This is a genomic window from Kaistia dalseonensis, assembly GCF_030814715.1.
Classification (GTDB): Bacteria; Pseudomonadota; Alphaproteobacteria; order Rhizobiales; family Kaistiaceae; genus Kaistia; species Kaistia dalseonensis.
In genome coordinates this window covers 278,297-391,534 of record NZ_JAUSVO010000005.1, presented here as the reverse complement: position 1 = coordinate 391,534, position 113,238 = coordinate 278,297, and the positions used below count along the sequence as shown (strand labels likewise).

104 protein-coding genes (2 of these 104 only partly in view) are annotated in these 113,238 nt (G+C 65.1%); 58 read left to right on the top strand and 46 right to left on the bottom strand.

The genetic code is table 11. The features are described from left to right. The 3 genes from QO014_RS18990 to QO014_RS18980 form a co-directional block, all read right to left on the bottom strand. Nucleotides 1-396, bottom strand: partial view of a carbohydrate ABC transporter permease gene (locus QO014_RS18990; RefSeq protein ID WP_266350314.1) — the 5' end (the start) only. 519 nt of this gene lie to the left of the window's left edge; the window shows 396 of its 915 coding nt (coding positions 1-396); the start codon lies at nt 394-396; the stop codon falls past the left edge of the window. 1 nt (nt 397) lies between these two features. Continuing rightward, entirely contained in the window at nt 398-1,291 is an 894-nt protein-coding gene (locus QO014_RS18985; protein ID WP_266350313.1) for a carbohydrate ABC transporter permease, read from the bottom strand. A gap of 101 nt (nt 1,292-1,392) precedes the next feature. Continuing rightward, entirely contained in the window at nt 1,393-2,685 is a 1,293-nt protein-coding gene (locus tag QO014_RS18980) for an ABC transporter substrate-binding protein (protein ID WP_266350312.1), read from the bottom strand. Nucleotides 2,686-2,888: 203 nt separating this feature from the next. Between QO014_RS18980 and QO014_RS18975 the strand changes: the two genes are divergently transcribed. The 3 genes from QO014_RS18975 (at nt 2,889) to QO014_RS18965 (ending at nt 5,863) form a co-directional block, all read left to right on the top strand. Then, nucleotides 2,889-3,923 carry a Gfo/Idh/MocA family protein gene (locus QO014_RS18975; RefSeq protein WP_266350311.1) on the top strand — a complete coding sequence of 345 codons (1,035 nt, stop codon included), beginning with the start codon at nt 2,889-2,891 and terminating at the stop codon, nt 3,921-3,923. Further along, complete coding sequence (locus QO014_RS18970; protein ID WP_266350310.1) at nt 3,920-4,909, top strand: LacI family DNA-binding transcriptional regulator; 990 nt, start codon at nt 3,920-3,922, stop codon at nt 4,907-4,909. The genes QO014_RS18975 and QO014_RS18970 overlap by 4 nt, the downstream gene beginning before the upstream one ends. A gap of 102 nt (nt 4,910-5,011) precedes the next feature. Then, nucleotides 5,012-5,863 (top strand): lytic transglycosylase domain-containing protein, encoded by an 852-nt coding sequence (locus tag QO014_RS18965; RefSeq protein ID WP_266350309.1) that lies wholly within the window; start codon nt 5,012-5,014, stop codon nt 5,861-5,863. An 8-nt stretch (nt 5,864-5,871) separates the two neighbouring features. Here the strand turns inward: QO014_RS18965 and zwf are convergent, their stop codons facing one another. Further along, nucleotides 5,872-7,422 (bottom strand): glucose-6-phosphate dehydrogenase, encoded by a 1,551-nt coding sequence (gene zwf, locus QO014_RS18960; protein WP_266350308.1) that lies wholly within the window; start codon nt 7,420-7,422, stop codon nt 5,872-5,874. 200 nt (nt 7,423-7,622) lie between these two features. On the opposite strand from zwf, the gene QO014_RS18955 reads away from it, so the two are divergent. Together QO014_RS18955 and QO014_RS18950 are read left to right on the top strand one after the other, a co-directional pair. After that, complete coding sequence (locus QO014_RS18955; RefSeq protein ID WP_266350307.1) at nt 7,623-10,058, top strand: glucan 1,4-alpha-glucosidase; 2,436 nt, start codon at nt 7,623-7,625, stop codon at nt 10,056-10,058. Between the two features lie 53 nt (nt 10,059-10,111). Further along, nucleotides 10,112-10,819 carry an ROK family protein gene (locus QO014_RS18950; RefSeq protein WP_266350306.1) on the top strand — a complete coding sequence of 236 codons (708 nt, stop codon included), beginning with the start codon at nt 10,112-10,114 and terminating at the stop codon, nt 10,817-10,819. A 30-nt stretch (nt 10,820-10,849) separates the two neighbouring features. On the opposite strand, the gene QO014_RS18945 is transcribed toward QO014_RS18950, so the two are convergent. The 5 genes from QO014_RS18945 to QO014_RS18925 all read right to left on the bottom strand — a co-directional run bounded on the left by QO014_RS18945 (nt 10,850) and on the right by QO014_RS18925 (nt 15,680). Then, a complete protein-coding gene (locus tag QO014_RS18945) occupies nt 10,850-11,179 on the bottom strand; it encodes an L-rhamnose mutarotase (protein ID WP_266350305.1) in 330 nt (109 codons plus the stop codon). A 6-nt stretch (nt 11,180-11,185) separates the two neighbouring features. Next, nucleotides 11,186-12,019 carry a carbohydrate ABC transporter permease gene (locus QO014_RS18940; protein WP_266350304.1) on the bottom strand — a complete coding sequence of 278 codons (834 nt, stop codon included), beginning with the start codon at nt 12,017-12,019 and terminating at the stop codon, nt 11,186-11,188. A 10-nt stretch (nt 12,020-12,029) separates the two neighbouring features. Continuing rightward, entirely contained in the window at nt 12,030-12,959 is a 930-nt protein-coding gene (locus QO014_RS18935; RefSeq protein ID WP_266350303.1) for a carbohydrate ABC transporter permease, read from the bottom strand. A 199-nt stretch (nt 12,960-13,158) separates the two neighbouring features. Beyond that, the gene (locus tag QO014_RS18930; RefSeq protein ID WP_266350302.1) at nt 13,159-14,433 is read right to left on the bottom strand and encodes an ABC transporter substrate-binding protein; all 1,275 of its coding nucleotides are present in this window, start codon (nt 14,431-14,433) and stop codon (nt 13,159-13,161) included. Between the two features lie 110 nt (nt 14,434-14,543). Continuing rightward, nucleotides 14,544-15,680 carry a mandelate racemase/muconate lactonizing enzyme family protein gene (locus QO014_RS18925; protein WP_266350301.1) on the bottom strand — a complete coding sequence of 379 codons (1,137 nt, stop codon included), beginning with the start codon at nt 15,678-15,680 and terminating at the stop codon, nt 14,544-14,546. A gap of 119 nt (nt 15,681-15,799) precedes the next feature. Between QO014_RS18925 and QO014_RS18920 the strand changes: the two genes are divergently transcribed. The 7 genes from QO014_RS18920 (at nt 15,800) to QO014_RS18890 (ending at nt 24,397) form a co-directional block, all read left to right on the top strand. After that, nucleotides 15,800-16,468: a GntR family transcriptional regulator gene (locus tag QO014_RS18920; protein ID WP_266350410.1), complete on the top strand. Its 669-nt coding sequence runs from the start codon at nt 15,800-15,802 to the stop codon at nt 16,466-16,468. 224 nt (nt 16,469-16,692) lie between these two features. After that, nucleotides 16,693-18,561, top strand: a complete 1,869-nt coding sequence (locus tag QO014_RS18915) for an adenine deaminase (protein ID WP_266350300.1) — start codon at nt 16,693-16,695, stop codon at nt 18,559-18,561. Nucleotides 18,562-18,688: 127 nt separating this feature from the next. Continuing rightward, nucleotides 18,689-19,669, top strand: a complete 981-nt coding sequence (locus QO014_RS18910; protein WP_266350299.1) for a BMP family protein — start codon at nt 18,689-18,691, stop codon at nt 19,667-19,669. A 158-nt stretch (nt 19,670-19,827) separates the two neighbouring features. Further along, the gene (locus QO014_RS18905) at nt 19,828-21,390 is read left to right on the top strand and encodes an ABC transporter ATP-binding protein (protein ID WP_266350298.1); all 1,563 of its coding nucleotides are present in this window, start codon (nt 19,828-19,830) and stop codon (nt 21,388-21,390) included. Beyond that, nucleotides 21,387-22,463 (top strand): ABC transporter permease, encoded by a 1,077-nt coding sequence (locus QO014_RS18900; protein WP_266350297.1) that lies wholly within the window; start codon nt 21,387-21,389, stop codon nt 22,461-22,463. Before QO014_RS18905 ends, QO014_RS18900 begins: the two co-directional genes overlap by 4 nt. Before the next feature lie 250 nt (nt 22,464-22,713). After that, entirely contained in the window at nt 22,714-23,664 is a 951-nt protein-coding gene (locus QO014_RS18895) for an ABC transporter permease (RefSeq protein ID WP_266350296.1), read from the top strand. A gap of 1 nt (nt 23,665) precedes the next feature. Next, nucleotides 23,666-24,397, top strand: coding sequence for a creatininase family protein (locus QO014_RS18890; protein WP_266350295.1), 732 nt, complete (start codon nt 23,666-23,668; stop codon nt 24,395-24,397). A 133-nt stretch (nt 24,398-24,530) separates the two neighbouring features. On the opposite strand, the gene QO014_RS18885 is transcribed toward QO014_RS18890, so the two are convergent. The 4 genes from QO014_RS18885 to QO014_RS18870 form a co-directional block, all read right to left on the bottom strand. Then, a complete protein-coding gene (locus QO014_RS18885; RefSeq protein ID WP_266350294.1) occupies nt 24,531-25,454 on the bottom strand; it encodes an ABC transporter permease in 924 nt (307 codons plus the stop codon). Continuing rightward, a complete protein-coding gene (locus QO014_RS18880; protein ID WP_266350293.1) occupies nt 25,451-26,524 on the bottom strand; it encodes an ABC transporter permease in 1,074 nt (357 codons plus the stop codon). The genes QO014_RS18885 and QO014_RS18880 overlap by 4 nt, the downstream gene beginning before the upstream one ends. Further along, the gene (locus QO014_RS18875) at nt 26,521-28,071 is read right to left on the bottom strand and encodes an ABC transporter ATP-binding protein (protein ID WP_266350292.1); all 1,551 of its coding nucleotides are present in this window, start codon (nt 28,069-28,071) and stop codon (nt 26,521-26,523) included. Before QO014_RS18875 ends, QO014_RS18880 begins: the two co-directional genes overlap by 4 nt. Nucleotides 28,072-28,176: 105 nt before the next feature. Continuing rightward, on the bottom strand, nt 28,177-29,235 hold the full coding sequence (locus QO014_RS18870; protein WP_266350291.1) for a BMP family lipoprotein: 1,059 nt from the start codon (nt 29,233-29,235) through the stop codon (nt 28,177-28,179). A 416-nt stretch (nt 29,236-29,651) separates the two neighbouring features. On the opposite strand from QO014_RS18870, the gene QO014_RS18865 reads away from it, so the two are divergent. Continuing rightward, the gene (locus QO014_RS18865; protein ID WP_266350290.1) at nt 29,652-30,254 is read left to right on the top strand and encodes a HupE/UreJ family protein; all 603 of its coding nucleotides are present in this window, start codon (nt 29,652-29,654) and stop codon (nt 30,252-30,254) included. Nucleotides 30,255-30,311: 57 nt separating this feature from the next. Here QO014_RS18865 and QO014_RS18860 read toward each other — a convergent pair whose 3' ends face one another. The 4 genes from QO014_RS18860 to QO014_RS18845 all read right to left on the bottom strand — a co-directional run bounded on the left by QO014_RS18860 (nt 30,312) and on the right by QO014_RS18845 (nt 34,549). Continuing rightward, entirely contained in the window at nt 30,312-31,088 is a 777-nt protein-coding gene (locus tag QO014_RS18860) for a glutamine amidotransferase (RefSeq protein WP_266350289.1), read from the bottom strand. Between the two features lie 21 nt (nt 31,089-31,109). Beyond that, on the bottom strand, nt 31,110-32,096 hold the full coding sequence (locus QO014_RS18855; RefSeq protein ID WP_307258829.1) for a LacI family DNA-binding transcriptional regulator: 987 nt from the start codon (nt 32,094-32,096) through the stop codon (nt 31,110-31,112). A gap of 151 nt (nt 32,097-32,247) precedes the next feature. Beyond that, entirely contained in the window at nt 32,248-33,204 is a 957-nt protein-coding gene (locus QO014_RS18850; protein ID WP_266350287.1) for a nucleoside hydrolase, read from the bottom strand. 1 nt (nt 33,205) lies between these two features. Beyond that, a complete protein-coding gene (locus tag QO014_RS18845; protein WP_266350286.1) occupies nt 33,206-34,549 on the bottom strand; it encodes an amidohydrolase family protein in 1,344 nt (447 codons plus the stop codon). Between QO014_RS18845 and QO014_RS18840 the strand changes: the two genes are divergently transcribed. Further along, on the top strand, nt 34,529-34,684 hold the full coding sequence (locus tag QO014_RS18840) for a hypothetical protein (protein ID WP_266350285.1): 156 nt from the start codon (nt 34,529-34,531) through the stop codon (nt 34,682-34,684). The genes QO014_RS18845 and QO014_RS18840 overlap by 21 nt on opposite strands. 71 nt (nt 34,685-34,755) lie before the next feature. Here QO014_RS18840 and QO014_RS18835 read toward each other — a convergent pair whose 3' ends face one another. Both QO014_RS18835 and mtnB read right to left on the bottom strand, forming a co-directional pair. Further along, nucleotides 34,756-35,313: a 1,2-dihydroxy-3-keto-5-methylthiopentene dioxygenase gene (locus tag QO014_RS18835; protein ID WP_266350284.1), complete on the bottom strand. Its 558-nt coding sequence runs from the start codon at nt 35,311-35,313 to the stop codon at nt 34,756-34,758. After that, nucleotides 35,310-35,930, bottom strand: coding sequence for a methylthioribulose 1-phosphate dehydratase (gene mtnB, locus QO014_RS18830; protein ID WP_266350283.1), 621 nt, complete (start codon nt 35,928-35,930; stop codon nt 35,310-35,312). The genes QO014_RS18835 and mtnB overlap by 4 nt, the downstream gene beginning before the upstream one ends. A gap of 289 nt (nt 35,931-36,219) precedes the next feature. On the opposite strand from mtnB, the gene QO014_RS18825 reads away from it, so the two are divergent. The 4 genes from QO014_RS18825 to QO014_RS18810 all read left to right on the top strand — a co-directional run bounded on the left by QO014_RS18825 (nt 36,220) and on the right by QO014_RS18810 (nt 39,897). Next, complete coding sequence (locus QO014_RS18825; protein WP_266350282.1) at nt 36,220-37,269, top strand: substrate-binding domain-containing protein; 1,050 nt, start codon at nt 36,220-36,222, stop codon at nt 37,267-37,269. Nucleotides 37,270-37,297: 28 nt separating this feature from the next. Next, nucleotides 37,298-38,128, top strand: a complete 831-nt coding sequence (locus QO014_RS18820; RefSeq protein ID WP_266350281.1) for a hypothetical protein — start codon at nt 37,298-37,300, stop codon at nt 38,126-38,128. A 103-nt stretch (nt 38,129-38,231) separates the two neighbouring features. Next, nucleotides 38,232-39,494: an S-methyl-5-thioribose kinase gene (gene mtnK / locus QO014_RS18815; RefSeq protein ID WP_266350280.1), complete on the top strand. Its 1,263-nt coding sequence runs from the start codon at nt 38,232-38,234 to the stop codon at nt 39,492-39,494. A gap of 118 nt (nt 39,495-39,612) precedes the next feature. After that, nucleotides 39,613-39,897 carry a porin gene (locus QO014_RS18810; protein WP_266350279.1) on the top strand — a complete coding sequence of 95 codons (285 nt, stop codon included), beginning with the start codon at nt 39,613-39,615 and terminating at the stop codon, nt 39,895-39,897. A gap of 6 nt (nt 39,898-39,903) precedes the next feature. Here the strand turns inward: QO014_RS18810 and QO014_RS18805 are convergent, their stop codons facing one another. The 5 genes from QO014_RS18805 to QO014_RS18785 form a co-directional block, all read right to left on the bottom strand. Next, nucleotides 39,904-40,920 (bottom strand): ABC transporter permease, encoded by a 1,017-nt coding sequence (locus tag QO014_RS18805; protein WP_266350278.1) that lies wholly within the window; start codon nt 40,918-40,920, stop codon nt 39,904-39,906. Continuing rightward, entirely contained in the window at nt 40,917-42,455 is a 1,539-nt protein-coding gene (locus QO014_RS18800; RefSeq protein WP_266350277.1) for a sugar ABC transporter ATP-binding protein, read from the bottom strand. Before QO014_RS18800 ends, QO014_RS18805 begins: the two co-directional genes overlap by 4 nt. Before the next feature lie 238 nt (nt 42,456-42,693). Next, entirely contained in the window at nt 42,694-43,947 is a 1,254-nt protein-coding gene (locus QO014_RS18795) for an LVIVD repeat-containing protein (protein WP_266350276.1), read from the bottom strand. Between the two features lie 342 nt (nt 43,948-44,289). Continuing rightward, nucleotides 44,290-45,330, bottom strand: coding sequence for a substrate-binding domain-containing protein (locus QO014_RS18790; RefSeq protein WP_266350275.1), 1,041 nt, complete (start codon nt 45,328-45,330; stop codon nt 44,290-44,292). Between the two features lie 251 nt (nt 45,331-45,581). Continuing rightward, entirely contained in the window at nt 45,582-46,514 is a 933-nt protein-coding gene (locus QO014_RS18785; RefSeq protein ID WP_266350274.1) for a GntR family transcriptional regulator, read from the bottom strand. A gap of 347 nt (nt 46,515-46,861) precedes the next feature. Between QO014_RS18785 and QO014_RS18780 the strand changes: the two genes are divergently transcribed. From QO014_RS18780 to QO014_RS18770, 3 genes are all read left to right on the top strand, one after another. Beyond that, nucleotides 46,862-47,854 carry an ABC transporter substrate-binding protein gene (locus QO014_RS18780; RefSeq protein ID WP_266350273.1) on the top strand — a complete coding sequence of 331 codons (993 nt, stop codon included), beginning with the start codon at nt 46,862-46,864 and terminating at the stop codon, nt 47,852-47,854. Nucleotides 47,855-47,920: 66 nt separating this feature from the next. Next, a complete protein-coding gene (locus QO014_RS18775) occupies nt 47,921-49,447 on the top strand; it encodes a sugar ABC transporter ATP-binding protein (protein ID WP_266350272.1) in 1,527 nt (508 codons plus the stop codon). A gap of 75 nt (nt 49,448-49,522) precedes the next feature. Next, nucleotides 49,523-50,500, top strand: coding sequence for an ABC transporter permease (locus QO014_RS18770; RefSeq protein WP_266350271.1), 978 nt, complete (start codon nt 49,523-49,525; stop codon nt 50,498-50,500). Nucleotides 50,501-50,555: 55 nt separating this feature from the next. On the opposite strand, the gene QO014_RS18765 is transcribed toward QO014_RS18770, so the two are convergent. Both QO014_RS18765 and QO014_RS18760 read right to left on the bottom strand, forming a co-directional pair. Beyond that, entirely contained in the window at nt 50,556-51,380 is an 825-nt protein-coding gene (locus tag QO014_RS18765; protein ID WP_266350270.1) for an SDR family NAD(P)-dependent oxidoreductase, read from the bottom strand. Further along, nucleotides 51,380-52,216, bottom strand: coding sequence for an NAD-dependent epimerase/dehydratase family protein (locus QO014_RS18760; RefSeq protein ID WP_266350269.1), 837 nt, complete (start codon nt 52,214-52,216; stop codon nt 51,380-51,382). The genes QO014_RS18765 and QO014_RS18760 overlap by 1 nt, the downstream gene beginning before the upstream one ends. A gap of 584 nt (nt 52,217-52,800) precedes the next feature. Here QO014_RS18760 and QO014_RS18755 point away from each other — a divergent pair. From QO014_RS18755 to QO014_RS18710, 10 genes are all read left to right on the top strand, one after another. Then, nucleotides 52,801-53,811, top strand: coding sequence for a BMP family lipoprotein (locus tag QO014_RS18755; protein WP_266350268.1), 1,011 nt, complete (start codon nt 52,801-52,803; stop codon nt 53,809-53,811). Nucleotides 53,812-54,013: 202 nt separating this feature from the next. Beyond that, entirely contained in the window at nt 54,014-55,552 is a 1,539-nt protein-coding gene (locus tag QO014_RS18750) for an ABC transporter ATP-binding protein (RefSeq protein ID WP_266350267.1), read from the top strand. After that, nucleotides 55,552-56,595, top strand: a complete 1,044-nt coding sequence (locus QO014_RS18745; protein ID WP_266350266.1) for an ABC transporter permease — start codon at nt 55,552-55,554, stop codon at nt 56,593-56,595. The genes QO014_RS18750 and QO014_RS18745 overlap by 1 nt, the downstream gene beginning before the upstream one ends. Further along, on the top strand, nt 56,583-57,575 hold the full coding sequence (locus QO014_RS18740) for an ABC transporter permease (protein ID WP_266350265.1): 993 nt from the start codon (nt 56,583-56,585) through the stop codon (nt 57,573-57,575). Before QO014_RS18745 ends, QO014_RS18740 begins: the two co-directional genes overlap by 13 nt. A gap of 1 nt (nt 57,576) precedes the next feature. Continuing rightward, nucleotides 57,577-58,587, top strand: a complete 1,011-nt coding sequence (locus tag QO014_RS18735) for a nucleoside hydrolase (RefSeq protein WP_266350264.1) — start codon at nt 57,577-57,579, stop codon at nt 58,585-58,587. Between the two features lie 10 nt (nt 58,588-58,597). Next, on the top strand, nt 58,598-59,551 hold the full coding sequence (locus QO014_RS18730) for a nucleoside hydrolase (protein WP_266350263.1): 954 nt from the start codon (nt 58,598-58,600) through the stop codon (nt 59,549-59,551). A 188-nt stretch (nt 59,552-59,739) separates the two neighbouring features. Beyond that, nucleotides 59,740-60,384, top strand: a complete 645-nt coding sequence (locus QO014_RS18725; protein WP_266350262.1) for a cysteine hydrolase family protein — start codon at nt 59,740-59,742, stop codon at nt 60,382-60,384. Nucleotides 60,385-60,442: 58 nt separating this feature from the next. Then, entirely contained in the window at nt 60,443-60,994 is a 552-nt protein-coding gene (locus QO014_RS18720; protein WP_266350261.1) for a MarR family winged helix-turn-helix transcriptional regulator, read from the top strand. Between the two features lie 42 nt (nt 60,995-61,036). Further along, complete coding sequence (locus tag QO014_RS18715; RefSeq protein WP_266350260.1) at nt 61,037-62,230, top strand: amidohydrolase family protein; 1,194 nt, start codon at nt 61,037-61,039, stop codon at nt 62,228-62,230. Nucleotides 62,231-62,346: 116 nt separating this feature from the next. Continuing rightward, the gene (locus tag QO014_RS18710) at nt 62,347-63,258 is read left to right on the top strand and encodes a ketopantoate reductase family protein (RefSeq protein WP_266350259.1); all 912 of its coding nucleotides are present in this window, start codon (nt 62,347-62,349) and stop codon (nt 63,256-63,258) included. Between the two features lie 74 nt (nt 63,259-63,332). Here QO014_RS18710 and QO014_RS18705 read toward each other — a convergent pair whose 3' ends face one another. Together QO014_RS18705 and QO014_RS18700 are read right to left on the bottom strand one after the other, a co-directional pair. Then, nucleotides 63,333-63,917 (bottom strand): amino acid synthesis family protein, encoded by a 585-nt coding sequence (locus QO014_RS18705; RefSeq protein ID WP_266350258.1) that lies wholly within the window; start codon nt 63,915-63,917, stop codon nt 63,333-63,335. After that, nucleotides 63,914-64,498: an amino acid synthesis family protein gene (locus QO014_RS18700; protein ID WP_266350257.1), complete on the bottom strand. Its 585-nt coding sequence runs from the start codon at nt 64,496-64,498 to the stop codon at nt 63,914-63,916. Before QO014_RS18700 ends, QO014_RS18705 begins: the two co-directional genes overlap by 4 nt. Before the next feature lie 281 nt (nt 64,499-64,779). On the opposite strand from QO014_RS18700, the gene QO014_RS18695 reads away from it, so the two are divergent. Further along, entirely contained in the window at nt 64,780-65,406 is a 627-nt protein-coding gene (locus QO014_RS18695) for a LysE family translocator (RefSeq protein WP_266350256.1), read from the top strand. 4 nt (nt 65,407-65,410) lie between these two features. Here the strand turns inward: QO014_RS18695 and QO014_RS18690 are convergent, their stop codons facing one another. After that, on the bottom strand, nt 65,411-66,313 hold the full coding sequence (locus tag QO014_RS18690) for a LysR family transcriptional regulator (protein WP_266350255.1): 903 nt from the start codon (nt 66,311-66,313) through the stop codon (nt 65,411-65,413). 114 nt (nt 66,314-66,427) lie between these two features. On the opposite strand from QO014_RS18690, the gene QO014_RS18685 reads away from it, so the two are divergent. Together QO014_RS18685 and QO014_RS18680 are read left to right on the top strand one after the other, a co-directional pair. After that, complete coding sequence (locus tag QO014_RS18685) at nt 66,428-67,261, top strand: SDR family oxidoreductase (RefSeq protein ID WP_266350254.1); 834 nt, start codon at nt 66,428-66,430, stop codon at nt 67,259-67,261. Between the two features lie 94 nt (nt 67,262-67,355). Continuing rightward, nucleotides 67,356-68,057, top strand: a complete 702-nt coding sequence (locus tag QO014_RS18680) for a VIT1/CCC1 transporter family protein (protein ID WP_266350253.1) — start codon at nt 67,356-67,358, stop codon at nt 68,055-68,057. Nucleotides 68,058-68,081: 24 nt separating this feature from the next. On the opposite strand, the gene QO014_RS18675 is transcribed toward QO014_RS18680, so the two are convergent. Together QO014_RS18675 and QO014_RS18670 are read right to left on the bottom strand one after the other, a co-directional pair. Further along, nucleotides 68,082-68,432 carry a RidA family protein gene (locus QO014_RS18675; protein ID WP_266350252.1) on the bottom strand — a complete coding sequence of 117 codons (351 nt, stop codon included), beginning with the start codon at nt 68,430-68,432 and terminating at the stop codon, nt 68,082-68,084. A gap of 115 nt (nt 68,433-68,547) precedes the next feature. Next, nucleotides 68,548-69,654 carry a hypothetical protein gene (locus tag QO014_RS18670; protein WP_266350251.1) on the bottom strand — a complete coding sequence of 369 codons (1,107 nt, stop codon included), beginning with the start codon at nt 69,652-69,654 and terminating at the stop codon, nt 68,548-68,550. Nucleotides 69,655-69,969: 315 nt separating this feature from the next. Between QO014_RS18670 and QO014_RS18665 the strand changes: the two genes are divergently transcribed. From QO014_RS18665 to QO014_RS18645, 5 genes are all read left to right on the top strand, one after another. Next, nucleotides 69,970-71,268, top strand: a complete 1,299-nt coding sequence (locus QO014_RS18665; RefSeq protein WP_266350250.1) for an extracellular solute-binding protein — start codon at nt 69,970-69,972, stop codon at nt 71,266-71,268. Between the two features lie 113 nt (nt 71,269-71,381). Continuing rightward, on the top strand, nt 71,382-72,317 hold the full coding sequence (locus QO014_RS18660; protein ID WP_370877177.1) for a carbohydrate ABC transporter permease: 936 nt from the start codon (nt 71,382-71,384) through the stop codon (nt 72,315-72,317). Continuing rightward, nucleotides 72,314-73,156 carry a carbohydrate ABC transporter permease gene (locus QO014_RS18655; protein WP_266350248.1) on the top strand — a complete coding sequence of 281 codons (843 nt, stop codon included), beginning with the start codon at nt 72,314-72,316 and terminating at the stop codon, nt 73,154-73,156. The genes QO014_RS18660 and QO014_RS18655 overlap by 4 nt, the downstream gene beginning before the upstream one ends. Nucleotides 73,157-73,261: 105 nt before the next feature. Continuing rightward, nucleotides 73,262-76,282 (top strand): alpha-mannosidase, encoded by a 3,021-nt coding sequence (locus QO014_RS18650; RefSeq protein ID WP_266350247.1) that lies wholly within the window; start codon nt 73,262-73,264, stop codon nt 76,280-76,282. Nucleotides 76,283-76,387: 105 nt separating this feature from the next. Beyond that, complete coding sequence (locus tag QO014_RS18645) at nt 76,388-77,611, top strand: ROK family transcriptional regulator (protein WP_266350246.1); 1,224 nt, start codon at nt 76,388-76,390, stop codon at nt 77,609-77,611. A gap of 6 nt (nt 77,612-77,617) precedes the next feature. Here QO014_RS18645 and QO014_RS18640 read toward each other — a convergent pair whose 3' ends face one another. Next, on the bottom strand, nt 77,618-78,823 hold the full coding sequence (locus tag QO014_RS18640) for an ROK family transcriptional regulator (protein WP_266350245.1): 1,206 nt from the start codon (nt 78,821-78,823) through the stop codon (nt 77,618-77,620). Between the two features lie 180 nt (nt 78,824-79,003). On the opposite strand from QO014_RS18640, the gene QO014_RS18635 reads away from it, so the two are divergent. Genes QO014_RS18635 through QO014_RS18615 form a run of 5 tightly spaced genes read left to right on the top strand, consistent with a single transcriptional unit; the run spans nt 79,004 to nt 83,807 of the window. Then, on the top strand, nt 79,004-80,149 hold the full coding sequence (locus QO014_RS18635) for an extracellular solute-binding protein (RefSeq protein ID WP_307258827.1): 1,146 nt from the start codon (nt 79,004-79,006) through the stop codon (nt 80,147-80,149). Nucleotides 80,150-80,159: 10 nt separating this feature from the next. Beyond that, nucleotides 80,160-81,038 (top strand): ABC transporter permease, encoded by an 879-nt coding sequence (locus tag QO014_RS18630; protein WP_266350243.1) that lies wholly within the window; start codon nt 80,160-80,162, stop codon nt 81,036-81,038. Nucleotides 81,039-81,055: 17 nt separating this feature from the next. Further along, entirely contained in the window at nt 81,056-81,856 is an 801-nt protein-coding gene (locus QO014_RS18625) for an ABC transporter permease (protein ID WP_266350409.1), read from the top strand. A gap of 20 nt (nt 81,857-81,876) precedes the next feature. Further along, entirely contained in the window at nt 81,877-82,935 is a 1,059-nt protein-coding gene (locus tag QO014_RS18620) for an ABC transporter ATP-binding protein (RefSeq protein WP_266350242.1), read from the top strand. Nucleotides 82,936-82,955: 20 nt separating this feature from the next. Next, complete coding sequence (locus QO014_RS18615) at nt 82,956-83,807, top strand: glycerophosphodiester phosphodiesterase (RefSeq protein ID WP_266350241.1); 852 nt, start codon at nt 82,956-82,958, stop codon at nt 83,805-83,807. On the opposite strand, the gene QO014_RS18610 is transcribed toward QO014_RS18615, so the two are convergent. From QO014_RS18610 to QO014_RS18600, 3 genes are all read right to left on the bottom strand, one after another. Further along, the gene (locus QO014_RS18610; RefSeq protein ID WP_266350240.1) at nt 83,768-84,598 is read right to left on the bottom strand and encodes an inositol monophosphatase family protein; all 831 of its coding nucleotides are present in this window, start codon (nt 84,596-84,598) and stop codon (nt 83,768-83,770) included. The two genes, QO014_RS18615 and QO014_RS18610, sit on opposite strands and share 40 nt — an antisense overlap. A gap of 179 nt (nt 84,599-84,777) precedes the next feature. Then, nucleotides 84,778-85,887 (bottom strand): lactonase family protein, encoded by a 1,110-nt coding sequence (locus tag QO014_RS18605; protein ID WP_266350239.1) that lies wholly within the window; start codon nt 85,885-85,887, stop codon nt 84,778-84,780. Between the two features lie 57 nt (nt 85,888-85,944). Beyond that, nucleotides 85,945-87,621: an FGGY-family carbohydrate kinase gene (locus QO014_RS18600; RefSeq protein WP_266350238.1), complete on the bottom strand. Its 1,677-nt coding sequence runs from the start codon at nt 87,619-87,621 to the stop codon at nt 85,945-85,947. A 451-nt stretch (nt 87,622-88,072) separates the two neighbouring features. On the opposite strand from QO014_RS18600, the gene QO014_RS18595 reads away from it, so the two are divergent. From QO014_RS18595 to QO014_RS18555, 9 genes are all read left to right on the top strand, one after another. Next, nucleotides 88,073-88,426, top strand: coding sequence for a hypothetical protein (locus QO014_RS18595; protein WP_266350237.1), 354 nt, complete (start codon nt 88,073-88,075; stop codon nt 88,424-88,426). A gap of 192 nt (nt 88,427-88,618) precedes the next feature. Then, nucleotides 88,619-88,834, top strand: coding sequence for a hypothetical protein (locus QO014_RS18590; RefSeq protein ID WP_266350236.1), 216 nt, complete (start codon nt 88,619-88,621; stop codon nt 88,832-88,834). 103 nt (nt 88,835-88,937) lie between these two features. After that, nucleotides 88,938-89,615 carry an HAD family hydrolase gene (locus QO014_RS18585; protein ID WP_266350235.1) on the top strand — a complete coding sequence of 226 codons (678 nt, stop codon included), beginning with the start codon at nt 88,938-88,940 and terminating at the stop codon, nt 89,613-89,615. Next, nucleotides 89,612-90,571, top strand: a complete 960-nt coding sequence (locus QO014_RS18580; RefSeq protein WP_266350234.1) for a sugar-binding transcriptional regulator — start codon at nt 89,612-89,614, stop codon at nt 90,569-90,571. Before QO014_RS18585 ends, QO014_RS18580 begins: the two co-directional genes overlap by 4 nt. A 255-nt stretch (nt 90,572-90,826) precedes the next feature. After that, a complete protein-coding gene (locus QO014_RS18575) occupies nt 90,827-92,101 on the top strand; it encodes an ABC transporter substrate-binding protein (protein ID WP_266350408.1) in 1,275 nt (424 codons plus the stop codon). Between the two features lie 251 nt (nt 92,102-92,352). Beyond that, complete coding sequence (locus QO014_RS18570; RefSeq protein WP_266350233.1) at nt 92,353-93,225, top strand: carbohydrate ABC transporter permease; 873 nt, start codon at nt 92,353-92,355, stop codon at nt 93,223-93,225. Nucleotides 93,226-93,227: 2 nt separating this feature from the next. Next, nucleotides 93,228-94,058, top strand: a complete 831-nt coding sequence (locus tag QO014_RS18565) for a carbohydrate ABC transporter permease (RefSeq protein ID WP_266350232.1) — start codon at nt 93,228-93,230, stop codon at nt 94,056-94,058. A gap of 23 nt (nt 94,059-94,081) precedes the next feature. Next, on the top strand, nt 94,082-95,086 hold the full coding sequence (locus QO014_RS18560; RefSeq protein WP_266350231.1) for an ABC transporter ATP-binding protein: 1,005 nt from the start codon (nt 94,082-94,084) through the stop codon (nt 95,084-95,086). 100 nt (nt 95,087-95,186) lie between these two features. Continuing rightward, nucleotides 95,187-95,960: an SDR family NAD(P)-dependent oxidoreductase gene (locus QO014_RS18555; protein ID WP_266350230.1), complete on the top strand. Its 774-nt coding sequence runs from the start codon at nt 95,187-95,189 to the stop codon at nt 95,958-95,960. Nucleotides 95,961-96,242: 282 nt separating this feature from the next. On the opposite strand, the gene QO014_RS18550 is transcribed toward QO014_RS18555, so the two are convergent. The 8 genes from QO014_RS18550 to QO014_RS18515 all read right to left on the bottom strand — a co-directional run bounded on the left by QO014_RS18550 (nt 96,243) and on the right by QO014_RS18515 (nt 104,265). Continuing rightward, nucleotides 96,243-96,458: a CsbD family protein gene (locus QO014_RS18550; protein ID WP_266350229.1), complete on the bottom strand. Its 216-nt coding sequence runs from the start codon at nt 96,456-96,458 to the stop codon at nt 96,243-96,245. A gap of 204 nt (nt 96,459-96,662) precedes the next feature. Then, nucleotides 96,663-97,409, bottom strand: a complete 747-nt coding sequence (locus tag QO014_RS18545) for a FadR/GntR family transcriptional regulator (protein WP_266350228.1) — start codon at nt 97,407-97,409, stop codon at nt 96,663-96,665. Further along, nucleotides 97,406-98,545 carry a four-carbon acid sugar kinase family protein gene (locus tag QO014_RS18540; RefSeq protein WP_266350227.1) on the bottom strand — a complete coding sequence of 380 codons (1,140 nt, stop codon included), beginning with the start codon at nt 98,543-98,545 and terminating at the stop codon, nt 97,406-97,408. The genes QO014_RS18545 and QO014_RS18540 overlap by 4 nt, the downstream gene beginning before the upstream one ends. After that, a complete protein-coding gene (locus tag QO014_RS18535) occupies nt 98,542-99,537 on the bottom strand; it encodes an ABC transporter ATP-binding protein (protein WP_266350226.1) in 996 nt (331 codons plus the stop codon). The genes QO014_RS18540 and QO014_RS18535 overlap by 4 nt, the downstream gene beginning before the upstream one ends. Then, a complete protein-coding gene (locus QO014_RS18530) occupies nt 99,534-100,544 on the bottom strand; it encodes an ABC transporter ATP-binding protein (RefSeq protein ID WP_266350225.1) in 1,011 nt (336 codons plus the stop codon). Before QO014_RS18530 ends, QO014_RS18535 begins: the two co-directional genes overlap by 4 nt. Beyond that, complete coding sequence (locus tag QO014_RS18525) at nt 100,544-101,509, bottom strand: ABC transporter permease (protein ID WP_266350224.1); 966 nt, start codon at nt 101,507-101,509, stop codon at nt 100,544-100,546. Before QO014_RS18525 ends, QO014_RS18530 begins: the two co-directional genes overlap by 1 nt. After that, nucleotides 101,509-102,459 (bottom strand): ABC transporter permease, encoded by a 951-nt coding sequence (locus QO014_RS18520; protein WP_266350223.1) that lies wholly within the window; start codon nt 102,457-102,459, stop codon nt 101,509-101,511. The genes QO014_RS18525 and QO014_RS18520 overlap by 1 nt, the downstream gene beginning before the upstream one ends. Nucleotides 102,460-102,636: 177 nt before the next feature. After that, a complete protein-coding gene (locus tag QO014_RS18515; protein WP_266350222.1) occupies nt 102,637-104,265 on the bottom strand; it encodes an ABC transporter substrate-binding protein in 1,629 nt (542 codons plus the stop codon). Nucleotides 104,266-104,626: 361 nt separating this feature from the next. On the opposite strand from QO014_RS18515, the gene QO014_RS18510 reads away from it, so the two are divergent. Genes QO014_RS18510 through QO014_RS18495 form a run of 4 tightly spaced genes read left to right on the top strand, consistent with a single transcriptional unit; the run spans nt 104,627 to nt 108,569 of the window. Beyond that, the gene (locus tag QO014_RS18510) at nt 104,627-105,808 is read left to right on the top strand and encodes a sialidase family protein (RefSeq protein ID WP_266350221.1); all 1,182 of its coding nucleotides are present in this window, start codon (nt 104,627-104,629) and stop codon (nt 105,806-105,808) included. A 39-nt stretch (nt 105,809-105,847) separates the two neighbouring features. Beyond that, complete coding sequence (locus tag QO014_RS18505; RefSeq protein ID WP_266350220.1) at nt 105,848-106,630, top strand: SDR family NAD(P)-dependent oxidoreductase; 783 nt, start codon at nt 105,848-105,850, stop codon at nt 106,628-106,630. Nucleotides 106,631-106,641: 11 nt separating this feature from the next. Continuing rightward, a complete protein-coding gene (gene pdxA, locus QO014_RS18500; protein WP_266350219.1) occupies nt 106,642-107,640 on the top strand; it encodes a 4-hydroxythreonine-4-phosphate dehydrogenase PdxA in 999 nt (332 codons plus the stop codon). 41 nt (nt 107,641-107,681) lie between these two features. Next, the gene (locus QO014_RS18495; protein WP_266350218.1) at nt 107,682-108,569 is read left to right on the top strand and encodes a dihydrodipicolinate synthase family protein; all 888 of its coding nucleotides are present in this window, start codon (nt 107,682-107,684) and stop codon (nt 108,567-108,569) included. Between the two features lie 60 nt (nt 108,570-108,629). Here QO014_RS18495 and QO014_RS18490 read toward each other — a convergent pair whose 3' ends face one another. After that, nucleotides 108,630-110,234 carry an aldehyde dehydrogenase (NADP(+)) gene (locus QO014_RS18490; RefSeq protein ID WP_266350217.1) on the bottom strand — a complete coding sequence of 535 codons (1,605 nt, stop codon included), beginning with the start codon at nt 110,232-110,234 and terminating at the stop codon, nt 108,630-108,632. A gap of 396 nt (nt 110,235-110,630) precedes the next feature. Between QO014_RS18490 and QO014_RS18485 the strand changes: the two genes are divergently transcribed. Continuing rightward, on the top strand, nt 110,631-112,067 hold the full coding sequence (locus tag QO014_RS18485) for an arylsulfatase B (RefSeq protein WP_266350216.1): 1,437 nt from the start codon (nt 110,631-110,633) through the stop codon (nt 112,065-112,067). A gap of 75 nt (nt 112,068-112,142) precedes the next feature. On the opposite strand, the gene QO014_RS18480 is transcribed toward QO014_RS18485, so the two are convergent. Continuing rightward, the gene (locus QO014_RS18480; protein WP_266350215.1) at nt 112,143-113,102 is read right to left on the bottom strand and encodes a nucleoside hydrolase; all 960 of its coding nucleotides are present in this window, start codon (nt 113,100-113,102) and stop codon (nt 112,143-112,145) included. A 7-nt stretch (nt 113,103-113,109) separates the two neighbouring features. After that, nucleotides 113,110-113,238, bottom strand: the final stretch of a protein-coding gene (locus tag QO014_RS18475) for an SDR family oxidoreductase (protein ID WP_266350214.1). It continues 657 nt past the right edge of the window; 129 of the gene's 786 nt are visible here — the last part of the coding sequence; its start codon lies off the right edge, out of view; the stop codon is at nt 113,110-113,112.

The window sequence follows — 113,238 nt, the reverse complement described above, 5'->3', positions numbered from 1 at the left end:
CACCTTGTAGAGCGGGACGATCAGCGCCGTCGTCGGCAGGACCCGAATGAGCAGGATCGTGTAGAGGAATGGCCGCTTCCACCAGGCGCGCGTGCGCGACAGCGCATAGCCGCCGAGACCGGCCAGGACCATCACGATCAGCGTGGCGGTTCCCACGACAAAGAGTGAGTTGAGCACCCAGCGCGTGCCGTCTTCCTGCATGAAGATGCGGACGTAATTATCGATCGTGAGTTCGCGCGGCCATTGCAGGAACAGCGAGGCATTGCCGTCGATCGAGGCGAGCAGCACCCAGAAGAACGGGATCGCGCAGAAGATCGAGATCACCGACAGCGTGGCATAGGCGCTGAGGTCGGCGCCGCGGCGTTTCGAAGGATTATGCGCATGGTGCGGTGCCATGTCAGACCTCCACCTTGAGCGCGCGGACATAGACGACGCCGATCAGCAGCGAGAAGGCGAGCGCCACCACGGCCACCGCCGAGCCATAGCCGAGCTGGAAGGCGGTGAAGGACTGGTTGTAGATGTAGATCGAGATCAGTTCGGTCGCGCCGCCCGGGCCGCCACGCGTCAGCGCATAGACGAAGCCGAAGATCGCGATCGTCGAGACGGTCGAAACCAGCATGTAGAGGAAGATCGTCGGCGCGATCAGCGGCAGCGTGATGCGGGTGAACATCTGCCGCGGCGTCGCCCCGTCCATCCGCGCGGCCTCGTAAATCTCCTCGGAAATGGCGCTGAGGCCTGCGGTCAGCAGGATCATGGCGGTGGCGATGCCGCGCCAGGTGTTGACGATGATGATCATCGTCAACGGGAAGGTCTGCAGCCAATCCGCGGCCGGAATGCCGAAGAAGGCGACAATGCGCGAGAGCGTTGCCCGCTCGCCGCCGGCGAGCATCGAGATCCACATGAAGCCGGCGACCACTTCGGGCACGGCGTTCGGCAGCAGGATGATCGAATTGAAGATCGGCTTCCAGCGCAGCGGCCGGCGCAGCAGCACGGCCGAGACGAGGCCGAGCACGAACTGGCCAATCACGGCCGAACCGATCACGAAGATCAGCGTCACCAGCAGCGAGTTCCAGAATTTGGCGTCGCTGAAGAGGCGAGCATAGTTGCGCGTGCCGACGAAGCGCGGCTTGAGCGCGGCAGCACCCGTCAGCGCCTCGTTGGTGAGGCTGAGATAGATGGAATAGACGGCGGGATAGATCACGAATGCCAGGAGAAGCAGCACGGATGGCAGCAGGATCAGGCGCAGCTGCCAGGCGACGCGTCTCTCGTAGCTCAGTTGGATCCAGGGCATCGGACTTGTCCGCTGTCGCATGTTCTTTGAATGAGGCTTGAAAAGGGGGAGGAGCGGGGAGAGCCGCTCCTCCCTTCAGGCGCCGAACGCGGCGGGAGGCTCTATTGAACCGCGTCGTCGCCGAGCACTTCCTTGACGTAGTCGACAAGGATCTTCTGCGCGCCGGCGGCGTCGGTCTCCTTGCGGAGCAGCGCCTCCGTGGCACGCGCCACGCCTTCCGAGACGGCGGAGAAGCCCGCCGCCTGCTTCAGATAGACGCCGTTCTCGGCGGCCGCATGGATCGGCACGAGTTCGGTCAGCTTCTGGAAGTCGGGATCGGCGGCGGCGTCCTTGCGAGCCGGGATATTGCCGATCAGCGCGGCATAGGAGACTTCCGTCGGGACTGAGCCGATCTCCAGCAGTGCCTTCTTGGCGAGTTCGACATTGGCGGCCTTGGAATTGACCGCCCACGGCGCGGCGAGGCCTGCGAGCACATATTGGCCGCTGGTCTGGCCGGGGATCGTCCAGGTGCCGACGACCTTCTCGACGTTCGGGATCGGGTTCTTGCTCTCGCGGCCCCAGTCGAAGATGTAGCACCAGGAACCGCAGGTCGTGGCGACGAGCTTGCCGGCCGGGAACATCTCATATTTGGGGATCACCCACGGCTCCGGCCCGAGCAGCGGCTGGATCGGCATCAGGTCGTTGTCGATCAACTCCTTGTAGACGCCGAACACGTCCTTGATGCCTTCGCCGGTCAGGTTGAGCTTGCCATCGGCGGTGGCGAGTTGCGGCGTCTTCGAGCCGACGAGAAGATGCTGGAAGCCTTCCTCGAACGCTCCGCCGCCCCAGGCGACACCGGCCGGGAACAGCAGACCGTACTGGCCGGTCTTGGCCCTGATCTCCTTGGCGCGGTCGATGAGGTCAGCCCAGGTCTTGGGCTGCTCGGTCGAAATGCCGGCCTTGTCCATCACGTCGCGGCGGAAATAGATCTGGTTGATGCCCAGCATGGACGGCAGCACATAGGTCTCGCCATCGGGGCTGACAGCCAGTTCCTTGGCGACGTCATAGAGCTGGTTGTAGCCGTCCCAGGCCTTCAGTTCCTTGCCGATCGGGGCGAGATAGCCAGCGGCCACCATGTCGGCGACATAGCTCGCGCTCGGCACCGAGAAGATGTCCGGTCCATTGCCGGCCGCGAGCTCCGTCAGGAGCTTGGTGACGTAGTCCTTGTCGGGCGCCGGATATTCGACGACCTCGACCGTGACACCGTATTTCTTCTCGATTTCCGCGACGGTCGACTTCATCGCGTCGATACCCGCCTGGCCATGATTGGCGATGCGGATGGTTTCGGCATGAGCGGCGGTGACAGCCATGCTCAGCCCGGCGGCCCATAGGCCCGCCAAGAGCGCCTTCCTCATTATGTCCTCCCTCAATCTCACGCAGCCGCCCTCCAGCAACTGCGCCGCAAACTGTACACGTGTTTCCTCGCTCGGCAATCCCCTCATCGAAATTTCGATATGCTGCGATGCAATAGACTGAATTTATAAGATAAATTCCATATTGCATGGCCCGAAGTGATTGTGTAACCGTTTGCACAATTTCAGCATTGAGGGGAATAGCGATGCCCAATCCACTGCGGCTCGGCGTCATTGGCGCCGGCCTGAAGGCAGCCGACTACGCGCGGAGCTGGGTCAAGATGCCCGAGGTGGCGTTCGTCGCTTCCGCTGATGTCGGCGTGCAGTCGCGCCGCCGCCTGGCGGACATCTGCACCGCCGCCGGCAAGCCCGAGCCGCGGGAGTTCGACGATTTCCGCGACATGCTCGCGGCCTGCCGCGACGAGATGGACGCGGTCTATGTTTCCACGCCGCACGCTTTCCACGCCGAGCAGGCGATCGCGGTCGTTGAAGCCGGTCTCGATCTCCTGCTCGAGAAGCCGATGGTGACGACCGTGCCGGAGGCGGAGCAATTGGTCGCCGCGCAGCGCAAGAGCGGCGCGACCGTCGTCATCGCCTTCCAGGGCGGGTTGTCGCCGCTGGTGCTCGATACGCAGCGCCGGGCGCGCGCGGGCGAGTTCGGCGCGCTCGTCAATGTCGGCGCCACGATCTTCGAGGGCTGGAAGGAGAGCTATAACGGGCACTGGAAGCAGCAGCCGGAGATTTCCGGCGGCGGCTTCATGTTCGACACCGGCGCGCACATGATGAACACCATCTGCCTGCTCGCCGATTCCGATTTCGAGCGCGTCTCGGCTTATATGAACAATCGTGGCAAGCCGGTGGACATCACCTGCGCCGTCTCCGCCCGGCTGAAGAGCGGCGCGCTCTGCACGTTCACCGCTGCGGGTGAAGGTCCGCCCGGTTGCGCGTCCTACATGACGCTGTTCTTCTCGGAGGCGATCATTCGCATCGACGCCTGGGGCGGCTGGCGTGAGATCAGCATGCCGGGGGTGTCAGCGATCCGCGAGACGGCCGAGACGCTCGACAATCCCATGAAGACGTTCCTCGCCATTCGCGCCGGGGAGCTCGAGAATTCGTCGACCGTGGAAAACGGCCTGCGTTTCGCTCAGCTTTGGGACGGGATAAAAGCATCGGCGGCTCAGGATGGCGATTCGATCCTGATCGAGGCCGCGCGCATTGAGCCGCAGTCCGGAGTGCGATGAACAAGAAGCGGATCACGTCGAAGGAACTGGCCAAGCTCGCGGGCGTCTCGTCCGCGACGATCTCGCGGGCCTTCTCGCCGGACTCGCGCATCGGCAGCGCCACGCGCGACCGTGTGCTTTCGATCGCGCGCCAATATGACTACCAGCCGAATGCCATAGCGCGATCGCTGAACAACCAGCGCTCGCGGCTCGTGGCGGTCGTGGTGAATGCGATCGGCAATCCCTGCGAGGCCGAGCAGATGCAACTGCTCGTGCACAGGCTGCAGGAGCGAGGGCTGCTGCCGATCATGCTCTGCTGTGGCGGTTTCGAGGACCGGCTGAAGCTGATGCGTCTCGCCTCGACCTATCAGGTCGATCACGTCATCGTCTTCTCCGATGCGATCTCGATGCAGGACGCGGTCGAGATCTTCCGCATGACGCGGCCGATCATCCTCTCCTATGAGCCGCTCGACAACGCGGCCGTCTCGCAGATCCGCATTGATGGTTCGGTCGGTGCCGAGGAGATCATCGCCCGCATGGTGGCCGACGGAAGGCGACACTTCGCCTATCTGTCCGGCCGTGCCTCGAGCTGGATCGACAAGCAGCGCCAGGTCTGGTTCGCCGAGGCCCTCGCGCGCCATGGGCTCGCTTTCGAGGCGGAAGCCCATGGCGACTATTCCTATGAATCGGGTTTCAAGGAAGCCGTGCCGCTGCTGCACCGATCCAGGATCGACGCGCTCATCTGCGGCAATGATGTCATGGCGATCGGCGCTCGCGATGCGGCGCGTGGCGTCCTGAACAAGCGTGTTCCGGAAGATCTCGGCATTGTCGGCCATGACGGCATCGCCATGGCCTCCTGGGAGAGCAACGACCTGACCACCTTGTGCGTCGATCAGGCACGTTTCATCGATGCAGCCATCCAGCTTGTCGATCTGGCGGAGGCCGGCGAAGAGCCGCCTCCCTTGCTGCGCCTCGATTGCACCGTCCGCTGGGGCGCGACGACGTAGATCGTCTCGGTGGTGGCTCGCGACAGGAGTTGCCGCAGGACGGGCTCGGCTGTTGTCGCGAATGGCGTTAGCTTGGGCTCCGATCAATATCGGGACCGAGGAATGACTGCCCGCCTGCTCTTCGCCATTCTTGGCCTGCTGGCTCTGCCGTTTTCAGCTCTGAGCGCCAGTGCTGCCGATGAGGAGCGGCGGCCGGCGGAGACGTTGGAGCAGACCGTTTGCAGGCTGATCGAGGCCGCCGCCCTGGCCAATGCGCTGCCGGCGGACTACTTCACGCGGCTGATCTGGCGCGAGAGCAGCTTCCGGCCGCATGTCACGAGCGGTGCCGGCGCGCAGGGCATCGCGCAATTCATGCCGGGGACAGCCACCGACCGGGGCCTGACGGACCCCTTTGATCCGGAAGAGGCGATTCCCGCCTCGGCTGCCTATCTGAAGGCGCTCGAGGAACGCTTCGGCAATCTCGGCCTCGCCGCTGCAGCCTACAATGCCGGACCGACGCGCGTTGCCAACTGGATCGGCAAGGGTGGGTTCCTGCCGATCGAGACCGAGGATTATGTCGCCTTCATCACCGGTCGAAGCGTCTATGACTGGCTCTCTCCGGACGGGCTGAAGAACGAGAAGGCGACGACGCCACCGGCCAGCTGCACGATGACGGTCGCCGCAATCCGCAAATTCTCGCCGAGCCTCTATGAAGGGCCTTACGCTCGCTATGGCGTGCAACTGGCGGGCAATTTCTCTAAGTCCCGCGCCATCGCTTCCTATGAACGCGTCGTACGGCGCTATCCTGCGATCCTGGAGGGCAAACCGACATTGATCATCGGTACGCGGATGGCCGGGCGCGGCCGGCGCGCCTTCTATCGCGTGCGCCTGCCGGCCGAGACGATCCGCCAGGCGACCGAGCTCTGCAATCGCCTGCAGAAGGCAGGCGGCAGCTGTGTCGTTCTCAGGAACTGACGCGGGCCCTATTTGGGCCGTGGCTCGTCGAGCGGCAGCCATTTGAAGCCGTCGCGTTCGATCAGATCGTCGGCGGCGTTGGGGCCACTCGATCCGGCGCGATAATAGTCGACGCGCGCCGGCGTCGATGCCCAGAGATCGAGGATCGGCTCCACGGCGGCCCAGCCGGCCTCGATATTGTCGGCACGCTGGAACAGCGTCGCGTCGCCGGTCAGGCAGTCATAGATCAGCGTCTCATAGCCGGTCGAGGGTTCGGTCTTGAAGTAGTCGGCATAGTGGAAGTCCATGTCGACCTCGGCGAGGCGGACATTGCGGCCGGGAACCTTCGCCGCGAGCCGCAGGGAAATGCCCTCGTCGGGCTGGACGCGGATCACCAGCACATTGGGCAGCAGCTTGCCGGTCGGCGTGTCCTGGAAGAGCGTGTGCGGCGCGCTCTTGAACTGGACCGCGATCTCCGTCCGGCGGACAGTCATGGCCTTGCCGGTGCGGATATAGAACGGCACGCCCGACCAGCGCCAGTTCTCGACCTGCAGGCGGAGCGCGACATAGGTCTCGGTCGTGCTGTCGCGCGCGACGTCGGCCTCCTCGCGGTAATCCTGGATCGGTTCGCCGGCGATCGTTCCGGCCACATATTGCGCGCGGACGGACGATGCGGCCGCCTCGGCCCGGCTCAATGGCCGTATCGCCTGGATCACCTTGGCCTTTTCGGTGCGGATCGCATCCGCATCGAACGAGTTCGGCGGCTCCATCGCGATCATGGCGAGGAGTTGGAACATATGGTTCGGCACCATGTCGCGCAGCGCGCCGGTCGCGTCATAGAAGTGGCCGCGCTTCTCGACCGTCACGGTCTCGGCAGCGGTGATCTGCACATGGTCGATGAAGTTGCGGTTCCAGACCGGCTCGAAGATGCCGTTGCCGAAGCGCAGCGCCATGACGTTCTGGACGGTCTCCTTGCCGAGGAAATGGTCGATGCGGAATATCTGGTGTTCAGCGGCAGCCGCCAGCAGGCGTGCATTGAGCGCACGCGCCGAGGGCAGGTCCATGCCAAATGGCTTCTCGACCACGATGCGCCGAAACGCCCCGTCCGTCTCGCTCATGAGACCGGCTGCGCTGAGCTTCTCGGCGATCGAGCCGAAAAAGCGCGGAGCGACAGCGAGATAGAAGACCGCGCCCTTGGCGACATTGTCTTTGTCTGCCCCGGCGATGGCGGCGCCGATCTTCTCATAGGTGGACGCATCATCGAAATTGCCGACGATGTAGCTGGTGCGCTGCATCATCCAATCCCAAACGTCTTCGTCGAGCGCGCCGCCCACGGCCGAAACGAGGCCGCGCACGGTCTCCGTCAGATAGGTCCGGTAGTTGGCGTCGTCGTGTTCGACCAGATCGATGCCGACGATGCGGAAATCCGGATCGAGCGCATGGTCGCGGGCGAGATTATAGAGCGCGGGCATGACGAGGCGCTTCGTCAGGTCGCCCGAGCCGCCAAAGATGAAGAGCGTCGAGGGCGGGGCCGGAGTCGCATCCTTGGGCAAGGTCGACTTTCCTGGAAACACACTCATTCCGTCAGCCCTCTTTCGCGTTTGAATCTGCCACGATGTAACCTCTTATTGACGCGCGCCGTGCTGAGAAGTCCTTAAGATGGCGAAACGAAATGTGGTGGCCCTCTTTCGTGGTCGCGCGCCGGTGGGGAGCATCCATCGATCAGTGCGCGGATTTACGACGAAGGCGGCTCTCCGCGGAAAAAAAGCGAGGGGGGAAGATGGATTCTCATGCGATCGTGCCGCCGGGCGCGCCTGGACTGCCGGCTCGCTGGACGTCGAGCGCCAAGAGCGGAGTCGGAACCGCCAATTCGGCCGCGAGCCGGATCTGGTTCACGATCAGCCACGGCATATTGAACGAGATCTATTATCCTCGCGTCGATACGGCCTGCACCCGCGACTTCGGCCTCATCGTCACCGGCCCCGATGGCTATTTCTCCGAGGAGAAGCGGGATGCCGCGCATCTCGTCGCCATGGTCGAGGAGGGCGTCCCGGCCTTCCGTCTTCTGAACACCGCCCATGATGGCCGCTATCGCATCCAGAAGGAGATCCTCACCGATCCCTCGCGCGAGGCGCTGCTGCAGCGCCTGACCTTCGAGCCGCTCGAAGGCAAGCTCTCGGACTATCGCCTCTTCGCCCTGCTTGCGCCGCATCTCGTCAATGCCGGCGCCAACAACACCGCCTGGGTCGGTGACTACAAGGGCGCGCCGATGCTGTTCGCGGCCGGCCAGCGCGCCGGTGCGTTGGCGGTGGCGTCATCCGTGCCATGGCTGGCGCGCTCTGTCGGTTTCGTCGGTGTCTCGGACGGCTGGCAGCAGCTGACACAGGATGGCCGGCTCAACGAGGCCTATCAGCGCGCCGAAAACGGCAATGTCGCCATGGTCGGCGAGATCGACCTGATGGCCGACGATGGCAACGCCTTGATCGCACTCGGTTTCGGCATTCGCCCCGAGGAAGCCGGATATCGGGCTCGTTCCAGCCTGGAGGATGGCTTCAGCACGGCCAGAAAGCACTACGCTGAAGGCTGGCGCGCGTGGCAGAAGCAATTGCTGCCGCTCGACAGGCCCGCGGGCGCCTCGAACCTCAACAGCTACCGCATCAGCACGGCGGTGCTCGCAACCCACCAGCCGGCTTCCTTTCCGGGAGCGGCGATCGCGAGCCTCTCGATTCCCTGGGGCTTCAGCAAGGGCGACGAGGATCTGGGCGGGTATCACCTCGTCTGGCCGCGCGACCTGGTCGAGACTGCCGGCGGCTTTCTGGCGGCAGGCGCCGAAGAGGATGCGAAGGCGGTTCTCTCCTATCTGATGTCGATCCAGGAGGCTGACGGCCACTGGTCGCAAAACCTCTGGCTCGACGGCACGCCCTATTGGGGCGGGGTCCAGATGGACGAATGCGCCTTTCCGCTGCTGCTGGCCGACATGCTCTACCGCCACGGCGTGATCGCCAAGGCGGAGCTCGGTCGCTACATGACGATGGTCGAGCGCGCCGCGCGTTATGTGGCGCGCAATGGCCCCGTCACGGCGCAGGACCGCTGGGAAGAGGATGCCGGTTATTCGCCCTTCACGCTGGCCGTGGAGATCGCCGGGCTCCTGGCTGCGGCCGACCTCCTCGAGATCGCGGGACGCACGGATGCCGCGCTCTATCTTCGCGAGACGGCCGATAGCTGGAACGACGATATCGAATACTGGACCCTCGCCTCGGGGACCGAACTCGCCGAACGCCTCGGCATAGAGAGCTATTATGTTCGGATCTCCACGGCCGATACCGCGGATGCGGCATCGCCACTCGACGGGTTCGTGCCGGTCAAGAATCGTCCGCCGAGCGATATGAGCCAGATCGCGTCGATGCTGATCAGCCCCGATGCGCTGGCCCTGGTCCGCTTCGGACTCCGCGCGCCGGACGATCCGCGCATCCTCGATACGGTCCGGGCGATCGATGCGACGCTCAAGGCGGAACTGCCGCAGGGTCCGATCTGGTATCGCTACAATGGCGACGGCTATGGCGAGCACGAGGACGGTTCGCCCTTCGACGGCACCGGCATTGGTCGGCCCTGGCCGCTGCTGGCGGGCGAGCGCGCGCATTACGAACTGGCCGCCGGCCATCCCGAGATCGCGGAGCAGCTTCTTTCGACGCTGGAGGGATCGGCGAGTTCGGGTGGCCTGCTGCCCGAGCAGGTCTGGGACAGCGCGGACATTCCCGAGCGCGAGCTGTTCCATGGGCACCCGTCTGGAAGCGCCATGCCGCTGGTCTGGGCGCATTCGGAGCATATCAAGCTGCTGCGCTCGCTGCGCGACGGCCGTGTATTCGACATGCCGCCGCAGACGGTGCAGCGCTATCAGCGCGACAAGGTGACGTCACCCGTTCGGACCTGGCGGTTCTCGCAGAAGATCCGCACCGTGCCGCATGGCAAACTGCTGCGGATCGAGCTGCCGGCGCCCGGGGTGATCCATTGGTCACGGGATGACTGGGCGACCACGCATGACGATCCTACGACCACGAACAGCCTCGACATCCATCTCATTGACCTGCCAACGAAGAGATTGCCGCGCGGTAGCCGCATCCGCTTCACCATCTACTGGCCCGAAAGCGGCACCTGGGAAGGCGAGGATTTCGAAGTGACGGTCGATAGCCGGCATCCATCGGGCCGGCGCACCTGATCGCGGTTCGCGGCGAAGCGCCACAGACAGTCTTGAACGGAGAGGAGACCAAGGTGACGGGCATATTGGCGGTCGATGTCGGCGGTACCGGCCTCAAGGTCGCGATCATTGATGCGAAAGGCGCGATGCTGAGCGAGCGTGTCCGTCTTTCGACACCGCACCCCTGTCCGCCGGAAACGCTCGTCGCGATGATCGGGCAGATGGTCTCGGGCTTGCCGGCCTTCGACCGCATCTCGATCGGCTTTCCCGGTGTCGTCCGCGACGGGGTCGTGCTGACGGCGCCCAATCTCGGCACGAAGGACTGGGAGGGGTTCGGACTGACCGCTGCGCTTTCCAGGCAACTGGGCGGCCAGCCGGCGAAGCTGATCAACGACGCGGAAATGCAGGGAATGGCCGTCGTGTCCGGCAAGGGTCTGGAGATGGTCCTGACACTCGGCACCGGCGCGGGCACGGCCCTGTTTCGCGAAGGCGATCTCATGCCGCATATGGAGCTTGCCCATCATCCCGTGCATGAGGACAAGACCTATGACGAATATATCGGCAATGCCGCGCTGGAGGAGAAGGGCAAGAAGCACTGGAACGAGCGTGTGTCGAAGGTCGTCGGCATCCTCTACACGCTTCTCCACTATGACCGGCTCTATCTCGGCGGCGGCAACGCCAAGCATGTAGACCTCAACCTGCCTGCAAACGTGACAATCGCCTCCAATGAAGCCGGCCTCGAAGGCGGCGCAGGCCTCTGGCGACGCAAGGACGAGGCCTGAGTCAGTTGGGCAGGGTTTGCCCGGCTATCCTCAATCTGTGTGGAACACTTCTTCCATCATCGACCACCATTCGCCCGGCTTGGCCGAAGCCAGGGGCTCCTGGCAGGCGTCGGTCAGGGCCAGCCAGGCCTTGATGGCGGGTTCGCCGTCGAGGCGCTTCGCGTCGGCGGGCCAGTCGGCGCCGTGATATTCCCAATAACCGAAGAGCAGGTTTTCCGGCTCGCGCAGATAGATCGAGTAGTTCTTCACGCCGCAGCCGGCGAGAAGCGCGTTGACCTCGGCCGAGCCGGTGGCATGCAGCCGCTTGTATTCGGCGATCGCCTCAGGCTTCACGCGGATGACCATGCCCATGCGCTGCATCGTTTTTTACCCCTTTACCGCACCGACGGCGATGCCGCTGACGATCTGGCGTTGGAAGATCATGTAGATGATGACGATCGGCGCGGCCGCGAGGCAGATGCCGGCGGCGAGCAGCGGCACGTTGGTGGTGTATTCGCCGCGCAGCGCCGCGATCCCCACCATCAGCGTGCGCTGGTCCTGCAGCACCAGCAGCGAGATCAGCAAGTCGTTCCAGCAATAGAGCGTGTTCAATATACCGAGCGTGATCAACGCCGGCTTTCCCATCGGCAGCATGATGTGCCACCAGACCTGCACCAGCCCGGCGCCGTCGATCTGGGCCGCCTCGAACAGTTCGCGCGGCAGCCGCGCATAGAAGGCGGTCATCAGGTAGACGCTGAACGGCAGGAAGAAGGCGGTATAGGCGATGATCAGCCCGGCGCGCGAATTGATCAGGTCGAGCGCGATCATGGTGCGGTAGAACGGCACCAGCACCACCTGAACCGGGATCATCAGCGAGACGAGGATGATCGTGAAGATCAGCTTCGATCCGCGAAAGCGCAGGATCGCCAGCGCATAGCCGGCGAGCGAGGAGACGAGGAGCAGCAGGAGCACCGCGCCAATCGTCACCACCACCGAGTTGGTGAAATATTCGGAGAGGCGCGACTGGTTCCAGGCCTGGCTGAAATTGGCGAAGGTCGGGTCGGTCGCGAGGCCGAAACGGTCGAGCACGAAGCCCTTGCGCGTCTTCAGAGCCGCATTGATCGTGAAGAAGATCGGATAGACAGCCGAAAGCGCGAGGATCGCCATCGGGATGGAGATCGCCCAGAGGACGCGCTTCTGCTTGCGTTCGACGGCGGCCATGGAGGTCCTCTCAGAGATCGGCGTTCTTGGACATGATGCGGATCTGGATCCAGGCGAGGCCGCCCATCATCAGGAACAGCACCATCGAGATCGCGCTGGCATAGCCCGGACGGTTCATCTTGCCCTGCTCGAGCCAGATCAGGAATTCCGGCAGTGTGGTTGCCGTGCCGGGGCCGCCGGCGGTCAGGACGTAGATCAGGCCGAACATCGAGGTCAGCATGCCGATGGTCGTGACGACGGCGGCGAATTCGATGATCGGGCGGATCGACGGGATAACGATGTACCACCAGGTCTGCATCAGCTTGGCGCCGTCGAGCTTGGCCGCCTCGAGCATGTCGGAGGGAACCGTCGAGAGGCCCGCGAGGAAGATCAGCAGGCTCATGCCGAAGGTCGCCCAGAGCTGCACGGCGATCAGGCTGAAGAGGGCGGTATTGGAATTGCCGAGCCAGTCGATGGCGGAGAAGCCCATCGCCTTCAGCGCCGCATTGAACGAGCCGTCATAGCGCAGCAGCATGTTGAAGATCGCGCCGACAATGACCGAGGAGAGCACGGCGGGGAAGAAATAGACGGCGCGGAAGAGCTTTCCGCCCGGCACGCCCTGATGGATCAGGATCGCCAGCACCAATGGCAGGCCGATCCAGATCGGCAAAGTCGCGAGCAGGATCAGCATGTTGATCAGGCTGTCGAGGAAGACCGGATCATGCGCGATGGCGACATAGTTCTGCACGCCGACAAAGGTCGGCGTCGACATGCCGTTATAGTCGGTGAAGGAATAGCCGAGGCCCCAGATCAGCGGCACGATGCGGAACAGGATCACGAGCACCAGCGCCGGCAGCACGAAGAGATAGGCGAGGCGGTGGGCATTGTTGCCGAAGATCGACCGCCTGCCCGCGGTAGGCTGGCGGCTCTCGGTTTCCTTGGCGATCATGGTCGATGTCATCCGCGGGGCCTTTGTCTGGGCGCCGGCGGTCGGGAAGACGCCGCGCGACCCTCTCCCCCCTTGTGGGGGAGAGTAGGAGAGGGGGGCCGACGCCGAAAGGCGGCGGTCTTGCTTCAAAAGCGCGTTGCTGGCCGGGAGGTTGCTCCCGCTTCCTTGCCCTCCCCCGCAAGCGGGAGAGGGTGAGAAAGCCAGCCCCGCCTTACTTCTTCTTCGACTGGGCCTGGACGTCGTCCAGCCGGGCGACGGCCTTGTCGACCGTGGTCTCGCCGGTGAAGAGAAGCTGGCTCTGGCGATGCCATTCCTCGACTTCAGCCGTCGACATGTTGTTGTGGGCGAGCGGCACGCCGTCCGACAGCCAGGCGAGAATCACCTTGGCCGAGGGGCTCTTGGTGTCGGAGGTGTCGACCTTGGTGTTGGCGGGAATGGCGCCGGCCGTCTCGAAGAAGATCTTCATGTGGTCGGTGTCGGCGAAGCTCTTCACGAGGTCGGCGGCAAGGTCCTGGTTCGGCGAGAACTTGGTCACGCCATAGCCGATGCCCCCGGCGAGCGGCAGCTTGAGCGAGCCATCACCGCCGGCGATCGGCGGCATGACGTAGACGCCGACCTTGTCCGCGCCCAGGAATTCGTCGAACTCCTTCCAATGGGCGACGTCGGAGATGAGGCCGATCGTCTGCGCGTTCTCGCCGCGCTCGAAGCTCTCATATTCGTCCATGAACTTGGCGGTCGAATTGGCGCCGTCCGCATACCAGCCCGCGCCCTTGGTATCGACCCAGGCCTGCACGATCGCCTTGACCTCGGGGCTCGACCATTTGAGGTCGCCCTTGGTCCATGCGTCCTGCTGCGCCTTGGTCCAGCCATTGGCGGCGACGGCGGAGAGGAAGAAATCGGCGCCGAAGCCTTCCTTGTTGCCGAGCGCGAAGGGGGCGACGCCCGCCTTCTTCAGCGCCTCGGCGGTGGCGGAAAGGTCGGCCCAGCTCTTCGGCGTCTTCTCCGGGTCGAGGCCGGCCTTGGCGAAGAGGTCCTTGTTGTAATAGACGGCAAAGCCCTGGATCGAGATCGGCACGGCATAGAGGCCGCCATCGGCGCCGGTGAATTCGTCCCAGCCGGCGACGGTGCCCTTGATGTCGGCAACCTTGTCGTCGAGCTTGGTCAGCGCGCTGACGCGCTCCTTGGCCTGCGAGCCGCCATGCAGCAGCACGACGTCCGGGCCCTGGCCGGACGAGATCGCCGTGCCGAGCAGCGTATAATACTGGTCATGCGGCTGCATGACGTATTTGACCGTCACGCCGGGATGGGCGGCCTCGAAATCCTTCTTCACGGCCGCGTAGTAATCGGCCGTCACCGGATCGCCGTTCTTCCAGTCCCAGACGGTGAGGGTCGTATCGGCACTGGCGGTGCCGGCAAAGCCGATCGCCAATGTGAAGGCCGCGGCGAGCATCGTGCCGGCGCGCAGGGTCCTGTTCGTCGCTTTCATGTCTTCTCCTCCCTCGCGAAACCTCTCCTCGAACCCGATGCCGGCGAGAGCGGCGGCGGGCAGAAATCCTCTGTGCATCGTCAGGCGAAGCAATGTTCGCGCGCGAAGCGTCAGTGCGGCAGCCGTGTATTGACGGGGGCGGCCGGCAGATCCTCGTCGGCCATCACCTCCGGCACGGCCCAATCCTGGCGCGCGGTCTCCGAAAGCGTCAGGCCGTGGCCGATCCGGTCATGGGCGTAGATCCAGCCATCGCGGATCTCGAACGGCGTCTCGATCAGATGATCGAAATTCTGGAAGGAATATTCGAGCCATTCGACCTCGGGGAGCGCGATCGCCATGTTGACGCCGATCTCCAGGAAGGAATTGCCGAGGCTGACGGGAATGCCGTGCTCGGCCGCGAGCCAGCCGATGCGCATCACTTCGCTGACATAGCCATGCACGTTGATCATGTCCGTGCCATGGGCCTCGATCAGGCGGCGCTTGCCATGGGCGTCGAAATACTCGCCCGAGTTCACCAGCGTGAACGGGCAGCCCTGGCGGATCATCTTCAAGCCTTCGAAATCGTAGCGAAGGCAAGGATCCTCGATCCAGAGAATGTCGAAGCCGGCCTTGTTGATGATGTTCATGTTGCGGACGGTCTGCTGCGGCGACCAACCCTCATTGGCATCGATCATGATCGCCTGCGGCTTGCCGACCGTCTTCACCAGCAGGTCGAGGCGGTGCAGGTCGCGCTCGAGATCGGGATGGCCGACCTTGATCTTGAAGGCGGTGTAGCCGATCGAGGCGGCGTGATCGAACAGCGCGCAGAAATCATCGTCGGAGAGATGGAAATCGAGCCCGCTCGCATAGGCCTTCACGCGCGGCTTGGTGCCGCCGAGCAGCTTCCAGAGCGGCAGGTTCAACTGCTTGGCCGCGAGGTCCCAGAGCGCCTGGTCGAGGCCTTCGCCGAAGGGGAGCGAGGCGCCGCGAATGTTGCCGCCGCGGGGACGACGCACCTTGTGCACCAGCGCGGCCGGCTCCTCGCCCTCGATGCCCGGCCAGATCTCGGCGCGGAAGATGCGCTCGATTTCGGCGAGCGAAGGCAGCGCATTGAACAGAGACGGCACGAAGCCGAGGCCGACCAGCCCGGTATCGGTGATCAGTTCCAGCGTCGCGACATGTGCGTGCGCGATGCGGACCTGGCTGTCGCCGATCGCCCGATCGCGGGCGAACTGGAAACGGACAATTCGAAAATCCACGATGCGCATGCTATGAGTCGCCTAATCGATCAATGTTGAGTATTGATATGCCACAGAAGCGATCTGATAGATCAGATTGGACGATACCGCAAGATGGGTCGGCAAGGAGCGTCGAGACCGTGGAGACGATGGACCGGGAAACGGATGGCGCGACGCTCTCGTTGAGCGAGGTCGCCTATCAGCGGATTCTCGAAGGCCTGTTCGGCCGCACGCTACCGGCCGGCGCCTTCGTCTCGCAGAACGATCTGGTGAAGCTGGTGGGCGTTCCGGTGGCGCCGCTGCGCGACGCGCTGCGGGTCTTGCAGACCGAGGGCCTGCTCACGATCCATCCACGTTCCGGCATCCGCTTCATGAAGGCGGATTTCGAATTCGCACGGAACACCTATCAGTTTCGCGGAATTCTCGAGCGGCCGGCGGTGCGCGTCTTCGCCGAATTGAGCGAGCCGGCCCTGATCGAGAGCCTGATCGCGCGCCATGATCGCGCGATCGCCGCGCTGGAGCACGGCGGCTTCACGGCCGAGGTCGCGCGCGAGGTCGTCGCGATCGACGCCGTGCTGCATTTCGAGATCATTGCGTCGCTCGGCAATCCGCTGATCGAATCGACCTATCGCCGCGTCCACAATTATCTGCAGCTGATCCGCCTCGACCGCACGCTGACGGCGCCGATCGTGCTCCGCACGCTGCGCGAGCATCTCGCCCTGCTGGATGCCTGCAAGCGCCGCGACGCCGACGCAGCCGAGACCGCGCTGCAGGCGCATTTTTCCAACGCCCTGCAACGGACATTGGGGATTTTCTGAAGCTTCCTTCCTTCCCCGCCCCTTGTGGGGAGGGAACAGGAAGCTTCGCGCTTTACAGCCCCGCCGCCAACTTCTACCCCTTGCTCCGATAGACGCGCCCACTGCCGTCATCCCGGGCGAAGACCCGGGATCCATACAGCCACCCCATCTCGCGGCTGAATGGCTCCCCGCTTTCGCGGGGATGACGGAGCGTTGTGGGGCGAATAGCGAATGGACTGACTGCCGTGAACCAGCTTCTCCCTTCCGACCTCCTGATCGATTCCGCCGGCGAGATCGCGATCCGCCAGGACCTGACGCTGACGGCGCTGGGAAAACGTCCTGCCGACCGGGTGCTGCGCGTTGGGCGGCTGCTCGATGTTCATTCGCGCACATGGCTCGATGATCAGGAGATCGTCATCAAGGGCCGGCGCATTGCCTATGTCGGGCCGGCCGGGTCTTGGACCGGTGAGGCGGGAACGCGCGTGCACGAGCCGGATCTCGCTGCCGTGCCGGGCTTCGGCGAGGCGCACAAGCATATTGAGAGCTCGCATCTGACGCCGGAATACGAGGCCGCGCTGGTCATGCCGCATGGCGTGACGTGGGTCTGCGAGGCGAGCCACGAATTCTCCAATGTGAACGGGCCGAAAAACCTCGAATTCTGGCTCGAGGCGCGCCGTCGCGGCTCGCCGATGAAGATCTTCCCGCTGCCGGGCTCAGCCGTGCCGCCCACCGCCTATGAATGGGGCGGCGGCCATTTCGGCTATGACGAGCAGAAGCAATTCATGGCCGAGAGCCTGATGGTCGCCGGCCTCGATGAGGTCATGGACTGGCCGTCAGTATGGAACCCGGACAACCCATCCTATGACCGGCTCTGGGGCATGATCCGAGCCACCTTCGAGAAGCGCGGCGTGGTCGAAGGCCACGCGGCGGGCCTGCGTGACCTCTCCACCATCAACGCCTTCGCCGCCGCCGGCATGGCCTCGGATCATGAGGGCTGGTTCCTCGACGAGGTTTGGCAGAAGCTGACGCATGGCCTCTTCGTCGAGTTGCGCCCGCATTCGCTGCCCGACCTGGTCAAGGGCCTGATCGCCAAGGGCCTGACCGACTGGTCGCAGATCGCCTTCGTGACCGATGATCGCAGCGCGACGGACACGCTGAAGCTCGGCGCGACCGACTACAATATGCGCCTCGCGATCGAGAACGGCCTCGCGCCCGAGATCGCGATCCAGTGCGTGACGATCAATCCGGCGCGGCACATGCGGCTGACGCCCTGGGTCGGCTCGATCGCGCCGGGCCGTTTCGCCGATATCGTGCTGCTCGACGATGTCTCGACCTTGTCGATCGCCAAGGTCTGGGCCGATGGCAGGCCGGCGGCCGAGGCGGGCGCCTTCATCGGCGAACTGCCGCAGATCGCATGGCCGGACTGGGCCACCAGAACGGTCAACATCCAGCGGACCGTCACGGCGGAGGATTTCCGCATTGCCGCGCCGGGCGACACGCCCACCGCCAAGGCGGCCCTGTTGCGGCCGTTCCATTGGGACGACAATTTCATCACCATGGATTTGCCGGTCGCGGACGGTGCCGTCCAGCGCGATACCGCCCGCAATGTGACGAAATTCTCGATCGTCGATCGCTTCTCGGGCGAGGCGAAGGTGTCGAAGATGTTCTGGCTCGGCACGGGACCGCGCACGCCCGACACGGCGGTCGGCAGCACGCTCGGCCATGACAAGCACAATATCTGGGTCTGCGGCTCGTCGGACGAGGCCATGGCGCTGGTGGCGAATGCGCTCGCCGAGCAGCAGGGCGGCTGGGCTCTGGTCTCGGGCGGCAAGGTTGTGGCGCGCGTGCTCTATGAGGTCGGCGGGCTGATGACGGCGCGGCCGGCGCACCAACTCGATGCCGAGATGCAGGCGCTCTATGCCGAGGCGGCCGGGATCGACTGGATGTACGAGCCGACCTTCTCGCCGCGCTGGTGGCCGGGATTCCCGGAGCGGCTGTCCTTTGCGACGCTCACCTGCGCGCCCTGGCGCTGGGTGCTGGTGGCGCCGTCGCCGCTGGCGCCGGAGGGCTTCGTGAATGTCTCGACCGGCGAGACCCATCCGGTGGTGTGGTAGTGCGCACAGCGCTCGACCCTTGATCCGCACATCGCGCCGTGGACAGCTGCCTATTTAGGCTGGCTAAAATTTGTGCTTCAACTAGATCAGTTGGTGAGGACGAGCTTGCAGGGAAGCGAGGACGATCATGTTGAAGAGACTGAAGCAGGGTTTGCGGATTGCGGCCTTGGCCGTGCCTCTGGCGCTGGGCGGAACTGCCATGGCCGAGGCCGAGGGCCTCAAGATCGCGATGGTTCTGCCGGGGCCGATCAGCGACAATGATTGGAACTCGGTCGGCTATAATGGCCTGCAGGCCGCCGCCAAGGCGCTGGGTGTCGAAGTCGCCTATTCGGAGAATATCTCCGACGCCGACGCCGAGCGCATCCTGCGCGACTATGCCTCGCGCGGTTATGGGCTGATCTTCGCCCATTCCTTCTCCTATGGCGATGCGGCGCTCAACGTCGCCGAGGACTTCCCCGACACGACTTTCATGGCTGGCACGGCCAAGGAACTGGCACCCAATCTCGGCACCTATTCCAACCCGGATTATCAGGGCGCCTATCTCGCCGGCATGCTCGGCGCGGGTGCTTCCAAGACCAAGACGATCGGCTGGGTCGGCGGCATGCCGGCACCGAACATGCTGGCGAACCTCCACGCCTATGAGGCGGGCGCCAAGGAAATGGTGCCGGACGCCAGAGTGCTGCACACCTTCATCGGCTCCTGGTTCGATCCGCCCAAGGCCAAGGAGGCCGCGATCGCGCAGGTCGAGCAGGGCGCCGACGTTCTCTCGGCGCAGGGCGTCGGCGTCATCGACGCGGCCATCGCCAAGAACGTCTTCGCGCTCGGTGCCATGACCGACCAGAACCACCTCGGCCCCAAGGTCGTGCTGACCAGCGTGACCTGGGATCTCGGTCCGCTCGTGACCGCTGTCGGCAAGGCCGTCGAGGACAAGAGCTGGAAGAGCGAGAACTGGTCCTACGGCATTCCGGAGGGCTCGGTGAAGCTCGCCGATTTCCATGGCCTCGACGCCGGCGTGCCGCCGGAGGTGCTGAAGGCGGTTGAGGCGAAGTTCGAGGCGATCAAGTCGGGCGCGTTTGTCGTGCCGCTCGATACGACCAACGCGGAATAGGCGAAGAGCCGCCTCGGAAACCACAGCCGTCATGGCCGGGCTTGTCCCGGCCATCCACGTCTTGTTTGGTTGCTGGGCCGGTCGCTGCCGGTGGAGGCAAGTCGTGGATGCCTGGGACAAGCCCGGCCGTGACGGCGGAGTGGTCGATCACAATATCGATGAATAGTTCTTCGATCCCCCTTCTCGACATGCGCGGCATTCGCGTCACCTTTGGCAGCTTCGTCGCCAATGACGCGGTTGATCTCGCCGTGGCGGCCGGGGAAATCCATGCCCTGCTGGGCGAGAATGGCGCAGGCAAGTCGACGCTGATGCGGGTCCTCGCCGGCCTGCTCGTGCCGGCTGCGGGCGAAATCCGCATCGACGGCAAGATCGAGCCGATCGGTTCCGCCCATGAGGCGATGCGGCTTGGCATCGGCATGGTGCATCAGCATTTCATGCTCGTGCCGACATTGACCGTCGCCGAGAATGTCTGCCTCGGCCTCGCTTCGACGGGCCGTTTCATCCCCGACCTGAAAACCGCCGCGGCAAAGATCCGCGAGCTGGCGAAGACCTACGGCCTCGATATCGATCCGAATGCGCGCATCGCCGATCTCTCGATCGCCGGGCAGCAGCGCGTGGAGATCCTGAAGGCGCTCTATCGCGGCGCCCGTATCCTGATCCTCGACGAGCCGACCGCCGTGCTGACGCCGCAGGAGGCCGAGGGCCTCTTTCGCATCTTGCGTTCGCTCGCGGCGCAGGGAACCGCGATCATCTTCATCAGCCACAAGCTGAACGAGGTCATGGCGCTGACATCGAAGGTTACGGTGCTGCGCCTCGGCAAGGTTGTGGCAACTGCCGTGACGGCCGAAACCGACGCCCGTGGGCTGGCGCGCATGATGGTCGGCGCCGAGATCAACCTGCCGAAGCTGGAGGATGTTCTCATCGCTGAAGCTGCAAACGGTCCCCTCAAGGGGGAGGTTTGGGCTGAGCGTGACCCCATCCTGTCCGTCACCGATCTGATCTGCCGTAATCCGCGCGGCCCCGTCCGCGTCGATCGTGTCAACCTCGTCGTGAAGGCGGGCGAGATCGTCGGTGTGGCGGGCGTCGATGGCAACGGTCAGCAGGAACTGGCCGAGGCGATCGTCGGTCTGCGGTCCGCCGAGAGCGGAACGATCGCGATCGAGGGCGAGGATGTGACACGGGCGAATGTCGCGCGCCGCATCGCGCTCGGCCTCGCCCATATTCCGGAGGACCGGCACCGCACGGCGTTGGTCGAGCCCATGTCGATCCGCGACAACGCCGTACTGGAGCGGATCGGCGATGCACCGTTTTCAAAGGGCGGCTGGATCGACCGGCAGGCCATCGACGGGCTGACGGCCGCGATCATCCGCGATTTCGACGTCCGCGCCAGCGGGCCGGATCAGCCTGTCGGCACGCTGTCCGGCGGCAACCAGCAGAAGGTGGTGCTCGGCCGCGCGCTGTCGCGCGATCCGAGCCTGCTCGTCGCGGTCCAGCCGGCGCGTGGGCTCGATGTCGGCGCCACCGCTTTCGTCCATCGCCAGTTGCTCGCCCGCCGTGCCGCCGGTGCTGGCGTCCTGCTCGTCTCGACCGAGCTCGACGAGATCCTGGCGCTATCCGACCGGATCGTCGTGATGTTCAAGGGCGGCATTGTCGGCGAACTCGCCCGCGCCGATGTGACCGTCGAAAGGCTCGGCCTGATGATGGCGGGGCGCGCGGCATGAGCACGACCGAACTCACGCGCGCGCCGCGCTTCCGCCTGCCGCCGGCGCTCTCCGGCAGCATCGCGGCGGTCATCGCCGCCTTCCTCGTCGGCGCGGTGCTGATCGCTGCCGTTGGTGTCAATCCGCTCACCGCCTATGGCGCCTTGTTCGAGGCCGCGCTCGGCACGAAGAACGGCCTTGCCGAGACACTCGTGCGCACGGTGCCGCTCGCGCTTTGCGGCCTCGGCATCGCGCTCGCCTTTCGCGCCGGCGTGTTCAATGTCGGCGCCGAAGGCCAGCTCTTCCTCGGCGGCACGGCGGCGGGCGCGGTCGGCGTCGCCGGTGCGGGTCTGCCCGCCTTGGTCCTGCTCCCGGCCATGGCGCTTGCCGCGATGGCCGCCGGAGCGCTCTGGTCGGGCCTCGCCGCCTGGCTCAAGCTCCGCTTCCGTTCCGACGAGCTGATCACCACGATCATGCTGAATTATGTGGCGATCCATCTCGTCTCCTTCCTGCTGCACGGCCCGCTCAAGGACCCGAACGGCGCGCTGGCGCAGACCGCCCGGCTGACGGCGGATGCGCGCCTGCCGGTGCTGCTCGGCGGCACGCGGCTTCATGCCGGCATACTGATCGTGCTGGTCGCGGTGGTGCTGGCGCATCTCTTCCTCTGGAAGCGCACCAATGGCTTCCGGCTACGCGTCGTTGGGCTCAACCCGCGCGCGGCGGAAAATGCCGGCATGAATGTGCGCGGCACGATCCTGTTCGGCTTCCTGGTCTGCGGCGCGCTGGCGGGCCTGGCAGGCTTTGCCGAGGTCGCCGGTGTGCAGCGGCGCATGATCGAGAACCTCTCGCCGGGCTTTGGCTATACGGCGATCATCGTGGCGCTGCTCGGCCAGACCAATCCCTTCGGCGTGCTCGCCGCGGCCTTCCTGTTCGCGGCCCTGCAGATCGGCGCCTCGACGATGGAATCGGCGGCCGGCGTGCCGAGCACGCTCACGACAGTCATCCAGGGCCTCGTGGTGCTGTTCCTGATCGGCCGCGCCGCCTTGCCGCTGATCCGCGACTGGTTCGGCCGGCGTTTTGGGGGAGGGCGGTGATGAATGCGTTTCTCTCGGTTCGTTACAGAACAGCACACCAGCCCGTCCCAATTCACAGGCCGTCATCCCCGCGAAAGCGGGGACCCATCCAGCCGCAATTGCTGGTGATTACGACGACAGCGGCTTCGGCTGAATGGGTCCCGGGTCTTCGCTTCGCTTCGCCCGGGATGACGGAAACGGGGCGGGTTTCGTACCGTTGCGAGGAGAGCGGCGCGACCGAGCGGACCATCCCGAGCGGGGAGGCCGCGCCTTGACCTTCCTGACAGATCCGACCTTTGTCGGTTTCCTCTCCGCCTCGATGCGGCTCGCCATCCCGATCATGCTGGCGGCCCTGGGCGGGCTCTTTGCCGAGCGTTCCGGCGTGCTCAATATCGGCCTCGAGGGCATGATGCTGGTCGGCGCCTTTGTCGGCTTCGTCGCGACGTTCTGGACCGGGCAGCTCTGGATCGGCGTGATCATCGCCGTGCTCGCCGGCATGGTGTTCGGCCTGATCCTCGGCTTCTATACGATCACGCTCGGCGCCAACCAGGTGGTGGTCGGTATCGCCATGAACCTGCTCGCGGTCGGTGTCACCTCCTTCTTCTACCGGATGGCATTCGGCGCCGGGACGGACAGGCCTCGCATCGATTCCTTCACGCCGCTCGATCTCGGCCCGCTCGTCGATATTCCGGTCATCGGGCCGTTGCTCTTCCGGCAGGATGCGCTCGCCTATCTCGGTCTCGGGCTGATCCTCGTCACATGGTTCGTGATGGCAAAGACGCGCTTCGGGCTCAATGTCCGCGCGGTCGGCGAGCATCCGCAGGCGGCCGAGACGCTCGGCGTCGATGTCCAGCATATCCGCTATGTCGCGATCGGCCTTTCCGGCGGCCTCGCCGGGCTCGGCGGCGCGTTCCTGTCGCTTTCGGCGACGGGCGTCTTCCTCGACAATATGACGGCGGGGCGCGGTTATATTGCGCTCGCCATCCTGATCCTCGGGCGCCGCCACGCGATCGGCGTGCTGCTCGCCGCCCTCCTGTTCGGGGCGGCGGATGCACTGCAATTGCGGGCGCAGATCCTGCCGACCGGCGTGCCGTTCCAGTTCCTGCTGATGCTGCCCTATGTGCTTACGATCATCGTCCTCGCCGGCTTTGTCGGGCGCAACAGCGCTCCGGCGGCGTTGGGCGTGCCGTTCCGGCGCGGGCGATCGGGAAAGGATGACTGACATGCTCGACCTCCACGCCGCCACCTCGCCCGAAGTGAAGTCCGCGATCGAAAAGGGTGCCGTTGCCGTGCTCGCGGTCGGCGCGCAGGAGCAGCACGGCGCGCATCTGCCGCTCTCCACCGATACGGTGATGTCGCAGGGCGTGGCGCGGCGGATCGCGGGTGCGATCGACGGCCTGCTGCTCCCCCCGATCGCCTATGGCGACGCCTGGAACAATGAGGGCTTCGCCGGCACGCTCTCGCTCTCGCCCGATACGATGCGCGCCATCTTCCTCGATCTCGGACGGGGTTTGGCCCGTTCGGGCTTCAAGGCGCTGATCATCGTCAACGGCCATTTCGGCAATCGTGAGCCGATCGCGCTCGCCGCCCGCATGCTGAAGGCCGAGATCGGCTTCCCGGTCATGCATCTCGATTATCCGGGCATGGAGCGGATCGCGGGCGAGATCTGCGACAGCGAGCCCGCCGCGCCGACCTTCTATCACGCCGACGAGGTCGAGACCTCGATGATGCTGGCGCTGGCGCCGGACCTGGTGCGGATGGAGAAGGCTGCGCCGGAATATCCGGTGTTTCCGGCCGGTTTCGGCACCGAGCCGATCGGCCTCGACAGCTTCAATCGATCGGGCGTGTTTGGCGACCCGCGCCCCGCAACGGCGGAAAAGGGCGAGATCCTGATCGCCGGCATCGCGGAAGAAAGCGTGAAGATGATCCGGCTGTTCCTCGCGAAATTGGGCTGAGCGGGCTCCTTGTTAACCCGCCCGCAGGGGCGGGTTTAGGGAAGAAAGCAAGCCCCTCATCAAAGCAAAGACCCTCACCCCGACCCTCTCCCGCGAAGCGGGCGAGGGGGAAGGAAGGGCCTGTGCCTGTCTCTTACGCCGTTACCTTGCGCCGCGAGGACAGCATCAGCGCCAGCACGGTCACGACGAACGGGATCGTGTGGATCAACTCGCCCGGCATCCATTTCAGGATACCCGGCAGCGCGATCGAGAGCGCTTCGAAGAAGCCGAACAGGACCGCCGCGATCATGGTCCCGATCGGGTGGCGTCGGCCGAGCAGCACGGCGCCGAGCGCGATGAAGCCGCGGCCCGCTGTCATGTCGCGCGTGAAGCCGACGAAGGAGAACATGGCGAGCTGCGCGCCACCGAGGCCGGCGAGGCAGCCCGAGGCGATCAGGCCATAGGTGCGCAGCCGGTTCGGCGCGATGCCCGCGGCCTCGGCTGCCGGCGGATATTCGCCGACGGCGCGGAAGCGAAGGCCTTCCGGCGTGCGGTAGAGGAAGTACCAGATCGCATAGACCATGAAGGCCGCGAGCCAAGTCAGGTAGGAATGGCCCGAGAGCACCTCGCGCAGGAAGGGCCCGATCGCCGGGATATTGCCCAGGAACGACAGGTCCAGCGCCGGAACGGCCTTGGAGGGGATATTGATCGAGGTGCCCTTGTCGCCACCCGTCGCATAGGTCAGCACCGTCACGGTGCCGCCGGCTGCAATGATGTTGATGGCGAAGCCGACCAGGATGATGTCGGCCTTGAAGCGCAAGTGGAACAGCGCCATCACCGCGCCGAGCAAGCCGCCGGCGGCGAGGCCCGCCAGCACGCCGATATACCAGGGCGCATGGGCCGACACGATCACGGCCGTCAAGGCGCCGATCAGCATGATGCCTTCGAGCGCGACATTGAGCGATCCGACGAGATCGGAGAGGAGGCCGCCCAGCGACGCGAACAGGATCGGCGTCGTGGTACGGATGACCGCCGCGACGAAGGTCGCGGACAGGATCGTGGCGATGATCTCGTTCATGATGTGGCCCGCGATGCAGCAGTGCGGTTACCCATCAAGCGGGCGAGCATCGCCTTGCCGGGAACCGTGAAGGAGGAGGCGACCAGCAGGATGACGATGCCCTGCACGATTCCGATGACTTCGGCCGGCACGTCGGCGCGATAGTTCATCAGCGCCGCGCCCTGGCGCAGATAGCCATAGCCGAGCGCGACGAAGGGAATGGCCAATGGCCGGTTGCGGGCCACGATCGTGATCAGGATGCCTTCGAACGCCATGCCGGCCTCGAAGCCGATCGAGAGCTTGCCATAGGCGGTGCCCTGCACGAACACCGCGCCGAGCAGGCCGCCGATCGCGCCGGCTGCCGTCATGGCGCTGACCATGATGAAGCTCGAACGGATGCCGGAATAGGCGGCGAAGCGGGCATTGTGGCCGGTGAGGCGCAGCTTGAGGCCCCAGGCGGTGCGATAGAGCAGGAACCAGACCACCAGCGTCGTGGCGAGCGCCACGACAATACCGAAGTCGACGCGGGTGCGCGGGATGAAGGCGGGGTAGATCGACTGCGGCGGGAACGACGCCGAGGTCGTCAGGCCGCTTTCCAGCGAGGCGAGATAGACGCGCAGGACATAGTTGCAGACGTCATAGGCGATATAATTGAGCATCAGCGACGAGACGATTTCGTTCGCGCCGAGCTTCGACTTCGCATAGCCGGGAATGAAGCCGATGACGGCGCCGCCGATCATGGCGGCGAGAATGCCCGCCGGCAGCGCGATCCATGTCGTGCCGAGCGGCGAGAAGGCGACCAAAGTCGCGAACAGGCCGCCAATATAGACCTGGCCCTGGACACCGAGCGCGAACTGGCGTGCCTGGAAGACGAGGCTGAAGGCGAGGCCGGCGAGCGCCAGCTTGACGGAATCGTCGATCCAGATGCCGATCGTGCGCTTGCTCGATAGCGGCGAGGTCACGAAGGTCTCGAAGGTTGCCCATGGCGTCTTCGAGGCGAAGAAGATGATGACCAGCGTGACGGCGAGGGCGAAGATCGCGGCCATCACGATGCGGCCGGTCTCGGAGAGGATGAGGCGTCCCTGGGTCATGCGAGCGCCGCGTTGCGTTCTTCGGCCGATTGTTCGGCAAATCCGAGCATGTAGCTACCAAGCACTTCCGGCGTGACCTCTTCCGAATTGACGAAGGCTGCGACGATGCGGCCGCGATAGAGAACGATCATGCGATCGGCCAGAGCGAGAATCTCGGAAAGATCTGCCGATGTCAGCAGCACCGCCGCGCCGGCGTCGCGCGCTTTGGCGATGTTCTGCCAGATGAATTCGGTGGCGCCGAGATCGACGCCGCGTGTGGGATGCGACACCAGTAGGAGGCTCGGCTCCGACGACAATTCGCGCGCGACGACCACTTTCTGCATATTGCCGCCCGAAAGCGTCCCGATCGCCGATTCCGGCCCCTGGACGCGGACGCTGAACTTCTCGATCAGCTTGACCGCATGAGCGCGGATGCTCTTCAGGTCGAGCAGGCCGTGGCGCACGAAGCGCGTGTCGGTCAGCTCGGTCGCGACGATGTTCTCCGCGACCGTCGCGCCGCCGGCGCTGCCGGTCGCGATGCGGTCCTCGGGAATGTTGGCCATGCCGGCGGCGCGACGCTCGAGCACGCTGATATGGGTGATGTCCGTCTTGCCGAGCTCGACCGAGCCGCTGGCAATCGGCCTGAGACCGCCAATGGCGTCGAAGAGTTCGCTCTGGCCGTTGCCCTCGACGCCGGCAATGCCGACGATCTCGCCGGTCCGCAGGATCAGGTTGACGTCCGAGACCGCATTCAGACCGTGGTCGTTCTTCACGGTCAGGTCCGAGATGCGGCAGAGATGGGTATGGGGAATGCCGGGCGCCGCGCGGTTGATCTTCAGCGCGACATCGCGCCCGACCATCATGCGCGCCAGGCTCTTCTCAGTCGCGTCCTTGGCCGCGACCGTGCCCACCATCTTGCCGCCGCGCATGACGGAGATCGTGTCGGAAATCTCCAGCACTTCCGGCAACTTGTGGGCGATGAAGAGGATGGTCCGGCCCTGCGAGGTGAGCGAGCGGACGGCGGCGAAAAGCTCGACGACTTCCTGCGGCGCCAGAACGGCGGTGGGTTCGTCGAGGATGAGCAGGCGGGCGTCGCGATAGAGCGCCTTCAGGATCTCGACGCGCTGTTGCTGGCCGACGGGCAATTGCTCGACGGGAACATCGACGTCGACGGGCAGGCGGAAGCGTTCGGCAAGTTCGCGCACCGTGTCGGACGCCTTCTTGCGATCGAGCTTCAAGCCGGCACGCGGTTCGCCGCCGAGCACGACATTCTCGGCCACCGTGAAGGAGGGCACGAGGGAAAAATGCTGGAACACCATGCCGATGCCGGCAGCAATGGCTGCACGCGGCGAGGGCAGGACGATCGGGTTGCCTTCGAGGCGGATCTCGCCGGCGTTCGGCTGTTCGACGCCGAACAGGATCTTCATCAGTGTCGACTTGCCCGCGCCGTTCTCGCCGACGACGGCATGGACGGTGCTACGCGCCACCGAGAGGTCGATGCCCTGATTGGCATGAACGCCGCCCGGATATGTCTTGTCGATGCCAATCGCTTGGAGAAAAGGGGTCATGTCGGCCAGGATGCTTGTTGGTTTGGACGCAGGTCCGGTCTGGACGCGCGGCGAACATGAAGATCGCCGCCCCGCCTGCGGTCGCGGGCGGGGCGGCGAAAGGCCTTACTGCATGGTCGTGTCGACCTTGATCTTGCCGGAGATGATATCCTGCTCGGCCTGATCGATCTTGGCGCGGACGTCGGCCGGGACGAAGCCGTCATACCACTTGTTCTTCGAGATGCCGGTCGAACCTTCCTGCAGGCCGAGGGTCGAGGCGGTGCCATACTTGGCGGTGCCGTCGACGGCCTGCTTCAGGATGACGTAGAGCGAGTCGCCGACGCGCTTCTCGACCGAGGTGATGATGACATCGGCCTGGGCTTCGTCGGTCGCCGAGAAGATCGTCGCCTGGTCGGCGTCGACGCCGATGGCCATGACCTTGGAGTCGCGCGCCGCCTGCAGCGCGCCGATGCCCGTGCCGCCGGCGATCGGGAAGATCACGTCCGCGCCCTGCTGGATCTGGGCGAGAGCGAGTTCCTTGCCCTTGGCCGGGTCGCTGAAGGGGTTAGCCGAGTTGACGGTCGCGCGCAGCAGCTTGATGTCGGGCTTGGCAGCCTTGGCGCCTTGCTCGAAGCCGACGACGAACTCGAGGATCACGGAACCTTCGGTGCCGAGGATCTGGCCGAGCGTGCCCGTCTTCGAGACGCTGGCGGCTGCGTAGCCGGCGAGGTAGGCCGCCGTCGAGGTGCGGTACTGCACCGAGAGAACGTTCTCGAAGCCCTTCGAATAGTCCATCACATTGTCGAAATAGACGAACTTCTTGTCGGGGTGCTCCGGGGCGACCTCAGCCATCGGATCGGCCATGTCGAAGGTGCCGGCGATGATCACGTCGTAGTCGCCTTCGGCGGCGTCGGCGAGAGCGGGCTCCCAGCTGGCGCGATTATAGCCGGCCTCGATCGTCTTCACGGTGACCGGAAGGTCCTTCATGGCGCGGTTCATGCCGTCCTGCGCCGAATCGAAGAAAGCCTTGTCGCCCAGCGTGCCGTTGAGCACCAATGCGACCTTCAGCGGATTGTCCTTGGTGTAGGTCTGCGCCGAAGCGGCAGAAATGGCAGCCGAGCTCACGCCCGCCGCCATGGTCAGCGCCGCCGCTGTCCGCGTCAGCGTCTTGATCGTCTTGTTCATCTCGTAGTCTCCCCTGTCGCTTGGGCGTGGCGGCGATCACCGACACGATTCGGAAGGCTTGCCCGCATTGCACCGCCCAAAAGCGGCGGCAGGCCAATTGGTAAACCGCTTGATCCTAGATTGGCGCATTTTCTGTGCAAGCTCAAAATCTGTCCCTTCACCGGATAAAGAGTGGGCCCTTTCCGCGGCGTGACCGACTGGCGAACGCAATGTTCGTTCCCTGACGGAACAGGGGAATGATCTGGCGGCGGGGTGCCGTCGCGGCTCGCTGGACTTCGCTCTGCGCGGGCGGTCACCGTGGCCATTTCCGGTAGCGGAGCGGCGGTATGAGGTTTTCCATATTTGCTCATAGCGGCGAATGTGCCAAGAATATCGGCAACGCCCGAAATCGGGCGGCTGATCGGGGAATTCTCAAAATGGTCAAATCGGCTCTCGGCAGGCTCGCGATCGCATCGTCGCTGGCTCTCGCTCCCACGCTCGCCTTCGCCCATCCCGGCGGACCCGAGGCGCATGGCTTCGTCCACGGCTTTGCCCACCCGATCAGCGGCCTCGATCATATCCTGGCCATGGTGCTGGTCGGCATCTTCGCCTGGCAGCTCGGTGGTCGCGCGCTCTGGCTCGTCCCCGCGACCTTCGTCACCGTCATGGCGCTCGGCGGCGGGCTCGGCATGGCCGGCATCAACCTGCCCTTCGTCGAGATCGGCATCGCCCTTTCGGTCGTCGTGCTCGGCGCGATTGTCGCCTTTGGCGTCAAGGCGCCGGTCGCCGCCGCGATGGGCATTGTCGGCCTCTTCGCCGTCTTCCACGGCTATGCGCATGGCGCGGAAATGCCCGAGAGCGCCGGCGGTCTCGCTTATGCGGCCGGCTTCATGCTCGCCACCGCCGCCCTGCATGTCGCCGGCATCGGCGTGGGCTTCCTGATCGGCAAGATTTCCGAAACGCATGGCCAGGCCGTCGTTCGTACGACGGGCGCTCTTGCCGCCGTCGCCGGCGTCGGACTCCTGACAGGCCTCGTCTGAGACGGAAGCGCCCGGCCGCGTGGTTCGGCCGGGCATCCACACGATTTCGGAGGCGGCTCAGCTCGCCTTCGTGACCCAGCTCAGAACGTTCTTCCAGAGCGTCGCATAGCCCGGCCATTCGACGAAGCTGTTGGGCAACCAGTGCGGGCCGATATCCGAGGTCCAGGCGACGGTGCGGCCCTCGCCAAATTCTCCCGAGACCAGCAGCGGATGGCCGCCCTCGCTCTCCGGCAGGCGCGCATGCAGCACGACGTCGTCGCGTTCGCGCAGGACGACTTCGTTGGCGCCGAGGAGCGCCGGCCATTCGCCGTCGAGGCCGGCCAGCAGCGGATGCGTCCGGTCGCCCACGATTTCGGCCTGGAACCCTTCCGGCACCTCGATGCGATCATCATAGGGCAGGCAGCTGACCGGCAGCGCGTCCTCGACGGCCGTCTTGTGCCAGCGGCCCTTGCCGTCAATGCCCTGGAAGGTGAAATAGCCACCGATCATGACGAGACCGCCACCGGCCCTGGCATAGTCGCGCAGCAGCTTGATCCGGTTCGGCACCGTCTTGCCGTGCAGCCAGACATCGGGATGCAGCAGGATCGAGTTGGAGCCGATATCCGACAGGATGATCGCGTCATAGGCGGCCAGTCCTTCGAGCGTGAAGGGCAGGTTCGTCACCGCTTCATGCGAGGGCATGTAGGTCAGTTCGAACGGGCTGTCCTTCAGCACCTTGACCAGCGGCTCGGCGCCGAGATGGAAGGTGACGCTGCCGAACTGGTCGAACCCCTTATAGTGCGTGGCGCTCGACATCCAGCTTTCGCCGACCAGCAGCACTTTCTTCTTCGACATGGTGTGTTTCCTCGATTGACGTCAACGGACCGGCGGGCCGACGGAGGCGCGCACGATGAGTTCGACCGGAACGCGCTGCGGCGCGGCCTGGTGGTCTTCGCCCTTGATCGCGTCGAGCATGCGCACGACGCTCTGCCAGCCCATCGAATCGACGTCCTGGCGAATGGCGGTCAAAGGCGGGTCGAAGAGATCGAGCGGCCCGACATCGTCAAAGGCGACCAGCGACAGGTCGCGGCCGATGCGGATGCCGCGATCGCGGCAGACCGTCAGGACGCCGAGCGCGATCTCGTCACTGGCGGCAAAGACTGCGGTGGGCGGCTCGGGCGCATCCAGCATGGCGCGCGCCGCCTCCAGCCCATGGGCGATCGTGTAGCTGCCGAAGAATCCGGCGGTCAGGGCGGGGTCGAGCCCTGCCTCGTCGATTGCCGACTGGAAGCCGCGGAGCCGCTCGCGCGTGCTCATCAGCGATGCGGCGCCGCCCAGATAGGCCATGCGCCGATGTCCCGCCGCGATCAGGTGCCGCGCGGCGAGCGCGCCGCCGCGCTCATTGTCGGCGAAGATTTTCGAGGCCGTCGTGCCGTCCACGTCCTCGTCCATGACGACCACGGCCTTTGCGGCATTGATCGCGCGGGCGACCTCGCCGTCATCCACCCGGTTGGTCACGAAGATCAGCCCGTCGACATGGTTGCGGGCGAGGCGCTGCAGATAGTCGAGTTCGCGTTCCTTCTGGTTCAGCGTCGCGCACAGCATGACGCCGAGCCCATAGGCGGCCGCGGCGCGCTCCACCGCCGCCGCGAGACGGGCGAAGAAGGGGTTTGCAATATCGGGGATGACGACGCCGATCGATTCCGTCCGGCCGAGGCTGAGGCTGCGCGCATGCGGATTGGGCCGGTAGTTCAGTCGCTGGATCGCGCTGTCGATTCGCTCCATCGTGTCGCGCGGCAGCTTGATGGAGCCGTTGATATGGCGCGACACCGTGGCCACGGAGAGATTGGTCGCCTCGGCCACATCCCTCAAGGTCGCGATTTTCCTGTGGCTGACCATCGGGCCTCGAGCGATTGGTAAAGCGCTTTACATGATCATGGACAATAGCCTCGCCCCGAAATGTCGCAAGCGCAAATTGCGGGCAGCCGGCTCAGTATGCACGCTTTCGGAATGCTCAATCGGTGGCGGAGCAGAGCCGCTCGATCGCGCCCTCGAACAGGGCCTGGAAGCGCGCGGCGTCGACCGTCTCCACGGTCTCCAGCGGCGGCAGGCCCCATTTCCCCGGCAGGTCCAGAATGGTCGCGCCGCGCGCATAGCGTCCGCCGCATTCGACGGCGACGCCCGCCTTGACCGAGCCGGTCGCGATCGCGCGGTCGAGCAGGACCGCCGCCGCCAGCGGATCGGCCGGCGCCAGCCTGTCGCCTTCGCCATAGGCAATGCTGACGCGACGATGCTGATTGACGAGGGCCTCCAAGAAATCGCGGCGCGGCCCGGCACCGGCCCGGCTGAACAGCGCGTCCAGATCGGCCCCGGCGATCGCGGCGTCGATGCAAGGCTCCCAGGGTACCAGCACGGTATCCAGGGCCTCGCCGAGCACGACCCCCGCCGCTTCTGGATCGGCCAGTATGTTGAATTCGGCCGCGCCGGTCACGTTGCCGCGCCCCCACACCGTGCCGCCCATGATGAAGAGCGTACCGATGCCGGCGATGAGGCGGGGCTCGGAGCGGAAGGCGAGCGCCAGATTGGTGAGCGGGCCGAGCGCCAATATGTCGATCGGCGCATCCGCCTTGACGGCATCGCGCAGCGTCTCGATCAGGAAGCCGACACCATTATGCGAAACGATGCTGGCGATCCGGGACGGGCGTGGCGCGCCGCCGAGCCCGTCCTCGCCATGGAATTCGGTGGCGTTGATCGCTTCGCCAAGAAGCGGGCGATCGGCCCCGGCATGGACCGGCGCATTGACATCGAGCACCGAAAGCGTCGCCAGTATATTGTCCGTGGCCTGCGCGAGCGAGACATTGCCGAAGACCGTGGTGACATAATCGGGCGCGCGGCCGGATGCTGCCAGCAAAGCGAGGGCGAGCGCGTCGTCCGTGCCGCCATCCGTATCGACGAGAAGCTTGCGTGTCATGTCAGGCGACCTTCCTGGTGAGTGCGACCCGCTCCCAGAAGGTGCGGTAGCCGACGTTGTAATCGGCACGGATATCGGCAAAGGGCCGGCGCGTCAGCGCGCGGTCCCTGACGAGTTGCTCGCCGGCGACCCAGACATGGCGCGTGTCGCGGCCGGAGCCCGAATAGACGAGCAGCGTCGCGACATCGGGCGTCGTCGAATAGCCCGGCCCCGATATGTCGATCGCCGCCAGGTCCGCCGCCTTGCCGATTTCGATGCTGCCGATCTCATGGTCGAGCCCGAGCGCCCGGGCGCCTTCAATGGTCGCCATGCGGACGAGTTCGCGCGAGGAAATCGGCTGGGCACGGCCCTCGCGATGCGAGGCGACGAGGCCCGCCACGCGCATTTCCGAGACCATGTCATAGCTGTTGTTGGCTGCGACATTGTCGGTGCCGAGCGCGACGGTGACGCCCGCCTGCCTCAGCGGCACGACGGGGCAGATCGCCTCGCGGCCGGAGCGAAGCCCGGCCGAGGCGCAATGGGCGACCGAGGCGGCCTCCGCCCGCGCGAACACCGCAATGTCTTCGTCGGAGAGATCGAGGCAGTGGGCGGCGTGGATGCGGCCATTGAAGAAGCCCGCCTTTTCGAGCGCGACGGAAGCCGTCGTGCCATAGCGGGCGAGCGTATCGACATTGTCCTCGGGACCGCAGGCCATATGCAGGTGGATGCCGCAGCCGAGCCGGTTTGCGACTGCTACTTCTTTGAGCAGCAGCGCCTCGGAATTATCGACATAGGGCGCATGTGGCCCGAACCAGGGAATGATGCGGCCATCAGCCGAGCGCTGGCCCTCGACGAAGGCCGAGGCCTTGGCGAGTTCCTCGTCGCCGCGCACCTCGTCGCCGAGCTGGACGATGCCATAGGCGATGACGGCACGAATGCCGGCCCGGGCCGCCGCTGCGGCGATCTCCTCGGCGAAGAAATACTGGTCGCAGAAGGTCGTCGTGCCGGAAAGCACCATTTCGGCGCAGGAAAGCGCCACGGCCGGCGCCATATCCTCGGCGATCATGGCGAGCTCAGGCTCGCGAATCGTATTGTACCAGCCCTCCATGGTGAGGAGGCTGTGGCCCTCGGCATGGCCGCGAAACAGCACCATCGCGCTGTGCGTATGCGCATTGACGAGACCCGGCATGAGCAGATGCCCGGACAGATCCGTCACGCTGTCGAAACCGGCCGGTGAGGGCTGGTCTGCCGCGCCGCCGATCGCGCCGATCCGATCGTCCTCGATCACAAGCCATCCATTCTCGATGACCCGGTCGTGCGGATCGACGGTCAGGATCGTGGCGCTGTGGAGAAGCTGTCGTGTCATGCGGAAATCCGGATCGGCTCTGAAAAGGGCCGCCAGATTCGCATGATTTCACCGGGGCGCAAGCCGCGTTTGTCGGCAATGCGCCTCGAAATGTTCGGTTTGGCGGCTGGCATGACGCCCGCGCCGATCGAATGACCGTCGTCCCTAGCCCGCATCGCCCTCTCTCCGGTTGCCGGGGAGAGGGCGGTCCGTCTGGGCCGGTGGCGTTACGCCGCGACCTTCTCGCCGAAGCGGGGAATGCTGGACGAGATCTTGTCGCCGGTGAAGTTCGCAACCCAGCCATCGGGCGAGATGAAGAGGCGGACCGCCGTGAAGAAAGGCTCCGGACCCATGTCGAACCAATGCAGCGTACCGGCCGGGACCGAGAGCAGGTCGTCGCGCGTGCAGACGACCTGGTAGACCTTGTCGCCGAGATGCAGATAGAACGCGCCCGAGCCTTCGACGAAGAAACGGACCTCGTCCTCGTCATGCGTGTGCTCGTCGAGAAACTTGGTGCGGAGTGCGTCCTTGTTGGGATTATCCGGCGTGATGCGGATCACGTCGACGCTCTGGTAGCCGGCGGCGCTCGACAGGCGATCGATCTCGGTCTTGTAGGCGGCGAGAATGTCGGCATGGCTGGCATCGGGCGCCAGCACGGCGTCGGCCTTCCAGCGCTCGTAATGAACGCCGACCTTATCGAGCAGCGCGGTGATCTCGGCCGGGTCGCTCGTCACGACGTCGGGATGGGCGGGGTCCTTGTCGGGATAGATCGTCAGCGTCGTCATGGCGTGAACCTCCTGTAGGAAAGCTCGAATTCGAACAGCGTTTCGAGCGCTTCGAGATGGCGGGCGGCCTCGGCCGGCGAGGCGCCCCAGGCATAAAGGCCGTGTCCGGCCAGAAGATATCCCGGTGCAGAGATGGCGCCGTCGACCGCACGCGACAAGCGCGCGTCGACACGTCGCGACAAGGCGCCGATATCCTGGTCATTGGCGAAGACCGGGACGTCGACGATCGCCTCATGCGTCTTGACGCCCGACAGTGCCTTCTGCAGTTCCCAGCCGGTCAGCGTCAGGCTGTCGGTCGACACGGCAAGGCGTGAGAACACGGTCGCCGCCGGGCTGTGCACGTGGAATATCGCACCGATCGCCGGATGTTTCCGGTAGAGCGCCGTATGCAACTCCGCTTCCGCCGAGGAGCCGGGCAAGAGCGGCTGCTCCAGCGGCTGGATCAGGATGTCGGCCGGCTTCAGATCGCCCTTGTCGACGCCGGAGCGCGTGATCGCGACGGTCTCGGCATCGATGCGAACCGAGAAATTGCCCGATGTTGCCGGCACCCAATGGCGGATCGATGCGGTTCGCCCGGCCTCGATCACGGCCCCGACGGCCGCCGCCCGTGCGCTCACGCTGTCCTGCTCGCTTGTCAAATGTATCGTCTGCGCCAAGGCGCCGCTCCGTCAAATCCGGGCTTCGCGGGATCGCATCCCGCGCCCATGAGTCCTAAGCTTCTCCGACCGGCCTGCGGGAGGCAGAATTTCCCAATCCATCGCGCTGAAAGAGAAAATCCTTCGTTCCACACGCCTCGTGAGCCGCTGTATCAAAATTCCATTGCGACTTCACCTCTTTCAAGGCGCAGGAACGACGGCCGCAAAGGCCCGAGCGCAGCCTCAAAGAGGGATCTGGGGAGAACAAGACATGAAGCGTTCCATTCTCGGCCTCGCGGCGGCCGCGTTCCTTTCGGGCGCGCTGGTCGGCGCTCCGGCCTTCGCCGAGGGCATCGCCGGCGCGCCGGCGCCGTTCGACAAGGGCGGCGTCAAGGTCGCGCTGGTCACCTTCATCTCGGCTGGCGACTTCTTCCAGGCCTATCAGGCCGGCGCGCAGAAGCAGGCTAAGGATCTCGGCATCGACCTCCAGATCTTCTCCGGCCGCCAGGACGCAGCAGCGCAGCGCGAGCAGGTCGAGCAGGCGATCAATCTCGGCGTCAAGGCGATCATCATCGACCACGGCCAGCCGGAAGCGCTGAAGGACGTCGCCCAGAAGGCTCTCGATGCCGGCATCAAGGTCGTCGCCTTCGACGTCGATCTCGGCAATCCCGCGATCCCGCAGGTCGAGCAGTCCGACCATGAGCTCGCCAAGGCGGCACTTGGACAGGCGATCGCCGACAACGGCACCTCGTTCAACGCCGGCTATGTCTATGTTGCCGGCTTCGCGCCGCTCGACCGCCGCAACGAGGTCTGGGAAGAAACCAAGAAGGCCAATCCGGGCATCGCCGAGAAGGCACGTTGGGGCGCGGTCAACGATACCACCGCCGCTTCCGTCGCCGACCAGACCAAGGCCGCCTTCCAGGCCAATCCCGACATCACCGTCGTCTTCGCGCCTTATGACGAATTCGCGCGCGGCGTGAAGCTCGCGACCGACGAGATCGGCGTTTCCGACAAGGTGAAGATCTATTCGGCCGACGTTTCGACCGCCGACATCACCGAGATCGCCGCCGAGGGCAGCCCCTGGGTCGCCACCGCTGCCACCAATCCGGCCGTGGTCGGCGCCGTCTCTGTCCGCGCCGCCGCCAAGCTGATCGCCGGCGAGGATCCCGGCCACAACATCGTCGTGAAGCCGGTCTTGATCACGCAGAAGGACCTGCGCGACAATGGCATCAAGACCGTCGAGGACCTGAACGCCAAGCTCCCGGCCTTCGGCAAGAGCGACGCGGCGACGGCACCGTGGATCCCGGCTCCGACCCAGTAGTAACAGAAGGCATGCAATGACCTTGCACATGCGGAACATATTTGCGAAAGCGGCCCTCGGGGCCGCTTTCTTCGTGATGGCGAGCACGATCGGCCATGCAGCCGAGCCCGTGCTGATTTCCTACGAGGCGACGCCTTCGGCGGGATACGACCTGCCGAAGCTCAAGGATGCCGGCTATGCCGAGCGCGCGGCCTTTGCCGAGCAGGCGCTGACCGCCATCGTGCCGAAGATCGCGGCGGCGGTCGGGGTGGATGCTTCCAAGCTCGCGAGCGAAGTGACGCCGGGCGGCTATCTGCTGAAGACCAACGCCTCGCTGCAGAGCGAAGCCGACATTGACGACGCGACCGCCGACAAGTTCGCGGCCGGTCTCGGCTATGTCTTCCGCCAGTACAGCGTCCTCGTCTCGCGCCTCGACGATCCGAGCGGCAAGACCGGCTTCGTGACGGTCGAGTTCCCGAAGGACAAGCTCGATGCGGCTCTTGCGCAGAGCTTCTTCGAGAAGGCCGCATCGGTCGACAAGGGTCTCGGCGGCGGCTACACGGCCTTTGGCGACGAGCAGATCTTCCTGAACGTCACCGATTCCGACGGCAAGCCCTATAGCGGCCTCGATAATGCGGCCTTCCTCGCCGGCCTGCAGAAGGCCGCCGATAGCTTCGAGCCGCAGAAGCTGAAGGTCGCCGATTCCGGCACCGCGGCGGCACGCTTCGTCGATAATGACTGGGACAAGCAGCCGGCAGGCGATGGCTATATCGCCCGTCTCGGCGGCGCAGGCTCCGATGTCGTCAAGGCGCTCGATGCGGTCGAGGCCGATTATGCCAAGCTGATCGACGAGGCCGCCGCCAAGTACGGCTGGAAATAGGCTTCATCCGACCATCCCTTGGGCGCGTGGGCTTGCTGCCTGCGCGCCCGATCATCTATCTGAAGCTACCGCATTCCTTTCCCGCTCGCATGAGCAAGGTTCCATGTCGCTTTCCACGCCCGCCGGTTACCACGCCCTCGACGAACGCACGGTCCTCGATTTTCTCGATGGCGTGCCCGATCTGCGCGCCCGGCTCGGCGGTTCGCCGGAGAGTTGGGCCGTGCAGGAAGTGGGCGATGGAAACCTCAATATGGTCTTCCTCGTCGACGGGCCGGACGGCTCGCTCTGCGTGAAGCAGTCTCTTCCCTATGTGCGCGCCGCCGGCGAGAGCTGGCCGCTGCCGCTCGACCGCGCCTTCTACGAGCAGGCCTATTACCGGGCCGTAGGGCCACACGTTGAGGGGCTGACGCCGCACTTCTATTATTACGAGCCGGCCCTCTATGCGCTCGTCATGGAGAAGCTCTCGCCGCATATCATCCTGCGGCGCGGCCTGATCGAAGGAAGGCGCTATCCTGATGTTGCGCGCCATGTCGGCGACTATGCCGCGCGGGCCTGCTTCGCGACCTCGGATTTTGGCCTGACGATCGAGGAGAAGGCAGAGCTCAACGCGACCTTCGCCCGCAACACCTCGCTGATCCGCATCACGGCCGAGGTGGTCTTTACCGATCCGCTCAGCACCTCGCCGCGCAATCGCTGGACCAGTCCCGAGCTCGACGACCTCGCCAGGACCTTCCGGGCGGACTCGGCGCTCAAGGCCACGGTCGCCGATTGGGGCTGGCGTTTCCTGACCAATGGCGAAGCGCTGATCCATGGTGATCTCCATAGCGGCTCGGTGATGGTCACCGAGACCGACACGCGCGTCATGGACCCCGAATTCTCCTTCGTCGGGCCGATCGGCTTTGATGTCGGCGCCTTCATCGCCAATCTCGTGATGAACTTCTTCGCCCAGCCCGGCCATGCTTCCGCATCCGATGATCGTCGCGCGCAGGCCGACTGGGTTCTCGACCAGGTGCCCGTGTTCTGGGACGCGTTCGAGAGCCGCTTCCTATCCCTGCTGGAGACCGGCTCGCGTGGCGATGTCTATACGGCCGGCCTCTTCACCAGCCCGGCCGACCAGCAGGCGCTGGCCACCCAACGCCGCGCGATCCTGGACAAGATCTTCGGCGATGCCGTCGCCTATGCCGGCGTCAAGACGATCCGCCGCATCCTCGGCTTCGCCCACAACGCCGATTTCGAGCGGATCACCGACCACGCGAAGCGCGCCCCGCTGGAGACGAAATCGATCCAGCTCGCGCGGCGCTTCCTGCTCGAGCCGGAGAGCTTCCGGACGGCGGCGGACATCGTGGCGGCGGCGCGGGCTATTTGAGACGGGCGGACATCGTCTGGCCATGAACAGGCCGGCACATTGGAGCCAGGCTTGAGTCCCGCTCGGAACGCGTGACGAGATGCTCTTCCATCATGGAGATCGATGGGCGATGAGACTCATGGCTGCCACTTTGCTTCTCGCCTCGACGCTGGCGAGCGGCCATGCGCTCGCCGCCGACGGATTCTCGCTCGGGAATGGCACGCTGAACGGCTCCAAAGCCGGCTCGTCAAAGGCCGACGAGACCACCACCGCCAATCTTCAGCCCGATGACGAGAGCTACAAGAAGATCTGCGACGCCTTTGGCGAGGGCTTCGTCTATGCGGCGAATGGCGTCTGCGTGAAGATCGGCGGCTTCGTCAAGTTCGGCACGTCCTTCGGCGGCGGCTCGCTCTACCGCCGCTGATCGCGTCTATCGCTTCCGCTTGCCGAGCCCGAAGGTCAGCGCCAGCGCGCCGACCAGCACCACGCCCTTGACGAAATCCTGCGTATAATAGGGTGCGTTCAGCATCGTCAGCCCGTTCAGCAGCACGCCGACGAAGATCGCACCGAGCACCGTGCCGAGCACGTGCGGACGGCGTTTGTCGAGCACGGCAAAGCCGATCAGCGAGGCGGCGACGGCGTCGAGCAGGAGCGAATTGCCGGCAGAGACATCGCCGCGCCCGACGCGCGAGGCGACGATCAGACCGCCGAGCGAGGCGAGCGTTCCCGACAGGATATAGGCCCAGAGGCGGTAGGCCTTGGTGGGCGCACCGGCGAGATGGGCCGCCGTTTCATTGCCGCCAATGGCGTAGAACACGCGGCCCCAGCGCGTCCGCTCCATCAGGAACCACGCGATCACGGCGACCAGCGCCATGACGATGACGGGGTAGGGGATCGTGTTGAAGAGGCGCGCGCGGCCGAGGATCAGGAAGGCCGGATCATAGGCGCCGAGCGCCGTAGTACCATCGGGCAGCATCATGCCAGCGGTGATCGAGCGGCCGCCGGTCGGAATCAGCTGCAGGCCCGCGAGCAGGAACATGGTGGCGAGCGTCGCCAGCAGGTCCGGCACACCGACGCGCACGATCAGCAGGCCGTTGGCGAGCCCGATCAGCGCACCCATGGCCAGCACGAGCAGCATGGTCTCGATGGCGTTCATCTGCAGCACGACCATCAGATAGCTCGCCGCCATCACCGACGATGCCGCGACGCTGCCGACCGAGAGGTCGAAGCCGCCGGCTGACATGGTGATCGAGACGCCGACGCCGAGGATCGCGACGACGGAGACGGCCTGCAGGATCGAGAACAGATTGGCCGAATTGATGAAGGCGGGCTGGGCGATCCAGAATCCGACCAGCATCAGCGCGAGCAGGACGAAGAGCGCATAGCGCCGGGCCGTCTCGGCGAGGCTCGATGTTGGCCTGGCCTGCGTGGCGGTCTGTTCGGTCATGACGTGACGTTCCCGGTTTCGGCGGCCTCGACGCTGCCGATCGCTGCTGCGAGCGAACCATGGCTGCCATCGGCCTCGTAAAGTGAATGGTCGCGCATCACGAGGATGCGGTCGGCAACCTCCAGCGCTTCTTCCGTGTCGCTGGTGGCGATCAGCGTGGCGGAGCCGCTCTGGCTGCCGCGGATCGCCGCGATCAGGTCGGCCCTGGCGCCGACATCGACGCCCTGGAACGGCTCGTCGAGCAGGAGCAGCCGGCACGGCGCCGCCTGCCAGCGGGCAAGCACGACCTTCTGCTGGTTGCCGCCCGATAGCTGGTCGAGCGTATCGTCGGGCCCGCGCGCCTTGATGCCGAGACGGCTGATCGCCTGCGTCGCCGCAAGGCGCTCGCGCGTCGTGTTCAAGATGCCGGAGGGGAACCAGCGCGGCAGATGTGGCAGCGCGATCGTGCCCGCGATCGTGGCGCCGGGAATCTCCGGCGGCAGCAGCGAGGACGCCCAGCGATCCTCGGCCACCATGAACACGCCGCGCACGATCGAATAGGACGGACCGGTCGAAAGCCAGGGCTTTCCGTCGATCGTGAAGCCGCCTTCGACCAGCGTCTCGAGCCCGAACAGGGCGCGCAACAGGCGGCTCTTGCCGGAGCCAAGCGTTCCAGTGATCGCGACCACTTCGCCGGAGCGAAGGTCGAGATCGAAGGGGCGGGCGCCGGGAACGAGCACGGCGCGCTTGACCGAGGCGAGGATCGGCGCACTGGAAGGCTTGCCGTCATGGGCGCTGGCGTCGAGCGTGCGCCCGATCATCGCGGCGACGGCGGCGGAAAAATCAATCGGCCTGGCGAAGGATGCGACGACCCGTCCACCACGCAGTACCACGGCGCGATCGGCAATCGCGGCGAGATCGCCGGTCCGGTGCGAGATATAGAGGATCGCAATGCCGCTCGCCTTCAGGCGGCGCAGCACGGCAAAAAGCCGTTCGGCTTCGGTCGAGGACAGGCTCGATGTCGGCTCGTCGAGAATCAGCACCGACGCCTTGGCGGCGACCGCGCGGGCAATCGCGATCAACTGGCGTTCGGCCGGACGAAGATCGATGAAATCGCGGTCGAGCGGCAGGTCGAGATCGATCGCCGCGGCGATTTCCTGCGCTCGTTTGCGGATCGAACGGCCCGAGACGAAGAAATTGCCGGTGCCGCAGAGTTCGTTCAGCGTCAGGTTCTCGGCGACGGTGAGGCCGGCGGCGCCCGCCTGGTCGGTCGCCTGATGCACGGTCGCGATGCCGGCGGCCTGCGCCTCGCTTGGCGAGGCGAAGGACACCGTCTTGCCGCCCAGCGTGATCGTGCCGGCATCGGCGCTGATCGAGCCCGACAGGATTTTGACCAGCGTCGATTTGCCGGCGCCGTTCGCCCCCATCAGCGCAACGATCTCGCCGGCCTCGACCACGAGATCGGCGCCGGCCAGCGCTCGTGTCGGCCCGAACGCTTTCTCGATCCCCGAAACGGAGACGGCGATCTTGGCGGGAGAGGGGGAGGCGAGGGACACGGTGCTCAGCTTCGGTTCGTCAGTTCTATTTCGGTCGTTTGGGTCGGATTCGGTAGAATTCCTCCCCCTTGTGGGACGGGCCAGGGAGGGGGCCGGCTCGGTCTACCGGGTTTGGCGCTCTGGAATTGCCGACCCATTCCCCGAGATCGGCGTCGGTACCCCCTCCCTGACCCTCCCCACAAGGGGGAGGGGGAAGAAAAGGACGAGGATGGGTCGAATAAGGGCGGTTTGCCGCTGATCAGCCGCCATACTCCATGATCGCGAGGCCGGCATTGTAGTCGGTCGAATAGATGATGCCGTTCGCGTCGACAAAGAGATCGGCCGACTGGATCACGCGCGGGCGGTTTCCGCGCTTGTCGACCATTCGCTCCGGCGCGGCGGGAACGAGCGCGCCCGTCTCCTTCGGCTCATAGGCATTGGAGATGTCGAAGACCCGCACGCCGGCATTCTGGTAGGTCGCGAAGATCAGCGTGTCCGAGACGAAGCTGCCCGGCCGGTTCTCATGCAGATTATGCGGGCCGAAATGCCCGCCCTTGGCGCTATAGTCGGTCTCGGCGGGGGTCGGCAGCGTCGCGATCGAGATCGGGTTGCCGGGATCGCGGATGTCGAAGATCCAGGTCCGCTTGCGGCCGTCTTCCTCATGGTCGAGCACGGCCTCGTCCGCGACGACTAGAAGATCGCGCTTCGGCAAAGGGAGGGCGGAATGGGTGCCGCCGCCATAGGGCGGCGACCAGTTCCGGTGGGTGATCAGCTTCGGCGCGGCCTTGTCGGCGATGTCGAGTATGGTCAGGCCGCCATCGCGCCAGCAGGCATAGGCCGTATCGCCCTCGACAAGGCCGTGATGCAGCGCGAAGCGCCGGCCTTCGCCCCAGCTGGGCTCTTCGCCGCCGGCGAGATGCATGCCGGGGATCCACCAGCGCCCGGCTTCGACCGGCTTGGTCGGGTCGTCGAGATCGACGATCATGAAGATATAGTCGCTATAGCCGTCGACCAGCGCCGAGACATAGGCGTAGCGGCCGCCCACATACCAGATGCGATGGATGCCGACGCCGTCGACCGGGAAGAAGCCGATTGGCCGCGGCGCGGTCGGCTTGGAGATGTCGTAGATCGCCATGCCGGCCGACCAGTTCCGCGCGGCTTTCGCCCCGGACGCGGTGCCGACCGTCTCGCCGACCGACTTGGTGTAATAGACCTTCTCGTCGACCGCGAAGGCGGCATCGGCGAAGAGATCGCGCGCGTGGATGACCAGCAGCAGATCCTCATGCGTCTGCAGATGGATCGTCCAGGTGTTCGGCGGCGCGGGAACGAAGACAGTCTCGCCCGGCTTCCTCGGGTCGCGCACATCGATGATGGAAAACCCCTGCGACCAGGGATGCGCGACATAGGCGAAGCCCCGATGCACCATGACCTGCAGCGCATCTGGCCGTCCGCCCTGGTCGGAATGGCCGATCAGGCGGATGTTGCGGGCATAGTCGGGTGTCGGAAGGGGCATTTGTTTCGCGGCTTTTCAGTTGGTCTTGATTGAAACGGCCGGGCCATGCCCGGCAGTTCGGCTTTCATCAGCGTGTCGGCCATTCCACTCCATGCACCATCCCCGTCCCATCCGTCATCCCCGCGAAAGCGGGGATCCATGCAGCCGCAACCGTTCACCGCTGAATGGATCCCCGGTCAAGCCCGGGATGACGGTTGAGGGGGCTATGGCCGGAGAAGATAGCTTCGGCAAGCCGAAGCGTTCTTCCCCGTCCCGGGGCTTCAAGCGCCCCTCCCCAAAAGTGCTGCGCACTTTTGACCCTCCCTCAAGGGAAGGGTTTAAGAAAGGACGAGGCTTTCCGCCTTACTTCGCGGCTGGAATCCAGTCTTTCTTGGCCGCGTCGCTGTCCTTGAAGGCCGGGAACTTGGCCTGTAGTTCCTCGATCGTCTTGATGTCGTTGTCGATCAGGGTCTTCTGCGTGACGAGCGTCGGTTGGATCAGCACGCTATGGCCCGGATCTTCGCCGGCGATCAGCTGCGCCAGGGCGCGGACCGAGACTTCGCCGACGACGGCCGGATTGGTGGCGGCGGTGGCAAGCCAGGGGCTGTTGGGTTCGCGCATGGCCTGGATGTCCGAAGTCGAGATGTCGACGCCGTAGATCTTGACCTTGTCGGCGACGCCGGCCTCGTCGATGGCGAGCTTCACGCCGCGGGCAAATTCGTCCCACGGTGTGAACACGACCTTGAGCGACGGATTGGCAGCCAGCACGGCCTTGGTCTGGTCGGCGACGGAGGCGGCGACTGTGTCGTTCACCACGCCCCAGGTCGCGATTTCCTTGATGCCGGGGTACTTCTTCTGGAAGTCCTTCCAGACCGCATAGCGGCGGTCGAGCGGTGCGAAGCCGGCGACATACACGACGCCGCCATCGAAGGTCTCGCCCTGGTCCTTGATCGCCTGCTCGAGCACGAGGCGGGCCATGTCGGCATCGGACTGCTCGATCTGGGGGATCTTCGGATTGTCGATGTTGACGTCATAGGCGACGACCGGGATGCCGGCGTCGATGGCCGCCTGCGCGACGTCCTTCAGCGCTTCCGGCTGGCCGTTATTGATGATGATGCCCTTCACGCCGAGATTGATCGCCTGCTGGATCAGCTCGCGCTCCTGGTTGATGTCGTTGCGAGCCTGCGAGATGTTGGCCTCAATGCCGAGCGCCTCGGCTTGGCGCTTCACGCCCGCCTCGAAGGCCTGCAGCCAATCGCCGGAGCCGAGGAAGCTCACCACGGCGATCTTGACCCCACCCTTGTCGAACGGGGCCGGCGCGCCTGCCAGACCCTCCGCCGAGGCGCCCGAAGCGAGCGCGGTCAGCCCGGCCGCGAGAGCCAATGAGAGAAACGTCGTCTTCATTTTCTTGTCCTTCTCGGAACGCACGAACCGTGCGGTCGATCGCTCGCCGCTCCGGTTTCTTTTCCACCCGTCGCGCGCCGGTGGGACAGCCGCGGTCATGGTCTTGACGAGCCGAAACTAGCCAGAGCGCGCGGGCGCAATAAGGAATGAAATTCCAAAATTGTCGAGATGGAAGGTTGTTCGTTGCCTAAAAAGCGGAGGCATCTGATGGGGGCTGGGGAGAGAGCCGGGCCGTAAGATCGAACGGCGCTTCAGGCGATCAGCGCAGGACGCAGCCGCTTGCGGACTTCGCTCGAGGGCGTCGGCTGTTCGAGCGAGGTCAACAGTGTCTGCCGTGCCGAGATCAGGTGCTTGCGGCAGAGATATTCGGCATCGATCAGCGAGCGTGATCGGAGACCCTCGACATAGCGCAGGTGCTCTTCGATGGCGACGCGATTGCGCTCCTTCTCGCCCGCCTTGTTCCATTGGTAATGGTAGTGAAAGATCATCGAGATGATCTCGTAGAATTCGAGGATGAAGCGGTTCTGCGAGGCGTTGTGGATGAGCCGGTGGAAGCGCTCGTCGAGCTCGGAGAAATCGCGATAGCGCGTGTCGATCGCCTCGAGCAGCGCGCGATGCTCCGCCTCGATTCGCTCGAGCGCCGTCCAGGCTGGATGCTGCGCCGGCAGGCGGATGAAGGCGTGGGTCGAGCGGATCTCGAACATTTCGCGCACCTCGAACAGTTCGAGCGCGAATTCCTCGGTGAAGCCCTTGAGCACCCAGTGCCGATTGCGCTGCTTCTCGATGATGCCGAAGCGCGAGAAGCGAATGAGAAACTCCCGCACGGCGGAGGTGCTCACGCCGATATCGCGAGCGAGGTCGGCTTCGCTGATGCGGTCGCCCATTGTCATCCTGCCGGACAGAATGCGTGCCATGAAGGCGCGCTCGATCACCGACGAGATCGAATCCGTCTCGCTGTCCGGGAAATAGTCGGCCGCAACCGGCAGGCGGATCACCTGCTTGGAGGTCTTCTCCCAATGGAGCAGGCCGGCATCGACCATGGCGGTGAGCACGGAGCGCACCGTCGTCCGGCTCACCTTCAGCCTTGCGCTTAGTTCCGTCTCCGACGGCAGGCTTGCGTCCATGGACAGCATGCCGAGGCAGCTGTTGTAGGCCTCCTTGAAGAGCGTGTTCGGCTTGGTCATGCGGGATCGGGCCGATTGGTTCGCGTCGTTGGATCAGAAAGGCTTCAGCTACCCGGTGACGATTGATTCCGGGTGCTCATTCTTTGGGCTGAAGCGGCGACAGCCAAATCGCTGAGCAGGCGAGAGCAGTCCATTATGGATAAGATACCGGATGCGCGACATGGTGCAATCGAGAAAGTCTCGGCAGCGCCATCGAGGTCTTGGGATGGCAGTTGCCATCACGCTGGGCCTGTGTCTAATCTGCTCATGTCGAATGTCTAATAACGATAAAAGACGCCGGCGACGATGGCGCTGTGTTGCTGGTGGCTTCGTTCGAGATCGCGCTTTCTCTGGGAGGGGAATCGGAAATGTCATTCAACGCTAGGATTCTGACTCGTCGTGGCTTTGGCCTCATGGCCGGCGCGGCGGTCATCGCCACGGGGCTCGCGGCCGTTCCGGCCAGCGCCGCCGAGGTCACGATCCCGATCATCGTCAAGGATACGACGTCGTTCTACTGGCAGATCGTGCTCGCCGGCGCCCGCGCCGCAGGCAAGGATCTGAACGTCAACGTGCCGGAACTCGGCGCCCAGTCCGAAGCCGACATCAACGGCCAGATCACCATTCTGGAGAATGCCGTCGCCGGCAAGCCGGCCGCGATCGTGATCTCGCCGACCCAGCGCGCCGCTCTCGGCAAGCCGATCGACGAGGCTGCGAAGTCGGTCAAGATCATCGGCATCGATTCCGCCGCCGATTCCAAGGCCTTCACCTCGTTCCTGACCACCGACAACGTGCAGGGCGGGCGCATCGCCGCGGACGGGCTCGCTGCGGCGATCGCCGAGAAGTACGGCAAGCCCGAGGGTGAAGTCGCCCTCATCACTCATCTGCCGGGTGTCGGCTCGCTCGACGAGCGCGCCAAGGGCTTCAAGGAAGAGCTCGCCGCCAAATATCCTGGCATCAAGCTCGTGGCCGACAAGGTTTCGGATGGCACGGCCAATGGCGGCCTCAACATCACGACCGACCTTCTGACCGCGTTCCCGAACCTGCGCGGCATTTTCGCGTCCAACCTGATCCAGGCCCAGGGCGCCGGACAGGCCGTCGCCGAGAACAAGGCGCAGGACAAGGTCAAGCTGGTCGGCTTCGACAGCGACGACAAGCTGGTGAAGTTCCTCGGCGACGGCGTGATCGCCGCGCTCGTGGTCCAGGACCCCTACCGCATGGGCTATGACGGCGTGAAGACCGCGCTGGCCGCGTCCAAGGGCGAGAAGGTCGCCCCCTTCGTCGATACGGGCGCCAATCTGATCACGACCGCCAACATGAAGGAGCCCCGTTCGCAGGAGCTCCTCAATCCCAAGGTCAAGTGATCGAGGCCTGACAAACGGGCCGGCGCGCACCATGCGCGCCGGCTTTTTCTCAGATCGGGTCGTGCCATGAATGCGTTGAACGTCGCCGAAGCCGCGGGCGGCATCGCTCCGTCGAGCGTGCCTATCCTTGAACTCAGGAAGCTCGACAAGCGCTTTACGGGCACCCACGCCCTGAAGTCGGTCGATCTCTCCTTCAGGCGTGGCGAAATCCACGCCATCGTCGGTGAAAACGGCGCCGGCAAGTCGACGCTGATCAAGCTCCTGACCGGCGTTCATCCGCGCACGTCGGGCGAACTCGTCTGGCTGGGCGCGACCGTACCACTCTCCACCCCGCATGAGGCGATCGCGCTCGGCATCAATGCCGTGCACCAGGAAGTCGTGCTCTGCCCGCATCTGACGGTCGCGGCCAACATGTTCCTCGGCGACGAGGAAGTGCGCTACGGCCTGCTCAAGAATCGGCAGATGGTGGCCGATGCGCAGAAGGTCCTGGACGAACTGGGCTTCAACCTGCCGGCCGGGGTGCTGCTCTCGGATCTTACGATCGGCCAGCAACAGCTGATCGCAACCGCGCGCGCCGCGACGCGCGGCACCAAATTCCTGATCTTCGACGAGCCCACCGCCTATCTGACCCGCCAGGAAGCGGCGCAGCTCTTCGCGCTGATCCGCCGGCTGAAGGCCGAGGGCGTCACCATCGTCTATATCAGTCATCGCATGGAAGAAGTGTTCGAGCTCGCCGACCGCGTCTCGGTGCTGCGCGATGGCCAACTCGTCGGCACACGCGATATCGACGCGACCGACGAGAACGAGTTGATCGCCATGATGATCAACCGCTCGATCGAGCAGGTCTATCACAAGGACACCATCCCGCTCGGGGCCACGCTGATCGAGGCAAAGAACCTCTCGGGCGAGGGGTTCGAGGACATTTCGCTCAGCGTGCGCGCGGGCGAGATCGTCGGCCTCTACGGCCTGATCGGCGCAGGCCGCAGCGAGTTCGTCACCAGCCTTTTCGGCCGCCATCCGATCAAGAGCGGCGAGGTCGTCTGGGAGGGCAGGCCCGTCAGGATCCGCAACGAGCGCGATGCGATCAATCTCGGCATCGCGCTTGCGCCAGAGAGCCGGCGCGACCAGGGGCTCTGCCTCAATCTGGGCGTCGGCCACAACATAAACCTGCCGGTCTATGACCGGCTGACCAAGGGCGTGACCATCTCCGCACGGATGGAGAAGGAACATGCCGACCGCCAGATCCAGGATCTGCGCATCAAGACGCAAAGCCGCAATGCGCTCGCGCTCAGCCTGTCCGGCGGCAACCAGCAGAAGATCGTGATCGGCAAATGGCTGAACCACGGCGCCAAGCTCTTCATCTTCGATGAGCCGACGGTGGGCGTCGATGTCGGCACCAAGGCCGAGATCTACCGGCTGTTTTCGGCGCTGCTGGCGAAGGGGGCGGGGATCATCCTGATCTCGTCCTACTTGCCCGAGGTTTATGAGCTGGCCGACCAGTTTCACGTCTTTCGCGCCGGCCGGCAGGTCGCGACGCACGGCTTCAAGGCCGTTTCACACGAACAGATCCTGAGCGAGGCGATCGGCGTCTAGTGCGGCTTCCCGCATGGGACGCTCTCTCCATCAACAAAGCGCGCCGAAAAGAACAGTCCAGAGGAAATGCGGTCCATGAGCCAGAAGACCACGACACAGGGTGAGATCGCGCCGCGACGCAAGCTGAACTTCAACAATCTGCTCAGCCTCTCGCTGGTGGCCGTGCTGCTGCTGATGTTCATCCTGCTGTCGATCGCGACGACGACATTCGCGACCCCCGGCAACATTTCCAATCTCGCGCGCCAGGGCGCGATGATCGCGATCCTCGCCGTCGGCGAGACCTTCGTCATCATCACCGCCGGCATCGACCTGTCGGTCGGCGCGATCGTCGGCTTCACGACCGTCATCGTCTCGCTCCTGATCGAGGGCGGCGTGCCGGTTCCGATCGCGATCACGATCACGCTGCTCGTCGGCGTAGCGATCGGCGCGTTTCATGGCTTCGGCATCGTGCGCATGGGCCTGCCGCCCTTCATCATCACGCTGGCGACGCTGACCGCGCTGCAGGGCGTCGGCCTGTTGATCACCAATGGCTCGACGATCAACATCACCAATGACGATTTCACCGGCTTCTCGCGTGGCGAGTTCCTGGGCATCCCCAATCTGTTCTGGATCGTGATCGTGGTGGCGGTGCCAGCCGTGATCTACCTGCATTTCAGTAAATATGGCCGCTATCTCTATGCGGTCGGATCGAATCCGGAGGCCGCGCGCCTGTCCGGCGTCAACGTCCGTGGCGTGATCTACACCGCCTATATCCTGTCGGCGCTCTGCGCGGCCGTCGTCGGCGTCATGCTCGCTTCCCGCACCGGCACGGGCAATGCGACCCAGGCGAATGGCTGGGAATTGCAGGCGATCGCCTCGTCGGTCATCGGCGGCACCAGCCTGTTCGGCGCGGTCGGCACGGTCTGGGGGCCGCTCCTCGGCGCCTTCATTCTGGCGACGATCCGCAATGGCGCCAACCTGCTGAACGTCAATTCGTTCTGGCAGTACATCATCACCGGCGGGCTGATCATCATCATCGTCTATTTCGACCAGTTGCGCCGTCGCAAGCGGTAGCACCGGTCTCAACCCCTCTCCTCGCGAGAGAGGTTACGCGGAGCCAGCCGCCGCCTTACCGCACCAGCGGATAGGCGTCGGCCTCCGGCGCGTTGGCCCAGCTCTGCATGGTCTGGCCGCCATCGATCAGATAGCCGGCGCCGGTAATGTGCAGCGCATCATCGGAGGCAAGGAAGGCAACGAGGCCTGCGACATCCCCCGGCTGGCCGATCCGTCGCAGCGGAATGCGGTTGGCGAAGCGCTCTATCCCCGCACGATAGCCCGCCTGGTCCTCGGCCGGAACGCCGAGTGTCGTCTCGATCACGCCGGGGCAGACCGCGTTGACGCGGATGCCATAACGCGCGACGTCGAAGGCCGCGACCTTGGTCAACCCCAGAACAGCATGCTTGGTCGAGGCATAGCCGGCGCCGCCGGCGAGCACGTCCCAACCGGCCATCGAAGACGACATGTTGATGATCGACCCGCAGCGGGTCTTGGCTTCGATCATGGCGCGAAGGGCGAAGCGCTGGATCAGGAATATGCCGCGCAGATTGATCCGCACGATCTCGTCCCAGTCGGCGATGGAGAGTTCGTAGACGGGCGCGACCTTGCCGGAAATGCCGGCATTGTTGAAGACGATATCGAGCCGCCCGAAGGCAGATATGGCGGCTGCGATCGCGGCCTCGGCCTCGATCTCGTCTCCGACATCGGCGGCGACACCGATCGCATTATAGCCCGATGCGCGCAGCGCTTGGGCGGTTTCCTCGGCTCGCGTGCCGTCGCGGTCCACCACGACAATGGTCGCACCTTCCGAGGCGAAGCGGCGGCATGCGGCCGATCCGATCGCGCCCGCGCCGCCCGTGACCAGAACGACCTTGCCGTCGAAACGTCCGTTCGCCATCACTGATACTCCCGCCAGGAATGCTTGGGTACAAAGCCGATCGCCGCGCGCGCCGCATCGGTATCGATTACGGCCGCGTGGCCGGGCAACGGCTTCTTGAGGGGAAGATTGCCAAAGGCGGCCTGGATGAGATCGGCGGTCGGCGTCTCGCTATAAGTGTCGGCGGCGCTCAGGAAGAGGCGGACATGGCCCGTCGTCTTGCCCTCGACTGCGGCCAAAAAGGCGGCGGCGGCATCGCGCGCATCGATATAGCTCCAGAGGTCGCGGCCCGAATCCTTGCCGGCGCGGCGTGGACCGACTTCCCTCAGGAAGGTCTCGGCGCTCTGGATCCACGGCATGCGCAGGCTCACAGCGTCCAGCGCGCCGCGCCGCACGGCCGCGTCGATGATGTCCTCGCCGAGCGTCTTCGACAGCGCATAGGCATCCTGCGGCGCGTTGGGATGTGCCTCGTCGACCGGCAGGTAATGAATGTCGATCGGCTTCACGAAGAAGGGAAAGCCGAGCACGCTGAAGGACGAAGCATAGATCAACCGCCTGATGCCGAGCACGACGCAGGCTTCGACGGCATTGTAGGCGAGCGCGATATTGGTCGAGAACACGTCCGTCGCCGTTCGTCCCGTTGGCCGCGGAATAGCGGCGCCATGGACGACGACATCGGCGCCCTTGAGCGCCATGACCATCTCGCCGAAATCGGTCAGGTCGGCGGTCAGGTGCGAGGTGACGGCGGTGCGTGCCGGCACGGTGTCTATGCCGCGCACCTCATGTCCGGCCGCCATCAGGGCATCCACGATCGCGCGTCCGAGAAGTCCGCTCGATCCAGTCACCGCGACGATCATGGAATCTCCTTGAATGTTGAAAAGGACATCGGCGTGCGCCTTTCATCCGGCGGGCGCCCTGTCAATTCCGTCCCTCGTCTTCGGCTGGGCTGTCAGCAAGCTGCGTGCCATTGCATCAACGCAAATATCATTGATGATCATACAAGTCTGAGCGCCGGTTTCGCTCTTTGTCAATCACGTATTCCTGCGCTCATAATAGGCATGATGAGGAGACGGGAGCCCAATGTCTGGTCACGTTGGGCCAAAAGTCGCCATATGCGTCACGGGAGCGGCAGCAATGACGGCCAAGGCTGCAATGTCAGGATTGCCGCGGTGCTCGATCGAGCTGACCTGCGATTGCCGGATGTCGGTCACGCAGGGATCCCGCGCTTTTTCATGTGCCATCGCTGCGTGGGAAATTCATCGGGGTCTGACTAAATTCTGATCGCGCCAAGCCGATTGACAAAATTTCAAACTCGCGCAGGATTGTATGACCATCAACGATCCGGTGCAGCGGTGCAGGGAAAATGACCGCGCTCCGGGCAGGTCGGGATGGACACCTTCGACGAAGAATGTGCTCTCCAACTCCAGGGGTTTGGGTCATCATGTCCAGTTGGTCCCGTCGTCTTGTCGCGCTCTGCGGCGCCACGGCCTTTGCGCTCGCAAGCCAGGCCGCGCTCGCCAAGGACGTCCATATCGCCGCCATCTCGGGCTATTTCGCCCAAGGCTTCGGCGTATCGATCGTCAATGGCCTGAAGAAGGCCGAGAAGGATCTCGGCGTCAAAGTGAAGCTCGTCGACACGGGCAATCGTGCGCTCGATTATGAAGAGCAGTTCAACAACATCGCCAAAAGCGGCGAGTATGACCTGGTCTTCGTGATGGGCTGGGAACTTGTCGACGCGCTGCAGAAAACCGCCGCCGCCTATCCGAATACCAAATTCGTCTTTATCGACGGCGTGCTGGATTCCAAGCAGATCATCTACGCCAATTTCGCCCAGAACCAGGGTTCGTTCATGGCGGGCGCGCTCGCAGCGCTGATGGCCGAGAAGGGCAGCGCGGTCGAGGGCCTCGGCGATGGCAAGGCGATCGGCTTTGTTGGCGGCCGCGACATCCCCGTGATCCGCGACTTCCTCGCCGGCTATGAGCAGGGCGCCAAGACCGCGGCTCCCGATATCAGGCTTGATTCCGTCTTTGCCGGTACCTTCGACGATCCCGCCAAGGGCAGCGAACTGACCATGGCGCTCTACGGCCAGGGCTCCGACATTGTCTACAACGTCGCCGGCCCGACCGGCGAGGGCGTGCTGCAGGCGAGCGCTGCGGCCGACAAATACTCGATCGGCGTCGATATCGACCAGTGCAACGTCGCACCGGGCCATGTCATGGCGAGCATGCTCAAGAAGGCCGACGTGGCCGTCTACAGCCTGGTCAAGGACGTGGTCGACGGCAAGGGCATCGAGCCGGGCAGCATCCACACTTATGATCTGAAGTCGGGCGGCGTCGAATTGCTGCTCTGCCCGCAGGTGGTGGACAAGATTCCGGCCGATGTGAAGGCCAGGCTCGAAGCACTCAAGACCGATGTGATCGACGGCAAGATCACGGTCGCGACGGTGAAGTAGTACTCTTTCTTTCTAAACCCTCCCCTTGAGGGAGGGTCAAAACCGCGTTGCGGTTTTGGGGAGGGGGCTCTTGGCCGGCGAAGGCTTCGGCCCTTTCGCAGAAGCACCCCCCTCCCGAAGCCGCTGTCGCTTCGCTCGGCGCCTTCGACCTCCCCTCAAGGGGGAGGTTTAGAAAGCGTTCGCCCGCACGGATCGTCACCCCATGCCCTTCGCCATCGAGCTCAAATCGATCACCAAGCGGTTCGGTTCGTTCGTCGCCAATGAAGGCGTGAACCTCGCCGTCGAACGCGGCCGGATTCACGCGATCATTGGCGAGAACGGCGCCGGCAAGACGACACTGATGAATGTGCTCTTCGGCCTGTTGCAGCCCGATGAGGGCGAGATCTGGATCGATGGCGAGAAGAAGATCCTGCCCAATCCGGCAGCCGCCATCGCCGCCGGGATCGGCATGGTGCACCAGCACTTCAAGCTCGTGCCGTCGCTGACGGTGGCTGAAAATGTCTTCCTCGGCATGGAGATCCGCAAGGGTGGGCTGATCGACCACAAGGCGCAGATCGAAAGGACGGCATCCCTCTCGAAGCAATTCGGCCTGCAGGTCGATCCGAGTGAGCGCGTCGGGCTTCTCTCCGTCGGCATTGAACAGAGGATCGAGATCCTCAAGGTGCTGGTGCGCGGCGCGCGGACGATCATTCTCGACGAGCCGACGGCCGTGCTGACGCCGCAGGAAAGCCGCGAACTCTTCCAGACACTTCGCGGCTTTGTCGCCCAGGGCATGACGGTGCTGTTCATCTCGCATCATCTGGAAGAGGTGATGGAGGTCTCCGATACGGTCACGGTGCTGCGCCATGGCAAGGAAGTCGCGACGCGGCCGACGGCCGAACTGACCAAGTCCGATCTCGTTCAGATGATGGTCGGCCGCTTCGTCTCCTTCGATCGCCGCCCCCGTCCGCCGACATCGGGCAAGACCGTGCTCGAGGTCGAGGACCTCTGGTGTCGCGACGAGCGCCGGGTCCAGGCGCTGCGCGGCGTCTCGTTCAAGGTCAGGGCGGGCGAGATCGTTGGCATTGCCGGCGTCGCGGGCAACGGCCAGACCGAACTCGCTGAAGTGCTGTCGGGCCTGCGTCCATCCAGTCATGGCGCGATCAGGCTGCAGGGACGACCGATCACCGGGCTTTCGGCGCGTGCCATCCGCGCTGCCGGCATTGCGCATGTGCCGGGCGACCGCCTCGTGCGTGGCGTCGATCGCAACGCCTCGATCGCGCTCAACATGTTGATGGGTCGGCAGGACCAGAAGCCCTGGTCGCGAAGCGGCATTATCGATCACCGCTACCTGACGGAACAGACGACGGCGCTGATCAAGCGTTTCGACATCCGCGCCCGAGGCCCGGAATCGCCGGTGAAGAGCCTCTCCGGCGGCAATATCCAGAAGGTGGTGCTCGCCCGCGAATTTTCCGGCGATGCCGGCTTTCTGCTGATCGACCAGCCGACGCGCGGCGTCGACATTGGCGCGCAGGAGGCGATCCATGGCGAGATCATGCGCCAGCGCGAGGCCGGCAAGGCGATCCTGCTGATCTCGGTCCAGCTCGACGAGCTCTCCGCGCTCGCCGACCGCATCCTCGTGATGTTCAACGGCACCGTCATGGGCGAATTGCCGGGCGACCGTGTCGACGAGGAGGAAATCGGCATGCTGATGGCCGGCGTGCGCCCCGGCTCCGGCGCCTCAGCGCGGGGAGCCGCCTGATGTCGGATCGCATTGACAGCCTTCTGGGCCAGGCGCTGGCCATTCTCTTCGCGCTCGGACTCGGCGCGATCGTCATCCTGACGGTCGACGAGAGCCCCCTGCGCGTCCTCGTCACGCTCTTGAACGGCGCCTTCGGCAATCCCGAGCGCATCGCCGGCACGCTGTTGCAGACGACGCCAATCCTGATCTGCGGCATCGCCGCCTGCATCTCGCTCCGTGCCGGCCTGTTCAATATCGGCATTGAGGGCCAGCTCTTCATGGGCGGCTTCTGGGCGACCTGGGTCGGTTTCTCGTTCAACCTGCCGCCCGTGCTGCATCTGCTGCTGGCCATGGCGGTCGCGATTATCGCCGGCATGGCCTGGATTGCGATCCCGGCCTTCTTCCGTGCCCGCTACAACACCAACGAGGTCGTCTCGACGATCCTGGCGAACTATGTCGCGATCCTGGTCACCTCTTACCTGACCATCAACATCTTCAAGCGCCCCGGCGGCCTTTCCGAGACGCCGCCGATCCATGAGAGCGCCTATCTGCCGGAACTGTTCTCGTTCTCGCGTCTGAACTGGGGGCTGATCATCGGCCTGGTGCTGGCCTGCGCCGTGCATTTCTTCTTCACGCGCATGTCGCGCGGCTATGCGGTGAGCGAGATGGGGGCCAACCCGAAATTCGCCGAATATGGCGGCATCGACATCAAGCGGCAGATCTTCGTCGTGCTGCTCGCATCGGGCGCCGTCGGTGGCCTTGCCGGTGGCGTCGAGGCGCTCGGCGTGCATCACCGCTTCATGGAAGGCTTCGCGCCGGGCTTTGGCTTCGATGGCGTGATCGCGGCGCTGCTCGCCAATGGCAGCCCGATCGGCACGATCTTCACGGCGCTCTTCTTCGGCGCGCTGAGGAGCGGCTCGCTTCTGCTCGAAGTCGACACCACCGCCTCGCGCGAGATCATCACGGTCATCCAGGCCCTGATCATCCTCGCGGTTTCAGCACAGATCACGATCAAACGACGCGCTTCGGATTCGACGGCGGGGGAGCGGCGATGGAAGTTCTAGAACGTCTCTTCAATGTCGCCCTCGTGGTCGCAACCTTGCGCACCACCGCGCCGATCCTGCTCGTCGCCCTCGGCGGCTCGTTTACCACCAAGGCCGGCATCTTCAATATCGGGCTTGAAGGCCAGATGCTGGTCGGCGCCTTCTTCGCTGTGATCGGCACGATCTTCACCGGTTCGCCCTGGATCGGCGTGCTCTGTGGCGTGGCGGCGGCCCTCGTGCTCGCCTTCGTCTTCGCGCTCCTCGTCGTCACCTTCAAGGCGAACGAGGTCGTGGTCGGCCTCGCCCTCAATATCCTGGCGGGCGGCATGACGGTCTCGCTCCTCAAGGCGATCTTCGGCACGCGCGGCTCGATCTTCGGCCACGGCCTGGTCGGCCTGCCGGTGCTACGGCTGCCCAATGCGCGCGATCTCGGCTGGTTCGGCCAGATGATCTCGGGCTATACGCCGCTCGTCTATGTCGCCTTCATCCTCGTTCCGGTGCTGATCCTGTTCTACAATCGCTCGCGGCTCGGACTTTATATCCGCGTCGTCGGCGAGAAGCCGGAGGCGGCCGAAGCGCTCGGCATTTCGATCGCGCGCATCCGCTATGTCTCCTCGCTGCTCTGCGGCCTGCTCGCGGGCCTTGCCGGCGCGCATCTTTCGCTCGGCTACACGACCATGTTCACCGAGAACATGTCGTCCGGCCGCGGCTTTATGGCCGTGGCGATCCTGATCTTCTCCAATGGCGATCCGCTCAAGATCCTGCTTGGATGCCTGCTGTTCGGTTTCTCGGATGCGCTGTCGCTGCGCCTGCAGACCTTCGGCATCTCGTCCTATCTCGTGCTCGCCGTTCCCTATCTCGTGGCGCTGATTGCGCTGTTCGCTCTCTCCTACCGGGCGCGTCCGCGCATCATCCAGGAAACTCTCGCCTCGATGGGCCGCGCTCTTTCCGTCAAACCAAACGCCGCCACGGACGCCGAAAAAGCCGTGACGAGGGGATAAAATGGAACGCATCATTCTCGACGTCGATTCCGCAGGCGACGACATTCTGGCGGTGCTCTTCGCGGCGGTTTCGCCGTCGATCAAGCTCGAAGGCGTCACCACCTGCACTGGTGCCGCCGGTCCGATCGAGCAGGTCACCAATGTCGTGCTCAACACGCTGGCGCTGGCAGGCCGTGGCGATATTCCGGTCGCCAAAGGGGCCTGGCGCCCGATCGTGGGCAATTCGAAGGCCGATATGGAGGCCCCGGTTCATTTCGAGAAGCGGCTCGTCGCGCGCTTCGGCGACCGGCTGAAGAAGTTCAACCCGCCCGCGCCAACGCCGACCTTGAAGGTCATCGACAAGCATGCGGTCGATTTCATCATCGACACGGTTCTGGGTTCGCCCGGCGAGATCACCATGGTCGTGACCGGCCCGATGACCAATCTCGCCATGGCGTTCCTGCAGGAGCCGAAGATCGGCCCGGCGCTGAAGCGCATGGTCCTGCTCGGCGGCAATTTCGTCACCCCCGGCAACATCACGCCGCTCTCCGAATACAATATCTGGGCCGATCCTGAGGCCGCCCGCGTCGTACTCAACCAGGGTGTCGAGACCATCCTGGTGCCGCTCGACGTCTGCGAGGATAATCGCGCGGCGGCGAGCATGCTGACCCGCGATGATCTGGCCGATCTGAAGGACGCTGGCGATCATCCGGTGCTCGCCATGCTGCAGGACAGCTTTCCGATCTATATCGACATCTGGCGCGAGTTCTTCGATCTCGTCGGCTTCCCGATGGACGATATCATCACCGTCGCGCTCGCCTTCGATCCGACGCTCTGCACCATGAGCGAGCCGATGTTCGTCGATATCGTGCTCAACCCGGGAATCGCACGCGGCCAGACGGTCGCCTATCGCGGACGCCAGTTGTTGCCGGGCGGCGGGCCGAAGACCACCCGCGTGTGCACCGATGTCGATGGACGCCGCTTCATGCAGCTCTTCAAGGACACGATCGTCCGCTATCAGTCGGCCGCGTGAGGGCAGGGAAATGACGAATACCGATATGACCACCACCCGCCCGACCCCGATCATCCTCGATTGTGATCCCGGCCATGACGACGCGATCGCGCTTGTGATGGCGCATCGCTCCAAGGCGATCGATCTTCTCGGCGTCACCGTCGTCTGCGGCAATGCCGAGCCGGAAAAGACGGTATCCAACACGCTGCGCATCCTGGAATTCATCGGCGCCGGCGATGTCCCGGTCGCGGCCGGCTGCGTGCGCCCGCTCGCCCGCCCGCTGGTGCTCGGCACCGCCGACGGCCCGAGCGGCCTCGAGGGCTCGCCCTATCTGCCGCAGGCAACCAAGACGGTCGAGAAGCTGCATGCGGTCGATTTCATCGCCAAGACGCTGCGCGAGCGCGACGAGCCGCTGCGTATCGTGGCGACCGGCCCGCTCTGCAATCTCGGCCTCTTCGTACTGAAATATCCCGAGCTGCTGCCGAAGATCAAAGACATCACCTGGATGGGCGGCGTCTTCTGGCGCAAGAGCGAGATCATCACGCCGACCGAGTTCAACGCCTTCTGCGATCCGGAGGCGCTGAAGATCGTGCTCGACAGCGGCGTGCCGATCACCATGGTCGGCCTCGATGTCACCATGCAGGTGCTCGTCGAGGAGCCGCAATATGCCGAATTTGAGAAGATCGACAGCGAGCTCGGCCGCGTCGTGCTCGATTGGCTGCGCTTCTACGAGAAGCTGCATCGCGATTCCATGGGTGTCGGCGGCGCGTTGCACGATCCGCTGGCGCTGGCGCTGATCATCGATCCGACTCTGGTGCGCTCGCGCCCGGCCCATATCGGCGTCGACCTGACTGGCACCTACACCTTCGGCGCAACGGTGGCTGATTTCTGGAACGAGCGCGGCCTGCCGCCCAACGCCCAGATCGCGAAGGAAGTCGATGCCGATCGCTTCTTCGATCTGCTTTATTCTCTGCTGCGAGACTAGGTGACGCTATGTCCGTTCACCCACACGCCGTCATCCCGGGCTTGACCCGGGATCCATCAAGTCCTGAGGCGTCTCAGGCCTTGATGGATCCCCGCTTTCGCGGGGATGACGGAGCTTGGGTTGCGGACGTGATTTGGCGCCCTAAGCTTCGCATCACCCACTGACGCACACTCACCTGAGGAGCCAAAATGTCCGTCGACGTCTTCTCGTCCCACATGAACGCCGAACAGGCGAAGCTCGATCCCGCCCGCACTGCGGTGATCGTGGTCGACATGATCAACGAGTTCTGCAAGCCGGGCGGCCGGATGGTCCTGCCCGGCTACGAGACGCTGGTCGGCCCCCAGCTCGCCGTGATCGACGCCGCGCGCAAGGTCGGCGCGCCGGTCATCTGGGTCCATGACAGCCATCGCAAGAACATGCGCCGCGACCGCGAATGGGTGAAGCGCACGCCGCACGGCGTCGAGGGCACCTGGGCAACCGAGATCATCGAGGACCTCGGCGCGCGCGAGGACGAGATCCACGTCATCAAGCATCGCTATTCGAGCTTCTTCCAGACCGATCTCGACCTGGTGCTGAAGGACATGCTCGTCGACCAACTGGTGGTGTTCGGGGTCGTGACCAATATTTGCGTGCGATCGACGGTTCACGACGCTTTCTTCAACGGCTATGAGGTCGTGGTGCCGCGCGATTGCTGCGCGGCCACGGGCCCCCGCGAGCAGGAATCGACGCTGTACGATATCGCCACCCATTTCGGCGTCGTCAGCGACAGCGCCGCCGTCGTGGCGGCCCTGACATCGGGGCTGGTGATCGAGAACGAGCAGATCGCGGCTTGAACGATCGAAGACGCGGACGGCCGGAAGGCCGCGCCGAATGGCATGCAAGGACGGGCGGATGGCATTGAAGAAGCAGGTGGCGGCGGAGACGATGGTTCCGGACGAGGACGGACCCTCCGGCGCGACCGAGGCCGCGCTTTCGGAAGCCTGGGTCCAGGACGCGTTCGCTTCGTCCGGCTATGAGCTCACCGTCCACCCTGCCCACGTTATCCGCCGGGCGCATCAGCGCGCGACGATGCACTTTCAGGAGGTCATGGGCGAGCACGACCTGACGCCGACGCAGATGGCCGCGCTCGCGACGATCATGCGCCATGGCGAGGTCTCGCAGAACCAGCTCGGGCGGCTGACCGCGATGGATCCATCCACGATCAGCATCGTGATCCGCAAGCTCGCCAAGAACGGCCTCGTCGAGCGATCTGCCTCTGCGGAGGACCAGCGGCTGTCGCTGATCCGCCTGTCGGAGGCGGGCCTGCGCTACACCGCGCCGCTTCTCGCCAAGAGCGTCGAGGCCGGGCGCCGCGTGCTCGCGCCGCTGAAGCCGAGCGAGCGCGCCCTGTTCATGGAAATGCTGGTTCGCGTCGCCGATGGCGAACCGAACACGGACAATTAGTGCTGCGCCCTTCCGCGCGGCGTGCGATCGAAAGGAACTGCCATGAGTCATGATGCACCGGCCGCGAATGGTGGACCGACCAAGCTCGTCATCAAGAATATCGGCCTCATGCTCTCGGGCGATATCACCAATCCGATCCTCGATGCCGACACGATCATTGCCGAGAACGGCCGGATCACCGCCTTCGGCCGCGAGAAGGACCTCGACATCGAGGGCGCGACCACGCTGGTCGACGCCAAGGGGTCCCCGATCACGCCGGGTCTGATCGACAGCCACGTCCACCCGGTCGCCGGCGACTGGACGCCGCGCCAGAACCAGATCGGCTGGATCGATTCGACGCTGCATGGCGGCGTCACCACCATGATCTCCGCCGGCGAGGCCCATACGCCCGGCCGGCCGACCGACATTATTGGCCTGAAGGCGCTCGCAATTTCGGCACAACGCCAGTTTTCGGCCTTTCGCCCATCCGGCGTGAAGGTCCATGCCGGCGCGCCGATCATCGAAAAGGGCATGGTCGAGGAGGATTTCCGCGATCTCGCCAGTGCCGGCGTCAAGATGCTGGGTGAAGTCGGGCTCGGCTCGGTCAAGGATGGCGAGACGGCGCGCCAGATGGTCGCCTGGGCGCGCAAATACGGCATGATCTCGACGATTCATACCGGCGGCCCCTCGATCCCCGGCTCCGGACTGATCGACAAGGATGTCGTGCTCGCCGCCGACACGGACGTGATCGGCCATATCAATGGCGGCCATACGGCACTGCCCGACGACCAGATCGTCTGCCTCTGCGAGCAGTGCGGCCGCGGCCTGGAGATCGTCCATAACGGCAACCTCCGCGCGGCGCTCCTGACGCTGAACACGGCGCGCGAACTCGGTCAGCTCGACCGCATCATTCTCGGAACCGATGGCCCCGCGGGCTCCGGCGTGCAGCCGCTCGGCATCATCCGCACGATTGCGCATCTCGCGGCGCTCGGAAATCTCCCGCCGGAAATCGCGTTCTGCTTTGCCACCGGCAATACCGCCCGCATGCGCGATCTCGATTGCGGATTGATCGAAATCGGCCGCTCGGCCGATTTCGTGCTGATGGACAAGCCCCAGCATTCGGCCGGCACGACGCTGCTGGACGCCATCCGCCTCGGCGATATTCCCGGCATCAGCATGACGATCATCGACGGTGTCGTCCGCACCGGCCGTTCGCGCAATACGCCGCCTTCGAGCACCATGGCGGTGGTCGTCTAGCGACGACACTCCCATCGCGGTCATGCGTTCTCGTCATGGCCGCGATGCGGGCGTGACGGAGCCGGGCTGCGCCGGCGGCGATAAGATCCCGCCCCAGGCTTCGAGGGAGGGATAGTGTGAAAATCACGGTTATGGGTGCCGGCGCGGTCGGCTGTTTCTATGGCGCCATGCTCGCCAGGGCGGGGCATTCCGTAACATTGATTGCCCGGCCCCGGCATGTCGCGGCGATCAATAGCGACGGCCTCGTGCTCGAAATGGCGGGCAGGACGGAGCGCCTCGCCGTGACGGCCACAAGCGAGCCGGCCGGTGTCGCGGGCGCCGACATCGTGCTGTTCTGCGTCAAGTCGACCGATACGGCCGAGGCCGGCCGACATATCGCGCCGTTCCTTGCCGCCGATACGGCGCTGTGGAGCCTACAGAACGGTGTCGACAATGCCGAGCGGCTGGCGGCGGTCCTGGGGCGTCCCGTTGTTCCGGTGGTCGTCTATGTGGCCTCGGAAATGGCGGGGCCCGGCCATGTGCGCCATCACGGCCGCGGCGAACTGGTCGCCAGTCCCGGCCCCGGACACGACGCGATCGCGGCCGCCTTCGCAGAGGCCGGCATTCCGACCCGCATTTCAGACGATGTCGCTGCGGCGCTCTGGACCAAGCTGATCATCAACTGCACCTTCAACGCCATTTCGGCGATTTCGCAGCTGCCCTATGGCACGTTCTCCGTCGCGCCCGGCGTCACGGCGCTGATGCGGGAAGTCGTCGATGAGTGTCGCGCGGTCGCGGCTCGCGCCGGCGTCGCGGTCCCGGCGAATATCTGGGATATCGTTGCGGCTCTTCCCGCGACCATGCCCGGCCAGTATTCCTCGACCGCGCAGGATCTCGCCCGCGGCAGGACGAGCGAAATCGACCATCTGAACGGCTATGTCGTCGCGAAAGGCGAGGAACTCGGCGTTCCGACACCAGCCAACCGAACCCTGCACGTGCTGGTGAAGCTGGTCGAACTCAAGGCGGCGCAGGCGAAGCACGCAGCCTGACAGGTGCGGCTTGTTCCGTAGGGCCGCCGCGCGAGACCCGGCCCCGTGACGAGGCCGGGCATCGCGTCGGGCTTCTATCGCAGGCCGTCCTCGCCCTTGATCTCGTCCTTCTTCAGACCGCCCACGCGCGCATGCGGGCGCCCGGAATCGGTCACGGCGACGGCGACGAGGATCTCGTCGGCACGGGGCGCGTCCGATACGCTGACCTCCATGCCGTCGAAATGGCTCCGCACAAAGGCCGCATCCTTGTGGCCGAGCGGGATATCGAGCGGCGCGCCGGGACCGGTGCGCTTCTTGGAGGAGGGGATGAGCGCGGCGCCCTTGCCGAGCACCTTGCGGAACGGCGCGCCGAGCTTCGGGTGTAGTATGGCGGCGCCGTGCTCCAGCTCCCCATCGGCGCCGATCGCCGCGGCCTTGCCATAGCTCTCGACGCTCGAGCCGGGAACGCCGAGCGCGGCTACGGCGCGGGCCGAAAGCAGGCCGCCCAGCTCCTCGCCGATCTCATAGAGCGGCGACAGGTCCTCGACATATTGCCCCGCATAGGGGTTCTCGATGACCGCGAGAGCCGCGGCGCGCCGGGTGGGCGGCGAAACCGCCTTGCCGCCCTCGATCAGCGTTTCCTCGACGATGGTGATGATCTTCCGGATGCGCGCGCTCACCGCAGGCCGTCCCCGACCTTGATGTCCGCGACCGCGAGACCGCCGACGCGGGCATGCACGCGCGGACCTGTGGTCATCACCAGCACCAGCACGATCTCGTCGCGGCGCGGCGCATCGGCAATGCCGATCTCCAGCGCGTCGAAATGGCTGCGCACATAGGAAGCATCGATATGGGTGATGGGAATGTCGATCTTGGTGCCGAGCGTGCCGACCTTCTTGGCCGAGGGAACGATCGCCTTGGCGCCGCCGAGCAGTTCGCGCATGGCATAGCCGCCGGGCACATGCCAGAGCGCACCATGCTCGATTTCGCCGGCCTCGCCAACGATCGCGCCCTTGCCATAGCCCTCGACGACCTTGGGATCACCGCCCAGCGCATCGACCAGGCGCCCGGCCATGTCCAGGCCGAGCGGCTTCAGATCGTCCATCAGGCCGACAATGTCCTCGACGAAACGGCCCGCGAAGGGGTTCTCGATCACGGCCGCGATGGCCGCGCGCTTCGGCGGAACATCCACAGGCGGACCGCCTTCATGGAGGATTTCCTCGACGACGGTGACGAATTTCCTGACCTTGATGTCGACCATGAGGAACCTCCGGCTGGCTGGCGATGGCGCTTTAGTGGGTGCAAACTTGTTAGACCATCAACGATCTTGCGAATGGCCGATCCTGTCAAGGAAGACCCCGAGCGGAGCAGCGAAAAATGCTGCCGATCCGGCCTCCCTGATCGGGGTTCGCAGATTACGGTGCCCCGCCCGTTGCGCAAGGCTGACCCGAGAAATTCCGGCGGGTGGAGCGCAATAGGAAATGGAAGCGTCGCACGCTATCGTTGCCGTAAAGTAGAATTCTTCGTCGGTGGGAGCCGGCCATGACCGCATCTGGTGCACTCTTTGCTATTCTCGGCGCCTTGCTGATCGGCGCGATCAGCCCGGGGCCGAGCTTTGTCTATGTCGTACGAACATCGGTCGCCCGGTCGCGCGTCGACGGCCTCGCGGGCGCCGTCGGCATGGGGGTCGGCGCGATGATCTTCGGCGCTCTCGCATTGCTCGGCCTCAGGACGCTGATGACCGAGGCGGCCGAGCTCTACCGGGTGCTGCGGATCGCCGGTGGCCTCTATCTGGTCTATCTCGCCTATCGGATCTGGCGCGGTGCTGGCGAGCCGGTCGCGGTGGCCTCGCTCGAAGGCGCGGTGCGCGCCACGCCGTTCCGCTCCTTCGCCATGGGGCTGCTCACACAGTTGAGCAATCCCAAGATCGTCGCCGTCTTCGGCGCGATCTTCGCGGCCTTGCTGCCGCCGGATCATCCGCGCTGGCTCGATCTCGCTCTGCCGCCGCTGATCTTCCTGCAGGAAACCGCCTGGTATGCGCTGGTTGCGTTCGCCTTCTCCTCGCCCCGGCCCCGGGCCTTCTATCTCCGCGCCAAGGTCTGGATCGACCGCGCCGCTGGCGCGGTCATCGGCGTGCTCGGCCTGCGGCTGATCTGGGAGGCTCGGTAGCGCTTCAGGCGCGCCGCGCCATTGTTTCCTTCACGAGATCGATGAAGGCCCGCAAACCCGCCGGCACATGGCGGTTCATAGGGTAATAGAGCCTGAGGCCCGGATAGGGCGGCGTCCAGTCGTCGAGCACACGCACGAGCCGGTCTGTCGCGATCTCGGTTGCAACCGACCATTCACTCATCCAGGCGAGTCCCGCGCCGCCGACCGCTGCCTCGAGCATCAGATTGTGATTGTCGAGCGTCAGTGGCCCGTCCACGTCGAGCGCGATCGCCTCGCCATGCTTCTCGAACTCCCAGCGAAAGACCGTCCCGCTGGGCATGCGGGTGCGGATGCAGCGATGGCTGAGCAGATCGGCCGGGACGATCGGCGGCGGGTTATTCGCGAAATAATCAGGTGAGCCGACGACCGCAAAACGCAGATCGGGGCTGCAGGGCACGGCGATCATGTCGCGCGGCACGGCCTCGGCAAGGCGTATGCCGGCATCGAACCCGTCGGCGACGATGTCGACCAGCCGGCCTTCCGTTACAAGATCGACCCGCATATCCGGATAGCGCGCCATGAATTCGAGCACGACCGGCGTCATGATGCGCCGCGCCGCGCCTTCGGATGTGTTGATGCGCAGCGTGCCGATTGGCGTGTCGCGAAAGGCGTTGACGGCTTCCATCGCGTCCGTGATTTCGCGCAGCGCCGGGCGGATCCTGGCGAGGAACTGCTCGCCGGCCTCCGAGAGGCCGACGCTGCGTGTGGTGCGGTTGAAGAGCCGAACGCCGAGGCGTTGTTCGAGCGCTGCGATCGCGTGGCTGAGTGCAGAGGGCGAAACACCGAGTTCGGCCGCCGCAGCCCGGAAGCTCCGATGCGATGCCACGGCGGCGACGGCGTTCAGCTCGAAGAGCCCAGCTTGGGACATTGTGCGGTTTCCTGCATGAGATCATCCGGAAATATGCTGATTATCACAGCAGTGGAAGGGGCCTATCTGCCGTGGATCGGCGCTTGGCGCCTCGTTTCCCAAAGGCTCACTTTCATGAAGAAGACCGTCCTGATCACTGGTGCCTCCTCCGGCATCGGCGCCGCCACCGCACGCCTCTTCGCCGCGCAGGGCTGGAACGTCGTCGCCACGATGCGCAATCCCGAAGACGGCAACGACCTCGCCGCGTTGGGCACCGTGCTCGTCACGCGGCTCGACGTGAGTGAGCCCGCCAGCATCGATGCCGCGATCGCGGCCGGGCTCGCCCGCTTTGGACGGATAGACGCCCTCGTCAACAATGCCGGCTATGGCCAGTATGGCCTGTTCGAAGCGATCAGCCGGGAGCAGGTCCAGGCCCAGTTCGACGTCAACGTCTTCGGCGTCATGGATGTCACGCGGGCGGTCCTGCCGCATTTCCGCGCTGCGGGACGTGGCGTGATCGTCAATGTCAGTTCCGGCGCGGGGCTCTTCACGCTGCCGATGATCTCGCTCTACTGCGCCAGCAAGTTCGCGTTGGAAGGCTTCAGCGAGGCGCTCTCCTATGAACTCGGCTCGCAGGATATCGCGGTGAAGCTCGTCATCCCGCATGGTGGCGTGACGGCGACGCGGTTCAGCGAAAGCCAGGCTGACCGGCAGGCGCAGGATCCAACATTGACCGACTACAGCGCTTTCGTCGCGCGGACCAATGCCGCCTTCGGCCGCATGACGAACGCCCGCTCCATGAGTTCCGATGACGTCGCGGCCGTCATATACGGGGCGGCCACCGACGGGACGGATCAACTGCGCTATCTGGTCGGTGACGATGCGCGCGGATTCATCAAGGCGAAGCAGATGATGGCGCCTCAGGACTATATCGACTTCATGCGACAGGCGTTCCCGCCCAAGGGATGATTGAGGCGGGCCAAGGGTCGCGGAGCGGGTTGGCCCGCAAGCTGGTACATTCGGCGCATCGCGGCCAACATCTGCCGTATTGAAAGGACGCCGAATGCCCCGCTCACTTACGCATCGCGAGAACCACCTCGTGCAGCGGATCGGTTGGCTGCGCGCCGCCGTCCTCGGCGCCAATGACGGCATTGTCTCGACGTCGAGCCTGATCGTCGGCGTCGCGGCTGCCGCGACCGGGCCGAGCGAGGTTCTGCTCGCCGGCGTCGCCGGACTCGTTGCCGGCGCGATGTCGATGGCGGCGGGTGAATATGTCTCGGTCAGTTCGCAATCGGACACGGAGCAGGCCGATCTCGCCCGCGAAAGGACCGAACTTGCCACCGACATCGAGGCCGAGCGGCAGGAACTCGCCAATATCTATGTCGGGCGGGGCCTTGATCCGGCGCTGGCCAGGCAGGTCGCCGAACAGTTGATGGCCAAGGATGCGCTCGGCGCCCATGCCCGCGATGAACTCGGCATTTCCGAGATCACGACCGCGCGGCCGATCCAGGCGGCGCTGACGTCGGCTGCGACCTTCTCGATCGGTGCGGCTATGCCGCTGCTGATGGCGGTGGTTGCACCCACGCCCTACGTCGTGCCGGCCGTATCGGTGGCTTCGCTCGCCTTCCTGGCGCTGCTGGGGGCGATCGGCGCCAAGGCCGGCGGGGCCGATATTGTGAAGGCCACGGTGCGCGTGACCTTCTGGGGCGCTCTCGCCATGGCGATCACCGCCGGCATCGGCGCCATATTCGGCACCGCGGTCTGAGCGGTGCCGAGACCATAAAGGTCCTTACGCCTTGGCGGCGACGATGATGATCTCGACCTTGTATTTCGGGGCGGCGAGCTTCGCCTCGCCGGTCGCGCGGGCCGGCGGATTCGACTTGTCGACCCAGACGTCCCAGACCGAATTCATCTCGGCGAAATCGTTGATGTCGGCGAGCCAGATCGTGGCCGAGAGGATGCGCGACTTGTCGGAGCCGGCGAGCGCGAGCAGCCGATCGACCTCGGCCAGCGCCGATTTGGTCTGGCTCGCAACGTCGTCACCGGTCGGGCCGACCTGGCCGGCGAGATAGACCATGTCGCCATAGACCACGGCCTGGCTCATGCGTGCGCCGGGCTCGATGCGGGTGATCGTCGTCATGCTGGAAACTCCTGTGGGTCAATTCCGGATATGAAAGGAACGGTCCGTGCTATCGGCGACGCGCCGCCCAGGGTCAAGGCCCCGGTGCGGCTCCGCTGTCAGGCGTAGCATCCGCTCAGGCGAGGAAGCCCGTATCGAAGGGCACCGAGACATGCTCGCCCTGGTCATTGCGGAGGGTCAGGACGCCGTCGCTGGCTTCCACCTGCGCGACGCGGGTCCAGCCCTCCGGCAGCGGCAATCCACCGATCACGTTGCGAACGGACGCCTCTCCGTTCGGCACCAGATCGAGCGTCGTCGCAATCCCGGCTTCATTCAACGGATTGGGCGCGATCGAGGCGGCGCGGCCCATGCCGGCATAGGTCCGACCTTCCTCGATCCCGAGCACGCCGACATGGCGGCCGTTCCAGGGCGCGTAGTCGCGTCCGCCATTGGAGAACCAGAACATGGTGACGGGGTAATCGGCCGGGCTCTTCAAGGACACGAAGATGTCGCCCTTGTCGGGCCGAGCGGCCGTCGCCCAGCCGAGCGGATTGGCGGGGTCCTCGATCATCATCACGAAATCCTCGTGCCGGCTGGCAAAGGGATAGGCGGTGATATCGACCGAGGTGCCATCGGCCAGCGGGACCCTGGCGGGATCGTCGAACCGGGCCGGATAGGCGAGGACGGAGCGGCCGATGGCGGGATCCGGCTCGAGCGAATTTGCCGGCGTCATGCCGTAGAGCTTGGGCGAGAAGGAGATTCGGCCCGGCGCATCGAAGCGCGTCATGCCGTGGTTTGCGACGGGAATCGGTCCTTCGCCGCCGAAGAAGATGTGGCGCTGGTAGAGGAAGGGGTGGCCGTCGCGCAGCGTGAATTCCTTGATGAGCCGGGCACCGGCAACGTCATGTGCGAGTTCGTAGCGCGCCACCCGGCCGCCGGCCGCGATGGTCTCGACACCCAGCAGGCGCCAGCGTGAATTGGCCGGCCAGCCATGTGGCGGGCCTTCGCCGGGCTCGGTGAAGCCGAACGGCGCACAGAAGAAATCACCCGAGAGGAAGCGCAGATTGGGGACGATCGCCTCGTCGCCGGCAATCGCTGCATCCTCGACCCAGGGCGCCGTATGGATCGGCTCGATCGTCCGGCCGCCTTGCTCGACCTGGAGCTGCCTGACGTGGCCGCCGCGAAGATCAACGCTCACGCGAATGCCTTCGGCGGCAAAGGAATGGAAATCGGTCTCGGTCACGTTTCTCTCCTGCTGGCGTCTGCGCGCCTTGGTCCCGCGATGGCGGATGGTCGCGTTGGGGCGCGGGAAATCTCCCCGGAATGCCGATGCAGCACAAGGGGCTATGCATCGGGCGAAGCGCAAACGACACCTCACTGGCCCATCGCAGGCCGCCGGCGCAGGCCATCGAGGGCGAATCATTCGCAAATGCCCCGTTGCCGTGACGAAAGCAAAGTGATTTACTCTCTTTCAAGCGCCGCTGAAACGGGCGTGTGGGAAGCCGCAAAAAGCAGGTCTTCCAAAGGGTTGGGAAACGTTCAAGGGAGAATCTCAGCTATGAGAGCATCGATCCGTGTCGCCCTGCTGGCGACCGTAGCCTCGTGCTTTATCGGTTCGGCCTTCGCCGATGACATGATTACCAAGGACCGCGTCGGTCCGGCTGACGCCCCCAAGGTGCTGAGCTTCCGCCTCACGGGCGATGGCCCCGGCAACACCGATCCGGCCGTGGCCGAAGGCTACCAGAAGCTGTTCGTCGACTTCATCCAGAAGCATCCCGGCTGGCAGATCAAGCTGGAGCGCATGTCGGACAACATCGGCCAGGAACAGGCCCGCATGCTGGAGCAGACCAAGTCCGGCTCGGGCCCTGACTGCGCCGCTGTCGACAGTTTCGTGCTCGCGCTGTTCATGAATGCCGGCGTTCTGAAGCCGCTCAACGAGTATTTCAGCGACGACGAAATCGCCGATCTGTTCCCGTTCGTCCGCTCGGGCATCACGGGCAAGGATGGCAAGATCTATGCGTGGTGGTGGGATACCGATCTGCGCGTGCTCTACCGCAACAAGGAGATCGTTGCCGACGCACCGCAGACCTGGGATGAGCTGAAGGCAGCCGCCATCGCCTCCAAGGACAAGGGCATGGAAGGCGTGCTCGTCAATGGCGGCCGCTGGGAAGGCACGACGTTCGACTGGCTGGCCAATTTCTGGGCCCAGGGCGGCAGCCTCGTCGACGACAGCGGCAAGCCGATCTTCGCCGAGGGTGAAAACCGGGCGAAGTTCCTGAAGGCCGTCAACTACTTCAAGGATCTGGTCGATTCCGGCGCCGCTCCGAAGCGTATCGCCACCATCGTCAACTATGACGAGTTCAACGCGGCCGCCGCGGCCGGCACGACGGCGCTGTTCATCGGCGGCAACTGGCAGCTCGCCCAGCTGAAGAGCACGCTGGAGCCCGAAGAGTTCGCGAAGTGGACCTTCTCGGCCATTCCCGGTCCGACGAAGGACGAGCGCTCGACGGGCACGGGCGGCTGGACGATCGGCGCGTTCTCGTCGGACCCTGAAAAGGTCGCCATGTGCGCCGGCATTGCCAAGGAGATCTACTCCGGTGCCGGTAATGCCCTGCAGCAGCAGCTTCCGACCTCGAAGGCGTTGTTCGGCAAGTATGATGTGTTCAAGTCCGACGCCAACAAGGCCTTCGCCGCCGCGCTGGTCGATGGCCAGGCCCGTCCGGGCGTGCCGATCTATCCCGAGATCTCGAACCAGATCCAGGTGATGATGGGCGATGTCCTGACGGGCGCGAAGACGCCGGAACAGGCGCTCGACGCGGCCAATGCCGCGGTCCAGGCTGCTTACGCCCGCCTCTAGGCATCGCAGAGCCATGAAAGAGGGTCCCGGCCGGGAGGAGCCTGTCCGGGACCTTTTATCTTGGAAGCAGCGTATTTCGACGGCGGCTCGGCGAGGAGGCCTGCGGCATGGCGATGAGTGAAGCGGCCCTAGCGCGCCGGAATGAAGGAGGCTCGCGCTCGAGCATCTGGCGCCGTCTTGAGGAGAATCCATTCTCCTGGCTGCTGCCGGTCGCGATCCTGCTCGGTATCTTCTACCTCTACCCGATTTTCGACGTCCTGCGCCTCGCCTTCACCAATGCCAGCCTGCGCGGCGGCGAGGAGCACTACACGTTCAATTCCTTCGTCGCGCTCATCGCCAATCCGGTGCTGCCCGACATCCTCTGGACGACCTTCATCTTCACGGCGGGCAGCGTCCTTGGCCAGCAGCTTTTCGGTCTCGGCATCGCCGTTCTGGTGATGCGCGGCGAACGCAGGCGCCTTTACGGCATGACGGCGCTCAGGACCATCGTGCTGATCGCCTGGGTGATCCCCGGTATCGCCAACGGCCTGATCTGGCAGATGCTGTTCAGCGAGGCACCGTTCGGCGCCATGAACAGCGTGCTGCGGATGCTGCACATCGCGCCGGTCGCCTGGCTGTCCGATCCGGGCATCGCGATGATTTCGGCGATCATCTCCAACGTCTGGCGCGGCACGGCCTTCTCGATGATCGTGCTCTATGCCGCCCTGAAGGTGATCGACGTCACGCTCTATGAGGCGGCGAGTGTCGATGGCGCCAGCGGCTGGCAGAAATTCCGCTACATCACGCTGCCGCAGTTGCGCCCGGCCATCCTCGTCAATTCGATCCTCATCACCATCGCGACGCTCAACACCTTCGATGCGATCATCTCGCTGACCGGCGGCGGCCCGGGCCGCGCCACGGAGGTGCTGTCGCTCTATACCTTCAACACCGTGTTCAGGAACCTCGACCTTGCCGGCGGCAGCGTGCTCTCGCTTCTGATGCTGCTGATCAGCCTCGTGCTCGCGGTCGGCTATGCCTCGTTCCTGCCGCGTCGGGAGCCAAACGAATGAGCTCGGAAACCCGTGAAAAGCTTGGCGACATCGCGACCTATATCATCGCGATCGTCATTGCCGCCTTCTTCCTCATCCCGCTTCTGTGGCTGTTGTCGCTCTCGCTGCGCACGCGGCAGGAAGTTTATCTCGGCGCCAGCCGCTTCATTCCGAAACATCCGACGATCGCCAATTTCGAGCAGATTCTCTCCGATCCAGCCTTCATCAACTATCTCTGGAACGGTCTGAAGCTGTCGGCGCTCGGCGGCATCGGCTGCCTGATCGTGGCGGCGCCGGCGGCCTACGCCTTTTCGCGCTTCCACTTTTCGAGCCGCAACTCGCTGATGATGTCGATCCTGGCGTTCCAGATGGTATCGCCGCTCGTCATCCTCGTGCCGCTCTATCGCTACATGGCGACGCTCGGCCTTCTCGACGGCCATTTCGGCGTCACGATGATCTATATCGCCGTCAGCGTGCCGATGGCGGTCTGGCTGTTGAAGAGCTCGATCGACGGCATTCCGAAGTCGCTCGAAGAGGCAGCGCAGATCGATGGATGCTCGCGCTTCGGCATTTTCCGGCGCATCACGCTGCCCCTGATCGGGCCGGGCATCGCGTCGGCCTTCATCCTGATCATGATCCTGAACTGGTCGCAGTTCCTCATTCCGTTCCTGCTGCTCAGCAGCGACTCCAAGCTGCCGATCTCGGTCGCGATCTTTGCCTTCGCCGGCACGTCGAATGCCTCATCGACGCAGGTGCTCGCGGCGGCTTGCCTTGTCGCCGTGGTCCCGGCCATCGTCGCGTTCCTGCTACTGCAACGCATGATCGTGGGTGCGCTCACGGCTGGCGCCGTCAAGGGGTGACGGCCATGGCGCTATCATTGCCAACGGTGCTCATCATTGAAGTTTCGCCGCCGGAACTCCCTCCGCGCGGCACCACGTCAACTGACCTTACGGAGAATTCTTCAAATGTCGCTCACCCTCCAGCAGAGGCTGGATCGCATCAATGTGCGCGTCGAGGAACTGGGCTTCTGGCGTGATCGCGAGGTCGTCGCGATCGATGGCTGGAATTTCGAGGGCGCGCCGATCGCGCTCGGCGCCTTCTGGCCGAAGAAGGAAGGCGTGCTGAAGCTCGATGCGAAGGCCGTTGTGCCGGAGCATTGGTCGCTTGAGGATACCCGCCTCAGCCTCGATGTCGGTGGCGAGAGCCTGATCGCGTTGCAGCCGGAAGGCAGCACGGCCGCGGAGCGCTTCGGCCTTGATCCGTTCCATCAGGAATTCCCGGTTCCCGCCCATCGTTTCGATATCCTGATCGACGCCGTTGCGCGGCTGCCCTTCGGCGAGCCAGTGCGCGAGCCGCGTCTGACCAGGGCTTTCCTGCTGCTGGTCGATCGGCCGGTGGAGGATCTGGAGCTGCTGCTGCGCCAGGTGGCGGAGGCCGCGCACTTCCTCGGCGATCACGAGGTCGTGCCGCATCTGATCGCCGCGGCCGAGCAGACTTTCGCCGCGCTCGACTGGCCGTCGGCCACCGAGGATTACGTATCGCGCACCGCGCCGCAGCGCGGGCAGCAGAAGATTTGGCAATTGCCGCCGCTGAAGCCCAATCCGGCCGGATTGCGCCAGGACCAGCGCGCCAGCGTCGTCGCGGCCTTTGCGAGCCTGCGGGAGAAGCTCGTGCAGCTGAAGGCCCGCTATCCGCAGCAGGGCAAGCTCGCCATCACGGGCCATGCCCATATCGATCTCGCCTGGCTCTGGCCCTACGCGGAGACCCGCCGCAAGGCGCGGCGCACGTTCCACACCGCGCTCCAGCTGATGGAGGCCTTCCCGGATTTCGTCTTCAACCAGTCGACCGCCGCCTATTACGCGCAGATCGAGGAGGATGATCCGGCGCTGTTCAAGGCGATCCAGGCGCAGGTTAAGAACGGCCAGTGGGAAACGGTCGGCGCGATGTGGGTCGAGCCGGACACCAACATGCCGACCGGCGAGAGCTTCGTGCGCCAGTTGCTTTACGGCCAGCGCTATTTCGAGAAGAAGTTCGGAGTCCGCCATCGGGTCTGCTGGCTGCCGGATTGCTTCGGCTTCTCCGGCGCGCTGCCGCAATTGCTGCAACAGGCCGGCGTCGACTCCTTCTTCACGATCAAGGTCAACTGGTCGGAGACCAACAAGTTTCCCCATGACCTCTTCTGGTGGGAAGGCCTCGACGGCAGCCGCGTGCTGGCCCACACATTCGATAATCCCGTGCGGGGCTATAATGGCTCCACCGAGCCCGAGGCGATCATCGGCACGTGGAAGAATTTCCGTGGCAAGGTCATCTATGACGAGAGCCTTCTCGCCATCGGATATGGCGATGGCGGCGGCGGCGTAACGCCGGAAATGCTGCGCCGGCAAGCCCAACTCGCCGACTTCCCGGCCGTTCCGGCGCTCACGGGCGCCCGCGTCGAGGATTTCTTCGCCCGTGCGCATGAGATCCCGGCCAAGACCCTGCCGGTCTGGTCCGGCGAGATCTATCTGGAGCTCCATCGCGCCACGCTCACCACCCAGAGCGGCACGAAGAAGAAGCATCGCGAGGCCGAGCGCGCGCTGATCACGGCCGAAACGATCTCATCGCTCGCCATGCTGTTCGGTGCCGACAAGCCCGAAAGCCTGGAGACGGCCTGGCGGGCCGTACTCAAGAACGAGTTCCACGACATCCTGCCGGGTTCGGGCATTCGCGAAGTCTATGTCGACGCGGAAAACGAGCTTGCCGAAGCGCGCGATGTCGGCCTTGCCCGCCAGCGGGACGCGCTCGACGCGCTGATCGCCAGACTGCCGAAGGGCGAAGCCCATGACGTGATCGTCGCGGTCAATCCATCGCTCTCGGAGCGGCCGTTCCGCGTCGAGACAGCGGACGGTCCGCTGGCGACCGACGCGACCGTCGCCCCCCTGGGTGTCGCCGTGATCGGCGCGCATGGGATTGTCGCGAGCCACGGCCTCACGGTCAGCGAGAGCCTGCTGGAGAACGCTCATATCCGCGTCGAGATCGGCAAGGACGGCGCGATCGCCAGCCTCTACGACAAGCGGGCCGGCCGCGAGGCGCTCGAGGGCCGCGGCAACCAGCTCTGGGTTTATCCGATGGATAAGCCGCGCAACTGGGACGCCTGGGACCTCGAGGACGACTATGAGGCGCACGGCATCGAGCTGACCGAGGTCGAGAGCGTCGAAATCGTCGAGCGCGGTCCGCATCGGGCGGCGGTCAAGATCGTCAAGCGCTTCCGCGATTCGACGATCACGCAGACCTATTCGCTCTGGGCCAATGCGGGCCGGATCGACATCAAGACGCATCTCGACTGGCATGACCGCCGCGTCCTGTTGCGCACGCTGACGCCCGTCGCCGTCCGCTCGGCCTATGCGACCTTCGAATGCGCCTTCGGCGTCGTGTGCCGTCCGACCCACACCAATACCTCGTGGGATGCGGCGAAGTTCGAGGTGCCGGGTCACCGCTTTGCCGATCTGGCCGAGCCCGGCTTCGGCGTCGCCCTGCTCAACGATGCCAAGTATGGCCACAGCGTTCATGACAATGTGCTCGGCCTCAGCCTGCTCCGCTCGCCGATCTATCCCGATCCGCTCGCGGATGAAGGTGAGCAGAGCTTCGTCTATGCGCTCATGCCGCATGGTGGCGACTGGTTCACCGGTGGCGTGCTGCGCGAGGCCGAGGATCTGAACCAGCCGCTGCTGGCACGCAAGGCAACGGGCGTGGCGGTCGGCGCGCATGTTCCGCTCGTCGTGCAGGGCCATGCCGTCGCGCTGGCTGGCCTGAAGCCGGCGGAAGACAGCGCCGACATCGTGCTCCGCGTTTACGAGCCGGCCGGCGGCCGTGGTGGGCTGACGGTCGAGCCGGCATCCGGCTGGTCGGTCAAGGGCGATGTCAACCTGCTCGAGGAGAGCGTCGCGCGCGACAAGCCGCACGGAATCCTGCCGTTCGAGGTGAGGAGCCTGCTGCTCGGCAAATAGCAGGGCGGCCGCCCCGGACCGGCATCAAGACGACGGGGATGGGCGATGCGGCGGGCGAGAATGCCGCGTTGCCCTCCCGCATTGCGCCATGGATGATCCGCGGCCATGAATGACCTTGCCGGTTCCAACTCCGAACTCGCCGCGAACCATAATCGCGGCGTGATCCTCCGCGCGATCCAGCGCTATCAACCTATCTCGCGCACCGAGCTCGCGCGGCGGTCCGGCCTTACCAAGCAGGCCGTCGCGCGCATCAGCGAGCGGCTGATCGACGAGCAACTCGTCATCGAAGCCCGCCGGCGCCATGGTCAGCCCGGCCAGCCGGCGATCGAGCTCGAGATCAATCCCGACGGCTGCTATGCGATCGGCGTCGGCATTGCGCGCGATCACCTGACCATCGTGGCCGTCGACGCGACGGGCACGGTTCGTGCCCGCATCCACCACGAGAGCCGCTTCATGCTGCCCGAAGCCGTCTTCGAGCGGATCGAGGATGCGTTTGCGACGCTGCGCCGTCGTCGCACCATCGATCCGCGCCGCTTGGCCGGCGTCGGTCTCGCCATTCCCGACTGGCTGGGCGAAATCCCGTTTCTCGGCATGCCGCCCTCCTATGCCGAATGGACCGACTTCGACGTGCGCGGTCGTTTTGCGGCGATCACGAGCCAGCCGATCTATATCGAGAATGATGCGACGGCCGCCACGATCGGCGAGCTCAATTACGGCCTCGGCGTCGAGAGCCGCAGCTTCTTCTATATCTTCATCGGCTCCGGCCTTGGCGGCGGCGTCGTGCTGGATGGCGTCTGCCATCGCGGCGTGACGGGCCTTTCCGGCGAGATCGGCTGGCTGCCGACCATTGCCGCCGACCAGCCCGAAGGCGACCGTGTGGTACCGCTCGGCCAGCTCGTCTCGCTGTTCCTGCTCTATGATTATCTGGCGCGGCACGGGATTGCCGTCGATCGCCCGTCCCAGCTGATGACGCTGGACGAGGCGGGGAGGGCGCTGGTCTCGGCCTGGCTGCGTCGGGCGGCCGGCTATATCGCCGATGCCGCCATCCATATCGGGCTCCTGATCGATCCCGATGCGGTGCTGATCGGCGGCAGGCTGCCCGTTCGGCTGATCGACGAATTGCTGCGCTATGTCCACGAGCATCTGGCGCTCGACCCGCGCCCGGCGCCACCGATCCACCGCGCCGCCGGCTCGGAGGATGCTGCGGCGCTCGGCGCGGCGACCATGCCGCTGGCCGATGCGCTGCGCCTCGAATCCTATGATCCCGTCCAGCGGACGCGCTCGCCGCTCACAGGGCTGCGCAATATTGCGGGTGCGCCGGCCGTCTGAGGCGGCTCAGGCGTCGGCCGGCTCGTCGACGATCACGCGATGATCGGCCGGGCGTCTGGGGTCGGGCAGGAGATATTCGAGGAAGGGCAGGGCCGAGGCGCCGATGATGACGCTGTCGCGGCCGAGCGTCGCCGGCATGATCGGCGGCAACCAGCGCGGCATCAACGGGCCGAGCATGCGCTGCGCCCGGCTCGCCATCAGCCGATCGACCAGTTCCTCGACGAGATCGCGGGGAATACGTCCACCGATGAAGATCACTGTCGGCGCGATGAAGCCGGAGATCGCGACGATGGCATCGAGCAGGTGCGATGCGGTCTGGTCGATCCAGGCCTCGACCGTCTTGCGGCCCGGTGCGTCGAGCATCTCCATGAAACGGTCTGGATCGACGCCACTTGCTTCATGGCGCGCGATCAACGGCGCGATACCGGCAAGCGAGGCCGCCTCGTCGAGCAGCTTGCCATCCTGCCCGGTGCGCATCAGGCCCACGAGGCCGGCGCGGTGGCTGGTGCCGTCATAGAGCGTGCCTCGGATCATCAGGCCCGCGCGCACGCTCTCGCCGAACAGGATCTGGACGAAGCTGCCGTCCGGAGGCGGCGCACCATAGATCCTCTCGCCGATGACGCTGCAGGCCGTATCGCGCTCGCAGATCACCGGCAGCGGCGCCAGCGCCTCGGCCAGGCGTTCGGGCTCGGCCGCGCCTGCAACGCCCACGCCGAGCAGCCGCTCCGATTGACCGGCGGTAAGTGCGGCTCGCGCCGAGGCCATGACGGCGCGAACGGCCTCGATCACATCGCTCCCTGCGGTCGACGCCGCCTTGGCCTGCTCGCGGACCAGCACGTGGCCGGCCAAGTCGATGACGACCGCCGAGACCATCTCCGCATCGATATCGACGCCCATGGCGAGCGCGCCCGCCGGCTCGATCGTGAAGCCCGCGGCACGTGCACCGGCCGCAATGCGCGTCACCTCGTGGATCAGGCCGGCCGCGATCTGCCGCTTGATGATGTTGGTGATCCCGGGGGCGGTCAGTCCGGTCAGAGCCGCGAGTTCCTGCCGCGTCAGCACGCTCTGGCGTCGGAGCGCTTCGAGGATGACGCGCGCATTGTGGTCGGCTGCATGGACGAGATTGCGTCCGGCATTGCCCTTCGCCGGGCGGGCGCTTTCACGCGCCGGCCGCTCTGCAATACGATGATGATAATCCCGCCCGAATGGCATCCTGCTTTCCATCTTTTTCGCCGTCACGTTACCACGCCGCCGGTTCGTCCGCGCCCTCAACCTGTGCTGCGGCGCAATCGGGAATGGTCTTTGCCATGGGTAAAAACCTTCATTGGGATGTCATATGCGCGCCTTAGCGTTCGCGCCGAAATCGATCCCTCCCGAAAAGGTTCTGTTATGATCAACCGCCGTCAATTGCTCGTCTCCGGCGCAGCGCTCGGCGCGCTCGGCGTCCTGCCGGTCCGCTCGGCCTTCGCCGCCGACCGTATCGACGTGTTCACGAGCAGCGATTCGAACGTGTCGGACTGGATCGCCAACAGCGTGAAGCCGGCTTTTGAAGCCGCCAATCCGGATCTGACGATCAACATCGTCATCACGCGCGGCGCCGGTGGCGGCGGCCTCGCGGCGATCGCCGACCGCGCCTTCGCGGCCTTCCAGCAGAAGGCGGATCCGCAGGTCGATTTCTTCGAGGGCTTCAACGAGCTGAACCCGAAGGGCGCGATCGAGGCCGGCCTCTGGACCAAGTTCGACGAGAGCAACCTGCCGTCCTACGGCAAGGTCAACAAGCTCGGCATCGAGACCGCCTATGGCCTGCCCTATCGCGGTTCGCAGGTTTTGCTCGCCTATGATTCGACCAAGGTGAAGGAAGCCCCGACCACCTGGGAGGCGCTCACCGCCTGGATCAAGGCCAATCCGGGCCAGTTCATCTATAATCGTCCTGACAAGGGCGGCTCGGGCCAGAACTTCGTCAAGCGCGCGATCCACGAGGCGAACGGCCGCGATCCCTCGCTCTTCACGGTCGCCAATTTCAGCAAGGAATCCGCTGACAAGATGCTGCCGGGCGCCTGGAAGATCCTGTCGGATCTGGCGCCGAGCCTCTATGACAACGGCGCCTATACCGCCGGCAACACCCCGACGCTGCAGCTTCTGGCCAATGGCGCCGTCTCCATGGTTCCGGCCTGGTCTGATCAGGCGCTGCAGGGCCTCGCCCAGGGCGTGCTGCCGCCGACCATCAAGCTGGTCCAGCTCCAGGATCTCGCCCTCTGCGGCGGCTTCACCCACGTCACCATCCCGACCAATGCGGCGCACCAGGCCGGCGCGCTGAAATTCGCGGAATTCCTGCTGTCCGAAGCCGTGCAGACCTCGGTCCTGAAGGATCTCGGCGGCTTCCCCGGCGTCGACTGGAGCAATCTGCCGGCGGATCTGCGCACGCAATATGCCGACGTCATCCCGGCCTCGATCCCGACCTTCCCGAGCGGCGACTGGGAGACGGCCATGGTCGATGGCTGGTATCGCAACGTCGCCCCGAATGTGAACCGGGGCTGATCGCGCCTCGATGACATCTCTCTCGGCCCCGCTCGGCCGGCAAAAGCGGGCCCGACGGTTTCCCGTCGGGCTCCTGCTCGTCGCCGCCCCGGTCATCCTCGTGGTGGCGCTCGTCATCTATCCGATCCTGTCGTCGCTCTCGACGACGCTCAATGTCGATGTCGCGGGCGCCGGCAGGTTCTCGCTCGCCAATTATGCGCGCTTCTTTTCCGATGATCAGAGCCTGCGCAACCTGCGCTTCACCGCCTGGTTCACAACGACGACCGTGGCGCTGCTCTTCCTGGTCTGCCTGCCGCTCGCGCTCTATCTGCGCTTTTCCTTCGGCCGGCTTCCCGCCTTCGTACAGGCGATCGCGACCTTCCCGCTCTTCGTGCCGGGCATCATCGTCGCCTATGCGCTGATCCGCTTCATCGGGCCGAACGGCACGCTGCAATCGCTGCTCGATGCCGCCGGGTTGCATGGCTACCGCACGCCCTATCTGACCACATGGGGACCGGTGATCGGCCTGCTCTGGGAGGGAATTCCGCTGACGCTGCTCGTCCTCGTCTCGGGCCTGTCGCAGGTGCCGCAGGCGGCGATCGATGCGGCGCGCGATGTCGGCGCCGGTCCGCTCCGCATCCTCGTCTTCATCATCCTGCCGCTGATCAGGAATTCGATCATCGTGGCGCTTTCGCTCGAATTCCTGCGGATCTTCGGCGCCTTCACGCAGCCCTATCTGCTCGGCCCCGCCTCACCTGAATCGATGGGCGTCTATATGCAGCGCACTTTCGGCGATCTGCAGGATCCCGTGCAGGCGGCGACGCAGGCCATGATCACCTTCCTCTGCTGCTCGGTCGCCGGCGTGATCTATGTCCGCACCATCATCGCGAACCGGAGGGCGGGCCGTTGAGCGCGATCCTCCGCAAGATGGTACATGAGCTTCCCGGCGCGCTCATCACGCTGCTCCTGGTCGGTTTCATCGTGCTGCCGATCGCCGGCGTCTTCCTCTGGGCCTTCGCCGAGGTCTGGCGCTATCCCTCGATCCTGCCGACGCAATGGGGCTTTCGCTTCTGGGGCATGATGCTGGGCCGGGCCGATGTCTGGGAGGCGTTCCGGACGTCGCTGCTGCTCTCCGTGATCGTCACGGGACTTTCGGCGATCATCTGCCTGCCGGCGGCCTATGCCTTCGCGCGGCTCGAGTTTCCCGGCAAGTCCTTGCTGCTCCTCTCGTTCCTGACGATCCAGGCCTTTCCGAAATTCGGCCTCTATATCGCGATTGCCACGATCTTCTTTTCCCTCGGTCTCGTCGGGACCTTCACGGGCGTGGTGGTGGTGCAACTCGTCAACACACTCTTGTTGATGATCTGGATTCCCGTGGGTGCGTTCCAGAATGTCGATATCCGCCTCGAAGAGGCCGCGCGCGACGTCGGCGCCGGCCCGATCCGGACCTTCGTCTCGGTAACGCTGCCCCAGGCCGGCCCCGCAATCGCCGCGGCTCTGCTGCTCACCTTCGTCGGCACCTTCTATGAGACCGAAGGGGCCTTCCTGATCGGCGCGCCCAATATCCGCACCATGCCGGTCCTGATGATCTCGCTCATCAACAACCAGATCGTCGTCCAGTATGGCGCGGTCCTGTCGGTGCTGCTCTGGGTGCCGTCCTTCATCGCCCTTCTCTTCGCGCGCAAGATCCTGAACGCTCGCACCATTGCAGGAGGTGTCGGCGCATGAGGGATCAAACGAGGTCCACCTTGGACAAGCTTTCCATCGACCATATCGTCAAGCGCTTCGGCCCGTCCGTCGCCGTCGACGATGTCTCCCTCTCGATTCCGACTGGCGAACTGGTCTGCCTGCTCGGTCCGTCCGGCTGCGGCAAGTCGACCGTGCTGCGCATGGTCGCCGGCTTCGAAATGCCGAGCGCAGGCCGCATCGCCATTGATGGCGAGGATGTCGGCACGCTGCCGCCGAACCGCCGGCCGACCGGCATGGTGTTCCAGGGCCATGCGCTCTGGTCGCACATGACGGTCGCGCAAAACATCGCCTTCGGTCTCAAGCTGCGCCATCTGCCGCGCGCGACGGTGAACCAGAAGGTCGCCGAAGTGCTCGAGCTTGTCGGTCTCAAGGGCTTCGAGCATCGCCATCCCGGGCAGCTTTCCGGTGGCCAGCAGCAGCGTGTCGCGATCGCGCGCTGTGTCGTGCTGGAACCGAAGATCCTGTTGATGGACGAACCCTTCTCGGCGCTCGATGCGCATCTGCGCGTGCGCCTGCGCGAGGAGGTGCGGACGATCCAGCGCCGGCTCGGCCTCACGACCGTGTTCGTGACGCACGACCAGGAAGAGGCGCTGACGCTCGCGGACCGGATCGTCGTCATGAATGCCGGCCGCATCGAGCAGATCGGCACGCCGGACAGCATCTATGGTCGTCCGGGCACGCGCTTCGTCGCGGGCTTCATCGGCACGATGAACATGATCGAGACCCGCGTCCAAGGCGGGGCCGCCCGGCTCGGCCCGATCGCGATCGCGGTCGACGCGCCGGAAGGCCCGGTCACGCTCGCTGTGCGTCCGGAGGATTTCAGCCTGGTCGAGGTGGGCAGCGCTGGCAGCGTCGCCGGCGTGGTCGAGCGCATCATCGATCTCGGCGCGTTCCGCATGGCCGATATCCGCATTGATGCCGGGCTGGTGCTGAAGGCCCAGATCGGCAAGGGACGGCGCATCGCCGTCGGCGATACGCTCGCATTGCGCCCGGAGCATCTGATCCTTTTCGGCGCGGATGGAACGGCCCGGCCGGCCGCCATCCCGATCGCCGCCTGAACCAACAAGGACCTTGCAACATGGCTGACGGCATCGCGATCGACAGTGACGGTCATCGCACCTGGCTCAAATGGCACCGCCTGCAGCGCGAGCGCGCCGATATCCCGTTCACGCCGCGCCGCCTCGCCGAGGGGCTGGCGCTCGGCGCCTCGATGGAGGTCGATCTCCGTCGCCATGGCGAACACGGCTTTGCCGTGCTCCATGACGACGATCTCGACCGCGAGACCACGGGGCATGGCCCGGTCGGTGCGGCGAGCGTCGCGGAATTGCGCGGACTGACCATGCGCGAGAAGAATGGCGACCCGTCCGAGGAGCGCGTGCTGCTGCTCGACGACCTCGCTCATCTTGCCGCCGCCGACGGGGCGGATGGCGCCGTGATCCAGTTGGACCTGAAGGAGGACGATGCCGTTCTCGACGCGGAGACGGCCGCGGCGTTCAAGGCGCTGATCGCGCCGGTCGCCCATCGCTTCATCCTCAGCGGCGGCGACTGGCTGGCCGTGACGCGGCTCGGCGCCGATGTCTCGGGTCTCGCCATCGGCTTTGATCCCTGCGATGACAAGACGATAAGCCGGCTTCGTAATGTCAATGACGTCCACGCCTTTGTCGAGAGCGCGCTCGCCCGGGCGCCTGAAGCCTCGATGATCTATCTCGACTATCGCATCGTCCTGCATTGCGACGCGATGGGGCTCGATATCATCGAGGACTTCCACAAGGCGGGAAAGCGCATCGACGCCTATACGCTGAATGCCGACCATCCCCGTGCCGAGGCGACGCTCCGCCGCCTCGTCGCGCTGCGCGCCGATCAGATCACGACCGACGAGCCGGGCGTGCTTCAGGCCCTGTTCGAGAGCAATTCGACGAGCCAGGGATGAAGCGAGGCGTTGGACGCGAGCACCGCGCCTGATGCGGGGATCGGTGCGCCGTCGAAGCCGCTGACGATGGCGCCGGCTTCGCTCGCGATCAGCGCCGCGGCGGCATAGTCGTGCGGGCTCAGTCCGTCCTCGAAGAAGGCGTCGTGCCGCCCGGCCGCGACATAGCAGAGGCTGAGCGCGGCCGAGCCCAGGCGGCGCATGCCGGAGGCGCGGTCCATGATGGCGCGCAGCGCCCGGTGATAATCCTCGACCGGCACGGTCTTGACCTGTCCCGGCACGGGCAGGCTGGCGCCGATCACCGCTTCGTCCGGCGTCAATGTCCGGTTGATGGCGAGCCGCCGTCCATTGACGAAGGCGCCGAGGCCGCGTTCGGCGACGAAGGCTTCTTCCAGCGAGGGGTCGTACACCACGCCCGCGACGGTCTCGCCATCCTCGACCAGGGCAATGCAGATGCCGAAAAAGGGCAGGCCCCAGGCGAAATTGGTCGTCCCGTCAATGGGATCGATCAGGAAGCGGCCGGCGGTGCCGTCGATATCCGTCTCTTCCTCGCCCTGGAGGCCGTGATCCGGGAAGATCGCGGTCAGATGCGCGGTGATGGCGCGCTCCGAGGCGACATCCGATTGCGTCTGGAAATCGCGCTGGCCTTTCAGGGTCAGCGCCGCGCCTTCGACGCGCTCGCGCCCGGCGGCGATTGCCGCCGCGCCGGCGAGCGCCGCGTCGAGCATGTGCCGCGTGCGTTCCGTGGGCGCGGCCTTGGCCGGATCAAAGGGGGCGCGATCGAGAAATGCCATGATGGGGTGCCTGTCTGGTGAAGTGCGGCCCCGTTTAGGCTTGGCTCATGACGGTTTGATTTCAGCAGAGCTCTGCCGGAGGCTTGCTCCAAACCAAGCCTGGTCCGTCACGGCCGGAGCGGTCGCCGGCAGAGGCTTTCCCAAATGGAGTTGAAACCGACTCCCTCGCCAACCCTGGCTCAGAACCGGCCAAATACGATCCGCATCGGCGTGCCGGTCTGCACCGCCTCGCCAATGTCGTTCAGTGCGCCGGTGACCGGGTCGTAGCGGAAGACGACGATGTTGTCGCCATGCTGGTTCGCTACCAGCACGAAGCGGCCCGACGGATCGAAGGTGAAATTGCGCGGCCATGCGCCGCCGGTCGATGTCCAGGCGGGCAGGCTCAGCCGGCCTTCGCCATCGATGACGAAGCGCACCAGGCTGTGATGGCCGCGATTGGAGCCGTAGAGAAAACGTCCATCGGGGCTGAGCGCGAGCTCGGCGCAATAGCTGGTGCCGGAGAAATCCGCCGGCAAGGTCGAGATCGTCTGCTCGAGCGTCAGCCCGCCCGTCTCGGCGTCATAGCCGAGCACGGACATGGTGTTGTTGAGCTCATTGATCACATAGGCGGTGCGGCCATTCGGATGGAACGTCAGATGCCGCGGGCCGCTGCCGGCGGGTAGCGCCACGAAGGGAGCCGGGGCCAGTGCCAGCTTTCCCTCTTCCGGCGGCAGCGCATAGCTCATCACCCGGTCGAGACCGAGGTCGCAGACCATCAGATAGCGATTATCCGGCGAGACGATCGCCGAATGGGCATGGGAGCGCGTCTCGACCGGCAGAACCGCGTCGGCGCCTTCATGCGCGACAGAGGCGACGGGCGGCGCGATGCTGCCATCGGCGCGCAGCGGATAGGCCGCAACGGCCGCGCCCGGCTTTGCACCCAGATCGGCGACCGTATAGTTCGACGCGAAGAGATAGGCGCCGTCGCGATCGAAGGAGAGGTGGCAGGTTACGCTGCCCAGCGTCGGCTGCATGTTGATGTGGGAGAGCGACGCCGTCTCCGGATCGATCGCGAGCGCGACGGCGAGACCTTCATTTCGTCCAGCCCATTCCGTGCTCGCATAGAGCCTGCGCTTCTCGGCGTCGATGGCGAGAAAGGTCGGATTGTCGATGCCATCGAAGGTCTTGACCAGCGCCAGAGCGCCGCTCGCCTCGTCGAATGAATAGACGGAAATGCCGTCGCCATGGGCGGGCGGCATGTCGGGCATGGCGCGATTGAGGCTGCCGACAAAGGCGAAGGTCTTGCTCATGCTGTTGAAGTCCCGGCTGGATCGTGGAGACGAGGAGGACGCGCGCGTGCCGTCGAGTCAAGCGTCCTGGCGTGTGATGTCGGCCTGATCCACATCTGCCGCGAGCGCATCGCCCATCAGCGCCCGCGCGCGGCGATCGAGCTCCTGCATCTGGAGGAAGATCTCGTATTTGGCGTCGTGGATGCGCTTTGCCGCGCCCTTCGCTGGCTCGTGCACGACGCCGAGCCGCGACATGCTATCGATCGCTTCGGGTATCGAGGCGAACGCCGAGGCAGCCACCGCGCCCAGGATCGCCGCCCCGAGCAGCACCGGCTCAGCCGTCTGCGGCACCACCACGTCGAGGCCGGTCGCATCGGCCAGCACCTGGCGCACGAGCGGGCTCTGACCCGCACCACCGCTCAGGACGATGGCGTCGATTTCCATGCCCTGGATCGCGAGCGCCTCGACGATCTGCCGCGCGCCGTAGCCGAGGCCGCAGAGGCCCGCAAGATAGAGCTTGGCGAGGCTATCCAGATCATCGTTCAGGTCGAGGCCGTCGATCACGGCGCGCGCCGCCGGGTCGGCCTTGGGCGAGCGATTGCCGAGGAATTCAGGCACGATGTGAAGATCGAATGCGAGCCTTGCCGTCGCCTCGGAAGTCGCCGCGCGCGCGGTCACGCGCTTTTCAAGCAGCGCGAGCAGGGAAATCCCGGCCTCCTTGGCCTCGATGCGCGCCGCAGGCGTGGCGGGATGCAGGTCGACGAGATGGTCGATCGCGGCGCCGGCCGCCGATTGTCCGCCTTCGAGCAGCCAGAGGCCGGGCAGCATGGCCGAGAAGTACGGGCCCCAGACACCGGGCGTGAAATTGGGCTCGACGGCCGTCGCCATGGCACAGGCCGACGTACCGAAGATATAGGCCAGCTGACGGGTGGGATCGGTGGGCTCGCCTGCCATGTCACGCGCGCCGATCGATCCGACGCCGCCGGCATGCGCATCGATCAGGGCGGCCGCGACGGCCGTTCCCGGCAGCAGGCCGAATTCGGCGGCGGCTTCCGGCGTGAGGCCTGCACCGAGGGGCGTACCGGGCTCGACGACGCGTGTGCCGATGCGTTCAAAGCCTTCATCGGCCAACGGGCCGAGACCGATCATCCGGAAGTAGCCTTCGTCCCAGCTCTGCTCATGGGCGAGATAGGTCCATTTGCACGTCAGCGTGCAGATCGAGCGATCGAGGCTTCCGCTCGCCCGCCAGGTCAGGAAATCGGAGAGATCGAAGAAATGCTCCGCCGCGGCGAAGCTCTGCGGCAAGTGCTCGGCGAGCCAGAGCAGCTTCGGCGTTTCCATTTCGGGCGAGACCGCGCCGCCGACATAGGCGAGGACGCGATGGCCGGTCTCGTTGATCCGCCGCGTCTGGTCCGTGGCGCGATGGTCCATCCAGACGATGATATTGCGCGCCGGATCGCCGGAAGGGCCCGCCGGAACCGGTGCTCCATTCGCGCCGATCAGCACCAGAGAGCAGGTTGCGTCGAAACCGATACCGGCGACATCCTCGGCCCGGACGCCGGACCGCGCGACGGCTTCGCGCACGGAAGCCACGACGGCGTTCCAGATGTCGTCCGAGGATTGCTCGACCATGTCGCCGGGCGCGTGCCAGATCGCGATCGGCCGTTTCGCCGAGGCGAGGAGATGTCCGCGATCATCGAACACGCCTGCGCGCGCGCTGCCCGTCCCAACGTCGACACCGATGAAGAACGCCATGACTTCCATCCCTCGGATCTGCAGTCCGTCGTGATCCGACGGTCTCGTCTAGTGGGCTTAGCCTAAAGCACGAGGTGTCCCAAGGCGACAAGCGTCAGTCGCGTTCGCCCTCAACAGGCGCCTTCCGATGACATGCTGGCGAACGCAGCCGCAAAGCAGACCTGCTCGAAGACAATGCAGTGCAGCATAAACATGACTGAAATAATAATGTAATACGCGATATTGATCGTTCTAAGTCTTTGAGAATTGCATACAATCCATTTGACTCAAATAAATATTGCATGCAATGTTGTCATTGGTGGCTCGTGCCCGGATCAATATTGGGACGCAGAGCCAATCTGCCTGTCAGAAATTTCACGTTGAACTTGGGGGTGATCGGAGGCGATTCCGATCTCGAGGTTCTTTGCACGTCAACTTCACGGATAAGCCGGATCTACTGGAGGATGAAGACATGAGCCGCATCCGCTCGATGGTTCCAAGCATCTGCAGCAATCCCGCGCGGGCAACAGCGCTGCTGGCCTTCGGACTCATCATCGCTGCGCCTTGCGCCATGGCGCGCGACATGACGCCGGCCAATGGCGCCGACGTTCCCGTCGACGGGAGCAGCGCTGCGCTCAAGCGTGGTGGAGCGGTCCCTTCGGGCACAGCCGCCCCGCAGGTCGCATGGTCCCGCGTGCCGCATTCGACGGAGGTCAGTGCCGCCGGTATCGATGCGAGCGCCGCGCGAGCGTTGCGCGGAGGCCTCAAGCCCGTGATCGAGCCGGAGGTCGCCGAAGCTGGCGCGCTCGCCACGACATCGCAATAAGGCATCGCCCGGTCATCCGAGCCTCGACGGCATCGGTGTGGTCGGACCGGTCCTTTTGTTCATCCAGGCGCTCGTGCCGCTGATGACGCCACGGGCGCAGCGGCGTCCGCACGCTTTTCTGGGACCTTGGCCCGGAACCTGATCGCTCACCCGATGTTGGACTTCCTGAGGGGGCGGACAGGAGGACCAATCATGACCACGAATTACGAACAGGCCCGCAGCGGCGGCAATAGCAGCTTTGGCAATACCGAGCGCCCGAGCGACATTCAGGGTGACAAGTCCAAGCCGTCCCCGCGTCCGCAGGCCAAGGAGACCGTGAAGACGGAGCACAAGGGTAAGGACGAAAAGGACCTCGACGCCGATCGCTTCATCGAACAGGGTGGCGCCAGCGGCCGTGCGAAGCGATGATCGCGCGCACGGCCATTTGCAGTTCATGGCTGAATATTTGCTCTGCATGTGAAAGAATGATCTGCTAGGGCGCGCTCCAGGCGCGAGGGAAGCGAGCAGCATCATGATTTCGGATTTCGATCTGGTCATCTTCGATCTCGACGGCGTCCTGATTGACAGCGAGATCCTGAGCTGTGGCTGCCTCGCCGAGATGCTCACCCGGCACGGTATCGCCATGTCCACGGCCGACGTGATCGAGCGCTATCTCGGGCGGAGCTTTGCGATCGTCCGGGATGATTTCCAGCGCCAGACTGGCCAGCCCATGTCCGCCGCTTTCGTTGACGCGTTGCGGGCGGAGATGTTCCGCCGCTACCGCGCGGAACTGCGCGCGATCGAGGGGGCAGGGGCCTTGTTGCAGTCGATGCGGCGGCCCTATTGCCTGGCGTCGTCCTCGGATGCCGAGCGGATCGATATCTCGCTCGGCCTGACCGGCTTTTCCGCGTTCTTCGAAGGGCGGATCTTCAATGCGGCCATGGTTGCGCGTGGCAAGCCGGCGCCGGATCTCTTCCTCAAGGCCTCGGCCGAGATGGGCGTGGCGCCGGCGCGCACGCTCGTCATCGAGGACAGCGTCAGCGGCGTCACGGCCGGAAAGGCGGCGGGCATGACGGTCTGGGGCTTCGTCGGTGGCAGCCATTATGGCGGGCGCGACGGGCATGGCCTGCTGTCGTCGGCCGGCGCCGACCGTGTGGTTGCGACCATGGCGGCGATGCTGCCGCAGCCTGTGGCAGAGATCGACGCATGAGCCACACCAGCGACGCCGAGCGCTCCAGGCTGGACGACGCCGCGCGCGCCGGCTGGCTCTATTTCATCGCCGGCAACACCCAGGACGAGATCGCCCGCAAGCTGAACATCTCGCGGCCGACGGCGCAGCGGCTGGTATCGCTCGCCCTGTCCGAGAAGCTGATCACCTTCCGCCTCGATCATCCGATCGCCGCCTGCATGGAGCTGGCGGCGCGGCTGACGGAACGATATGGCCTCCAACACTGCCAGATCGTGCCCGCTGATCCGACATCCGAAAGCTCGTCCGTGGGCATTGCGGAGGCCGCCGCCTCGTTGCTCGAGCAGAAGCTGCGCGGCACGGAGCCGATCGTCGTCGGGCTCGGAACGGGCCGCAGCCTGCGCGCCGCCGTCGAGCAGGTTCCCCGCCTCAACTGCCAGCATCACCGCCTGGTCTCGCTGGTCGGGCATATCTCGATGGAAGGTTCTGCGAGCTTTTTCGACGTGCTGGCGCGACTTTCCGACCTGGTACAGGCGCCGCATTATCCCATGCCGCTGCCCGTGGTCATGCCGAGCCGCGCAGAGCGAGACCAACTGATAGCGCTCCATCCGGTCCAGCGGCTGCGCGAGCTCGCCGCCGACGCCGATATGACGCTGGTCGGCATCGGCCGGCTCGACGAGAATGCCCCGCTCTACATAGACGGCTTCATTTCGACCGGCGAACTCGCCGAATTGCAGCGCCTCGGCGCCGTCGGCGAAGTCACGGGCTGGGCCTTCGATGCGGCCGGGCGGATCATAGACGGCGGCACTAATCACCGCCTGACCAGCGTGCCGCGACCCGTCCCGGCGACCGGGCTGGTCGTCGCCGTCGCCATGGGCCTGAGCAAGGCGTTGGCAATCCGCGCGGCGCTGCGCGGGGGAATCGTGAACGGCCTCATCACCAACGAGACCACCGCGAAGACCCTGCTCGACCTCGGCTGAAGCCGTCACGGCCACCGATTTCGAGCAACGCCCTTTTGCAATGCGAAAGGGAACAATTGCTCAATCCGTTAGCATTGTTGCGCCCTGCTGCCCTCCGTTGCCGGCGGAGGCTTCGCTGCTCTGCGGCAACGAATTGCCATTGACAATTTGCCTCAGTCAACGTGAGCATATGATCAGTGTTGTAGCAATTGCTCGCAGCACGACAGGGAGGATGATATGAGGATAGTGCTGGGCGCCCTTCTGGGCGCGGCTTCCATGCTGGCTGTAGGTCAGGCCTATGCCGCGGAGAAACTGACCATCGCGACCGTCAACAATGGCGACATGGTCCGCATGCAGACGCTGACCGACGACTTCAAGGCGAAGAACCCCGACATCGATCTCGAATGGGTGACGCTCGAAGAAAACGTCCTGCGCCAGAAGGTGACCACCGACATCGCCACCAAGGGTGGCCAGTTCGACGTGCTGACCATCGGCACCTATGAGGTTCCGATCTGGGCCAAGAAGGGCTGGCTGGTGCCGCTCGATCATCTCGGCGCCGATTACGACACCGCCGACCTGCTGCCGCCGATCCGCGACGGCCTTTCGCTCGACGGCAAGCTCTATGCCGCGCCGTTCTATGGCGAGAGCTCGATGGTGATGTACCGCAAGGACCTGTTCGAGAAGGCGGGGCTGACCATGCCCGACAGCCCGACCTGGGACTTCATCGCCGAGGCCGCCAAGAAGATCACCGACAAGCCCGGCGAAGTCTATGGCATCTGCCTGCGCGGCAAGGCCGGCTGGGGCGAGAACATGGCCTTCCTGACCGCCATGTCGAACTCGTTCGGCGCCCGCTGGTTCGACGAGCAGTGGAAGCCCCAGTTCGACCAGCCGGAATGGAAGGATACGCTCTCCTTCTACGTCAACCTGATGAAGGAAGCCGGACCGCCCGGTGCGTCCTCGAACGGCTTCAACGAGAACCTCGCCCTCTTCAATTCCGGCAAGTGCGGCATGTGGATCGACGCCACTGTCGCCGCGTCCTTCGTGACGAACCCGAAGGATTCGAAGGTCGCCGACAAGGTCGGCTTCGCGCTCGCTCCGAACAAGGGCCTCGGCAAGAACGCCAACTGGCTCTGGGCTTGGTCGCTTGCGGTTCCTGCCGGATCGAAGAAGACGGAAGCCGCCGAGAAGTTCATCGCCTGGGCAACCAGCAAGGGCTATCTCGACCTCGTCGCGTCCAAGGAGGGCTGGGCCAACGTTCCTCCGGGCACGCGCGCCTCGCTCTATGCGAACCCGGAATACCAGAAGGCCGCGCCCTTCGCGAAGATGACGCTCGATTCGATCAACTCGGCTGATCCGACCCATCCGACCGTGAAGCCGGTGCCCTATACCGGCGTCCAGTTCGTCGCGATCCCTGAATTCCAGGGTCTCGGCACGACGGTTGGGCAGCTGTTCTCGGCGGCGCTGGCCGGCAAGAGTACGGTCGACGAGGCTCTCGCTTCGGCCCAGCAGGTCACGACCCGCGAGATGACCAAGGCCGGCTACATCAAGTAGCCGCTGCCACGGGCGGGCTTGCGTGGGCCTCGCTCCGTCATCGCCGCGAAAGCGGGGCTTCATCCAGGCCTGAGGCGTCTCAGGCTGAATGGATCGCGGGCTGAGCCCGGGATGACGAAGGTCGGTTGCGCGCGCCGCCGCTCTGGGCCGCCCGCGAGCGGGCTAGGGCAACGACCACCTCCCAAGACTGCCGCCCGGCTTCGGCCGGGCGGCCCTTTCCCAGGAACAATCCGGCTCGGGGAGCGAAGGCAGTGGCCACGCGGCAGACACATATTCTCGGGCGCATTCTCGTGGCGCCGTCGATCGTCCTGCTCTTCCTCTGGATGATCGTGCCGCTCGGCATGACCATCTGGTTCTCGCTGCTGCGCTACAGTCTGCTCGATCCGGGCTCGGAGAGCTTCGTCGGGCTGCTGAACTACCAGTATTTCCTGACCGACCCCGCATTCTTCACCGCGCTCGCCAATACGCTGGTGCTGGTCGGCGCGGTGCTCGCGATCACGGTCGTGGGCGGCGTCCTCATCGCGCTGCTGATGGACCAGCCAATCTTCGGGCGCGGCATTGTCCGCCTGATGGTGATCGCGCCCTTCTTCGTGATGCCGACCGTCTCGGCGCTGGTCTGGAAGAACCTGCTGATGCACCCGGTCTCCGGGCTGTTCGCCTGGGTCTCCAAGCTCTTCGGCCTGACGCCGGTGGACTGGTTCACCGATTATCCGCTGCTTGCGATCATCCTGATCGTCTCCTGGCAATGGCTGCCCTTCGCCACGCTGATCCTTCTGACGGCGCTGCAGTCCTTCGACGAGGAGCAGAAGGAGGCGGCGCAGATGGACGGCACCCCGCCGCTCGCCTTCTTCTTCCTGATGATCCTGCCGCATCTCGCGCGCGCCATCACGGTGGTGATCCTGATCGAGACGATCTTCCTGCTCTCCGTCTTCGCCGAGATCCTCGTGACCACCGGCGGCGGGCCGGGCTTAGCTACCACCAACATCGCCTTCCTCGTCTATGCGCAGGCTCTGCTGCAATACGACATTGGCGGCGCCTCGGCCGGCGGCATTGTCGCGGTCGTCCTCGCCAACATCGTCGCCATCTTCCTCGTGCGCCTCGTCGGCAAGAATCTGGACGCTTGATCATGGCACGCCGCATCACGACGACCCGCAGGATCACCGTCACCGCCGCCGGCTGGCTCGTCGGCTTCCTGATCTTCTTCCCCATCCTCTGGATGGTGCTGACGAGCTTCAAGACGGAGCTCGACGCCTTCTCGACGCCGCCGCAATTCCTGTTCTTCCACTGGACGACGGAGAATTACGCCATCGTCCAGACGCGCAGCGACTATGTCCACCATGCGATGAACTCGATCATCCTGGCGCTCGGCTCGACGCTGGTCTGTCTCGTGGTCGGCATCCCGGCCGCCTGGTCGATGGCCTTCGCACCAACCGAGCGGACCCGGCAGACCCTGCTCTGGATGCTCTCGACCAAGATGATGCCGGCCGTCGGCGTGTTGATCCCGATCTATCTGCTGTTTCGCGATACCGGCCTGCTCGACACCCATGTCGGGCTGATCTTCATCGAGTTCATGGCCAACCTGCCGATCGTGATCTGGATGCTCTACACCTACTTCAAGGAAATCCCGAAGGACATCCTCGAAGCCGCGCGCATGGATGGCGCGACGATCGGCAAGGAACTGGTCTTCGTGCTGGCGCCGATGGCGGTGCCCGGCATCGCCTCGACCGTGCTGCTCAACATCATCCTCGCCTGGAACGAGGCGTTCTGGACGCTGAACCTCACCACGGTGAGCGCCGCGCCGCTCACCGCCTTCATCGCCTCCTATTCGAGCCCCGAGGGCTTGTTCTGGGCCAAATTGTCGGCCGCCTCCACCCTCGCCATCGCGCCCATCCTGGTTCTCGGCTGGTTCAGCCAGAAGCAGCTCGTGCGCGGCCTCACCTTCGGCGCAGTCAAGTAATCGCCTTCACGGGAAAAACAGCCATGGGCAAGATCGAACTCGTCGGCGTCGAAAAGACCTTCGGCCATGTCGGCGTCATCAAGGGGGTGGACCTCCAGGTCGAGGACGGCGAGTTCGTCGTCTTCGTCGGCCCCTCCGGCTGCGGCAAGTCCACGCTGCTGCGCCTGATCGCGGGGCTGGAGGATACGACGGGCGGCCGGATCCTGATCGACGGCGTCGACGTCTCCGACACACCTCCGGCCAAGCGCGGCCTCTCCATGGTGTTCCAGTCCTATGCGCTCTATCCGCATATGAGCGTGCGCAGCAATATCGGCTTCGGCCTGCGCATGGCCGGCGTGCCGAAGGAGGAGCGCAACCGGAAGGTCGAGGCGGCGGCGGCCGTGCTCAACCTGACCGCCTATCTCGACCGGCGGCCCGGCCAGCTCTCCGGCGGCCAGCGCCAGCGCGTCGCGATCGGCCGCGCCATCGTGCGCGAGCCCAAGGCCTTCCTGTTCGACGAGCCGCTTTCCAACCTCGATGCGGCGCTGCGCGTCAATATGCGGCTCGAAATCGCGCGGCTGCAGAATTCGCTCGGCACCACGGCGATCTATGTGACGCATGACCAGATCGAGGCGATGACGCTGGCCGACAAGATCGTGGTGCTGAATGCCGGCAAGATCGAGCAGGTCGGCAGCCCGCTCGAACTCTATGATCATCCGGCGAACCTTTTCGTCGCCGGCTTCATCGGTTCGCCCAAGATGAACCTCGTTTCTGGCGCCGCGGCGCGAAAGCACGGCGCGGCGACGATCGGCGTCAGGCCCGAGCATGTCAGCACTTCGCCGACGATCGGCGAGTGGGAGGGGGTCGTCAGCGTCGCCGAGCATGTCGGCAGCGACACCTTCCTCTATGTCACCGTTCCCGATATTGGCGATATTACGGTGCGCGCCGTGGGCGAACTCGCGCTCAAGCCCGGCGCCAAAGTCTTTCTCACGCCGGACATCAGCCGGATTCATCGTTTCGATCGCGACGGCAACGCCGTCCGGAACTAATGCGGGCCCTCCCTATCCGCCCCAACCCTTTGCTTAGTCGCGTTTTCTTCACGTGAACCGTGAACACTTCGCTTGAAAACGCTTTAGAGGAGTATCGACCATGTATCTCGAAAAGTTCCGCCTCGATGGACAGGTGGCGCTCGTAACCGGCGGCGGCCAGGCCATCGGCCTCGCCAGCTCCGAGGCGCTCGCCGAGGCGGGCGCCAAGGTCATCATCGCCGATCGCGACCCCTCGATCGGCGAGACCGGCCGCGACTCGCTGCGCGCCAAGGGCTACAATGTCGACTTCGCGATCATGGACGTGACGGATTCCGCGCGCGTGAACCAGGTTGCCGACGAGGTCGTCCGCGACCATGGCAAGATCGACATCCTCGTCAACAATGCCGGCATCGCCCGCAGCATGACGCCGGCCGAGACCGTGACGGATGAGCATTGGCTGAACGTGCTCGACGTCAACCTGAACGGCACGTTCTGGTGCTGCCGCGCCTTCGGCAATTACATGCTGAAGGCCGGCAGCGGCAAGATCGTCAATATCGGCTCCATGTCGGGCTTCATCGTCAACAAGCCGCAGGAGCAGGCCTTCTACAACGCCTCGAAGGCGGCCGTGCATCACCTGACCAAGTCGCTTGCGGCCGAATGGGGCGCGCGCGGCGTGCGCGTCAATGCGGTGGCGCCGACCTATATCAACACGCCCTTGAATGCCTTCGTGAAGACCGACCCCAAGATGTACGACGCCTGGATCGGCGGCACGCCGATGGGCCGCATGGGCGAAATCGAGGAGATCGCCTCGGTCGTGCTCTTCCTCGCCGGCGAGGCGGCAAGCCTCATGACCGGCTCGGTCGTGGTCGTCGATGGCGGTTATACCTGCTGGTAGGGCCAAGCTGGCAGGGGGAGAGGGGCGCAGCCCTTCCGCATCCAGTCCCTGTCAAGATCGTGCCAGGCCACCGCGGGTCAGGCGAAGCCGCGACCCGGGACCTGTTCAGCCGAGGCGTCCAATGTTCGGGGCGCAGGCTGAACGGATGCCCGCTTCCGCGGGGATGACGGCGGCGCTGATTGCGGGGTCCGCGAGCCGACAATAAAAAAGGGGTCGAAAAATCGACCCCTTTCTCGTCTGGCACCGCGCTTCGGGGGAAACGCAGCGCCAGAATCACTTATATCACAGGTTGCGGTGCGCCGCATCGGAGACCTTGTCGGCTGCCTTCTTCACGGCGTCCTTGGTCTTGCCCACGGCCTGCTGGGCTTCGCCCTTGGCCTCCTGCATCAGCCCTTCGGCTTGAAGCTTCTCCGAGCCGACGGCCTTGCCGACGCCCTGCTTCACATTGCCGACGGCCTCGTTCGTAACGCCTTTGATCTTGTCGCTGGTGCTGCCCATAATGGCTCTCCTTTAGCGCATCATTGATCACGGCTAGTCAATGAAGCCTGGCAGGAATGGTTCCGGCGAAGGTGCGAAAGGCGCAGCGTCGGTCGACCGAGACCCGATCAATTCACCGTCTCATGCCAATGCCGATATGATCTATCTATTTGATCTATCGTGCTTTATTTACACGAGCCGGCGCCCACTTCGCTCGGAAGCTCCTTAGAGCGAGAGGTCGAGCACCTTGCCCTCGAACAGGCGGTCGCGCGAGCCTTCGAGATGACCGCGCATGGCGGCGCGGGCCGTCTCGGCGTCGCCGTCGCGGACCGCCTCGAAGATCGCGCGGTGCTCGTCGAGCACATGCTGCAATCCGCCGGGTTGCGGCCCCATCAGCGAGAGGCCGTGCAGCTTCATGCCGACGGCGATGTGGTTCTTCAGCGCCTGCATCGACGACGAATAATAGTGATTGTTCGAGGCTTCCGAGACCGCGACGTGGAAGGCGAAATCGGCATCCTCGCGATGGCGCTGCTGGCGCGTCGCATCGGAAAGCAGGTCGAGCGCGCCCTCGATCCGCGCGATCAGCGCATCATTGCGGCGTCGGGCGGCATAGAAGGCGGCGTCGGGCTCGATCGTCAGGCGGAATTCATAGCAGCGCTGGATATCGGCGATGGTCTCGACCGGCGAGAAGCCGAGCACGCGCTGGTCGGTCTTGGTGCGCACGAAGCTGCCGGCGCCCTGGCGCGAATAGATCAGCCCGTCCTTGCGCAACCGCTCCAGCGCGTCGCGCACGATCGGCCGCGAAACGTCGAACTCCGAGGCGAGCTCGTTCTCGCTCGGCAGCCGCTGATCGGAGGGATAGTCGCCTGAGGAGATCCGGCTGAACAGGAGATGGTAGACGCGATCGGCCAGCGACGAGGCCTTCTGCCGGCCGCCCGCACTGTTGTCGGAGAGGTTCTGAATCTCGGTCATCCGCCAGCCGTTCCGTTCGCGCGAAGCCTATCATCGCCCGCCATTGTTACAGCTGAATCGCGCTTGTCAGCTATGTTTGTCAACTTGACAAGTTCATCAGGGCCGCCGAAGCCACCGGATTTGGTCAGGATCGCCATCGCGCGGCCGTCGACCGTGGCGTGGCACCAGGGAATTCCCGCCGCCGCCTCGCCGCCGACTCCGAGCACGGTGATGCCCAGCCGGCGCAGCACGGCGAAGGCGGTCTCGCCGCCGCAAAGCACCAGCGTGCCGATCTCGCGGCCCATGACCAGCGCCGCCACGCCCGTCGCGAAGCGTTCCGCCACGCTCTCCGCGCTCGCCTCGCCGTCGCCCATCGTCGCGAGCGCAAGGCCGATCTCCATGTCGGCCGGCAGGCGCGCGGGTGCGACATCGCCATTCGGTGCCGCGCGTTCGGCGCCGGGCGAAAGCCGGCCGCGCAGCCGCTCGACCTGGCCGATCGTGATCGGATCGCGCGAGGCGATGGCGAAGAGCATCGGCCGCGCCAGCGGGGCAGAGCGGGGCAAAATCGGCTGATTGCCGGCGAGTCGTGCCGCCAGCGCGTCCGCAAGGCCGCGCGCGCCGATCGCCAGATGCGATTCCGCCTCGCCATGCAGCAGCGCGGCGATGGCGTCGAGATGGGCGGGCCGCGACGCATCCGGTGCCGACAGCCGCCCGGCGACCATGCCGAAGCGGCAGGCGACGACAATCGGCTCGTCGACGCCGAAGCCCTGCAGCCGCCCGTGCTCGACGATGCGGCCGAATTCGGGGATCGCCGGGCAGACGATGCCGCGCAGGCGGCGAAATCCATCCAGCGCCGCGGCGGTTTCCGTGGCGAGATTGCCCTTGAGGCGGGAATCGATCTTCTTGAAGGCGATGGCCGGATTAGCGGCGGCCAGCACATCCGCCGCGCGGCGCACGGCCAGCGCCGCGCCGTCGGCATCCATGGCGCGCGAGACGCTGTTGACCGCGACGACCGTTGCGCCGGTGGCGAGCGCGGCCGGCGCGTCCTCCGGCGCCATGGCGATGGCGGTCGAGAAGCCGCGTGCGGCGAAGGGGGCGGCGGCGTCGAGCGTGCCCGTCAGGTCATCGCCGATGATCGCGACCGCAAGCCTCGTCATCCCGGCACCGCATGGCAGGAGACCGAGCGCCCGCCGCCGACATCGCGCCATGCCGGGACCTGCGACCTGCAGATCTCCATCGCGACCGGGCAGCGCGTATGGAAATGACAGCCCGAGGGCGGGTTGAGCGGGCTCGGCACGTCGCCCTGCAGAACCTGCCGCTGGCGCGTGCGCTCGCCGACCGGATCAGGCTCCGGCACGGCTGAAAGCAGCGCCTTGGTATAGGGATGCAGCGGCGCGTTGAACACCGCGTCCTTCGGCCCGATCTCGGCGAAGCGGCCGAGATACATCACGGCGACGCGGTCGGAGATATGCCGGACCACGGCGAGGTCGTGGGCGATAAAGAGATAGGTGAGGCCGTATTTCTCCTGCAGATCCTGCAGCAGGTTGATGATCTGCGCCTGGATCGAGACATCGAGCGCAGAGATCGCCTCGTCGCAGACGAGAAATTCCGGCTCGCAGGCGAGCGCGCGCGCGATCACCACACGCTGGCGCTGGCCGCCGGAAAGCTCGTGCGGATAGCGGTTGGCGAAGCGCGCCGGCAGGCCGACATCGGCGAGCAGCTGGTCGACGCGGGCGGGGATATCCTTCTTGGCAGCGAGCTTGTGAAAGCGCACCGGCTCGGCGATGCAATCGCCGACCGTCATGCGGGGATTCAACGTCGAATAGGGGTCCTGGAACACGATCTGGAGCCGGCGGCGATAGGCGCGCAGTTCCTTCTCGGAGAGCGTGGCGAGGTCGGCGCCGTCATAGAGCACCTTGCCTTCGGTCGGCTTGTGCAATTGCAGGATTGTGAAGCCCGCCGTCGACTTGCCGCAGCCGGATTCACCGACGAGGCTCAGCGTTTCGCCCTTGAAGATGTCGAACGAGATGCGGTCGAGCGCGTGCACCACGCCGGCCTTGTCACCGAAGGCGCCGAGCTTGACGTAGAAATATTTGCGCAGGTTCTCGATTTTGAGCAGCGCTTCCGGAGTCTGCTGATGGATCGTCATGCCGCCGCCTCCACCGAAACCGTGCCTGCGACCCAGCAGGCCGCGCGGTGGCGCGTCGAGCCGGGGAGCGGCGCCAATTGCGGCTCCTCCGTCTCGCAGCGCGCGATTTTCATCGAACAGCGCGGTGCAAAGGCGCAGCCCTTTGGCCGTCGGCCCGGCTCCGGCGGCGTGCCGCCGATCGAGGCCAGGCGGCGACCCTCGGGGCCATGCAGGCGCGGCAGCGAGCCGAGCAGGCCGATCGTGTAGGGATGGCTCGGCCGCTTGTAGAGATCGTCGACATCGGCCTCCTCCACGATCCGCCCCGCATAGAGCACGATGATGCGGTCGACCAGGCCGGAGACCAGTGCCAGATCGTGGGTGATCCAGACCACCGCCATGCCGAGGCGGGCGCGCAGATCCTTCACCAGATCGAGGATCTGCGCCTGGATCGTGACATCGAGCGCGGTGGTGGGCTCGTCGGCGATCAGCAGCGACGGGTCGCAGGCGAGGCCCATGGCGATCATCACGCGCTGGCGCATGCCGCCCGAGAGCTGGTGCGGATAGTCGGAGAGCCGCTTCTCGCCGCCGGGAATGCCGACGAGGCGCATCAGTTCGCCGGCCCGCTTCCAGGCATCGGCCTTCGACATGGCGCGGTGATAGAGCAGCGGCTCGATCAGCTGGTCGCCGATCGTCATGACCGGGTTGAACGACGTCATCGGGTCCTGGAACACGAAGCCGACCTGGCCGCCCCGCACCTTGCGCAGTTCCCGGTTGGAGAGCTTGAGCAGGTCGCGGCCTTCCAGCGTCGCCGTGCCGTCCACGACACGCGCGCCGGGCGGCAGCAGGCCCATCATGCCGAGCATGGTGATCGACTTGCCGCAGCCGGATTCGCCGACCACGCCGAGCGCCTCGCCGGGCTTCACCATGAAATTCAGGTGTTCGACCACCTTGGCCGGCCCGCGCCGGGTCGAGACTTCGATGGCGAGGTCCTTGACCTCGAGAAGGGGTGCCTTGGCCATGCTGGACATTACTTCCGCCCCTTCGGATTGAGCGCGTCGTTGAGGCCGTCGCCCAAGAAGGAGAAGGCGATCGTGGCGATGCCGAGCACGGCGGCGGGTGCTGCGAGCAGATGCGGATAGGTGCGCCAGACGCGCAGGCCATCCGAGATCATGTTGCCCCAGGAGGGGGCCGGCGGATTGACGCCGACACCGAGGAACGAGAAGGCGCTCTCGAGCACCATGGCCGCGCCGAGACCCGCCGAGACGGCGACGATCAGCGGGCCGATCGCGTTCGGCACGATATAGCGCATCAGGATGACCCGCGTGGGCAGGCCGAGAGCGCGTGCCGCCGTCACATAATTGCGCGAGCGGACCGAGAGCACCTGCGCCCGAACGAGCCGGCAATAGGCCGGCCAGGAGACCAGCGCCATGGCGCCGAAGACGAGCACGAAATCGACGATGAGGGAGTTGCGCCAGATCGGATTGAGCGTCGCCTGATACATCCGGTCCATCCAGGCGGTGAGCGGTGGCTTCAGCGAGGCATTGATCACGACGGCGAGGAGCAGGTTGGGCACCGACATGGTCATGTCGGTCAACCACATGATGGCGCTGTCGAGCGGTCCGCCGGCATAGCCCGCGATCGCTCCGAGCGTCACGCCGATCGCAACCGCTATCGCGGTGACGATCAGCGACACGATCAGGGCGGTTCGCGCGCCATAAATGACGCGTGCGAGCACATCGCGGCCGAGTTCGTCGGTTCCGAGCCAGTGCGCCGCATTGGGCAGTTCGTTGCGCGCGTTGAGGTCCTGGCTCAGGAAATCGTAAGGCGTCATCCACGGTCCGAATATCGCGACCAGGATCAGCAGCACGATGACGGCGAGGCCCACCATGGCGAGACGGTTGGCCAGAAGCCTGTGCCAGGCGTCGGACCAGAGGCTGGCGTGTTTTTCGATATCGGCGGCGGAAGCCGGAGCCGCAAGCGTTTCGACGGCCATCAACGTCCTCCCTGACCCGCGCGCGGATCGAGAATGGGGTAAAGCAGATCAACGATCAGATTGGTCGCCATCGCCACCGTGACACCGATCAGCGTAACCGCGAGGATGATCGGATAGTCGTTGTGCAGGATCGCCTGCACGGTGAGACGGCCGAGACCCGGCAGGCCGAAGACATATTCGACGAAGATGGCGCCGTTCACGAGCGTGATCATGATCAGGCCGAGCTGTGTCACCACGGGGGTGAGCACTGGCCGCATGATGTGCTTGAAAGCGACCACCAACTCCGGCACGCCCTTGGCGCGCGCCGTGCGCACGAAATCCTCCGACATGATCTCGATCACGGCGGCGCGGGTCTGGCGGGTGATCAGCGCGATCGGCTGGAACGACAATACCAGCAGCGGCAAGACGATGCGCGGATCGAAGATGCCGCCCCAGCCATAAGGAATATCGGCGCCGGGCAGGATGGCGATCAGCAGCACCATCAGGAGCGGTCCCGCGACATAGGCGGGGATCGCCCACAGGAACAGCGAGACGCTGACGATCAGATAGTCGAGGCGGCTGTTCTGCTTGAGCGCCGCGAGGACGCCGAGCGGGATCGCGACGATCGCGGTCAGCAGGATGGCGAGCAATCCGATCTGGAACGAGATCGGCGCGGCCGCCGCAACGGTCTTCCACACCGGCCGGCCGCTCAGCAGCGAATTGCCGAAATTGCCGTGCAGGACCTTCCAGATGTAATTGGCGAACTGAACGAGGAAGGGCTGGTTCAGCCCCGCCTGCTCGCGGATCGCCTCGATGCGGACCGGATCGAAGGCGACGTCACCGGGCGCACGCAGGAAGATGAGCTTGATCGGATCGCCCGCGCCATAGAAGGCGAGGGCGTAGATCGCGAGCAGCAGCACCACGACGGACGGAATCCAGATCAGTATCCGGGTGGCGATGTAGCGAAGCATGGCCTGATTCCCAACCTGATGACCGCCGGCTGTCGCTCCCTTCGCCGCAAAGCGCGGACGGTCGGGGAATGAGCCGGGCCGGTCATGGAACCTCGAAATCACCCGAAAGGCCTGCCGCGACAGCCGCTCTGCCCGCGTCTCGCGGGGAAGGGCGGCGGCCGCCGGCCAGTCGGGGCCTTACTCGATCTCGATCGCCCAGGGCGCGACGACCTGCCAATCGAGGTTCTTGTCCATGGCCTTGACGTTCGGCAGGGCCCAGCGTGACATCGTCTCGCCGTACCAGGGGATGAACGCGTAATCGTCGCGGAAGAGCCGCTGCGCTTCCTGCGCAAGCGCAACGCGCTGCGGATCGTCCGCCGGCTTGGTGATCGCCTCTTCGAGCAGGCGATCGACCTCGGGATTCTTGTAGCCGTTCATCTTGCCCTTGGCGATGCCGGAGCTCGAATGGATCGACGACATGAGGTAGGTCGCGGCGTCGGGAACGCGCGTGCCGGCATCATCGCGGAAGATATGGACGTCGGCGGGATTGAAGTTGTCGATGGTCGGCTTCAGTTCCACGGCGGTGATGCCGAGATTCTGGCGCCACTGTTCGATCATGAACTGCGCCGCCGCCGTGATGGCCGGCGTCGTCGTGCCGGCAAGGATCAGCTTCGGCAGCCGCTCGGGCCCGCCATAGCTCGATTCCGCCAGCGCCTTCTTGGCGGCGGCCGGATCGTAAGGGAAGGGCACGTATTTCGGGTCGTCGATCCCCGGAACGGCTGTCAGGACCATGTCGGTCTTCTTGTGCGGCCCGTCGGGGAAGGAGGCCTTGATCAGGCCCTCGCGGTCGACCGCCATGATCAGCGCCTGGCGAACCTTGGGGTCGTTCAGCGGCGCGGCGTTGACGTTGAACCAGAAATGCTGCCCGGTCGGGATCTGGGGGCCTGCGGAGAATTCCTTGCCGAGATCCTTGATGATCGTCGAGGTGACGAGTTCCGTGTGGGCCTGCATCTCGCCCTTCTGCAGCAGGGCCGTGGCGGCAACCGGGTCTTCGACCACCTGGATCTCGACGCCCGAGAGCTTGGGCTTCTCGCCGAAGAAGTTCTCGTTCGGGGCGAAGCCGATCTTGCCGGCATCGAGATCGAGCGAGGTGATCTTGAACGGGCCGGACGTCACGCCGCCGCCTTCGGGGCTCCACCATTCCAGCACTTCGTTGCCATCCGCGTCGCGGGCCTCGGAGGCCTTCACGATCGGGATCAGGTGATTGGCGATGCGCATGAAGAAGATCGGATCGGCCGCCTTCAGCGTGACGACCAGCGTCTTGTCGTCCTTGGCGACGAGGCCGGGCATTTCCTTGGCCGTGCCGGCCACGATCTCGTCATAGCCGACGATATTGGCGGCGACCTGGTTCACGCGCTGATGCTTGCTCGACGGCATCGCGGCGAGTTCCCAGGATCCCTTGATGTCGGCGGCCGTGATCGGGCTGCCATCGGAGAAGACGGCCTTGGGATCGAGATGGAACGTCCAGGTCGTGAGGTCGGCACTCGGCTCCCACGAGGTGACGACATAGGGCTGGATTGCTCCGCTCGAATCGAAGCGCATGGGCGAGGCCCACCAGAGCGACTGCCAGCGGAACGGCCGTCCGCCGCCGCGCATGGGCGACCAGTCCATATCGAATCCGCCATGGGCGATCTTCAGGACCTGCTCGGCCGCCTGGGCCTCGCGATCCAGAAATCCAAACAGCGATACGCCGAGCGCGACGCCCGCTCCGGCCTTGAACACGCCACGACGCGTCAGGCCCTTCGGCCCCTTATCGACTTCTGACATTTTTGTCCTCCCGAGACGTCGATCGCATGTCGGCGACCGGACGCTGTCAACTTAGTCTGAATTGGAAACATGTCAATTGTACCGATGTTTTTTTGAACCATTTGGCGACACGGCTTCCCGGTAAATTACGGCAAAATGAGTTATATCAATAGGTTGTGTTGTGTAGTGGTCGACTGCTGGTTGAATTTGATAACTTGACAGGCCGGTCATCATCGGACAGTTTGGCGTCGAGGAGATGCGCTGACGAAGGTCTTCGCCGAAAAAGATCGCGTCGGACGCACAGCGCCCCGCAGGCGCGCCCGGCTCGTGCCACGGCGTCTGCCTGCCCCAGCCAGTCCCAAGGAAAACTCTAGGAAACGCCATGGCCGCCACCACGACAGAAGCTGCTCTCGAACTCGTCCTTGATGGTGAAATCCGTCCTGTCGCCGGGGATGAGGCCCGCGCCGAGGCGCTGCTGCCTTCTGCTGTTCCCCAGAGCCACGCGGCAAACCTTCTGCCGCTGTCGAATGGCGATCTCGCCTGTGTCTGGTTCGCCGGGACGCAGGAGGGACTGCCCGATATCTCGATCTACTGGTCGAAGCTCAAGGCGGGCGAAGCGGTGTGGAGCGAGGCGGTCAAGCTTTCGGACGACCCCGGCCATTCCGAGCAGAATCCGGTTCTGTTCCCGGCGCCCGACGGCAGGCTCTGGCTTCTCTACACGTCTCAGGATTTCGGCAATCAGGACACTTCGGTCATCAAGTACCGGATCTCCGAGGATGGGGGCGAGAGCTGGGGGCCGATCGGCCAACTCTTCGAGGATCAGGGCGTCTTCATCCGGCAGCGTATCGTCGTTCTCGACAATGGCGACTGGCTGCTGCCGATCTTCCTGTGCCGTCCGAATGCGAACGGGAAATGGGATGGCAGCAACGATACCAGCGCCGTTCGCATCTCCTCCGATCGCGGCAGGAACTGGACGCAATACAATGTGCCGGACAGTCTCGGTGCCGTGCACATGAACGTTCTCAAGACCGCGGACGGGCTTGTCGCCTTTTATCGCAGCCGTTGGGCCGATTTCATCCTGCGCAGCACGTCGAGGGATGGCCGGGTCTGGAGCGCGCCGGTCGCGACGCCGCTTCCCAACAATAATTCCTCGATCCAGGTCAGCCGGCTCGCGAGCGGCCGCCTCGCAGTTGTCTACAACCACAAGAGCGCGGCCGATTCCGTCGAGCGCAGGCGCTCGCTCTATGACGAAATCGATGGCGGCGGCGAGACGGTGACGGCGCTGCGGCCGGATCGGGCTGCCGTCTGGGGCGTGCCGCGGGCACCGCTCTCGATCGCGCTCTCCGAGGATGACGGCGTGACCTGGCGCTTCCGCCGCGACATCGAGACCGGCGATGGCTACTGCCTCAGCAACGAGTCCCGGGAGGCGAGCCGCAACCGGGAGCTCTCCTATCCCACGGTAACGCAGTCCGCCGACGGCACGGTGCATGTCGCCTACACCTATTTTCGGCGGGCGATCAAATATGTTCGCCTGAGCGAAGACTGGGCGATGCAGTCCGCCTGAATCCGACGAGGGCATTCGATCAAGCGTCCCCCGCGGGGGATGAGGACATGGAGACTGCGTGTGAGCGGGCTTGAGGGCAAGAAGGCGCTGATCGTCGGCGCAAGTTCTGGTATAGGCGCGGCCGTTGCGGCGCGCTTCGCGGCGCGGGGCGCCCGGGTCGTCGTGCATTATAACGGCAATGAAGCGGGCGCCGAGGCCGTCGTGGCCGCGATCACCACCGCGGGCGGCACGGCCCATCTGCTGAAGGGCGACGTTTCGGATCGCGCGATCGCCGCCTCGGTGGTCGACGAGGGCGCCGAACTGCTCGGCGGGTTGGACATTCTGGTCAACAATGCCGGCACCATGTTCGGCCGCACCGCGATCGCGGACGCGGCCGACGCGCAATATGACGACGTGATCGACCTCAATATCGGCTCGGTCTTCTTCGCTTCGCGCCGCGCCGCCAATATCTTCCGCGCGCAGAAATCCGGCGCGATCATCAACACCACCTCGATCGCGGCCCGCACCGGCGGCGGCGATGGCGCCGGCCTCTATGGCTCGGCCAAGGGCTTCGTCTCGACCATCACCCGCGTGCTCGCCAAGGAGCTTGCGCCGATCGGCGTGCGCGTCAATGCGGTGGCGCCGGGCGTGATCCTGACCGCATTCCACGAGAAGAACTCGACCCCGGAACAGCTCGAGGCGTCGCGTCGCGGCATTCCGATGGGCCGGCTCGGCACGGCGGAGGATTGCGCTGGAGCCTATGAATTCCTCGCGGACGACACGATGAGCGGCTACATCACCGGCCAGGTCATCGAGGTGAACGGCGGACAGTTGATGCCATGACGAATGCGACCATGACGAACGACAACGCAGTCCTGCCGATCGCGATCACGCTCGGCGATCCGGCCGGCGTCGGCCCGGAAGTGATCCTGAAGGCGCTCGGCGCCATGAATGCGGAGGAGCGCGCCAGCGTCGTCGTCGTCGGCACGCGGAGCGTTCTCGAACGCGCCGGTCCGATCGTCGGCGCCGATTTCGGCCTGCACGCGTTCGGCTCGGCCGGCGACGCAGGCAGCGTGGCGGTGGAGGAGATCGACCTGCCCGGCCTGCCTCTGCCTTTCGGCAAGCTCGATCCGGTCGGCGGCGATGCCTCCTTCCGCTATATCGAGCGCGCGGTGCGGCTGGCCGAGGCCGGCAAGGTGGCCGGCATCGTCACCGCGCCGATCAACAAGGAGGCGCTGAACAAGGCCGGCCATCATTATGACGGTCATACCGGCATGCTGGCCGCGCTGACCGGATCGCGCGCCTCCTTCATGCTGCTCGCCTCCGAGCGGCTTTCGGCGATCCACGTCTCGACGCATGTGTCGCTCAGGGACGCGATCGGCCGCGCCACGACGGAGCGCGTACTGGCGACCATCCGCGCCGGTCACACGCATCTGAAGCGCCTCGGCCTCGAAAGCCCGCGCATCGCGGTTGCCGGCATCAATCCGCATTGCGGCGAGAACGGCCTGTTCGGCACGGAGGATGTCGACGCGATCCTGCCGGCCGTCGAACTCGCCCGCGCCGAGGGCATCGACGTCCAGGGCCCGATCTCGGCCGATACGGTCTATTACCGCGCCTATAATGGCGCGTTCGACCTCGTGGTGGCCGAATATCACGATCAGGGCCATATCCCGATGAAGCTGATCGCCTTCGACACCACGGTGAACGTCTCGCTCGGCCTGCCGATCGACCGCACCTCGGTCGATCATGGCACGGCCTTCGACATTGCCGGCACCGGCAAGGCCAATCACGTCAACATGCTGGCCGCGATCGCCTATGCGCGGAAGCTGGCGGCATCGAAGAAGACGAGCTGATTCACCGAAAGAGGGCAGGGGAACCGCCCGAGGAGACGTCCATGTCCGCTTATCCGCGCGGTGTCTTTTCCGCCAGCCTGACACCGCTCAACGCCGACCTGTCGCCCGACCATGCGACGCTGCTCGGCCACTGCAAGCATCTCATCGCCGAGGGCTGTGACGGCATCGCGCTGCTCGGCACGACGGGCGAGGCGAATTCCTTCTCGCTCGACGAGCGCAAGGCGATCCTCGCGGCGATGGTCGAAGGCGGCATCGCGCCCGGCCGGTTGCTGCCGGGAACGGGCGTCTGCGCCCTGCCCGAGACCATCGCGCTGACGAAACATGCACTGTCGCTCGGCGTCGAGACCGTCGTGATGCTGCCGCCCTTCTATTACAAGGGCGTCTCCGATGACGGCCTCGTCGCCGCCTACAGCCATGTCATCGAAACGATCGGCGACGCGCGGCTCAAGGTGGTGCTCTATCATATCCCGCCGATGGCGCAGATCCCGATCACCTTCGGCGTGGTCGAGCGCCTGCTCGCGGCCTATCCGGATACGATCGTCGGCATCAAGGATTCCGGCGGCGAGCTCGATCACATGGTGAAGCTCGCACAGACCTTCCCGACCCTGTCGATCCTGGCCGGTGCCGATCCGCTGCTCCTGCCGCTGCTCGGCCAGGGCGGCGCCGGCTGCATCACGGCAACGTCCAACCTCGTCGCCGCCGAGCTGAAGACGATCTTCCTGAACCATGCCGACCCCGAAAAGGCCGATCTGGTCGCCGCCGCGCAGGCCAAAATCGTCGGCACGCGCAACAAGGGCAATTCCTATCCGCAGATCGCGACGCTGAAGGCGATGCTGGCGCAGAAGAGCGGCCATGATGGCTGGCGCCGCGTTCGCCCGCCCCATGTCGCCCTCGACGACGCGCAGTTCGCGGCGCTCGCGGCCATCTAGCCCGAAAGCGCCGCCGCAGCCGGCTTGAACCTTCCTCGAGATCGAAGGTTCAGGCGCCGGTCATTGCGTCGGTTCGGGCTCGCCCCAGCCTTCCAGATGCTGCCCGTCGACGAGGCGCGGCAGGCGGATCTGGTGCTTGGCCTGCAGCACGGTCGGCAGCAGCGCGTCCGGCAGGTTCTGGTAGGAAACCGGGCGCAGGAACCGGCGGATCGAAAGCGTGCCGACCGAGGTCGAGCGGCTGTCCGAGGTCGCCGGGAACGGGCCGCCATGCACCATGGCGTGGCTGACCTCGACGCCGGTCGGCCAGCCATTGGCGAGGATGCGGCCGACCTTGCGCTCCAGCGTCGGCATCAGCCGGCGCGCCGTGTCGATATCGGCCTCGTCGAGCTGCAGCGTCGCGGTGAGCTGGCCTTCCATGCGCTCGGCCGCCTCGATCATCTCCTCGATGCTTCGGCAGCGCACGACCAGCGACGATGCGCCGAAGACCTCATGACCGAGCTTCTCATCCGTCTCGAAGCTCTTCGCCTCGGTCAGGAAGAGCGCCGGCGGCGTGCTGTTCTCCGCGTCGCCCGTCAGTCCGCGTCCGATCGTCTGTACGTCCGGATGGCCGGCGAGGGCGTCGACGCCCTTGTCGAAGGCCTCGTGTATGCCCGCCGTCAGCATGGATTGCGCATGCTTGGTCGCGATGGCCGCCTGCGTATGGGCGAGGAAGGCTTCGAGATCCGGCCCATCCAGCGCGAAGACGAGGCCGGGATTGGTGCAGTACTGCCCGGAATCGAGCGCGAGCGAATCGACATAGCTCTTCGCGATCGCTTCGGTGCGCTCGGCGAGTGCGGCGGGCAGGATGAAGACCGGGTTGATCGAACTCATCTCGGCATAGACCGGGATCGGCTCCGCCCGGGCCGCGGCAATGGCGACCAGCGCGGTGCCGGCGCCGCGCGAGCCGGTGAAGCCGACCGCCTTGATCCGGGGATGGCGCACCAGCGCCGCGCCCGTCTCGGCCGCTCCGAGCAGCAGCGAGAACACGCCCTCCGGCAGGCCGCAGCTCGCGACCGCCGCCTGGATCGCACGGCCGATCAGTTCGCCCGTGCCGGGATGGGCGGGGTGGCCCTTGACGATCACGGGACAACCGGCGGCGAGCGCCGCTGCCGTATCGCCGCCGGCAACCGAGAAGGCGAGGGGGAAATTGCTGGCGCCGAAGACCGCGACCGGCCCGATGGCGATTTCGCGCAGACGGAGATCGGGCCGCGGAAAGGGCTTGCGATCCGGCAGGGCGGGATCGATGCGCAGATCGAGCCACTCGCCCTGGCGCACGACGCGCGCGAACAGGCGAAGCTGGTTGACGGTCCGCGCGCGCTCGATGCCGAACCGCGCGGCTGACAAGCCCGTCTCGGCCGTGCCGCGCTCGATCAGCGCATCGCCGAGATCCATGATGTTGTCGGCGATCGTCTCCAGGAAATGCGCGCGCGTTTCGAGGTCGGTCTCGCGATAGCGATCAAAGGCGGACCAGGCGAGTTCAGCCGCGCGGTCGACTTCCGCGTCGCCGGCAAAGGCGAAGACCGGGTCGAGCCGGACGCTGGTCGCGGGGTTGGTGGCGCGGAAACTTCGCTGCCCGCTTGTGACGAAGCTCGAACCGATGATGAGGTCGCCGGTGATCGTCGTCATGACTGAACTCCTGAAATAGCGCCGAGCGGCGCTGCGGCCAGTCTACAGGCCGTCAGCGGGCTCGCAATGAGATCGAAAATGGAGCGCTTATATGATGATCGTCATGATACCATTCAAGCACCCCGATCGGGTCGCAGGCCGCTGCGTTCCTCGGGGAAGTTGAGGCAGGGCCACGGCGCGCGGGCACCTAACCGATTTGGGGCGAATTCGTTCCGCCGGCAAGCGGGCTCCAATGGCTTGCGGCGGTTGATCGGGCGATCTGGCAAAAGCGCAATGATCGGTAAACGCGCCGTGAGCGGCGAAATGTCGCGCTGTGGCCGTGCATCAGAATAATGCCCAAAATCGGGAGGCGTGTGCGCAAGCTGGTGCATTGCCAGCTCGGCGGGAGAGTGTGAGATGAAGTTGCCTCGGATGAGTGTGGCAGCCTGTGCGCTGGTGGCGGTTACGGCGGTGGCATGGCCCAGGGATTCGGCCATCGCCCAACAACCGCCGAACATCGTCTACATCGTATCCGACGATCAGGGCTGGAAGGATGTCGGCTATCACGGCTCTCCGATCCACACGCCCAATATCGACGAACTCGCCGCGACGGGCGCGCGCATGGAGCAGTTCTATGCCCAGCCCATGTGCACGCCGACGCGCGCGGCGCTGATGACCGGGCGCTATCCGTTCCGCTATGGCCTGCAGACCGCCGTCATCGCCTCGAACCATACCTATGGCCTTTCGACCGAGGAATGGCTGCTGCCGCAGGCCTTGAAAGAGGCCGGCTACGAGACGGCGATCGTGGGCAAATGGCATCTGGGCCATGCCGACCCGAAATACTGGCCGCGCCAGCGCGGCTTCGACCATCAATATGGCCCGCTGATCGGTGAAATCGACTATTTCACCCACAAGCAGCACGGCGTCATCGACTGGTATCGCGACAACAAGCAGGTCGACGAGCCGGGTTATTCGACCACGCTGCTCGGCAATGACGCGGTGCAGCTGATCGAAGGGCACGACACCGCGAAGCCGCTTTATCTCTATCTGACCTTCAATGCGGCACACACGCCCTATCAGGCACCGCAGGACTATCTGGACCAGTACAAGACGATCGAGGATCCGAGCCGCCAGGCCTATGCCGCGCAGATCACGGCCATGGACGACCAGATCGGCCGCGTCGTCGCCGCGCTCGACGAGAAGGGCATGCGCGACAACACGCTGATCGTCTTCCAGAGCGACAATGGCGGCACCAATAATCCGATGTTCGCCGGCGAAGGCGACATGTCGAAGATCAAGATTCCCGTCGACAACGGCCCTTATCGGGACGGCAAGGCTTCGCTCTATGAAGGCGGCACGCGGGTGATCTCGCTCGCCAACTGGCCGGGCAAGATCAAGCCGGGCACGGTCGTCGACGGCATGATCCATGTCGTCGACATGTATCCGACGCTGGTCGATCTCGCCGGAGGCAAGTTCGACAAGAACAAGCCGCTCGATGGCGTGGATGTCTGGCCGGCGATCGCCGAGGGGGCGCCTTCGCCGCGCACGGAGATCATCTATAATATCGAGCCGTTCCGCGCCGGCGTCCGCGAGGGTGACTGGAAGCTGATCTGGCGCACGCCGCTGCCCCAGTCGGTCGAGCTCTACAATATCGCCGACGACCCCTACGAGAAGAACGATGTGGCGGCGGCTCATCCCGACACGGTCGCGACCCTTGAGAAGCGCGCCAACGAACTTGCAGCAACGGCGGCCAAGCCCCTGTTTCTGGCAACCGAGTTCCAGGCGATGCGCGACCGCCTCGCCCTGCCGCCGGCACTGCCGAAAGAAGAATGGCAGCTGGACGGCGCCGACTGAGCGATACAGCGCGCATTCGCGGTCTTGAGGCCGCGAATGCGCCGAAGCGTGACGTCGCGCCCGGTCGGCTGGAGCCTATCGGAGCGCGTCGACCAGCATCGCACCGAAGCGGGCGGTGTCGGCTTCCCGCACGACGCGGCAATTGGGCTTGCCCGATGGCCAGAGCGGGTCTGCGATCGCGTCGAGGCCCTGGTTGGGCACGCAGAGGCTCGAATAGCCACGCGTCAGCTCGCCCTGCGTCTCGACATCGAGCAGGCAGTCTGCGCTGTCGAGGATCAGGCTCTCGTCGATCGCCAGCGCGCAGGTGAGCGAGTCCGGGTGCGTACTGAGTGGCCTTCCATAGCGGATGCGCGTGCGCTCGAACGGCGCCTCGCTGATCCGCATGAAGAAGCGCGCAAGCGGCGTGTCCATGGCAGCGATTTCGGCGAGGACCTCGTCCGGCAGCGTTCCGGATTTCAGCGTCAGCGTCCAGGTCGAGAGCGTCAGATTGAAGCCGGCTTTGGCGACGATCTTCGCGGCTTCCGGGTCGACATAGAAGTTGAATTCGGAGGCCGGCGTCGTATTGCCGATCGAATTGTCCATCCCGCCCATCACCCAGAGATGGCGCGTGGCCGTGGCGATCCGCGGCTCCTTCACCCAGGCGGCGGCGATATTGGTGAGCGGCGCCTGCGCGAGAATGTCGATCTCGCCCGGATGGCTCATCACGAGATCGATGATCGCATCGACCGCGTGCTTCGGGTCCGGACGCTGTGCCGCCTTGGGATAGTTCGCATCGCTCATGCCGTCGGCGCCGAAGAACTCGGTGGCGTCGACGGGCTTGCGGATCATCGGCAGTGGACAGCCGGGATGGACCGGGACGCGGCCGCCGGCGCCCGCGATCTCCAGCGTGTAGAGCGCGTTCTCGATCTGCTGTGCAAAATCGACATTGCCGTTGCAGATCGTGATCGCCTCCAGCTTCACCGCCGGGTTCCTGAGCGCGAGCAGGATCGAGAAGCAGTCGTCGCCGGCCGTGTCCGTGTCGATGATCAGCCGCATGACGGGCTCAGATGATCGAGCGGCGCGAGGCAATGCCGCCATCGACGGTCATGATCGTGCCCGAGGTGTAGCCCGAACGGTAGGAGGCGAGGAATACGATCAGGTCGGTGATCTCGTGCACATGGGCCGGCCGGCC

What these genes read in the sequence shown, in the direction of transcription:
- QO014_RS18985 (WP_266350313.1), bottom strand. Translation starts at nt 1,291, where the DNA reads ATGCCCTGGATCCAACTGAGCTACGAGAGACGCGTCGCCTGGCAGCTG.
- QO014_RS18980 (WP_266350312.1), bottom strand. Translation starts at nt 2,685, where the DNA reads ATGAGGAAGGCGCTCTTGGCGGGCCTATGGGCCGCCGGGCTGAGCATG.
- QO014_RS18975 (WP_266350311.1), top strand. Translation starts at nt 2,889, where the DNA reads ATGCCCAATCCACTGCGGCTCGGCGTCATTGGCGCCGGCCTGAAGGCA.
- QO014_RS18970 (WP_266350310.1), top strand. Translation starts at nt 3,920, where the DNA reads ATGAACAAGAAGCGGATCACGTCGAAGGAACTGGCCAAGCTCGCGGGC.
- QO014_RS18965 (WP_266350309.1), top strand. Translation starts at nt 5,012, where the DNA reads ATGACTGCCCGCCTGCTCTTCGCCATTCTTGGCCTGCTGGCTCTGCCG.
- zwf (WP_266350308.1), bottom strand. Translation starts at nt 7,422, where the DNA reads ATGAGTGTGTTTCCAGGAAAGTCGACCTTGCCCAAGGATGCGACTCCG.
- QO014_RS18955 (WP_266350307.1), top strand. Translation starts at nt 7,623, where the DNA reads ATGGATTCTCATGCGATCGTGCCGCCGGGCGCGCCTGGACTGCCGGCT.
- QO014_RS18945 (WP_266350305.1), bottom strand. Translation starts at nt 11,179, where the DNA reads ATGCAGCGCATGGGCATGGTCATCCGCGTGAAGCCTGAGGCGATCGCC.
- QO014_RS18940 (WP_266350304.1), bottom strand. Translation starts at nt 12,019, where the DNA reads ATGGCCGCCGTCGAACGCAAGCAGAAGCGCGTCCTCTGGGCGATCTCC.
- QO014_RS18935 (WP_266350303.1), bottom strand. Translation starts at nt 12,959, where the DNA reads ATGACATCGACCATGATCGCCAAGGAAACCGAGAGCCGCCAGCCTACC.
- QO014_RS18930 (WP_266350302.1), bottom strand. Translation starts at nt 14,433, where the DNA reads ATGAAAGCGACGAACAGGACCCTGCGCGCCGGCACGATGCTCGCCGCG.
- QO014_RS18925 (WP_266350301.1), bottom strand. Translation starts at nt 15,680, where the DNA reads ATGCGCATCGTGGATTTTCGAATTGTCCGTTTCCAGTTCGCCCGCGAT.
- QO014_RS18920 (WP_266350410.1), top strand. Translation starts at nt 15,800, where the DNA reads ATGGACCGGGAAACGGATGGCGCGACGCTCTCGTTGAGCGAGGTCGCC.
- QO014_RS18910 (WP_266350299.1), top strand. Translation starts at nt 18,689, where the DNA reads ATGTTGAAGAGACTGAAGCAGGGTTTGCGGATTGCGGCCTTGGCCGTG.
- QO014_RS18905 (WP_266350298.1), top strand. Translation starts at nt 19,828, where the DNA reads ATGAATAGTTCTTCGATCCCCCTTCTCGACATGCGCGGCATTCGCGTC.
- QO014_RS18900 (WP_266350297.1), top strand. Translation starts at nt 21,387, where the DNA reads ATGAGCACGACCGAACTCACGCGCGCGCCGCGCTTCCGCCTGCCGCCG.
- QO014_RS18890 (WP_266350295.1), top strand. Translation starts at nt 23,666, where the DNA reads ATGCTCGACCTCCACGCCGCCACCTCGCCCGAAGTGAAGTCCGCGATC.
- QO014_RS18885 (WP_266350294.1), bottom strand. Translation starts at nt 25,454, where the DNA reads ATGAACGAGATCATCGCCACGATCCTGTCCGCGACCTTCGTCGCGGCG.
- QO014_RS18880 (WP_266350293.1), bottom strand. Translation starts at nt 26,524, where the DNA reads ATGACCCAGGGACGCCTCATCCTCTCCGAGACCGGCCGCATCGTGATG.
- QO014_RS18875 (WP_266350292.1), bottom strand. Translation starts at nt 28,071, where the DNA reads ATGACCCCTTTTCTCCAAGCGATTGGCATCGACAAGACATATCCGGGC.
- QO014_RS18870 (WP_266350291.1), bottom strand. Translation starts at nt 29,235, where the DNA reads ATGAACAAGACGATCAAGACGCTGACGCGGACAGCGGCGGCGCTGACC.
- QO014_RS18865 (WP_266350290.1), top strand. Translation starts at nt 29,652, where the DNA reads ATGGTCAAATCGGCTCTCGGCAGGCTCGCGATCGCATCGTCGCTGGCT.
- QO014_RS18860 (WP_266350289.1), bottom strand. Translation starts at nt 31,088, where the DNA reads ATGTCGAAGAAGAAAGTGCTGCTGGTCGGCGAAAGCTGGATGTCGAGC.
- QO014_RS18850 (WP_266350287.1), bottom strand. Translation starts at nt 33,204, where the DNA reads ATGACACGCAAGCTTCTCGTCGATACGGATGGCGGCACGGACGACGCG.
- QO014_RS18845 (WP_266350286.1), bottom strand. Translation starts at nt 34,549, where the DNA reads ATGACACGACAGCTTCTCCACAGCGCCACGATCCTGACCGTCGATCCG.
- QO014_RS18835 (WP_266350284.1), bottom strand. Translation starts at nt 35,313, where the DNA reads ATGACGACGCTGACGATCTATCCCGACAAGGACCCCGCCCATCCCGAC.
- QO014_RS18825 (WP_266350282.1), top strand. Translation starts at nt 36,220, where the DNA reads ATGAAGCGTTCCATTCTCGGCCTCGCGGCGGCCGCGTTCCTTTCGGGC.
- QO014_RS18820 (WP_266350281.1), top strand. Translation starts at nt 37,298, where the DNA reads ATGCGGAACATATTTGCGAAAGCGGCCCTCGGGGCCGCTTTCTTCGTG.
- mtnK (WP_266350280.1), top strand. Translation starts at nt 38,232, where the DNA reads ATGTCGCTTTCCACGCCCGCCGGTTACCACGCCCTCGACGAACGCACG.
- QO014_RS18810 (WP_266350279.1), top strand. Translation starts at nt 39,613, where the DNA reads ATGGCTGCCACTTTGCTTCTCGCCTCGACGCTGGCGAGCGGCCATGCG.
- QO014_RS18805 (WP_266350278.1), bottom strand. Translation starts at nt 40,920, where the DNA reads ATGACCGAACAGACCGCCACGCAGGCCAGGCCAACATCGAGCCTCGCC.
- QO014_RS18795 (WP_266350276.1), bottom strand. Translation starts at nt 43,947, where the DNA reads ATGCCCCTTCCGACACCCGACTATGCCCGCAACATCCGCCTGATCGGC.
- QO014_RS18790 (WP_266350275.1), bottom strand. Translation starts at nt 45,330, where the DNA reads ATGAAGACGACGTTTCTCTCATTGGCTCTCGCGGCCGGGCTGACCGCG.
- QO014_RS18785 (WP_266350274.1), bottom strand. Translation starts at nt 46,514, where the DNA reads ATGACCAAGCCGAACACGCTCTTCAAGGAGGCCTACAACAGCTGCCTC.
- QO014_RS18780 (WP_266350273.1), top strand. Translation starts at nt 46,862, where the DNA reads ATGTCATTCAACGCTAGGATTCTGACTCGTCGTGGCTTTGGCCTCATG.
- QO014_RS18775 (WP_266350272.1), top strand. Translation starts at nt 47,921, where the DNA reads ATGAATGCGTTGAACGTCGCCGAAGCCGCGGGCGGCATCGCTCCGTCG.
- QO014_RS18770 (WP_266350271.1), top strand. Translation starts at nt 49,523, where the DNA reads ATGAGCCAGAAGACCACGACACAGGGTGAGATCGCGCCGCGACGCAAG.
- QO014_RS18765 (WP_266350270.1), bottom strand. Translation starts at nt 51,380, where the DNA reads ATGGCGAACGGACGTTTCGACGGCAAGGTCGTTCTGGTCACGGGCGGC.
- QO014_RS18760 (WP_266350269.1), bottom strand. Translation starts at nt 52,216, where the DNA reads ATGATCGTCGCGGTGACTGGATCGAGCGGACTTCTCGGACGCGCGATC.
- QO014_RS18755 (WP_266350268.1), top strand. Translation starts at nt 52,801, where the DNA reads ATGTCCAGTTGGTCCCGTCGTCTTGTCGCGCTCTGCGGCGCCACGGCC.
- QO014_RS18750 (WP_266350267.1), top strand. Translation starts at nt 54,014, where the DNA reads ATGCCCTTCGCCATCGAGCTCAAATCGATCACCAAGCGGTTCGGTTCG.
- QO014_RS18745 (WP_266350266.1), top strand. Translation starts at nt 55,552, where the DNA reads ATGTCGGATCGCATTGACAGCCTTCTGGGCCAGGCGCTGGCCATTCTC.
- QO014_RS18740 (WP_266350265.1), top strand. Translation starts at nt 56,583, where the DNA reads ATGGAAGTTCTAGAACGTCTCTTCAATGTCGCCCTCGTGGTCGCAACC.
- QO014_RS18735 (WP_266350264.1), top strand. Translation starts at nt 57,577, where the DNA reads ATGGAACGCATCATTCTCGACGTCGATTCCGCAGGCGACGACATTCTG.
- QO014_RS18730 (WP_266350263.1), top strand. Translation starts at nt 58,598, where the DNA reads ATGACGAATACCGATATGACCACCACCCGCCCGACCCCGATCATCCTC.
- QO014_RS18725 (WP_266350262.1), top strand. Translation starts at nt 59,740, where the DNA reads ATGTCCGTCGACGTCTTCTCGTCCCACATGAACGCCGAACAGGCGAAG.
- QO014_RS18720 (WP_266350261.1), top strand. Translation starts at nt 60,443, where the DNA reads ATGGCATTGAAGAAGCAGGTGGCGGCGGAGACGATGGTTCCGGACGAG.
- QO014_RS18715 (WP_266350260.1), top strand. Translation starts at nt 61,037, where the DNA reads ATGAGTCATGATGCACCGGCCGCGAATGGTGGACCGACCAAGCTCGTC.
- QO014_RS18700 (WP_266350257.1), bottom strand. Translation starts at nt 64,498, where the DNA reads ATGGTCGACATCAAGGTCAGGAAATTCGTCACCGTCGTCGAGGAAATC.
- QO014_RS18695 (WP_266350256.1), top strand. Translation starts at nt 64,780, where the DNA reads ATGACCGCATCTGGTGCACTCTTTGCTATTCTCGGCGCCTTGCTGATC.
- QO014_RS18690 (WP_266350255.1), bottom strand. Translation starts at nt 66,313, where the DNA reads ATGTCCCAAGCTGGGCTCTTCGAGCTGAACGCCGTCGCCGCCGTGGCA.
- QO014_RS18685 (WP_266350254.1), top strand. Translation starts at nt 66,428, where the DNA reads ATGAAGAAGACCGTCCTGATCACTGGTGCCTCCTCCGGCATCGGCGCC.
- QO014_RS18680 (WP_266350253.1), top strand. Translation starts at nt 67,356, where the DNA reads ATGCCCCGCTCACTTACGCATCGCGAGAACCACCTCGTGCAGCGGATC.
- QO014_RS18675 (WP_266350252.1), bottom strand. Translation starts at nt 68,432, where the DNA reads ATGACGACGATCACCCGCATCGAGCCCGGCGCACGCATGAGCCAGGCC.
- QO014_RS18665 (WP_266350250.1), top strand. Translation starts at nt 69,970, where the DNA reads ATGAGAGCATCGATCCGTGTCGCCCTGCTGGCGACCGTAGCCTCGTGC.
- QO014_RS18660 (WP_370877177.1), top strand. Translation starts at nt 71,382, where the DNA reads ATGAGTGAAGCGGCCCTAGCGCGCCGGAATGAAGGAGGCTCGCGCTCG.
- QO014_RS18655 (WP_266350248.1), top strand. Translation starts at nt 72,314, where the DNA reads ATGAGCTCGGAAACCCGTGAAAAGCTTGGCGACATCGCGACCTATATC.
- QO014_RS18650 (WP_266350247.1), top strand. Translation starts at nt 73,262, where the DNA reads ATGTCGCTCACCCTCCAGCAGAGGCTGGATCGCATCAATGTGCGCGTC.
- QO014_RS18645 (WP_266350246.1), top strand. Translation starts at nt 76,388, where the DNA reads ATGAATGACCTTGCCGGTTCCAACTCCGAACTCGCCGCGAACCATAAT.
- QO014_RS18640 (WP_266350245.1), bottom strand. Translation starts at nt 78,823, where the DNA reads ATGCCATTCGGGCGGGATTATCATCATCGTATTGCAGAGCGGCCGGCG.
- QO014_RS18630 (WP_266350243.1), top strand. Translation starts at nt 80,160, where the DNA reads ATGACATCTCTCTCGGCCCCGCTCGGCCGGCAAAAGCGGGCCCGACGG.
- QO014_RS18625 (WP_266350409.1), top strand. Translation starts at nt 81,056, where the DNA reads ATGGTACATGAGCTTCCCGGCGCGCTCATCACGCTGCTCCTGGTCGGT.
- QO014_RS18615 (WP_266350241.1), top strand. Translation starts at nt 82,956, where the DNA reads ATGGCTGACGGCATCGCGATCGACAGTGACGGTCATCGCACCTGGCTC.
- QO014_RS18610 (WP_266350240.1), bottom strand. Translation starts at nt 84,598, where the DNA reads ATGGCATTTCTCGATCGCGCCCCCTTTGATCCGGCCAAGGCCGCGCCC.
- QO014_RS18605 (WP_266350239.1), bottom strand. Translation starts at nt 85,887, where the DNA reads ATGAGCAAGACCTTCGCCTTTGTCGGCAGCCTCAATCGCGCCATGCCC.
- QO014_RS18600 (WP_266350238.1), bottom strand. Translation starts at nt 87,621, where the DNA reads ATGGCGTTCTTCATCGGTGTCGACGTTGGGACGGGCAGCGCGCGCGCA.
- QO014_RS18595 (WP_266350237.1), top strand. Translation starts at nt 88,073, where the DNA reads ATGAGCCGCATCCGCTCGATGGTTCCAAGCATCTGCAGCAATCCCGCG.
- QO014_RS18590 (WP_266350236.1), top strand. Translation starts at nt 88,619, where the DNA reads ATGACCACGAATTACGAACAGGCCCGCAGCGGCGGCAATAGCAGCTTT.
- QO014_RS18585 (WP_266350235.1), top strand. Translation starts at nt 88,938, where the DNA reads ATGATTTCGGATTTCGATCTGGTCATCTTCGATCTCGACGGCGTCCTG.
- QO014_RS18580 (WP_266350234.1), top strand. Translation starts at nt 89,612, where the DNA reads ATGAGCCACACCAGCGACGCCGAGCGCTCCAGGCTGGACGACGCCGCG.
- QO014_RS18575 (WP_266350408.1), top strand. Translation starts at nt 90,827, where the DNA reads ATGCTGGCTGTAGGTCAGGCCTATGCCGCGGAGAAACTGACCATCGCG.
- QO014_RS18565 (WP_266350232.1), top strand. Translation starts at nt 93,228, where the DNA reads ATGGCACGCCGCATCACGACGACCCGCAGGATCACCGTCACCGCCGCC.
- QO014_RS18560 (WP_266350231.1), top strand. Translation starts at nt 94,082, where the DNA reads ATGGGCAAGATCGAACTCGTCGGCGTCGAAAAGACCTTCGGCCATGTC.
- QO014_RS18555 (WP_266350230.1), top strand. Translation starts at nt 95,187, where the DNA reads ATGTATCTCGAAAAGTTCCGCCTCGATGGACAGGTGGCGCTCGTAACC.
- QO014_RS18550 (WP_266350229.1), bottom strand. Translation starts at nt 96,458, where the DNA reads ATGGGCAGCACCAGCGACAAGATCAAAGGCGTTACGAACGAGGCCGTC.
- QO014_RS18545 (WP_266350228.1), bottom strand. Translation starts at nt 97,409, where the DNA reads ATGACCGAGATTCAGAACCTCTCCGACAACAGTGCGGGCGGCCGGCAG.
- QO014_RS18540 (WP_266350227.1), bottom strand. Translation starts at nt 98,545, where the DNA reads ATGACGAGGCTTGCGGTCGCGATCATCGGCGATGACCTGACGGGCACG.
- QO014_RS18535 (WP_266350226.1), bottom strand. Translation starts at nt 99,537, where the DNA reads ATGACGATCCATCAGCAGACTCCGGAAGCGCTGCTCAAAATCGAGAAC.
- QO014_RS18530 (WP_266350225.1), bottom strand. Translation starts at nt 100,544, where the DNA reads ATGTCCAGCATGGCCAAGGCACCCCTTCTCGAGGTCAAGGACCTCGCC.
- QO014_RS18525 (WP_266350224.1), bottom strand. Translation starts at nt 101,509, where the DNA reads ATGGCCGTCGAAACGCTTGCGGCTCCGGCTTCCGCCGCCGATATCGAA.
- QO014_RS18520 (WP_266350223.1), bottom strand. Translation starts at nt 102,459, where the DNA reads ATGCTTCGCTACATCGCCACCCGGATACTGATCTGGATTCCGTCCGTC.
- QO014_RS18515 (WP_266350222.1), bottom strand. Translation starts at nt 104,265, where the DNA reads ATGTCAGAAGTCGATAAGGGGCCGAAGGGCCTGACGCGTCGTGGCGTG.
- QO014_RS18510 (WP_266350221.1), top strand. Translation starts at nt 104,627, where the DNA reads ATGGCCGCCACCACGACAGAAGCTGCTCTCGAACTCGTCCTTGATGGT.
- QO014_RS18505 (WP_266350220.1), top strand. Translation starts at nt 105,848, where the DNA reads ATGAGGACATGGAGACTGCGTGTGAGCGGGCTTGAGGGCAAGAAGGCG.
- pdxA (WP_266350219.1), top strand. Translation starts at nt 106,642, where the DNA reads ATGACGAACGACAACGCAGTCCTGCCGATCGCGATCACGCTCGGCGAT.
- QO014_RS18495 (WP_266350218.1), top strand. Translation starts at nt 107,682, where the DNA reads ATGTCCGCTTATCCGCGCGGTGTCTTTTCCGCCAGCCTGACACCGCTC.
- QO014_RS18490 (WP_266350217.1), bottom strand. Translation starts at nt 110,234, where the DNA reads ATGACGACGATCACCGGCGACCTCATCATCGGTTCGAGCTTCGTCACA.
- QO014_RS18485 (WP_266350216.1), top strand. Translation starts at nt 110,631, where the DNA reads ATGAAGTTGCCTCGGATGAGTGTGGCAGCCTGTGCGCTGGTGGCGGTT.
- QO014_RS18480 (WP_266350215.1), bottom strand. Translation starts at nt 113,102, where the DNA reads ATGCGGCTGATCATCGACACGGACACGGCCGGCGACGACTGCTTCTCG.